The organism is Streptomyces sp. NBC_00090 (assembly GCF_045160815.1).
Taxonomy (GTDB): Bacteria; Actinomycetota; Actinomycetes; order Streptomycetales; family Streptomycetaceae; genus Streptomyces.
Map to the genome: position 1 here is coordinate 1,433,665 of NZ_CP108224.1, position 113,812 is coordinate 1,547,476.

General features: G+C 70.8%; 97 protein-coding genes, 3 rRNA genes, 4 pseudogenes and 1 riboswitch (2 of these 105 running past the window's edge). Of the genes and pseudogenes, 35 read left to right on the forward strand and 69 right to left on the reverse strand.

What is annotated here, in order from left to right:
• Together OG361_RS06155 and OG361_RS06160 are read right to left on the reverse strand one after the other, a co-directional pair.
• Positions 1 to 786 carry the 5' portion of a substrate-binding domain-containing protein gene (locus OG361_RS06155; RefSeq protein WP_384566707.1) on the reverse strand. The gene continues 270 nt to the left of window position 1, outside the view, so only the first 786 of its 1,056 coding nucleotides appear in the window; it begins with the start codon at positions 784 to 786; its stop codon lies off the left edge, out of view.
• 514 nt (positions 787 to 1,300) lie between these two features.
• Positions 1,301 to 2,653: a hypothetical protein gene (locus tag OG361_RS06160; RefSeq protein ID WP_405852295.1), complete on the reverse strand. Its 1,353-nt coding sequence runs from the start codon at positions 2,651 to 2,653 to the stop codon at positions 1,301 to 1,303.
• 231 nt (positions 2,654 to 2,884) lie between these two features.
• Between OG361_RS06160 and OG361_RS06165 the strand changes: the two genes are divergently transcribed.
• Complete coding sequence (locus OG361_RS06165; protein ID WP_405852296.1) at positions 2,885 to 3,031, forward strand: hypothetical protein; 147 nt, start codon at positions 2,885 to 2,887, stop codon at positions 3,029 to 3,031.
• Positions 3,032 to 3,095: 64 nt separating this feature from the next.
• On the opposite strand, the gene OG361_RS06170 is transcribed toward OG361_RS06165, so the two are convergent.
• Positions 3,096 to 3,746 (reverse strand): fasciclin domain-containing protein, encoded by a 651-nt coding sequence (locus OG361_RS06170; RefSeq protein ID WP_405852297.1) that lies wholly within the window; start codon positions 3,744 to 3,746, stop codon positions 3,096 to 3,098.
• A 216-nt stretch (positions 3,747 to 3,962) separates the two neighbouring features.
• Here OG361_RS06170 and OG361_RS06175 point away from each other — a divergent pair, with 216 nt between their 5' ends.
• The 3 genes and pseudogenes from OG361_RS06175 to OG361_RS06185 all read left to right on the forward strand — a co-directional run.
• Complete coding sequence (locus OG361_RS06175) at positions 3,963 to 4,664, forward strand: adenosylcobinamide amidohydrolase (protein WP_405852298.1); 702 nt, start codon at positions 3,963 to 3,965, stop codon at positions 4,662 to 4,664.
• A 69-nt stretch (positions 4,665 to 4,733) separates the two neighbouring features.
• A complete protein-coding gene (locus OG361_RS06180; protein ID WP_405852299.1) occupies positions 4,734 to 5,957 on the forward strand; it encodes a MerR family transcriptional regulator in 1,224 nt (407 codons plus the stop codon).
• Positions 5,958 to 6,094: 137 nt separating this feature from the next.
• Positions 6,095 to 6,265: pseudogene (locus tag OG361_RS06185) on the forward strand (ISL3 family transposase); the annotation flags it as partial.
• Positions 6,266 to 6,285: 20 nt separating this feature from the next.
• On the opposite strand, the gene OG361_RS06190 reads toward OG361_RS06185, so the two are convergent.
• The 6 genes and pseudogenes from OG361_RS06190 to OG361_RS06215 form a co-directional block, all read right to left on the reverse strand.
• Positions 6,286 to 6,828 (reverse strand): DUF6368 family protein, encoded by a 543-nt coding sequence (locus tag OG361_RS06190; RefSeq protein WP_405852300.1) that lies wholly within the window; start codon positions 6,826 to 6,828, stop codon positions 6,286 to 6,288.
• Positions 6,829 to 7,054: 226 nt separating this feature from the next.
• A complete protein-coding gene (locus OG361_RS06195; RefSeq protein WP_405852301.1) occupies positions 7,055 to 8,086 on the reverse strand; it encodes a hypothetical protein in 1,032 nt (343 codons plus the stop codon).
• 497 nt (positions 8,087 to 8,583) lie between these two features.
• Positions 8,584 to 9,081 carry a hypothetical protein gene (locus OG361_RS06200; RefSeq protein ID WP_405852302.1) on the reverse strand — a complete coding sequence of 166 codons (498 nt, stop codon included), beginning with the start codon at positions 9,079 to 9,081 and terminating at the stop codon, positions 8,584 to 8,586.
• A 289-nt stretch (positions 9,082 to 9,370) separates the two neighbouring features.
• A complete protein-coding gene (locus tag OG361_RS06205) occupies positions 9,371 to 10,093 on the reverse strand; it encodes a dienelactone hydrolase family protein (protein WP_405852303.1) in 723 nt (240 codons plus the stop codon).
• A 405-nt stretch (positions 10,094 to 10,498) separates the two neighbouring features.
• The gene (locus OG361_RS06210) at positions 10,499 to 11,017 is read right to left on the reverse strand and encodes a pyridoxamine 5'-phosphate oxidase family protein (RefSeq protein ID WP_405852304.1); all 519 of its coding nucleotides are present in this window, start codon (positions 11,015 to 11,017) and stop codon (positions 10,499 to 10,501) included.
• Between the two features lie 40 nt (positions 11,018 to 11,057).
• Positions 11,058 to 11,258: pseudogene (locus OG361_RS06215) on the reverse strand (transposase family protein); the annotation flags it as partial.
• Between the two features lie 105 nt (positions 11,259 to 11,363).
• Between OG361_RS06215 and OG361_RS06220 the strand changes: the two are divergent.
• The gene (locus OG361_RS06220; RefSeq protein ID WP_405852305.1) at positions 11,364 to 11,978 is read left to right on the forward strand and encodes an SMI1/KNR4 family protein; all 615 of its coding nucleotides are present in this window, start codon (positions 11,364 to 11,366) and stop codon (positions 11,976 to 11,978) included.
• A gap of 143 nt (positions 11,979 to 12,121) precedes the next feature.
• On the opposite strand, the pseudogene OG361_RS06225 reads toward OG361_RS06220, so the two are convergent.
• The 9 genes and pseudogenes from OG361_RS06225 to OG361_RS06265 form a co-directional block, all read right to left on the reverse strand.
• Positions 12,122 to 12,217, reverse strand: a pseudogene (locus OG361_RS06225) (IS5/IS1182 family transposase); the annotation flags it as partial.
• A 220-nt stretch (positions 12,218 to 12,437) separates the two neighbouring features.
• Complete coding sequence (locus OG361_RS06230) at positions 12,438 to 13,085, reverse strand: alpha/beta hydrolase (protein ID WP_405852307.1); 648 nt, start codon at positions 13,083 to 13,085, stop codon at positions 12,438 to 12,440.
• Entirely contained in the window at positions 13,082 to 13,906 is an 825-nt protein-coding gene (locus OG361_RS06235) for a DUF1295 domain-containing protein (RefSeq protein WP_405852308.1), read from the reverse strand. Before OG361_RS06235 ends, OG361_RS06230 begins: the two co-directional genes overlap by 4 nt.
• On the reverse strand, positions 13,903 to 15,321 hold the full coding sequence (locus tag OG361_RS06240; RefSeq protein WP_405852309.1) for a class I SAM-dependent methyltransferase: 1,419 nt from the start codon (positions 15,319 to 15,321) through the stop codon (positions 13,903 to 13,905). Before OG361_RS06240 ends, OG361_RS06235 begins: the two co-directional genes overlap by 4 nt.
• Positions 15,318 to 16,217, reverse strand: coding sequence for a DUF1365 domain-containing protein (locus OG361_RS06245; protein ID WP_405862104.1), 900 nt, complete (start codon positions 16,215 to 16,217; stop codon positions 15,318 to 15,320). Before OG361_RS06245 ends, OG361_RS06240 begins: the two co-directional genes overlap by 4 nt.
• Positions 16,218 to 16,357: 140 nt before the next feature.
• On the reverse strand, positions 16,358 to 17,614 hold the full coding sequence (locus tag OG361_RS06250; protein ID WP_405852310.1) for an NAD(P)/FAD-dependent oxidoreductase: 1,257 nt from the start codon (positions 17,612 to 17,614) through the stop codon (positions 16,358 to 16,360).
• 254 nt (positions 17,615 to 17,868) lie between these two features.
• A pseudogene (locus OG361_RS06255) lies at positions 17,869 to 18,567 on the reverse strand (sigma-70 family RNA polymerase sigma factor); the annotation flags it as partial.
• 269 nt (positions 18,568 to 18,836) lie between these two features.
• Positions 18,837 to 20,210 carry a cryptochrome/photolyase family protein gene (locus tag OG361_RS06260; RefSeq protein ID WP_405852311.1) on the reverse strand — a complete coding sequence of 458 codons (1,374 nt, stop codon included), beginning with the start codon at positions 20,208 to 20,210 and terminating at the stop codon, positions 18,837 to 18,839.
• A gap of 96 nt (positions 20,211 to 20,306) precedes the next feature.
• Positions 20,307 to 21,980, reverse strand: a complete 1,674-nt coding sequence (locus OG361_RS06265) for an SDR family oxidoreductase (RefSeq protein WP_405852312.1) — start codon at positions 21,978 to 21,980, stop codon at positions 20,307 to 20,309.
• A gap of 246 nt (positions 21,981 to 22,226) precedes the next feature.
• Between OG361_RS06265 and OG361_RS06270 the strand changes: the two genes are divergently transcribed.
• From OG361_RS06270 to OG361_RS06285, 4 genes are all read left to right on the forward strand, one after another.
• Positions 22,227 to 22,718: a MarR family winged helix-turn-helix transcriptional regulator gene (locus tag OG361_RS06270; RefSeq protein WP_405852313.1), complete on the forward strand. Its 492-nt coding sequence runs from the start codon at positions 22,227 to 22,229 to the stop codon at positions 22,716 to 22,718.
• Between the two features lie 112 nt (positions 22,719 to 22,830).
• Positions 22,831 to 25,161 (forward strand): MMPL family transporter, encoded by a 2,331-nt coding sequence (locus OG361_RS06275; RefSeq protein WP_405852314.1) that lies wholly within the window; start codon positions 22,831 to 22,833, stop codon positions 25,159 to 25,161.
• A 95-nt stretch (positions 25,162 to 25,256) separates the two neighbouring features.
• Positions 25,257 to 25,781, forward strand: coding sequence for an ECF RNA polymerase sigma factor SigK (gene sigK, locus OG361_RS06280; protein WP_405862106.1), 525 nt, complete (start codon positions 25,257 to 25,259; stop codon positions 25,779 to 25,781).
• Positions 25,778 to 26,557 (forward strand): anti-sigma factor domain-containing protein, encoded by a 780-nt coding sequence (locus OG361_RS06285; RefSeq protein WP_405852315.1) that lies wholly within the window; start codon positions 25,778 to 25,780, stop codon positions 26,555 to 26,557. The genes sigK and OG361_RS06285 overlap by 4 nt, the downstream gene beginning before the upstream one ends.
• 126 nt (positions 26,558 to 26,683) lie before the next feature.
• On the opposite strand, the gene OG361_RS06290 is transcribed toward OG361_RS06285, so the two are convergent.
• From OG361_RS06290 to OG361_RS06315, 6 genes are all read right to left on the reverse strand, one after another.
• On the reverse strand, positions 26,684 to 27,379 hold the full coding sequence (locus OG361_RS06290) for a DUF6230 family protein (RefSeq protein WP_405852316.1): 696 nt from the start codon (positions 27,377 to 27,379) through the stop codon (positions 26,684 to 26,686).
• A complete protein-coding gene (locus OG361_RS06295; protein WP_405852317.1) occupies positions 27,376 to 27,993 on the reverse strand; it encodes a hypothetical protein in 618 nt (205 codons plus the stop codon). The genes OG361_RS06290 and OG361_RS06295 overlap by 4 nt, the downstream gene beginning before the upstream one ends.
• Positions 27,990 to 28,472: a DUF6114 domain-containing protein gene (locus OG361_RS06300; protein ID WP_405852318.1), complete on the reverse strand. Its 483-nt coding sequence runs from the start codon at positions 28,470 to 28,472 to the stop codon at positions 27,990 to 27,992. The genes OG361_RS06295 and OG361_RS06300 overlap by 4 nt, the downstream gene beginning before the upstream one ends.
• Complete coding sequence (locus tag OG361_RS06305; RefSeq protein ID WP_405852319.1) at positions 28,466 to 29,209, reverse strand: DUF6230 family protein; 744 nt, start codon at positions 29,207 to 29,209, stop codon at positions 28,466 to 28,468. Before OG361_RS06305 ends, OG361_RS06300 begins: the two co-directional genes overlap by 7 nt.
• Before the next feature lie 32 nt (positions 29,210 to 29,241).
• Positions 29,242 to 29,736: a DUF6114 domain-containing protein gene (locus OG361_RS06310; protein ID WP_405852320.1), complete on the reverse strand. Its 495-nt coding sequence runs from the start codon at positions 29,734 to 29,736 to the stop codon at positions 29,242 to 29,244.
• A 197-nt stretch (positions 29,737 to 29,933) separates the two neighbouring features.
• Positions 29,934 to 30,638, reverse strand: a complete 705-nt coding sequence (locus OG361_RS06315) for a cholesterol esterase (RefSeq protein ID WP_405852321.1) — start codon at positions 30,636 to 30,638, stop codon at positions 29,934 to 29,936.
• Between the two features lie 190 nt (positions 30,639 to 30,828).
• Here OG361_RS06315 and OG361_RS06320 point away from each other — a divergent pair, with 190 nt between their 5' ends.
• Positions 30,829 to 31,437, forward strand: coding sequence for a TetR family transcriptional regulator (locus OG361_RS06320; RefSeq protein WP_405852323.1), 609 nt, complete (start codon positions 30,829 to 30,831; stop codon positions 31,435 to 31,437).
• 11 nt (positions 31,438 to 31,448) lie between these two features.
• Here the strand turns inward: OG361_RS06320 and lepB are convergent, their stop codons facing one another.
• From lepB to OG361_RS06335, 3 genes are all read right to left on the reverse strand, one after another.
• Entirely contained in the window at positions 31,449 to 32,117 is a 669-nt protein-coding gene (gene lepB / locus OG361_RS06325) for a signal peptidase I (protein ID WP_405852324.1), read from the reverse strand.
• Between the two features lie 141 nt (positions 32,118 to 32,258).
• Positions 32,259 to 33,050 carry an SMI1/KNR4 family protein gene (locus OG361_RS06330; protein WP_405852325.1) on the reverse strand — a complete coding sequence of 264 codons (792 nt, stop codon included), beginning with the start codon at positions 33,048 to 33,050 and terminating at the stop codon, positions 32,259 to 32,261.
• Positions 33,051 to 33,158: 108 nt separating this feature from the next.
• Positions 33,159 to 34,334, reverse strand: a complete 1,176-nt coding sequence (locus tag OG361_RS06335) for an AraC family transcriptional regulator (RefSeq protein WP_405852326.1) — start codon at positions 34,332 to 34,334, stop codon at positions 33,159 to 33,161.
• Between the two features lie 197 nt (positions 34,335 to 34,531).
• Between OG361_RS06335 and OG361_RS06340 the strand changes: the two genes are divergently transcribed.
• Positions 34,532 to 34,948, forward strand: coding sequence for a Rieske (2Fe-2S) protein (locus OG361_RS06340; protein WP_405852327.1), 417 nt, complete (start codon positions 34,532 to 34,534; stop codon positions 34,946 to 34,948).
• Here the strand turns inward: OG361_RS06340 and OG361_RS06345 are convergent.
• The gene (locus tag OG361_RS06345) at positions 34,935 to 35,723 is read right to left on the reverse strand and encodes a cysteine hydrolase (RefSeq protein ID WP_405852328.1); all 789 of its coding nucleotides are present in this window, start codon (positions 35,721 to 35,723) and stop codon (positions 34,935 to 34,937) included. The genes OG361_RS06340 and OG361_RS06345 overlap by 14 nt on opposite strands.
• Positions 35,724 to 35,799: 76 nt before the next feature.
• On the opposite strand from OG361_RS06345, the gene OG361_RS06350 reads away from it, so the two are divergent.
• Positions 35,800 to 36,258, forward strand: coding sequence for a pyridoxamine 5'-phosphate oxidase family protein (locus tag OG361_RS06350; RefSeq protein WP_405852329.1), 459 nt, complete (start codon positions 35,800 to 35,802; stop codon positions 36,256 to 36,258).
• An 89-nt stretch (positions 36,259 to 36,347) separates the two neighbouring features.
• Here the strand turns inward: OG361_RS06350 and OG361_RS06355 are convergent, their stop codons facing one another.
• On the reverse strand, positions 36,348 to 37,250 hold the full coding sequence (locus OG361_RS06355; protein WP_405852330.1) for a LysR substrate-binding domain-containing protein: 903 nt from the start codon (positions 37,248 to 37,250) through the stop codon (positions 36,348 to 36,350).
• A gap of 73 nt (positions 37,251 to 37,323) precedes the next feature.
• Here OG361_RS06355 and OG361_RS06360 point away from each other — a divergent pair, with 73 nt between their 5' ends.
• On the forward strand, positions 37,324 to 38,379 hold the full coding sequence (locus OG361_RS06360; RefSeq protein WP_405852331.1) for a DMT family transporter: 1,056 nt from the start codon (positions 37,324 to 37,326) through the stop codon (positions 38,377 to 38,379).
• Positions 38,380 to 38,536: 157 nt separating this feature from the next.
• On the opposite strand, the gene OG361_RS06365 is transcribed toward OG361_RS06360, so the two are convergent.
• Positions 38,537 to 39,898: an aminotransferase class I/II-fold pyridoxal phosphate-dependent enzyme gene (locus tag OG361_RS06365; RefSeq protein ID WP_405852332.1), complete on the reverse strand. Its 1,362-nt coding sequence runs from the start codon at positions 39,896 to 39,898 to the stop codon at positions 38,537 to 38,539.
• A 23-nt stretch (positions 39,899 to 39,921) separates the two neighbouring features.
• Between OG361_RS06365 and OG361_RS06370 the strand changes: the two genes are divergently transcribed.
• Together OG361_RS06370 and OG361_RS06375 are read left to right on the forward strand one after the other, a co-directional pair.
• Positions 39,922 to 40,704 carry a pyridoxamine 5'-phosphate oxidase family protein gene (locus tag OG361_RS06370; protein WP_405852333.1) on the forward strand — a complete coding sequence of 261 codons (783 nt, stop codon included), beginning with the start codon at positions 39,922 to 39,924 and terminating at the stop codon, positions 40,702 to 40,704.
• 18 nt (positions 40,705 to 40,722) lie between these two features.
• On the forward strand, positions 40,723 to 41,367 hold the full coding sequence (locus OG361_RS06375; protein WP_405852334.1) for an FMN-binding negative transcriptional regulator: 645 nt from the start codon (positions 40,723 to 40,725) through the stop codon (positions 41,365 to 41,367).
• A gap of 47 nt (positions 41,368 to 41,414) precedes the next feature.
• Here OG361_RS06375 and OG361_RS06380 read toward each other — a convergent pair whose 3' ends face one another.
• The 3 genes from OG361_RS06380 to OG361_RS06390 all read right to left on the reverse strand — a co-directional run bounded on the left by OG361_RS06380 (position 41,415) and on the right by OG361_RS06390 (position 44,271).
• Positions 41,415 to 42,377, reverse strand: coding sequence for a DMT family transporter (locus tag OG361_RS06380; RefSeq protein WP_405852335.1), 963 nt, complete (start codon positions 42,375 to 42,377; stop codon positions 41,415 to 41,417).
• 176 nt (positions 42,378 to 42,553) lie between these two features.
• Positions 42,554 to 43,618 (reverse strand): EamA family transporter, encoded by a 1,065-nt coding sequence (locus OG361_RS06385; protein ID WP_405852336.1) that lies wholly within the window; start codon positions 43,616 to 43,618, stop codon positions 42,554 to 42,556.
• A gap of 41 nt (positions 43,619 to 43,659) precedes the next feature.
• Complete coding sequence (locus OG361_RS06390; protein ID WP_405852337.1) at positions 43,660 to 44,271, reverse strand: Clp protease N-terminal domain-containing protein; 612 nt, start codon at positions 44,269 to 44,271, stop codon at positions 43,660 to 43,662.
• Positions 44,272 to 44,467: 196 nt separating this feature from the next.
• Here OG361_RS06390 and OG361_RS06395 point away from each other — a divergent pair, with 196 nt between their 5' ends.
• Positions 44,468 to 44,692 (forward strand): hypothetical protein, encoded by a 225-nt coding sequence (locus tag OG361_RS06395; protein ID WP_405852338.1) that lies wholly within the window; start codon positions 44,468 to 44,470, stop codon positions 44,690 to 44,692.
• 68 nt (positions 44,693 to 44,760) lie between these two features.
• Positions 44,761 to 45,189, forward strand: coding sequence for an SRPBCC family protein (locus tag OG361_RS06400; RefSeq protein WP_405852339.1), 429 nt, complete (start codon positions 44,761 to 44,763; stop codon positions 45,187 to 45,189).
• A gap of 153 nt (positions 45,190 to 45,342) precedes the next feature.
• Here the strand turns inward: OG361_RS06400 and OG361_RS06405 are convergent, their stop codons facing one another.
• Together OG361_RS06405 and OG361_RS06410 are read right to left on the reverse strand one after the other, a co-directional pair.
• Positions 45,343 to 45,969: a PadR family transcriptional regulator gene (locus OG361_RS06405; protein ID WP_405852340.1), complete on the reverse strand. Its 627-nt coding sequence runs from the start codon at positions 45,967 to 45,969 to the stop codon at positions 45,343 to 45,345.
• Between the two features lie 396 nt (positions 45,970 to 46,365).
• The gene (locus OG361_RS06410; RefSeq protein ID WP_405852341.1) at positions 46,366 to 46,818 is read right to left on the reverse strand and encodes a transposase; all 453 of its coding nucleotides are present in this window, start codon (positions 46,816 to 46,818) and stop codon (positions 46,366 to 46,368) included.
• Between the two features lie 392 nt (positions 46,819 to 47,210).
• Here OG361_RS06410 and OG361_RS06415 point away from each other — a divergent pair, with 392 nt between their 5' ends.
• A complete protein-coding gene (locus tag OG361_RS06415) occupies positions 47,211 to 49,991 on the forward strand; it encodes a COR domain-containing protein (protein WP_405852342.1) in 2,781 nt (926 codons plus the stop codon).
• A 1,056-nt stretch (positions 49,992 to 51,047) separates the two neighbouring features.
• Here the strand turns inward: OG361_RS06415 and OG361_RS06420 are convergent.
• The 3 genes from OG361_RS06420 to OG361_RS06430 are packed head-to-tail and all read right to left on the reverse strand — an operon-like array spanning position 51,048 to position 54,912.
• On the reverse strand, positions 51,048 to 52,079 hold the full coding sequence (locus tag OG361_RS06420; RefSeq protein ID WP_405862108.1) for a TniB family NTP-binding protein: 1,032 nt from the start codon (positions 52,077 to 52,079) through the stop codon (positions 51,048 to 51,050).
• 2 nt (positions 52,080 to 52,081) lie between these two features.
• A complete protein-coding gene (locus OG361_RS06425) occupies positions 52,082 to 54,163 on the reverse strand; it encodes a Mu transposase C-terminal domain-containing protein (RefSeq protein WP_405852343.1) in 2,082 nt (693 codons plus the stop codon).
• A complete protein-coding gene (locus tag OG361_RS06430) occupies positions 54,151 to 54,912 on the reverse strand; it encodes a TnsA-like heteromeric transposase endonuclease subunit (RefSeq protein WP_405852345.1) in 762 nt (253 codons plus the stop codon). The genes OG361_RS06425 and OG361_RS06430 overlap by 13 nt, the downstream gene beginning before the upstream one ends.
• A 278-nt stretch (positions 54,913 to 55,190) precedes the next feature.
• Between OG361_RS06430 and OG361_RS06435 the strand changes: the two genes are divergently transcribed.
• The 3 genes from OG361_RS06435 (at position 55,191) to OG361_RS06445 (ending at position 57,701) form a co-directional block, all read left to right on the forward strand.
• Positions 55,191 to 56,228 (forward strand): hypothetical protein, encoded by a 1,038-nt coding sequence (locus tag OG361_RS06435; RefSeq protein ID WP_405852346.1) that lies wholly within the window; start codon positions 55,191 to 55,193, stop codon positions 56,226 to 56,228.
• Between the two features lie 263 nt (positions 56,229 to 56,491).
• The gene (locus OG361_RS06440; RefSeq protein WP_405852347.1) at positions 56,492 to 57,151 is read left to right on the forward strand and encodes a hypothetical protein; all 660 of its coding nucleotides are present in this window, start codon (positions 56,492 to 56,494) and stop codon (positions 57,149 to 57,151) included.
• 121 nt (positions 57,152 to 57,272) lie between these two features.
• Positions 57,273 to 57,701 (forward strand): VOC family protein, encoded by a 429-nt coding sequence (locus OG361_RS06445; RefSeq protein WP_405852348.1) that lies wholly within the window; start codon positions 57,273 to 57,275, stop codon positions 57,699 to 57,701.
• A 121-nt stretch (positions 57,702 to 57,822) separates the two neighbouring features.
• Here the strand turns inward: OG361_RS06445 and OG361_RS06450 are convergent, their stop codons facing one another.
• Together OG361_RS06450 and OG361_RS06455 are read right to left on the reverse strand one after the other, a co-directional pair.
• Positions 57,823 to 58,548 (reverse strand): DUF2625 family protein, encoded by a 726-nt coding sequence (locus OG361_RS06450; protein WP_405852349.1) that lies wholly within the window; start codon positions 58,546 to 58,548, stop codon positions 57,823 to 57,825.
• A 63-nt stretch (positions 58,549 to 58,611) separates the two neighbouring features.
• Entirely contained in the window at positions 58,612 to 58,986 is a 375-nt protein-coding gene (locus OG361_RS06455; RefSeq protein ID WP_405852350.1) for a hypothetical protein, read from the reverse strand.
• A gap of 253 nt (positions 58,987 to 59,239) precedes the next feature.
• Between OG361_RS06455 and OG361_RS06460 the strand changes: the two genes are divergently transcribed.
• Complete coding sequence (locus tag OG361_RS06460; protein WP_405852351.1) at positions 59,240 to 60,049, forward strand: PhzF family phenazine biosynthesis protein; 810 nt, start codon at positions 59,240 to 59,242, stop codon at positions 60,047 to 60,049.
• 91 nt (positions 60,050 to 60,140) lie between these two features.
• Here the strand turns inward: OG361_RS06460 and OG361_RS06465 are convergent, their stop codons facing one another.
• On the reverse strand, positions 60,141 to 60,923 hold the full coding sequence (locus OG361_RS06465) for a CPBP family intramembrane glutamic endopeptidase (RefSeq protein ID WP_384566608.1): 783 nt from the start codon (positions 60,921 to 60,923) through the stop codon (positions 60,141 to 60,143).
• Positions 60,924 to 61,059: 136 nt separating this feature from the next.
• Complete coding sequence (locus OG361_RS06470) at positions 61,060 to 62,559, reverse strand: glutamate--cysteine ligase (protein ID WP_405852353.1); 1,500 nt, start codon at positions 62,557 to 62,559, stop codon at positions 61,060 to 61,062.
• 479 nt (positions 62,560 to 63,038) lie between these two features.
• Between OG361_RS06470 and OG361_RS06475 the strand changes: the two genes are divergently transcribed.
• Positions 63,039 to 63,668: a hypothetical protein gene (locus OG361_RS06475; protein ID WP_405852354.1), complete on the forward strand. Its 630-nt coding sequence runs from the start codon at positions 63,039 to 63,041 to the stop codon at positions 63,666 to 63,668.
• 333 nt (positions 63,669 to 64,001) lie between these two features.
• The gene (locus OG361_RS06480) at positions 64,002 to 64,208 is read left to right on the forward strand and encodes a DUF5999 family protein (RefSeq protein WP_017238438.1); all 207 of its coding nucleotides are present in this window, start codon (positions 64,002 to 64,004) and stop codon (positions 64,206 to 64,208) included.
• 139 nt (positions 64,209 to 64,347) lie between these two features.
• Here OG361_RS06480 and gcvP read toward each other — a convergent pair whose 3' ends face one another.
• Entirely contained in the window at positions 64,348 to 67,233 is a 2,886-nt protein-coding gene (gcvP, locus tag OG361_RS06485) for an aminomethyl-transferring glycine dehydrogenase (protein WP_405852356.1), read from the reverse strand.
• A gap of 176 nt (positions 67,234 to 67,409) precedes the next feature.
• Positions 67,410 to 67,509: riboswitch (glycine riboswitch) on the reverse strand.
• A gap of 113 nt (positions 67,510 to 67,622) precedes the next feature.
• Here gcvP and OG361_RS06490 point away from each other — a divergent pair.
• A complete protein-coding gene (locus tag OG361_RS06490; RefSeq protein ID WP_405852357.1) occupies positions 67,623 to 68,006 on the forward strand; it encodes a PRC-barrel domain-containing protein in 384 nt (127 codons plus the stop codon).
• A 462-nt stretch (positions 68,007 to 68,468) separates the two neighbouring features.
• On the opposite strand, the gene OG361_RS06495 is transcribed toward OG361_RS06490, so the two are convergent.
• The 13 genes from OG361_RS06495 to OG361_RS06555 all read right to left on the reverse strand — a co-directional run bounded on the left by OG361_RS06495 (position 68,469) and on the right by OG361_RS06555 (position 84,256).
• Entirely contained in the window at positions 68,469 to 69,884 is a 1,416-nt protein-coding gene (locus OG361_RS06495) for a DNA polymerase IV (RefSeq protein ID WP_405852358.1), read from the reverse strand.
• Positions 69,885 to 70,173: 289 nt separating this feature from the next.
• Positions 70,174 to 70,791: a MerR family transcriptional regulator gene (locus OG361_RS06500; protein ID WP_405852359.1), complete on the reverse strand. Its 618-nt coding sequence runs from the start codon at positions 70,789 to 70,791 to the stop codon at positions 70,174 to 70,176.
• A gap of 208 nt (positions 70,792 to 70,999) precedes the next feature.
• Positions 71,000 to 71,473 carry a bifunctional nuclease family protein gene (locus OG361_RS06505; RefSeq protein ID WP_015032172.1) on the reverse strand — a complete coding sequence of 158 codons (474 nt, stop codon included), beginning with the start codon at positions 71,471 to 71,473 and terminating at the stop codon, positions 71,000 to 71,002.
• Positions 71,474 to 71,527: 54 nt separating this feature from the next.
• Positions 71,528 to 72,271 carry a MerR family transcriptional regulator gene (locus OG361_RS06510; RefSeq protein WP_405852360.1) on the reverse strand — a complete coding sequence of 248 codons (744 nt, stop codon included), beginning with the start codon at positions 72,269 to 72,271 and terminating at the stop codon, positions 71,528 to 71,530.
• Positions 72,272 to 72,300: 29 nt separating this feature from the next.
• Positions 72,301 to 73,242, reverse strand: a complete 942-nt coding sequence (locus OG361_RS06515) for an FHA domain-containing protein (RefSeq protein WP_384566906.1) — start codon at positions 73,240 to 73,242, stop codon at positions 72,301 to 72,303.
• A gap of 81 nt (positions 73,243 to 73,323) precedes the next feature.
• On the reverse strand, positions 73,324 to 74,208 hold the full coding sequence (locus OG361_RS06520; RefSeq protein ID WP_405852361.1) for a DUF881 domain-containing protein: 885 nt from the start codon (positions 74,206 to 74,208) through the stop codon (positions 73,324 to 73,326).
• 182 nt (positions 74,209 to 74,390) lie between these two features.
• On the reverse strand, positions 74,391 to 74,723 hold the full coding sequence (locus OG361_RS06525) for a small basic family protein (protein WP_015032176.1): 333 nt from the start codon (positions 74,721 to 74,723) through the stop codon (positions 74,391 to 74,393).
• On the reverse strand, positions 74,720 to 75,649 hold the full coding sequence (locus OG361_RS06530) for a DUF881 domain-containing protein (RefSeq protein ID WP_405852362.1): 930 nt from the start codon (positions 75,647 to 75,649) through the stop codon (positions 74,720 to 74,722). Before OG361_RS06530 ends, OG361_RS06525 begins: the two co-directional genes overlap by 4 nt.
• A 101-nt stretch (positions 75,650 to 75,750) precedes the next feature.
• Positions 75,751 to 78,246 carry a sugar phosphate nucleotidyltransferase gene (locus OG361_RS06535; protein ID WP_405852363.1) on the reverse strand — a complete coding sequence of 832 codons (2,496 nt, stop codon included), beginning with the start codon at positions 78,244 to 78,246 and terminating at the stop codon, positions 75,751 to 75,753.
• 116 nt (positions 78,247 to 78,362) lie between these two features.
• Entirely contained in the window at positions 78,363 to 78,971 is a 609-nt protein-coding gene (locus OG361_RS06540; RefSeq protein ID WP_405852364.1) for a CDP-alcohol phosphatidyltransferase family protein, read from the reverse strand.
• 150 nt (positions 78,972 to 79,121) lie between these two features.
• Positions 79,122 to 79,238, reverse strand: a 5S ribosomal RNA gene (gene rrf / locus OG361_RS06545).
• Between the two features lie 84 nt (positions 79,239 to 79,322).
• A 23S ribosomal RNA gene (locus tag OG361_RS06550) occupies positions 79,323 to 82,441 on the reverse strand.
• 289 nt (positions 82,442 to 82,730) lie between these two features.
• Positions 82,731 to 84,256 (reverse strand): 16S ribosomal RNA (locus tag OG361_RS06555).
• Together the 16S, 23S and 5S rRNA genes form the textbook arrangement of a ribosomal RNA operon.
• A 676-nt stretch (positions 84,257 to 84,932) precedes the next feature.
• Here OG361_RS06555 and OG361_RS06560 point away from each other — a divergent pair.
• Both OG361_RS06560 and ptsP read left to right on the forward strand, forming a co-directional pair.
• Positions 84,933 to 85,382, forward strand: coding sequence for a PTS glucose transporter subunit IIA (locus tag OG361_RS06560; RefSeq protein ID WP_405852366.1), 450 nt, complete (start codon positions 84,933 to 84,935; stop codon positions 85,380 to 85,382).
• 80 nt (positions 85,383 to 85,462) lie between these two features.
• Positions 85,463 to 87,133: a phosphoenolpyruvate--protein phosphotransferase gene (ptsP, locus tag OG361_RS06565; protein ID WP_384570782.1), complete on the forward strand. Its 1,671-nt coding sequence runs from the start codon at positions 85,463 to 85,465 to the stop codon at positions 87,131 to 87,133.
• A 74-nt stretch (positions 87,134 to 87,207) separates the two neighbouring features.
• Here ptsP and OG361_RS06570 read toward each other — a convergent pair whose 3' ends face one another.
• Both OG361_RS06570 and OG361_RS06575 read right to left on the reverse strand, forming a co-directional pair.
• Entirely contained in the window at positions 87,208 to 88,098 is an 891-nt protein-coding gene (locus OG361_RS06570) for a hypothetical protein (RefSeq protein ID WP_405852367.1), read from the reverse strand.
• A gap of 23 nt (positions 88,099 to 88,121) precedes the next feature.
• Positions 88,122 to 89,408, reverse strand: coding sequence for an MFS transporter (locus OG361_RS06575; protein ID WP_405852368.1), 1,287 nt, complete (start codon positions 89,406 to 89,408; stop codon positions 88,122 to 88,124).
• 45 nt (positions 89,409 to 89,453) lie between these two features.
• Here OG361_RS06575 and OG361_RS06580 point away from each other — a divergent pair, with 45 nt between their 5' ends.
• Positions 89,454 to 90,773 (forward strand): aminotransferase class I/II-fold pyridoxal phosphate-dependent enzyme, encoded by a 1,320-nt coding sequence (locus OG361_RS06580; RefSeq protein ID WP_405852369.1) that lies wholly within the window; start codon positions 89,454 to 89,456, stop codon positions 90,771 to 90,773.
• On the opposite strand, the gene OG361_RS06585 is transcribed toward OG361_RS06580, so the two are convergent.
• Complete coding sequence (locus tag OG361_RS06585) at positions 90,679 to 92,514, reverse strand: serine protease (protein ID WP_405852370.1); 1,836 nt, start codon at positions 92,512 to 92,514, stop codon at positions 90,679 to 90,681. The two genes, OG361_RS06580 and OG361_RS06585, sit on opposite strands and share 95 nt — an antisense overlap.
• A gap of 121 nt (positions 92,515 to 92,635) precedes the next feature.
• Here OG361_RS06585 and OG361_RS06590 point away from each other — a divergent pair, with 121 nt between their 5' ends.
• Entirely contained in the window at positions 92,636 to 93,532 is an 897-nt protein-coding gene (locus OG361_RS06590; RefSeq protein ID WP_405852371.1) for an RNA polymerase sigma factor, read from the forward strand.
• Positions 93,529 to 94,605 carry a CU044_5270 family protein gene (locus OG361_RS06595; protein WP_405852372.1) on the forward strand — a complete coding sequence of 359 codons (1,077 nt, stop codon included), beginning with the start codon at positions 93,529 to 93,531 and terminating at the stop codon, positions 94,603 to 94,605. Before OG361_RS06590 ends, OG361_RS06595 begins: the two co-directional genes overlap by 4 nt.
• Before the next feature lie 68 nt (positions 94,606 to 94,673).
• On the opposite strand, the gene OG361_RS06600 is transcribed toward OG361_RS06595, so the two are convergent.
• Positions 94,674 to 96,644: an acetoacetate--CoA ligase gene (locus tag OG361_RS06600; protein ID WP_405852374.1), complete on the reverse strand. Its 1,971-nt coding sequence runs from the start codon at positions 96,642 to 96,644 to the stop codon at positions 94,674 to 94,676.
• Between the two features lie 214 nt (positions 96,645 to 96,858).
• On the opposite strand from OG361_RS06600, the gene OG361_RS06605 reads away from it, so the two are divergent.
• Complete coding sequence (locus OG361_RS06605) at positions 96,859 to 99,321, forward strand: TIM-barrel domain-containing protein (RefSeq protein ID WP_405852375.1); 2,463 nt, start codon at positions 96,859 to 96,861, stop codon at positions 99,319 to 99,321.
• Positions 99,322 to 99,497: 176 nt separating this feature from the next.
• On the opposite strand, the gene OG361_RS06610 is transcribed toward OG361_RS06605, so the two are convergent.
• From OG361_RS06610 to OG361_RS06625, 4 genes are all read right to left on the reverse strand, one after another.
• Positions 99,498 to 101,561, reverse strand: a complete 2,064-nt coding sequence (locus OG361_RS06610; RefSeq protein ID WP_405852377.1) for a hypothetical protein — start codon at positions 101,559 to 101,561, stop codon at positions 99,498 to 99,500.
• 7 nt (positions 101,562 to 101,568) lie between these two features.
• Positions 101,569 to 102,312 (reverse strand): ATP-binding protein, encoded by a 744-nt coding sequence (locus OG361_RS06615; RefSeq protein ID WP_405852378.1) that lies wholly within the window; start codon positions 102,310 to 102,312, stop codon positions 101,569 to 101,571.
• A 59-nt stretch (positions 102,313 to 102,371) separates the two neighbouring features.
• Positions 102,372 to 102,737, reverse strand: coding sequence for a hypothetical protein (locus tag OG361_RS06620; protein ID WP_405852379.1), 366 nt, complete (start codon positions 102,735 to 102,737; stop codon positions 102,372 to 102,374).
• A gap of 87 nt (positions 102,738 to 102,824) precedes the next feature.
• Entirely contained in the window at positions 102,825 to 103,388 is a 564-nt protein-coding gene (locus tag OG361_RS06625; RefSeq protein WP_405852380.1) for an NUDIX domain-containing protein, read from the reverse strand.
• Between OG361_RS06625 and OG361_RS06630 the strand changes: the two genes are divergently transcribed.
• From OG361_RS06630 to OG361_RS06640, 3 genes are all read left to right on the forward strand, one after another.
• The gene (locus tag OG361_RS06630) at positions 103,387 to 104,220 is read left to right on the forward strand and encodes a M15 family metallopeptidase (RefSeq protein WP_405852381.1); all 834 of its coding nucleotides are present in this window, start codon (positions 103,387 to 103,389) and stop codon (positions 104,218 to 104,220) included. The genes OG361_RS06625 and OG361_RS06630 overlap by 2 nt on opposite strands.
• 149 nt (positions 104,221 to 104,369) lie before the next feature.
• Positions 104,370 to 104,834 carry a Zn-ribbon domain-containing OB-fold protein gene (locus OG361_RS06635; RefSeq protein ID WP_405852382.1) on the forward strand — a complete coding sequence of 155 codons (465 nt, stop codon included), beginning with the start codon at positions 104,370 to 104,372 and terminating at the stop codon, positions 104,832 to 104,834.
• 26 nt (positions 104,835 to 104,860) lie between these two features.
• Positions 104,861 to 106,018, forward strand: coding sequence for a lipid-transfer protein (locus OG361_RS06640; RefSeq protein ID WP_405862110.1), 1,158 nt, complete (start codon positions 104,861 to 104,863; stop codon positions 106,016 to 106,018).
• 87 nt (positions 106,019 to 106,105) lie between these two features.
• On the opposite strand, the gene OG361_RS06645 is transcribed toward OG361_RS06640, so the two are convergent.
• Genes OG361_RS06645 through OG361_RS06660 form a run of 4 tightly spaced genes read right to left on the reverse strand, consistent with a single transcriptional unit; the run spans position 106,106 to position 110,342 of the window.
• Entirely contained in the window at positions 106,106 to 106,711 is a 606-nt protein-coding gene (locus OG361_RS06645) for a GTP-binding protein (RefSeq protein WP_405852384.1), read from the reverse strand.
• Positions 106,692 to 107,117, reverse strand: a complete 426-nt coding sequence (locus OG361_RS06650) for a DUF742 domain-containing protein (RefSeq protein ID WP_405852386.1) — start codon at positions 107,115 to 107,117, stop codon at positions 106,692 to 106,694. Before OG361_RS06650 ends, OG361_RS06645 begins: the two co-directional genes overlap by 20 nt.
• 10 nt (positions 107,118 to 107,127) lie before the next feature.
• Positions 107,128 to 107,571, reverse strand: coding sequence for a roadblock/LC7 domain-containing protein (locus OG361_RS06655; protein ID WP_405852388.1), 444 nt, complete (start codon positions 107,569 to 107,571; stop codon positions 107,128 to 107,130).
• Positions 107,568 to 110,342, reverse strand: a complete 2,775-nt coding sequence (locus OG361_RS06660) for a nitrate- and nitrite sensing domain-containing protein (protein WP_405862112.1) — start codon at positions 110,340 to 110,342, stop codon at positions 107,568 to 107,570. Before OG361_RS06660 ends, OG361_RS06655 begins: the two co-directional genes overlap by 4 nt.
• Before the next feature lie 417 nt (positions 110,343 to 110,759).
• Between OG361_RS06660 and OG361_RS06665 the strand changes: the two genes are divergently transcribed.
• Positions 110,760 to 111,128 (forward strand): hypothetical protein, encoded by a 369-nt coding sequence (locus tag OG361_RS06665; RefSeq protein WP_405852389.1) that lies wholly within the window; start codon positions 110,760 to 110,762, stop codon positions 111,126 to 111,128.
• Positions 111,129 to 111,225: 97 nt separating this feature from the next.
• On the opposite strand, the gene OG361_RS06670 is transcribed toward OG361_RS06665, so the two are convergent.
• Positions 111,226 to 113,812, reverse strand: the 3' portion of a protein-coding gene (locus OG361_RS06670; RefSeq protein WP_405852390.1) for a hypothetical protein. It continues 2,171 nt past the right edge of the window; only the last 2,587 of its 4,758 coding nucleotides appear in the window; its start codon lies off the right edge, out of view; the stop codon is at positions 111,226 to 111,228.

Consider the following 113,812-nt stretch of genomic DNA (forward strand, 5'->3'; position numbering starts at 1 on the left):
GCCGCCCTGGACGTTCTCGTCGTTGCAGCCCCAGACGACCCAGTGCTTGACGCTCGGGTTCGCGGTGATCGTGGCCGCGATCTTGTCCTGCGCGCCGGTGGGGCTGTTGTCCGTGGGGACGTCGATGTTCTGCACCTTGGCGCCGGCGCCGGCGGCGAAGGCTTCCTTGGACGCCTTGACGCGGTCGGTGCAGACGGTCACGTCCTGCTTCCAGGCGGAGATGGTGCGGGTCTCGGCGGGGTTCCAGCCGGCCTTCTTGAACTCCGCGGCGGCGCGCTTGCCGACCTCGCCGCCCATCTGGGCGCCGCTGAAGCCGATCCGGGGTACGAGGGCATCGGCCGGACAGGTGGACGGGTCCGGACCGGTCGTGCAGATCTGGTCGTCGGAGGTGAGCAGGGCGACCTTGGCGTCCTTGGCGATCTGGGCGACCTGGGGCCCGACGGCCGGGTCGGGGACGACGACGATCAGGCCGTTGCTCTTCTGCGAGATCGCCGACTGGGCCTCGCTGATGGTCTTGTTGGCGTCGGTGCCGAGGTTGACGACCTTCAGGTCGATGCCGAGCTCGTCCGCCTTGGCCTTGGCGCCGGCCGCCTCACCGACGAAGTACTCCTGGTCGCCCTGCTTCTGGAGGTAGGTCAGGGATATCTTGCCGTCGACCTTGGTGTCGTCGCCGCCGCCGCCCGAACCGGCCGCCTGCTGGCCGCTGGAGCAGGAGGTCAGTGCGAGAACGGAGGCCAGGCCCAGGACTGCCGCCGCCACCGGCCGCCGGTTGTTTCCAGTGAACATGTCATTCCCCTTGCTAGGACGGGCCGCACACGGCCGACCGGTGAGGCACAGAATCAGGTGGACTCGCGGAGGATCGTGGCGAGGAGGGGGGAACAACGGTTCCGGTCCTGTCCGACGACGGTGCGAGAGGGGGCGACCGGGCGCTTCGGAGGGTGCTGAAGTCGCCTTGGTCAGCGGTTAATCAACTCGATGCACCACAGAAAATCGCCGTTTCCACCAAAAGTCAACAGAGTGCCTGGCGGGTTTCGGATCGATACGTCGCCGTTACCGATGCCTGACGAGGCGGTTTCGCAAAGCAATCGCTTACTACGTGGGTGCTCACCTCGACTCACTCGCCAAGATGTTGAAATATGTTGGACTTGCTTCGAGGTGACGGGAGCCGACGGTTCTCAAGTGTCCGTGAGCGCAACGCCGTTGCGTGCCGATGGCCGGCAGGGTCACCGTCGGCCCTGTGTGTGCGTGGTCATGGCAGGTACGCGGTACGTGTGGTCATGGCAGGTACCGGTACGTACCGTCACGACCGGCGCCCGGTACCTGCCGTCATGGCCGGTATGCGGTACGTGCCGTCATGGCCGGTGCCCCGTCGGTGCCGTCCAGCCGGGGAGGGTGGAGCCGTCGGCGAGCCGACCCGTGAGCCGCACCGGACCGTCCGCACCGGACCGTCCGCACCCGCCGCGGCCGACAGCACCGGGCCCCGCCCGGTGGCGGAGACGGCTCCCCCGGCGGTGATCCCGGTCAGACGCCGGCTGCCCGCGGCGAGGAGGTAGCGCCTGCCCGACGGTGCCGTCCAGTAGGTCCCTGCGAGCACGTGCTGCCCGAAGCGGCTGCACGCCGCCGTGTTCCGGAGCTCCACTACGGCGCGCGGGACGGTGCCGGTGGTGCCAGCTGTGCCGGAAGGCACGGAGGGCGTGGAGGGCACGTCGGGCGGGGAGGGCGCGGTAGGCGGCTCGAAGGAGACGGACGCCCTGCCGCTCCCCTCCCAGGTGTCCACTCGCGAGCAGACCCACACGGCCCGGCCGGCCCCGTCGGGCAGGGCCTGCTCGGCGTACTCCCAGCGGTTGACCGAGCGGACGCCCGTGCCGTGCAGGGGCGCCAGGGAACAGGCGGAGCGCGCCCAGGCCGCGAGCCCCCGCTCACCGGTCGCCTCGCGCGGCGCCCGCGCCGGGACTCCCGTGCCCGGACTCGGAGTCCAGGTCAGGTGGGCCGGGGTGAGCTCCCCGAGATCCGCGAGGAGGAAGGCGTGGTCCTCGACGATCCGGGAGGAGGAGGTGAGTTGGAGCGCGGGCGCCCGGGTGCAACCGCCCGGCCCTCGTACGGAACGGGGGCCGTGACTCCGTCCGGGGCGACGTCCAGGGGGCGGGCCGCGGTGCCGGGCGCGCGGAGGTCGCGTACCCCTGCCTCGGCGATCCAGGGCGCGAGGAGGAGCCGCGCCCGCCCCGGAGTGCGGCTGAGGACCACGGCGGCACCCGTCGTGACGTCGGCGTCGTCCGCGCGCGCGGTCGAGGGCGGCGGGCCCTCCGCCGTCGCGGGGTTCGGCGTAGCGGGCGAGCCTCCGGCCGTCGTGCAGGAGCACCACTCCGGCGGCGTCGACCGTTCCCGCGTAGAGGAGCCGGGGCGGTTCGGCGGGCGGCGCCGTGGCAGTGCCCGGGGTCGCCGTCAGCCGGACGTCGGTGGCCGCACCGCGGGCCCAGGCGTCCAGGGCGCGGCGCAGCAGGGCCGCGTCGCCCGTCCCGGCACCGCGTGCGGGCCAGGCCGTGAGGTCGACGCGCGAGGTGTCGTCCCAGCGCTCGGCGGGCACGCGGACCAGCGCGGCCGGGTCCAGGGCCCGGACGAGGGCGCCGGCGGGCAGGCGGGACTTTCGACACACGCCCTAGCGCGGTCGAGGTCTCGGCGCGGACGGATTCCGTACCGGAGCGGAGCTCCGCGGTGGAGACGACGGCCGTCGAGGCGAGCAGTGCCGCACCGGCGAGGGCTGCGAACCGATCGCGCCTGCGGCGGCGGAGCAGGTCGGTGGGGCGGGTGTGGAGGGTGCACGGGTCGAACTCGGCGCTTCCGAGGAGCGCCGCGATATCGGTACCGGAACTGGAACCGGAACCGGATGCCTCGCCGAGCCGGTCGGCGGCCCGCAGGGCGGCTCCGCGACGCCCGCCGAGCCGAGCAGGCGGGTGACCGCCTCGACGGGAAGGCCTTCGAGGACGCGCAGGGCGAGAGCGGCCCGGGTCGCGGCGTCACCTCGGACCTGTGACCGTACGGGCCCCGAGCGGGGCACGCCGAGGTGGCGTACCCCGCTCCTCCCCCTCCTCCTCCCGCTACTTGGGCATCAGGACGGTGTCGACGATGTACACGGTGGCGTTGGCCGTGGGCACGTTGCCGCAGACCACCTTCGACGAGTCGTTGACGGTGTACGCCTCGCCCGAACCCTTCGTGGTGAGCATGCCCTTCTGGAGGGTCTCGAAGGAGCCGTTCTCCAGCTGCTTCGGCGTCAGCTTCTCCCCCACCACGTGGTACGTGAGGATGTCGGTGAGCATCTCCTTGTCGGCCAGCACCTCGTCCAGGTCGGCCTTCGGGATCTTGGCGAAGGCGTCGTTGGTGGGCGCGAACACGGTGATGTTCTGGGCGTTGTTGAGGGTGTCCACCAGACCTGCCTGCTTCACGGCGGCCACCAGCGTGGACAGCGCCGGATTGTTCGAGGCCGCCGTGGCCACGGGGTCCTTCGCCATGCCGTCGAAGGAACCGGCGCCGTCCTGAGGCACCGAAGCACAGGCCGGGCCGAACGGGGCGTCCGCAGCCGTGTCCGTGCCCGCCGAGGGCGCGTTCTCCTGCGTCACGGGGGTCGAGGCCTCGGATCCCGCCCCGGTCCTGGTGTCCGAGCCGGAATCCGAGCAGGCGGCCAGGGAGAGGGGCAGCACGGCCGCCGCGGCGACGGCGACGGCTGCACGACGGAGACGAAGAGCGTTCATGAGGATGGGCCCCTTGGATCGGGTGCGCGACGGAACGCGCATGGGTGCGAGGAAGGAACGGCACGACCACCCCGGCCGGGAGTGTGGTGACGGTCCGGGCCACCGGAGGGAACTCCCCTCGGCGGCCCCGTTGTCGTGGGTGCTTCGGAGCCGGTGCCCCAGCGGATGGGTCCTTCACCCGTACGAGTGAGAAGAGGCCCCGCGTTAGGGTGTGGGGTGCTTCCGCGAACCCTCCTCACCAGCGCGTCTCTTGCCGACGCCGCCCTCCTCACGCACGTGGAACAGGGCCGGGAGTGGCCGCTCCTGGTCTGGGCTCCGGGACCGGGTGTGCGCATGGTGTCGAGCGCCGTGCTCGGCGGCGGCATCGGCGAACGGCAGTGGGTGCTCAACGCCCAGGTCCCGCCCGGCTACCAGCGGCTCGATCCCGTGGACCACCTCCGCGACCTGGCCGCCGGTGCGGGGCTGGGGGGCGAGGGCGTCGGGCTGATGACGGCGGCCTCGGTCGCGGACCGGCGGTACGCCGCGGACGGCGGGGCGCTGGCCGTGGTCACCGCCGGGATCGGGGTACGGGGCTGGGCCGCCGCACCGGAGGCCGACGGCGTCGCGGCCCCACGTCCCGGGACGATCAACATCATCGTGTCGCTGCCCGTGCCCCTCACGGACGCCGCGCTCGTGAACGCGGTGGCCACCGCGACCGAGGCGAAGACGCAGGCGCTGGTCGAGCTGGGGGCCGACGCCTCCGGCACGCCGACGGACGCCGTCTGCGTGGCCGCCCCCTCGCCCGGCGGCGGCGACGCCGAGGCGTTCGCCGGACCGCGCTCGCGCTGGGGCGCGCGGCTCGCCCGCGCGGTGCACCGGGCGACCCTGGACGCCTGCGCCGGCCGGCTCCCGGCCGGAGACCGCGGTCCCGTCGGCTGACGCGTCCGGACACCCCGATCGGACCGCGGCCACCGCGATCGCATCGTTTGCGCATCGTAAGCTGGTCGTATGTCCGACACGGCGCACGGCATCACGACCGGGGCGGTGGCGCGGCACCTGGGCGTGTCGCCGACCACGCTGCGCTCCTGGGACCAGCGGTACGGCATCGGTCCCGCCGCGCGGGAGGGCGGGCGGCACCGGCGATGGGCCCCGGAGGACGTCGCCATGCTGGAGGAGATGTGCCGGCTGACCGCGTCGGGAGTCCCACCCGCCGAAGCGGCGCGGGCTGCCCGGACGGCGCGGACGGCAGGTGCGGCGCGGACGGCAGGGACGGCAGGTGCGGGGGTGGCCCCGCCGGTAGGGGCCAGGCCGGCACCGCGCTCCGGTGAGGGCCCGCAAGCACGGACCGCGACCCCCGGCGCGGACACAGCAGCGGGTACGGGTGCGGACCCGGCCGCACCGGACACGGGCCAGAATCCGGCCCCGTACCCGATCTCGTCCCCGTACTCGATCCCGTCCCCGTACCCGTACCCGTACTCCCGAGAACGCGAGCCGCGCCGGCCGCGAGAACCGGGCCCCGACTCCCCCGCTCCTCGGCCGGCACCGGGCGACGGCCCGCCGGTCGGCGACGCACGACGGGAGCGCCGCGGGCTGTCCCGGGCCGCCGTGCGGCTCGACGGCCCCGCTCTGACCTCCCTCCTCCGCGGCGTCGTGGCGGAGCACGGGCTCGTCACCGCGTGGGAGGAGGTGATGGTCCCGACCCTGCACGCGGTGGGACGCAAGTGGGAGTCCTCCGGGGACCGTTACGTCGAGGTGGAGCACCTGCTGTCCTGGCACGTGTCGACCGCGCTCCGGCAGGTCGCACCGGCCGTACCCCGCTCCCTCGCGGCCCCCGCGCCCCCGGTCCTCCTCGCGTGCGTCCCCGCCGAGCAGCACACGCTGCCGCTGGAGGCGCTGGCAGCGGGGCTCGCCGAACGCGGCCTGCCGGCCCGTATGTTCGGCGGCGCCGTCCCCGCCGAGGCGCTCGACGCCGCCGTGCGGCGTACGGGGCCGGCTGCGGTCGTCCTCTGGTCGCAGGCGCGCTCCACGGCGAACCACGCCCTCGCCCGGCACGTCGTCGGCACGTCGTTCGGTGTCCGGGGAGCCCGGACACACCCCCTGGTGCTGCTGGCAGGACCGGGCTGGGCCGGCCGTGCCGTGCGGCCCGGCATGCTGCGGCCCAGCGGTCTGCGGGAGGCACTCGACGTCCTCGCCAGCCTGTACGCGGAGCCGTCGACGTCGACTGGTTCCTGACGGCCGACGGCTGACGGTCCGTGGCCATCAGCCATCAGCCATTGGCCTTACCGGGCAGGGTGCTCACCGAGCGCCGGGGCGAGCGCCTGCCTGACTGGCTGGACGCCGTCCGGCAGGATGACCTGCCCAGCCTCCACAGGCTCGCTGCCGGCATGGACCGCGACCGCGACGCCGTCATCGCTGGTCTGACCCTGCCCTGGAGCTCGGGCGTCGTGGAAGGGCACGTCAACCGGGTCAAGATGCGCAAGCGCCAGATGCTCGGCCGCGCGGGCTTCAGGCTGTTACGCAGGCGGGTACTACTCGCCTGAGTCGGCCGGCCGAGTTCCGGCTACTTGAGCAGCCGGAAGCCGGGCTGTCGAGCCCACGCTCTGAGGAACTCCGCCGAACCGTACACGGCGGGCCATGGATCGGTCATCGTTGCGATGACGCCCGGAAGGCCGGCCACCATTGGCACCTGGTCATCCCTTAGTTCGGCGTTGGCGACGCCACCGATCACGTCCATAACGGCGGCGGTCAGCAGGGCCGTGACGACGTGGTCGACTGGACTGTTGCAGAAGGCGACGACGTCGACGGCATGGGTCGGGGCGAAGCCGATGAGAGGCTTCTGATCGACTTCGTCGGCGTGCTCGGCCTCGAAGATGGACTCGTCGCCGATGCCGGGCCCCATGACGGAGACCAGGACGGGCCGTCGTCCGTCGACGCCCCCGGTGTCCGAGATGCCGAGGCTCTCCGCGTGAATGATCAGGTCGTACTCGCCGACCCGCTTCTCCTCAAACCGTGCCGAGGAGCGAACCAAAAGGTCGCGGAGCCGCTGAATCGCCGCGCTGGGGACGGCCTCCGCCAACTCGATCACCAACACCGGTCCACTCATGGCTCGGAGCCTAACCAGCCGGGACCGTCCTCCCCACCTCATTACTCAGCGTGCACGCACCACAGAAGTTGAGCCAGAACCGGTTCTCGGGTTCTGGTCCAACTTCTGTGATGTGCCTACTCCCTGTGACTGTTGGTTTGCTGGCAGGTCTCGCGAGATGTGACCGAGCACCGTACCTGGCCCCGGTGGACAACTTCGATGCACAAACGGGGCCGAGGCCGGTCGCTCAAAGCGAGAAGGCCCAGGGGTCGTCCGACGGTTCGGGCTCTTCGGGGTGGAGCATGCGGCGAATACAGCGCCGGAGTCCCGGTTCACCGGATCCGGCGGCGGCGTTCATCCACGGCAAGGCGTCCATGGCATGCGCGCGTTCGTCTGTGGCGAAGGTGACGACGGTCTGGTGGAGCTCCTCGGGGGCGGGTTCGTCCGTGAGGCAGAGCCAGCCGATCGCCGCGGCCAGGCGGACTTCGGGGGCCTGTGTCCAGTCCTGCCGCCGCTCATGGAACCACCAGACGGTCGGCGGATGTGCGTGGGCCCGGGTGGTCTCCGCGGCGGCGAGGAGCAGGGCGGCACGGACTATGGCGTCATGCTCCGTGGCGAACCTGGTGGTGAGGGCGGTTCGGACCGTGTGGTCGGGGTCGGCGGCGGTGGCCAGAGCGTAGGCGGCGTCGATGCGGATGGTGGGGTCGGAGTCGTTGAGAAGGGGCAGGAGTACGGGTGTTTCGGTGGTGATCGCGGCTCGGGCGGCGGCCACCGACCAGCCTGCCGGGTAACCGGTCACCTCGACGCCGTAGTCGTCGTAGTCGTCGGGGGCGTGGCGCCGAGGATCGGTGCGGTGGAGAAGGAGTTCGTCGCGGGAGGCGACGCCGAGGTGCCGGGCGCGGGCCGGGCCGGAGAGTAGGTCGAGGGCGGCGGCGCGGTGTGAGTGGTGGGCATCGGTGGCGATGGGGATCAGGAACGGTACGGCGAGGGCGGCGGCGGCCCGGCTGTCGTTGGCACACAGACCCCCCAGCACGTCCGTCGCGCGGCTAGCGGAGTCCTCGCCGGTGTGCAGCAGGTGAACGGCCTCCCGGGCATCGTCCCCGTGGGGGAAGTTCCCCCACGGGACGGCGTCGAGGAGCAACCCGCTGTGGGCCCCGGACTGGATGCCGGCCACCACCGCCCGCACATCGAACGCGCCTCCCGCGAACGAGGCCAGATCCGCTCCGTCCACCAGCGCCCGGCACATCGCGAACGTCGGATCGGTCCGCCAATCCCTCACGCCGCATCCCCACCGTCGAATCCCTGGAGACTCGATCATGCCTTGCCCGACCGCCCCCCGTCGGCCGGCCGGCGGACATCCGGGGGCACATCCCGACACACCACGAACCGCAGAGAACCCGGAAGACACCCCCCTCAGGGCGAAATGCGGTCGGGCCACCATCGCGCACACGGGCCAACCGAATACTCAGGGGCCGCTTATCGCGCTCAGTCGCACGAGATCGTGTGGACTGCCGGTGCCGACCGCGTTCTTTTGGGCTGATGGTTCTGGGCTGTGCGCGAGGTACTGCTCCGGCTGGAAGAGCTGATCTTCCCGGCGGATCCGGGGATCAAGGTGGAGTCGATGCAAAACGATGGCGAGGTGATCCGAATCGGTGTCAGATGTCGGACGGCCGGGGCTCGGTCCCCAGGCTGCGGAAGCTGGTCGGAGCGGGTACACGGCCGGGCCGGATTCGGCCTCTTGCGGAAACGAGTCCTGCTGGCATCCTGACGGGCCCGTCACGAGCTCTGCTGGAGTCGCTCCGCAGCCTGAGCAGGGGTGTCGTAGTAGCCAGGCCGTGCCAGCAGGACCGAGTTGAAGTAGTAGCCCTGCTCTTCCTCTGGCTCGTCGTCGGCTGCAAACGGGCGCCAGAAGCTCAGGAGCAGGTCAGAGGCGACGAAAGACACAGGGTCGTCGGGATCTGCCTCGATCGAGGTGTACTCGCCCATGCGTTGCACCAGTTCGCGGGCCGGGATCGCGAACACGTCCAGGCCCCGGAAGAGGACTCGGTCCGTCTGAGTCGACGGCCTCCCGAGCTCAACGGCTTCAAGCATGTCTCGCATGCAGTGGATGCTGATCATCAGCCCACTGGGGCGGAAGACGTGCTGACCCGGCCGGTCGGACTCCGAGACCGCGGAGAGATCACGGAGCGAGTCCAGCGCCGTATTGGCCGATTGCCGAGTCATACCGATCCGCAACGGGCCAACGCCGATTGGTGGGGCAAGGTCGAAGTCCATGCGGGCATGATTCCAAACAGGTCTGACAACCAGTCACGAAGGACCATCCAGTCCCGAGACGCTACAGAGCGTGACAACTCCACAGAAGTTGGACCAGAACCCGAGTTTGGGCAGCACTCGAAAGCTGTGCAGAAATCCAAGAGTTCACGGCTTGGGGCAGCGCGGGCCCCTGCCGAGAGTTCGGCAGGGGCTCGCAGTGCAGAGAGCCGCGGTGGGCCGGGACCTGTCCTTGAGGACCGGCATCCTGGCCGTACCGCTTACCGTCTGCTGTCGGCCTGACGGCCCGGCCTCACTTCAGGTGCCGGCCGAAGAACCGGTTCCCGTCCTCGACCTCGAACCACGGGGTACCGGTGTGTCCGCCCAGATTGGCGTGCAGCGTCTTCTCCGTGGTGCCGAACGCCTCGAACAGGTCCAGGGCCCGTCGCCGGGGGTTCCCTTCGTCGTCCCACTGCAGCAGGAACAGCAGCGGAATGGTGACCTGCCGGGCCTCCTCGCGCTGGGCGCGGGGCACGTAACCCCCGGCGAAGAAGCCGGCGGCCGCGATGCGCGGCTCGACCACCGCGAGGCGGATGCCGACGGCGGTCCACCCCGAGTACCCGACCGGGCCGCCGATCTCGGGCAGCGCAAGGAGAGCGTCCAGGGTGGTGCGCCATTCCGGGACCGCCTTTTCGACCAGCGGGCCGACGAGGGACTCGAAGATCTCGTCGACCGGCTCGCCGGCCTGCATCGCCCGGCGGAGGTCGGCGCGAGCCTGCTCGTCGGCGGCGGAAAGGGGCCGGTCGCCGCACCCGGAAGCGTCGATGGTGGCCACCGCGTAGCCGCACGCCGCAGAGTGCCGGGCCCGGGCCACCAGCCGGGCCGCCCCCTTGGGCAGGCCGTTGTTGTGGGCCATCAGAATCAGCGGGACCGGTGCGGTGGATTCAGGCGTCCACAGGGTGCCGGGGATCTCGCCGAGGGTGAATTCGCGTTCGAGGACGCCGTCGTCGAGGCGCCGTTCGGAAGTGAAATGCATGGTCGTGCCTTTCGGGAGTGCTCGTGAACGGCGCTCCCGGACGACCTGCCTATCGTCCGACCGTGACCCCGGAGGGGAGCACCCATGTCGATACTGCGTTCACGGGTACCACCTCCTCGTTCTCTCGCACGGCCTCCGGAAACGTAGCAGTGCCGCCGTGGTCCGCCAAGCAGGTTTTTGCGGAGACTCCGTGCGGTGTCAGCGGAGTCGTTTCGCCACCACCTGCTCCGGGTCGTGCCCCGTCGGGCAAGAGGTTCCCCGGCTCCTCGGCGACACCGCGGATGCCGAAGGAAGGTCGAGCTGTACGTGGCGGTCCGGCGTGACCACCGTGGCGGCACGTTGATGCGGAGCCCGAGGAACGCCCAAGGCCGACCGCCCCGGCATCTGGCCGAAGAACCCTGGTGGCTACCGGGCCGGTCCGGTCCAGAACTGCCGCGGTGCGAACCCCTCGCGCCGCAGCCAGTGCTCGGTATAGACGATCCGTTCGGCCTCGATCACGACGAGCGGCCCCGACGGGGGTTCGTCGAGAGAGCGCGACCGTTCGACATGGTCGGACTGCCAGCGGAAGGCCGGCCAGTAATGCTCGAAGTCCGGGTCGTCTTCAGACAGCACGCGAGCCTGCCCGAAGAGCTGAGCACCTCGGCTGCCGGCCTGCCCGACCAGCGGAGCGAAGATCCCGACCGACACCCGGGGATCCGCGGCAAGGTTCCGCATCTTCGGCGAACCAGCGGCCGTGGAGAACATCACCGCGAAGTCGAGGTGGAAGTACCGCACCGGCGTTGCCAGCGGCCCCTCAGGTCCCGCCGTCGCGATCACGCACATGTTCTGCGACGACAGCAAGTTGAGTATGCGCTCTTCCAGACGCTCGCGATCGAGCCGCATCTTCGGGGACGGGCCGGCCAGCCACGGATTGGTCACAGACATGATCAACTATCCCATGGCCCGCCCCGGGGTTCTCCGCCTGGACCGCGTGGTGAAGGCCGCTGCCGCGCTGGCGGCAGTCGCGGAGGATCTCGTAGTGCTTCATGCGGGCGGAGGCGTGCTCGACGCGGGCCCGGACCCTGCGGTGTTCGGCGTTGTCCTCCTCCTCGCCGGGAAGGAGGGCTCGTCCGGGGCGTTTGCGGTGCGGGACGACAAGCCCGGTACACGGCCACCAGCAGCACCCGGTCGACCAACGGCAGGCACCACGGACGGACCACCAGGCCCGTTCCCGCCCGCTCATGTCAGCGTGTTCTCGTAGGCTCTTGGCGGTCTGATCGAAGGGATTGCCATGGAAGACCCGACGGGTATCGCAGCGCTGGCCAGGGTCCTTCCTCCGGATCTCGGCACTGACGAGGAGATCGACTGGGCGGCCGCGGAGGCGCGGTGGGGCATGCGGCTTCCGCGGGACTACATGGCCTTCATGTCCGTGTGGGGTGCCGGCTCTTTCGGGGAGGTCTCCGGTGGGGAAGTCTCCGTCCTCATGCCTCTGTCGAAGGAGTACATCCAATGGGATCCCGGGACCTTCGAGGAGGAGACGGAGAACGCTCGCTACACCTGGGAGATGCTGGACGGCCAGGAAGGCCTCGACATCAACCCGGACCACATCCTCGCCTGGGGCGTCACCTCCGGTGCGGACATCCTGTGCTGGCTGACCACCGACCCCGATCCTGAACAGTGGCCGGTCCTGGTCTGCGGTCGCCACACCCGTGACGACTTCACCCTGTTCTCCTGCGGCATGGTCGAATTCCTCCGCAAGCTGCTCCTGGACGAGTTCGACCCTTACCCGATCAGCATCGATCTCCGCGACGCCTCACCGCGCTACGTGCACTGGCTATCGCAGCAACGTCGCTGGCAGGCGGGCTTGGACCGGTACTCCGGTGAACCACGGCCCGCCACCCGGTAGGGGGTGTCGCGGCCCTGCTGTTCACAGCCACTCGTTGAGGGCTGCGATCAGCACGGTCGCGTGTTATCGGACGGCGAGCATGTCGTAGCTCGTGGCGACCGCGCGTTGGCGCTTCAGGCGGTTGATCCCGCACTCGACGGCATGGCGCTGCCGGCGGTGACGAGCAGGGACAGTGGTTTTTGTCCCTGCTCGACCGCCAGGTGCAGCTTGGTGGTCAGGCCGCCGCGCGAGCGCCCGAGGCCGTGGTCGTCAGGCTCGGTGTCGATGCTTCCGGGAGGCTCCTCCGCAGGTCCCCAAAAACTCGTCGACATCTCCTCAGCCGTTGATCGCCAACTGCCGCCGCAAGTCTTCGACAAACGGCGGCGCTTGAAGTCAACGAAGCCAAGCCACCGGTCGTCGGTCGTCGGTCGTCAGCCACCGGTCGTCAGCCATCAGTCGACGCGCACCGGTCGAGCGGCCTCAGCCGTGTGAGAGGAGCGCGGCCGTGAGTTCGGCCGCGCGGCGGTGCCAGAGGTCGGCGCCCCGGAGCATGGCGTGGCCGCCGGTCGGCATCGGGATGCCCGCCGCGTCGGCGCCCGCCGCCCGGGCCCTGCGGACGAAGTCCCAGGACTCGCGGGCCGAGGTGACGCGGTCGGTCTCGTCGTGGAGCACGTAGAGGCGCCGGCCGCCGAGGTGGTCCACGGGCTCGTCGGCGGGGCACCACGGCGCCAGGGCGACGACCCCGCGGACGGCAGGGTCGCCCGCGGCGCGCAGCGCGGCGCGACCGCCCATGGAGTGGCCCACCAGGACGACGGGCACGGACCCCGCCTGCTCCCGGACGCGCGCGAGGGCCGTCTCGGCGTCCCGGGCGGCGTCCGCGCGCGGCCCGTTCCAGCCGCGGTGGCGGTAGCGCACCTCGGCGACCAGCACGTCCCGGCCCCGGACGGCCCGGGTCACGGCGGCGGCGAAGGGGCGCATCCGCAGCGCCGGCAGGTTGAGCGCGGGCGGCGGCTCGGGACCGTCGGCTCGGCCGCCGTGGAGCAGCAGCACGGCCGCGGTGGGCACGGCCGGCGCGCTGCGGACGATCAGGGCGCTCGGATCGGCACGCCGTGTGCGGCAGCCGTTCATCGCGCGACCGTCCCGCTCGCGCGCCGGCGCGGTGGCCGGGGGAAGAACCCGCTCGTGCGGGCCGTGTAGGCCGCGTATCCGGGCCGCTGCGCCATATGGGCCTCCAGGAGTCGCTTGCCGCTTCCCCGGATGAGCAGGCCGCTCATGACGAGAGGGGAGACGACCGTGAGGGCCGCAGTCTGCCAGGTCGCACAGGCCGTCAGATACAGACCCCACCAGACGAGGAAGTCACCGAAGTAGTTGGGGTGCCTGGTCCAGCTCCACAGCCCCCGGTCCATGACGCGCCCGCGGTGCGCGGGGTCGGCCTTGAACCGGGCGAGCTGGTGGTCCCCCACGGCCTCGAAGAAGAGACCGACGGCCCAGACGGCGAGCCCGAGCAGGGCCAGGACGTCGAGGGGCCGTGGCAGGTACGCCGCGGCCTGGACGGGGAGGGAGACGAGCCAGACGAGGGCGCCCTGGAGGAGATAGACCGTCCGCAGGGCGTAGAGCGTCGGGCTGCCCGGGGCGCGGGCGAGCATGCGGGCGTACCGGGGGTCCTCGCCGTGGCCGCGTCCGCGCCGGGCGATGTGCGCGGAGAGGCGGAGCCCCCACACGGCGGTCGCCTGGACGACCGCGATCCGGCGCCCGTCGTCCCCGTACCCGGCCGACAGGAACCAGGTGACCACGGCGACGGCGGTGAAGGCGAGACCCCAGGCGACGTCGACGATCCGGTGCACCCCCTTCACGGTGGCGACGGCGAAGGTCAGCAGCATGACCGCGAGCGCGGCACCCGCCGACACCGCCAGGTTGAGGCCGAGGGCACCCGCGTCGACGCCGGTCACGCCCTGTCTCCGTCCCTGACCAGCAGGAGTTGGCGCACATCGAGGGCGCGGGCGCGGAACCCTGCCTCCGAGTACGCCAGGTAGAGCTCCCACATGCGGCGGAAGACACGGTCGAAGCCGAGAGCCTCGACGGCCTCGGCCTCCCGCAGGAACCGTTCCCGCCACAGGCGCAGGGTCTCGGCGTAGTGCGCGCCGAATCCGGTGTCGCGGGTGATGCGCAGTCCTGCGGCAGCGCTCTCCCGGACGATGGCCGTCGGGGAGGGGATGAGGCCGCCGGGAAAGACGTACGCGCTGATCCAGGTGTGGGTGCGCGCGGTGGCGAGCATCCGCTCGTGGGGCATCGTGATGGCCTGGAGCGCGACGCGCCCGCCGGGGGCGAGGAGGCGGTGCAGCGCGCCGAAATAGGCGGGCCAGTACTCGGCGCCGACCGCCTCGATCATCTCGACGCTGACCACCGCGTCGTAGCTGCCCTCGACCTCCCGGTAGTCCCGCAGCTCGACGGTCACCCGGTCGGCCACGCCGGCGTCGGCGATCCGCCGCAGGGCGAGCGCGCGCTGTTCGGCGGAGAGGGTGACGGTCAGGACGCGGGCTCCCCGGGCGGCCGCGCGGATGGCCAGCTCTCCCCAACCGGTGCCGATCTCCAGGAGGTTGGTCCCGGGGCCCACCTCGGCCAGGTCGAGCAGCCGGTCGATCTTGCGGTGCTGGGCTGCGGTGTGGAGCTCGGGCGTGGCGGGGAGCGCGGCGAAGACGCCCGAGGAGTAGCTGAGGCTCGGGTCGAGGAAGAGGCCGAACAGCTCGTTGGAGAGGTCGTAGTGCCGGTGGACGTTCTCCCGTGCCCCGTCGAGGGTGTTGCGGTCGTGGGCGGGCCTGCGGCGGACCCAGGCACCGCGCAGCCGGCGCAGGGGGGCGGGCACCAACTCGTCCACGTGGGCGGCGAAGACGGTGAGGAGCCCGGCGAGGTCGTCGCTGTCCCACTCGCCCGCCATGTACGACTCGCCGAAGCCGATGAGACCGCGGGCGGCGATCCGCCGGTGGAAGGCGGCGGGGTCGTGGAGCGTGAGGGTGGGCGGAGTGCTGGACGGGGCGGTGGGGGCAGATGGCTTGGAGGGGGTGGTGGGGACAGTGGGCTCGGAGGGGGTGGTGGGGACAGTGGGCTCGTAAGGGGCGGTGGGCTTGGAAGGGGCGGAAGGCTCCGCGGGCGCGGACTGCGCGGGGATCGTGAGGGCCGGGCCGCCGCCCTGACGGACGCGGATCGGGAGCCCGGAGAGGGCGCGCTCCACGATCCGCCGGGCGACGGCGGTACGCAGGGCGGAGACCCGCGGAAGCCGGGCGACGTCGGGCCAGCGCGCCGGATCCACGGTCGGGTTGCCGCGTACGGCGTCGGCCGGACGGACCGAGGGGAGGAAGAACGTCACAGCGTGCCTTCTCGGGTGGATGGGGTGGACGGCGTGGAGGGCGTGGACGAGGTGGAGGGCGTGGAGGGCGTGGAGGGCGTGGAGTGCGTGGAGTGCGTGGAGTGCGTGGACGAGGTGGACCAGGTGCAGCGGCGCCGGGCCCCTGGCCGGGGCTCGGACCGGGATTCCGGCTGATTACGGGGGCGCGGATGGACGGGAAGTCCCTTGAGGTACAGGCGGATTCCGTGCAACCGGATGCCGATGGAGACCGCGGCCGTGGACCACGGCCGGCGCAGCGCGACGGCCAGCAGCGTGCGCGTCGTGGCCGGGCGGTACCGTCCGCGGACCGTGGCCGTCAGGGGCCGTGAGCCGTCGTCGTGGCACAGCTGGACGGTGAGGTCGAGGCGGTCGCCGGGGAGCGGCAGTCGCATCCTGTATCCGCCCTCGACGTCGAAGAACGGCGAGACGGGGAAGTCCTTGGCGACCTGTGCGCCGTCGTGCGCGTCGGGGCGCAGCAGGTAGCAGTGGCGCCCTCCGTAGGTGTTGTGCACCTCGGCGACGACGCAGACCGGGCTCCCGGCCCGGTCGTGGCACCAGTAGAGGGTCAGGGGGTTGAACACGTACCCGAACACGCGCGCGTGGCCGAGCATCAGGACCCGGCCGTCGGCGTTCCGTACGCCGTGGGACGTGAGGTACCCGTCGAGTGCCGCGCGCAGGGTCGGTGCCGTGCCGTCGAAGTGGTCGCGGGGGTCGAAGCGGGCGAGGGGGCGCAGGAGGCGGGGCGGCCTCGGCAGGGCGTCGAGGTCGACGAGCCAGAGGTACGTCCGGTGGCGGAACCCGTACCGGATCGGGCGCACGCGCGTGTGGACGACCTCGGACAGGTAGAGGGCGGGGACGCGGGGCGTGGACGCGGGCACCGGCACGGCGGCCCGGGCGTCGGCGGAGGAGTGGGCGTCGGCGTCGGCGTCAACGAAGGCGTGAGCGTTGGCGGAGGAGTGGGCGTCAACGGAGGCGTGGGCGTGAGCGTCGGCGGAGGAGTGGGCAGCGGAGTGGGTGGTCACCACCTCACCCCCAGCGCTCGGGCCGCCTCGACGCCGGAGCGGCAGCCGTCCTCGTGGAAACCCCAGCCGTGGTGGGCGCCGGCGTAGGCGGTGACGGCGGTCCGGAGTGCGGGGAGTTCGCGCTGCGCGGCGACGGACTCCGGTGTGTAGACCGGGTGTTCGTAGACCGTGCGGGCCAGGACGGCGGACCGGTCGAGCCGGTCGTCCGCGTTGAGGGTGACCAGATGGGGCTCGCTGACGGGGAGCCGCTGGAGCCGGTTCATGTCGTAGCTGACCTGGACGGTGTCGGGCCGGGCCGTGCAGGAGGGGAGCCGGTAGTTCCAGGAGGCGCGGGCGTGCGGTGAGCGGGGCAGTACGGAGGTGTCCCGGTGGAGGACCGTGGGGTTGCGGGAGTACGTGAAGGCGCCGAGGACGCGCCGCTCGTCGGGGGTGGGGTCGGCGAGGAGCCGCAGGGCCCGGTCGGCGTGGACGGCGACGACGACGGCCGCGTGGGTGGCCGTCTCGCCGTCCTCGGTGGTCACGCGCACGTGGTCGGTGCCACGGGCGATCGCGCGAACGGGCGTGGCGGTCCGGACGGAGGCGATCCCCTTGGCCACGCGGTCGACGTAGGCGGCGGATCCGCCGGTGACGGTCTTCCACTGCGGGGAGCCGCTGAGGGAGAGGAGCCCGTGGTGGTCGAGGAAGCGGAAGAGGTACGCCGCCGGGTAGCGCAGCGCCGTGTCCGCCGGGCAGGACCAGACGGCCGACACGAGGGGGATGGCGAAGTGCCCGGTGAAATACGGGGAGAAGTGATGGTCCCGGAGGAAGGCGCCGAGCGTCGCCGTGTCGTCCCCGGTCGCGAGCAGCCGCCGGGCGGCACGGTGGAAACGGGGTACGTCCGCGAGCATCCGGAGGTACCGTCCGCGCCGGAGGTTGCCACCGCCGAGGAGACCGCGCGGGCCCCGGGCGCCCGCGTACTCCAGGCCGCAGCCGTCGCACCGTACGGACATGGTCATCTCGGAGTCCTGCGTGGAGACGCCCAGTTCGCGGAAGAGGCGGAGCAGGTGCGGGTAGGTGCGCTCGTTGTGGACGATGAATCCGGTGTCGACGCGGACGGTGCCGCCCTCGCGGGTGGGCAGTTCGTGCGTGTGGGCGTGGCCGCCGAGCCGCCCCTCGGCCTCGTACAGCACGACGTCGTACGCCCGGGACAGCACGTGCGCCGCCGTCAGTCCCGCCACTCCCCCGCCCACCACCGCGACACTTCGCCGGTCCATCGTCTCCACCCTTCGTGTCCGGACCCCTCGACGATCGGTACGTGAGGTGCCCCTGCCAGTACTTCGGTGCCGCGGGCCCGTCGGATGGGCCCGGTTTCCTCCGGTGCCGCTCAGCCGGCGGCCGCCCGGTCCGCGAGCGCCCCGCCCGTGCCCGCCGTGCTCGCGAGCGCCCCACCCGCGAGCGCTCCGTCTGAAGCCGCCCCGCCCGAAGCCACCACGCCTGAGGCCGCTCCGCCCGAAGCCGCTCCGCCCGTGGCCGATGCGGCGTCGAGGCTGCGGCGCATCCGCTGGAGTCCCCGGCGCGCGTGACTCTTGACGGTGCCCAGCGGCAGGCCCGTCCGGCGGGCGATCTGCGTCTGTGTCAGGTCCCCGAAGAACGCGAGGGTCAGCACGTCGCGCTGGACGCGCGGCAGGAGCGCGAGTTCGCCGGTGACCACGATCCGGTCGAGGACGTCCTCGGGCCCCTCCCGCGTGCCGGCGGCCGGCGGCAGGGCCGCGCCCGCGGCGGCGACGAGGGCGAGTCGGCGCGTCCGGGCGGTGAGGGCGTCGGCGGTCTTCCGCCGGGTGATGCCGACCAGCCAGGCGGGCACGGGGCCGCGCTCGGGGTGGTAGCCGGCACGACCCCGCCAGGCGGCGAGGAAGACCTGCTGGGTCACGTCCTCGGCCTCGCGCGGGTCGCCCAGGGCGCGGGCGGCCAGGGTGTGCACGAGGCCCGCCCAGCGCCGGTGGGCGAGGGCGAGGCAGTGCTCGTCGCCGCGGGCGAGCCCCCGGCCGATCTCCTCGTCGGAGAGCGCGTCGCACGGCTCTCCCCGAGGCGCGTCGCCCACGCCTGGCGCGTCGCCCACGTCCGGCACCCCGCCCGGGTCCGGCACGCCGCCCACGTCTCGCGAGTCGCGGACATCGGGCGGGCAGCACGGGCCCAGGGGACGGACGGGGGTGAGTACGGCGGTCATGGCGGGGCCTCCTCCCGGGGCTCGGTGCGCCCGGCTCCTTCAGCGTCCGGCCCAGGAAGGAGGTGCCTCAACTCGCATCGATCGTGCGTCGTATCTCCCGCTTGCCCGCCCTCGGCCCCGCCCCGGCACCGGCCTCAGCCATCGCCTCGCCCCCTCCCTGCCCCGGCCCGGGTCCCGGCCCAGCCTCAGTCCCTGCCTCGGCCCGCGGGTCCCGGCCCAGCCTCAGTCCCCGCCCCGGCCCCGGTCCCGGCCCCGGTCCCGGCCCAGCCTCAGTCCCTGCCCCGGGCGTGCCGGAAGCGGGCGAGACCCTCGGCGAGGTCCACGATCGGGTCGGGGTACTCGTACGAGGCCCGCTCCAGGCCCTTCAGCCGCCAGGGTTCGTGGATCGCGGCGCCCGGCAGGTCCGCCAGCTCCGGGACCCAGCGGCGGACGTAGGCGCCGTGGGGGTCGTACCGCTTGCCCTGGAGCACGGGGTTGAGGACCCGGTGGGGCCGGCTGTCGGTCCCCGTCCCGGCCACCCACTGCCAGTTGAGCTGGTTGTTGGCGACGTCGCCGTCCACCAGGAGGCCGAGGAAGTGCCGGGCGCCCTCGCGCCAGTCGACGTAGAGCGTCTTGGTGAGGAAGGAGGCGACGAGCAGGCGGCCCCGGTTGTGCATCCAGCCCTCGTGGGCGAGTTGGCGCATGGCCGCGTCCACCACGGGGTAGCCGGTCCGGCCCTCCCGCCAGGCGAGCAGGTCCGCCTCGGCCTCCTCGCCGCGCCGCCAGAGGTCGAGCCGGGGGCGGTAGTCCTCGACGGCCGTCTCCGGCCGCGCCGCGAGCACCTGGTGGTGGAAGTCCCGCCAGCACAGCTGTCGTACGAAGGCCTCGGCCCCCGCGCCACCGCGGGCCCGCGCCCGGTGGACCACCTCGGTCGCCGACACGGCCCCGAAGTGGAGGTACGGCGAGAGGCGCGAGGTCGCGTCGCCCGCGAGGTCGTCGTGGCGTACCTCGTAGTCGTCGGCGTGCCGGGACAGCCAGGCCCCGAGGATCCGGCGCCCCATGCCCTCCCCGCCCGCGGCGAGGCCCTCGGACGTGTCGGCGACGGAGTCGCGCGACGGGAGCCCTTCGGAGCGCGGCCCCTGCGGCACCGGCACCGACCGGGGCGCCGCGAGGGGGGTGCGGAGCGGTTCGGCGGCCCAGCGCCTGAAGTAGGGGGTGAACACCGCGAAGTGGTCGGAGCCCTGCGGGGTGACCTCCCCGGGCGGTACGACGGTGGTCACGGCGTCGTGCACGTACAGCCGGCGTCCGTCGGACTCCAGGGCGTGCCGCAGCCGCTTCTCGCGGGCCCGGGCGAAGGCCGTGTGCCCGGCGGCCATGTGCACCTCGTCGGCGTCGGCCTGCCGCGCCACGCCGCAGACCTCGGTCACCGTGTCGCCGCCGCGGACGACGAGCCGGCCGCCACGCTCCTTCAGCCCGGCGTCGAGGTCGGCCAGGCAGTCGGCGAGGAAGGCGAGCCGGTTGGGCGCCGCGAACCCGGCCCGGTCCACCGCGGGGTCGCGGACGAACAGGGGCACGACCTCCCGTGCCCCGTCCAGGGCCGCGTGCAGTGGGGGATGGTCGTGCAGGCGGAGGTCGGAGGTGAAGAGGACGACGGAGACGGTCATGGCGCCACTCCCGGAGGTCGGCCACCGGACGGGCCGCGGGGGCCGGGCCCGGTGGGCTGCTGTGCGTGCGTGCCGCCCCTTCTCCGGCACGCCGGTTCACGGATGCGGAGGTCCGGTGTCCGTATCCGATCGGGTGGTGGACGGACGTGCAGAGTCGACGGAGGAGGTACGGGCCGAGGACGGGCGTGCCGAGTCGACAGAGGGCGTACCGGCCGAGGACGGGTGTGCCGAGTCGACGGCGGGCGTACGGGCCGAGGACGCGCGTGTCCCGGCGGCCCGCTCGGCCGTCCGCGCGATCTTCCTCGCCATGCCGCCGAAGACCACGGCGTGGAACGGCGCCACGCTCCACCAGTACACCTGCCCCGCGAGGCCCCGCGGGTGGAAGAGCGCACGCTGGCGGTAGCGGGTCCGTCCGGTGTCGTCCCGCTCGACCCGCATCTCCAGCCAGGCGAGGCCGGGAAGCCTCATCTCGGCCCGCAGCCGGAGCAGGCGGCCCCGCTCGATCTCCTCGACCCGCCAGAAGTCGAGCGCGTCACCGACCCTGAGGCGCTGGGCGTCGCGCCGCCCCCGGCGCAGCCCCACGCCGCCGCCGAGCCGGTCGAGCCAGCCGCGTACGGCCCAGGCAAGCGGGAACGAGTACCAGCCGTTCTCCCCGCCGATCCCCTCGACCACCCGCCACAGGGCCTCCGGGTCGGCGTCGACGGCCCGTTCGCGCTCGTCGGTGTACAGGCTGCCGCCCGCCCAGTCGGGGTCGGTGGGCAGCGGGTCGCTGGGGGCTCCGGGCAGCGAGGCGGAGGACCAGCGAGTGGTCACCCGGGCCTCCCGCACCCGCTGGAGGGCGAGGGTCAGGGCGCGGTCGAAGGGGACGGGCGTGCCGGGCGGGTCGGGTACGTGCTCGGCGATGTCGTGCTCGCCGCAGACCACCTCGTACCGCAGCGACTCGGCGAGCGGGCGGGCCAGGGCGGCGGGCACGGGGGTGACGAGGCCGATCCACTGGCTGGAGAGGCGCGGGGTGAGCATCGGGACGGGCACGATGAGCCGTCGGGGCAGTCCGGCGACCTTCGCGTAACGGATCATCATGTCGTGGTACGTGAGGACGTCCGGGCCGCCGATGTCGAAGGCGCGGCTGACCTCCTCCGGCATGCGCGCGCTGCCGACGAGGTAGCGGAGCACGTCGCGCACGGCGATGGGCTGGACGCGGGTCCCGACCCAGCTCGGCGTCACCATCACGGGGAGCCGTTCGGTGAGGTAGCGGAGCATCTCGAAGGAGGCGGAACCGGAGCCGATGACGACGGCGGCCCGCAGGACGGTGGTCGGTACGCCGGAGCCGAGCAGGATCCGGCCGACCTCGGCCCGTGAGCGCAGGTGCGGGGAGAGCTCCCCCTCGGGAACGTCCGCGGGGGTGAGTCCGCCCAGGTAGACGATGCGGCGCACCCCGGCGGCGCGGGCCTCCTCGGCGAAGGTCCGGGCCGCGCGCCGGTCGGTCTCCTCGAAGTCGTGCCCGGATCCGAGGGAGTGCACGAGGTAGTAGGCCACCTCCACGTCGCGGAACGCGGGCCGCAGGGTCGCCGCGTCGGTGACGTCCCCCCGGACGATCTCCGCCCGGTCCGCCCAGGGATGGTCCCGGAGGTTGGCGGGGGTGCGGGCGAGGCAGCGGACGCGGTGGCCGGCGTCGAGGAGTTCGGGCACGAGCCGGCCGCCGATGTAGCCGCCGGCGCCCGTCACCAGACAGAGGGCGCCGCGGGAGGTGCTCCGGGGATCCGTCGCCATGGAGTGTGCTCCGTTCCGTACCGGGGGATGTGCCGGGACCGGGGGATGTACCGGGACCGGGGATGTGCCGGGACCGGGAAGTACCGGACCCGTATGTAACAGGCGGGATCCGGATGTCCCCGGACGTATCCGGATGTACCAGACCCTCGCTGGACCGGGACCCCCGCGTCGGGGGTGGCCACCATGGATTCTTCTCCGCCCGCGGCCCGGGCGGATGCGCGGGAGCGATGTCTATAGGCTGAACGCGTGGCCCGCGAAGAAGACCGAGACGCTACCGCCGCCCCCGAGGGCACGGCGGCTGACCTGCAGAGCTTCGCCATCGCGCTGCGGCGGACGCAGGGCGAGATCAATCGCCTGGTGCACGGCTTCGCCCAGGCACAGGGGCTGCACCCCACGGACGTGCAGGCACTGGCCGTGGTCCTGGACAGCCCCGAACCACTGACGCCGGGCCGGCTCCGGGAGCATCTCGGGCTCACCTCCGGGGCGGTCACGGCCTGTCTCGACCGGCTGGAGAAGGCCGGGCACATCCGCAGGTCCCGGGAGAGCGCGGACCGCCGGGTCGTTCACGTGCGGTACGAGGACGGGGCGAAGGCCGCGGCCAGGCAGCACTTCCTGCCGCTGGCGGAGGCGACGGAGCGCACACGGGAGCAGTTCGACCCGGCGGAGCTCTCGGTGGCCCTCCGCTTCCTGAACACGCTGAACGACGAGCTCGGAGCCCTGCGCGTACCGCGCCGCTGAAGCGGTGCATCCGACCTCGCGACCCCGACCGAAGAGGCGTCGAGAACACCATGATACAAATCTCTCTCAATCATTGAGATAGTTAATGGTCGAGATATGACTCGGAGTCCCGATGCCACGCTCCCTCCGCCGAATCCGCCTCCTCCTGCCCCTGGCGCTCCTCGTCGCCTGGCTGGCCGTGGGCGGCGGTCTCGGCCCCTTCGCCGGACGTCTCGGCGAAGTCGCCACCAACGACCAGGCGGCCTTCCTGCCGCGCGGCGCGGAGTCCACCCGCGTCATCGAGGAGCAGAAGGCGTTCCGCACCTCCGGGACCGTGCCCGCGATCGTGGTGTGGACCGCGCGGGACGGCGGGCCGCTGAACGCCGACGCGGCCGCCGGGGCGACCCGGGCCCTCGCCCCGCTGGCGGGCCGTCCGGGCGTCGCCGGCCCGCCCTCCCCTGCCCTGGCATCCGACGACGGTCTGGCGCTGCGCGCCGTGGTCCCGCTGCGGCCGGAGCTCGGCGACGCCCTGCCGACGACGCTCGACACGATCCGGGAGGCGGCGGCCTCGGTGCCGGGGACGACCGTGTGGCTCGCGGGGCCGGCCGCCACCCAGGCCGACCTCTCCGGCGCCTTCTCCGGAATCGACGGGCTGCTGCTCGGGGTCGCCCTGGCCGCCGTGCTGCTGATCCTGCTGGTCGTCTACCGGAGCGTCCTGCTGCCCCTGATGATCATCCTGGGCGCGGTCTTCGCCCTCGGACTGGCCTGCGCCGTCGTGTACGTGCTCGCCGACGCAGGCGTCCTCAGGGTCGACGGCCAGGTCCAGGGCATCCTGTCCATCCTGGTGATCGGCGCCGCGACGGACTACGCGCTGCTTCTCGCGGCCCGGTACCGTGAGGAGCTCTCCTCGCCCGGCTCGGACCGCTACGCCGCGATGAACCGGGCCCTGCGCCGCTCCTTCGAGCCGATCGTCGCGAGCGCCGCGACCGTCGCCCTCGCCCTGATCGCCCTGCTCGTGAGCGACCTGGCCAACAACCGGGCGCTCGGCCCCGTCGGCGCCATCGGCATCGTCTGCGCGGTCCTCAGCACGCTCACCTTCCTCCCGGCGGCCCTGGTCCTCACCGGCCGCGCCGCCTACTGGCCGGCCCGCCCGAAGCAGACCCCGACCGCGCAGACCCCGGCCGAACCGGCGCCTGCCGAACCGGCCCCGACCCCGACCGACGCGAAGCAGACCTCGACCGAACCGGCCCCGACCAACGCGACCCCAACCCCGGCCCCGGCCGGCCCGGCGCCCGCCCCGAAGGGCGGTCAGGCCGTCTGGCACCGGATCGCCGCCCTCGTCGACCGCGCCCCCCGCAAGGTCTGGGCCGTCACCCTCGCCGGGCTCCTGGCCTGCGCCGCCTTCGCCCCCACCCTGAACTCCCGGGGCGTCCCCTTCGACGAGATCTTCGTCAACGACGCGCCCTCCGTCGCCGCGCAGGAGACCCTCGGCCGCCACTTCCCCGGCGGTGCCGGCAATCCCGCGGTGATCATCGCCGACGCCGGCGCGGTCGCCGGAGTGGTCGCCGCCGCCGAGGGCGTCGAGGGGGTCGACTCGGCGTACCCCGTGAACGCCGCGGGCCGCCCGGCCCCCGGAGCGCCGCTCGTCGTCGACGGCAGGGTCCGCGTCGACGCCACCCTCACCACCGCGGCCGACAGCGACGCGGCCCGGCAGACCCTCGCCCGGCTCCGTACCGCCGTCCACGCCGTCCCCGGGGCGGACGCCCTGGTCGGCGGCTCCACCGCCCAGCAGTACGACACCCAGCGCACCGCCGCGCGGGACCGCGCGCTCATCGTCCCGGTGGTCCTGGCGATCATCCTGCTGATCCTGGTGGCGCTGCTGCGCTCCCTCGTGCTGCCGCTGCTCCTCGTCGCCACCGTGGCGCTCAACTTCGCCGCGACCCTGGGAGTTTCGGCCCTCGTCTTCGAGCACGTCCTCGGCTTCACCGGCACGGACGCCTCCGTGCCGCTGTACGGCTTCGTCTTCCTCGTCGCGCTCGGCGTCGACTACAACATCTTCCTGATGTCCCGGGTACGGGAGGAGTCGCTGCGCCACGGCGTGCGCGAGGGGGTCCGGCTCGGCCTGACCGCCACCGGGGGCGTGATCACCTCGGCGGGCGTGGTGCTCGCGGCGACCTTCGCCGCGCTCGGTGTGATCCCGCTGGCCTTCCTCGTACAGATCGCCTTCATCGTCGCCTTCGGCGTCCTGCTCGACACCCTGGTGGTCCGCTCGCTCCTCGTCCCGGCGCTGGTCCGGGACCTCGGCCCGGCCGCGTGGTGGCCCGGCGCCCTGAGCCGCCTCCCCACGGCTCACGGAAACACAGACACAGACACAGACACCGACACCGACACCGACGACGGAAACCAGAACGAGAGGGGAAGGACCGACCAATCCACCGGGTCCGCCGCTCCGAAGCAGGGGTGAACCCGAGGACACGCAGGAGGGCACATCCGGTGAGAGAGCACGCACGCGTCGGCGGCGGTCCGGCCCCGGAACGGGGCGGCGGGCTGCCGGAACTGATGGTCCAGGTGGCACGCGGGGACAGCGACGCCTTCGCCGCCGTCTTCGACCAGGTCTCCGGGCCGGTCCTGGGCGTGGTCCGCTCCGTACTGCGCGATCCCGCCCAGTCCGAGGAGGTGACGCAGGAGGTGATGGTCGACCTGTGGCGTTCCGCCGCCCGCTACACGCCGGAGCGGGGCTCCGTCCTGAACTGGGCGCTCACGCTCGCCCACCGCCGCGCGGTGGACCGGGTGCGCTCCGAACAGGCGGCCTCGGACCGGGCCCGGCGGGTCGCCCTGCTCGATCACACTCCCGCGTACGACGAGGTCACCGAAGAGGTGGAGAACCGCCTCGACCGCGAGCGGGTACGGCGCTGCCTCCGGGGTCTCACCGAACGCCAGCGCCAGTCCGTCACCCTGGCCTACTACCGCGGTCTGACCTACCGCGAGGTCGCCGAGCTCCTCGCGCTGCCGCTCGGGACCGTGAAGACCCGGATGCGCGACGGGCTCATCCGGCTCCGCGACTGCCTGGGGGTGACGGCATGAGCACCGGCGACCTGCACACGCTGACCGGCGCCTACGTCCTCGACGCCCTCGACACGGAAGAGGAGCGGGAGGCCGTCGAGCGGCACCTCGCCCACTGCGCCGGGTGCGCCCAGGAGGTCCGCGAGCTCTCGGAGACCGCCGCGCGGCTCGGCCTCGCCGCCGCCGAACCCGTCGGCCCGGCGCTGCGCGCCGAGGTCCTGCGCCGGATCGCGGGCGTGCGCCAGCTCCCCCCGGTGACCGTGCCGGTCGACGGCCGGTTCCGCGGCGACGGCCGGTTCCGCGGCGGCGGCCGCGGCCTGCGCCGGCTGCCGCACTGGGCACTGGCCGCCTCGCTCGCCGCCGCGGTGACGCTCGCCGGTGTCGCGGGCCTGGAGTACCGGCGCGCCGAGGAGGCCGGCCTCCGGGCGACCCGGGCCGAGGCGAGCGCGGCGGCCGTCGCGGCCGTGCTGGCGGCGCCCGACGCCCGGGTCTCCACCGCGCGTCTGGCGGACGGCGCCGTGGGCACGCTCGTCCACTCCCCGTCCCTGGACCGGGCGGTGTTCGCGGCGGCCGGGATGCCCGCGCCGCCGGACGGCAAGGTCTACCAGCTCTGGTACGACGTGGGGGGAACGATGCGGTCGGCCGGTCTGATGGCCTCGGGTGCGACGACCTCGACCACCCTGCTGGAAGGGCCCGCGAACCGGTCCGCCGGCATCGGCATCACCGTGGAGCCCGAGGGCGGCTCGCCCCGCCCGACCTCGGCCCCGGTCGCCACGATGGCGATGCCGGAGGCCTGACGCCATCGGCCCGGCCGCCCGCCGGACGTACGGTGTGGGGACCCTACGCAGTACCGCCGGGCCGTACGGCGTGGGGACCCTACGCCGTGCGGCCCCGACCCCGGCCCCGGCCCGCCCTCACGGCGTTCAGGGCGTACCGACGGGTGCCGGCGGGGTGGGGCAGGCGACCGTGCCCGGCCTCACGGCGAGCTCGAGCCGGGGGGTGGTGAGGAGGCCGGGGATCTGGAAGTCCTGGGCCGTGCCGACGATCCGGTCGAACTTGGCGTATCGCGCCTGGATGCCGAAGCGGTGCTGCGGACTGTTCAGCGGGTTGCCTACGTACGCGCCGGAGGCGTCCTTGACCGTCTTCACGTCGGCGCCGTTGACGTTGAGGTCGACGATGCCGTCCATGTCGAGGACCCCGGTGGCGTTCCGCAGGTCGAGGACGGTGTTCTTGGTCCGGATCTCCCAGGAGCCGGGGTTGTCGTCGCCGAGGGTGAGCAGCAGCGTGTACGTGGCTCCCCCGATCTGCTGCCGCCGGCTCAGACACAGGCCGTTGAGCATGCCGTCCGCGAAGCCCATGCGGAGCACGCGCACGGTGCCGGTGGAGCCGTCGGGCCGTACGACGGTCTGGTCGACGACCGCGGCCCCGTACTGCGTCCCGTACAGACTGCTGGTGGTGAAGTCGACGGGACGGTCCTGGATCCGGAGGCCGACGGCCAGCGCGCCGCTCGCCATCGCGGATCCGAGACCGGCCGCCGACAGGAGGGCGGGCACGGCGACGGCGAGCGAACGGCGCCAGTGCGTACGCCCTTCCGGCCAGGGGCGGTCGTGGGGGCTCACGGGCTGGTCACCGTGATGGTTCCGGGGAGGTGGACGGGGTTGTCGGTGGAGTCGAGGGCCGCGTGGTCGTCGACCGTACGGATCGCGTAGATGTCCCCGGCGAAGTCCTCGGCCCCCGCCGTCAGCGGGATCAGGGAGCCGAAGAAGTCGAGCAGCCCCTGCACGCCGCAGATCTTGACGAGGACCCGGACGCAGACGTTGGTGATGTTCCCCCACATCGTCGTCGTCTCGGGCTTCCCCGCACTGTCGTAGCCGCCGAGGGAGCCCTCGTCCGGCACGTCGATGGTGACGGTGTGCCCGGCCGTCCGCTGGGTCACGCTCATGTGCGAACGGATCTTGAGCTTGGTAAAGGTGTACTGCGTCGTCGTCCGCGTCGTGCCGTCGGAGAGCCGGATGGTGACGTTCCTGTCGACGGTCATCGAGACGGCGACCATGCTCGCGATGGTCACGTGCAGCGGGTCCGGGGAGGGCAGGAACGGCACGCCCAGCGGCTCGGGCGCGGCGGCCGCCCGGCCGGCGGCGCTGCTCGGCTGCCCGGAACAGACGGCCGTGGCGACGGCGAGCGCCAGGGCGGCCGTCACGGCGACGAGCTTGTGCCGTACCGCGCGCGTCACCGCTCCACCACCTTGTCCAGCGCCCTGCCCACCGGCCTCTCCGGCTCCACGTCCGGCTCCGCGTCCATTTCCGTGTCCAGCTCCGCGTCCGGCTCCGTCCCCACCGCCCCGCGGCGCGGGCGCTTCGCGCCCCAGCCCACCGTCATCGAACCGCCGAGGACCCCGAGGGCCATGCCGAGGAGGAATCCGCCGAGGTTGGAGACGACGAGCGAGACGACCGCGAGGACCACGCCGATGAGTCCGAAGGTGTAGCGCTGGGCGGGCAGCGCCATCGGGATCAGGCCGCACAGGATCATCCCGCCGCCGACGAGATGGCCGGCCACTCCCCCGAAGCCCGTGCTCACGATCAACTGGAGCGAGCTGAGGGAGAACTTGAGCACGGTCCAGCCCCCCGCGACCAGCCACACCCCGCCCCAGAACGGCCGCGTACGACGGAAGGCCCGGAACCACACGTACGCGGCCCTGCCCCGGCTCAGCACGACGTGGCCGTTCCCGCGACGACCCTGATCCTGAGGTCCGGCAGGACGAGCGCCCCGGCCATCTCGGCGTCGTACGCCGTCGCGTTCAGCCCGTGCAGCCTGATCGAGCTGTCGCCCTCACCGCCCGCCGAGCCGAGTCCGAACCCGCCGGGCAGCGCCCCCGTGAGCGGCTTGCCGGCCACGGTGACCTGGTCGGCGGACTGGCCGAGGACCGCGTTCTGGAGGGTGGTGGGGCCGTACGCCTGGAGTTCGGTGGCCTGGATGTAGAGGTTCGACGCGTCGATGTCCGTGGTGAAGGCGCCGGGTGGAGTGGCCGGGGTGGCCGTCACCTTCTGGCCGCCCGTCAGGAGCAGCGAGTACGGGACTCCGGCGATCGTCTGGTGGACGATGCCGCAGAGTCCGGCGAGCCCGGCGCTCGCGAAACCGACGCGTGCCATCGCCGTGTGGGTGGTCGTCGTGCCGTCCGCGCGCGCGACGGCCGGGGTGTTGACGATGGCGCCGAAGCCGGTGCCCTCGACCCCGTTGGAGGTGAGGGTGAAGGGCTGCCCGGTGACGCTGAAGTTGGCGGCGAGCGCACCCTGCGCGAGGGCCGTGCCCAGGACCCCGACGGCGAGCGCCGAGGGGACGAGGGCGAGCGCGCCGCGCCCCCAGCGGGTACCGCGCCGGGTGCCGTCGGCCGCCTCGGCGAGCATGCGGGAGTTCCAGTCCGCGGCGGCGCGGGGGCCGTTCGCTTTCATACGGGCTCGCATACGGGCGAGTGTCATGCGTGTCATACGGATCCGCTCCCAACGGATACGGGCGGTACGGGCGTTTCGGCGGCCGGCCCCGTACGGCGGAGGAGCCCTCCGCGCCGCCCCAGGGGCTTCTCCGGCAGCCAGGCGAAGGCCATGGAGCCGCCGAGGACGGAGAGGAACATTCCGACGAAGAGTCCGCCGAGGTTCGACAGGGGGAAGGAGGCGACTCCCGCGATCACGGCGATGACGCCCGCGGTGTGGCGCTGACCGGGGAGCAGCAGGATGAGCAGGGCCATCGCCATGAGGACGACACCGCCGGCCATGCCCGCGATGCCTCCGACACCGACCTGGAGGATCTTGCCGAGCGGTGCCATGGGCAGGAAGAAGACGACGAAGCCACCGGCGCCGGTCCAGACGGCCGCCCAGAAGGGCCGGGTGCGGCGCCAGCGGCGGAAGGCGCGGCGGGCTCGGTGCGGGGCGGAGTCGGGAGTCGGGGCTCCGGTCGGCTCGGGCGGCGGGTCGGTGGTCATGGGCCCTCGCAGTCGGGGATCGGGGGGCCGGGGATCCGCGTCCTTCGCGGGGCGCGGATCCCCGGTCCGTGGCGCCACGGGCAGGCCGTGCAGACGCACGGTCAGAGGATGTTCGGCTCGGCGAACGCCCGGCTCAGCGAACGCCCGGCTCAGCGAACGCCCGGCTCAGCGGACGCCCGGCTCAGCGGACGTTCGGCTCAGCAGGGCTTGTCGCCGTGGGCGACCGCGATCGCCAGGTCGGGCAGGGTGATGGCGCCGGAGATCGTGGCGCCGTTGGCGTCGGCGTTGAGGTTCTTGATGTCGGTCCGGCCGCCGGTCGCGTCCAGGCCGAACTGGCCCGGGGTGCCGTCGGTGATGCCGGTGCCCTTGATCCCGGCGCCGTCGGCGGCGGCGCCGATCACGTTCGGGGTGGTGTCGCTCGCGTTGAGCGTGGCCGTGGCCGCCTTGAGGGACTGGGCGTCGAGGACGAGCTTGTTCGCCTGGAGCCCGGCTCCGGCGACGAGTTGGTCGCTGGTGAGCGGGGTCGCCGCCGCCGGTGAGGAGATGTTGAGCGACCAGGTGCCGAGGCTGCCGATCACCGGGAGGTCGACCGACTGGACGGCGTGGACGCAGATGCCGTCGAGACCCGCCTTGGCGATGCCGACCTCGGCGGCGCCCTTGGCCCCTCCGGCGTCGATGGTGTGCAGGACCGCGCCGATGCCCTGCGGCGCGGCCACGGTCTTCGAGCTGAGGGTGAACGGGACGCTCGTCAGCGAGAGGTTCGCGGCGAGCGCGCCCTGCACCATCGCCGTGGCCATGGCCGCCACGGCCGCGGCCGCGGGCAGGGCCAGGAACGCCGATCTGCGCCAGCGGGTGACCCCTCCGGTCTCTTCTCCGGTCTCTTCTCTCGTCTCTTCCTGCATGTGCTCTCCAACCGTCGTCCCGTGCCGTCGGCGCGGGTGGGGATGTGAACACAGCCGTGCGTCCCGCGGCCGGACGGTCGGAGACGCATGACACTTTGTGGCTGCCTGTTCGAGAATTGGACAGTTGCTCAAGATGTGTCAACACTCTGGACAATCCTGGGGAGAATTCCCGCTGGACTAGGCTGGCCCGATGGCACGGTTCAGGGAGACGGTCCGGACGCTGCTGCGCGAACGCCTGCTGGACGCCGCGTTCGACGCGGTGGCGGAGCGCGGCTTCGACAAGCTCCGGATGGCACACCTCGCCGGCGCCGTCGGCGTCAGCCGGCAGACGCTGTACTCGGAGTTCCCCTCCAAGGAGGCGGTCGGCGAGGCACTGTTCCAGCGCGAACTGGAGCGCTGCCTCCTCGGCATCCAACAGGGCCTGGACGCGCACCGGGACGACCTGCGCGCGGCCGTGGAGGCCGCCGTCGGATTCACGCTCACGCTGGCCGGCCGGAACCCGCTGATCAAGGCCATGCTGACCAGCACCGGCGAGGACGGCCTCCTCCCCTACCTCACCACCCGCTCGGCGGCGGCCTTCGAGACCGCGACGGCGATGGCCGACGCGTACGTCACGGAGGCCTGGCCCGAAGTGGACCCGGTCGCGCGCGAGTTGGCCGTGGACGCGGCGGTCCGGCTGACCACCAGCCACATCGTCCAGGCCTCCGCCTCTCCCGAGGAGTCGGCCCGCCGCGTCGCGGACACCGTGGTGCGGGTCGCGCTGAGCACCGGTCACGAGAGCCTCGCACCGCGCGGATAGAAGACACCCCCCTACGGCCCGGGCCCGGCCCCCTGCCCCGACCCCGACCCCTGCCCCTGCCCCGACCCGGCCTCGACTCCGAGCCCCGGGTGTTCCTCCAGTACGGGCCGGTTCCCGAGGCCCGGAGAGGCGGAGACGGGGAAGGCCCGCAGACCGACCCTCCCCTCGACGCGGCCGAGGTCGCCCCAGCCGTACGCCCGGGAGTCGTCCGAGAGATCGGGGTTGTCGCCCAGATAGAAGAAGGCGCCCTCGGGTACGGTCCGCAGCTCCGGCCGCGCCGACCGGGTCCCGTCCGGCGCGCAACAGGCGCCCGTACGGCGGGCCTGCGCCACCCACTGCGACGCCACCACCCGGCGGACGGGACCCTGCCCCCGTTCCTGGAGGAGGACCTCGAAGGGCCGCTCCGGTGTGGAGACGATGGCGACGCGGTCCCCCGGCAGGCCGATCACCCGCTTGACGAGCAGCGCGTCCCTGCCGGTCGCACGGAGCAGGACGACGTCGAAGCGGCTCACCTCGCCCGCCGACCCCGGGGCGACGAGGACCCGGTCCCCCTCCCGGAGGGTGGGGGACATGCTGGTGCCGTCGACGCGGACGCCCAGGGAGGTGACGGCGACCGCCGCGAGCAGGCAGAGCAGGACGCCGGCCCCGAGGACGGCGCCGGCCGCCCGGCGCGCGTTCACCGGCGGCCGGTGGGGTCCGGGGGCCGCGGGGCGCCGGACCGGTCGATTTCGGTCATGGCGGGACGGTAGGCCGGACGGCGGGCGGCGGCTGTGACCGTACCGCTCACGGATATTGACCGTGCACGGCCCCCCGGTACGCCCCTACTCTCCGAGGAGCCGCGAGTTGGGCAGGAATCGGTGCCTGTCCTCCGGGTCGACCATGTCGTCGAGGTCGGTGAAGTAGTACGACGTGGTCGTCCCGGCCACCACGTCGAGGAGGAACCGGCTGCACGACACCGGATGGGCCTCCCAGAGGGGGCCGCGCCCCTCGTTGAGGATGACGGTCCACTCCTCCGGTTCGACACCGGGCCGGACCAGCCAGTACAGGACGTGTCCCGAGCCTTCCGCGTATCCCCAGGGCACCAGCCGGACCTCGCCGTCCTGGAGTTCCGGCGGCTTCTCCTCGCCGATCTCCCAGAGTCCGGCGAGGATCTCCTCGCGTTCGGCGGTCTGGGCGACCAGGTCGTACATCGCGTCCGGGCAGCCCGGCTCCAGCAACCAGATCGCGCCCGCGAAGACCCCGCCGCCGTACGTCCCGACAAGCCGCTTGTAGTCGGCCGGGAGGGCGGTGCCCAACGTATCCTCCACGGCCGCCCACCGCACGGTCCGGCCGTCGCCGGACGGCGGGCAGAGGCGTACCAGCGGTGCGGTGTGGCGCAGGCTGCGGGCCGTCCGGATGTCGCTCGGCAGGGCGCTGAGCCGCGGCGGAGTCCTGGTCGCGTCCAGTACCACCGCGCGCATCCGGTCGCCGACCGCGGCGCGGGGGGCGTCCGACCACCAGGAGGGGTGCTTGGTCAGGTTGATGAAGCCTTCGTGCCCGTCCGCGCGGACGGCGATCCCCACCGGAGCCACGCCCGTCACGACCACGTCGCACTCTTGATGGTCGACAAACATGGCGTCCACCCTGCACCACACCGGCGGGCGGGAACACGGCGGGTGGACGATCCGGACCCGACACGACCCGTCGAGCGCCACGGCTGCTGAGCGCCAGGAGCCGCACTCTCACCCGCCGCGGGCCTGGTACGCGCGGGGCGTCTCGCCGGTCCAGCGCCGGAACGCCCGGTGGAAGGCGCTGGGTTCGGAGAAGCCGAGCTGCCGCGAGAGCCGCTCGATGGAGACCCGGCCGCCGGCGAGCTCGGCGATGGCGTGGTCCCTGCGGACCTGGTCGCGGAGCCGCTGGTACGTGGTGCCCTCGGCGGCCAGCTGGCGGCGGAGGGTCTGCGGGCTGACGGACAGCCGGTCGGCGAGCTGCTCGGGCGTCGGCACCGGCTCCACGGGCAGGGCCTTCCCGATCAGGTGCCGCACGCGGCCCGTCACCGTACTGCCGTAGTCGGCGCAGACCAGGACGTCGACGGGGGCGCGCCGGAGAAAGACCTTGAGCGCCGCCGCGTCCCGCAGGACCGGCTCGTCGAGGTCCGCCCGGTCGAAGACGGCCGCCGTCCGCCGGGCACCGAAGACACAGGGCGCGCCGAAGAGCAGGGCGTACTCCTGGGCGTGCCGGGGCTCGGGGTAGGCGAACTCGACGCGCCGCAGCCCGATCCGGCGGCGGATGAGCCAGCCCGCGAAGCGGTGGGCGACGAGCACGGTGGACTCCGCGCCGAAGTGGACGGGGTCGTCGTATCCGGCCACGTCGAACTCCATCCGGGCCTCGTCGAGCCCGCACACCCCGACCTCCCCGAACTCCCCGCGCCCCTCGAATCCCCCGCGCCCCCCGAATCCCCCGCTCTCCCCGGACTCGCCGCGCTCGCGGCTCCCTTCGCGCTCCCCGCGCTCCCTGCTCTCCCTGCTCTCCCCGGACTCGCCCGTGCCCTTCGGTACGGGAGCCGGCTCGACGAGCCGGAAGCTCGGCCCCGCCGGGAAGAGGGCGTAGAAGGCCTGACTGCGCCGCAGCGCCTCGCGCAGGTCACGGCTGCCGTGGACCACCGCGTGGCCCATCATCGCGAAGGTCCCGACCTTGCTGGGCGCGCCGCCGAAGCCGATCAGCTCGTCGTCGAGGGTGGCCCACAGCATCCTGACGAGCCGCCCGAACCGCTCCGCCGGCACCCTGGCCTGCGCGCCCTCGAGGAGTTCGGATGGCAGGCCGGCCCGGGCGAGCAGCGGCGCGGGCGCGACTCCCCGCCGCTCGGCGCCCAGCAGCGCGGCCCGCACGTGGTGGGCGCTGACCGACCTCGTCAGCATGCGCGTCGCCTCCGTTCCGACCGCGCCGCGCTCCGGGATCACCGGAGGTTGACACTTTCATCGCAGGGTGTCCAAGTTCCGACACTCTAACCAGAACTGTAAGGCTCCCGAAGAGGTGAACCTGTGAACGGGGCACAGGTCACACCCGTACCGTCAGGTGCCAACACACCTGTGCGCGAAGGAAAGAGGGGCAGTACATGAGCGGAGTGGCACGCAGGACGGTGGTCTCGGCGGCGGGCGCCGCGGGTCTGGCAGCGGCACTCACGGCCTGCGGTGGCGGCGGTACGGAGGCCAAGGGCGGCGAGCAGGAAGGCGGCGAGCAGCAGGGCGCCACCCTCGCGCGGACCGGGGACATCCCGGTGGGCGGCGGGAAGGTGATCGCCGCCCAGGGCCTGGTGATCACCCAGCCGAAGGCCGGCGAGTTCAAGGCCTTCTCGTCCAAGTGCACCCACGCGGGCTGTGCCGTCAGCGGCGTCAAGGACGGCGTCATCGTCTGCCCGTGCCACCAGAGCCACTTCGACGTGTCGGACGGCAGCGTGAAGTCCGGGCCCGCCACGGCTCCCCTGCCGCCGACACCGATCCAGGTGGTGGGAGACGAGATCAGCTTCGGGTGACGGGACCTCCGGCACCCCTGGGACCGGCGGGCCTCCCGGCACCCCCGGCCCCTCTGGCATCCCTGGCCCCTCCGGGACCTGCGGACCCCCTGGCACTCCCGGACCCCCCGGCACCGCCGGAGCTCCTCGGGCGCCTGGGGGCCTTCCAGCAGCCCAGCACCTCGTCGGTCGTCGTGATCGTGGCGACGAGCGCGAGGGTGTGACGGATCATCGCGGGGGTGTAGTCGGCCGGCACCCCCGCGATGGCGTCCCCGGGCACGACGACCGTGTAGCCGAGGTTCACGGCGTCGAAGACGGCGTTGGGCACGGCCACGTTGGCGGAGACGCCGGTCACGATCAGCGTCCGGCAGCCGAGGTTGCGGAGCAGCGCGTCGACGTCCGTGCCCGCGAGCGGTGAGAGCCCGTGCAGGCGCCGCACGACGAGATCCTCGTCCGCGACCTCGATGGGTTCGGCGATCCGCACCGCCGTACTGCCACTGTGCTGCTGCACCGGCAACCGGGCGGCGGCCCGGAAGAGCCGGGCGTTGCTGTTGGCACCGCGCCCGTCGGGGCGCCGCTCGGCGACCGCGTGGATCACCTGGACGTCGGCCTCGTGCGCGGCGGCCACCAGCCGCGCCACGTTCCGCAGGGCACCCGACGCCCGGGCCACGGCCGCGAGTTCGGGCAGGGCGCTCTCCGGCCCGACGACCCCCTGCTGGCATTCGACGGTGAGCAGCACGACTCCGCCGTCCGGACGGATCCACTCCCCGAGCCGATCTCTCGCACTCTCACCCATGGTCTCCCCTTGCCTGCAAGCGAATGGCCCTCCATGCTTTCTGACGTCTCATCAGAAATCCAGAAGGGTGCGGACGATGACCGTCGCACAGCGCCGTGGACGCCGGATCATGATGACCCCGGCGGAGCTCGACTCCTTCCTCGCCGAACAGCGCACCTGCCGGGTGGCGACCGTGTCGGCCGACGGCCGTCCGCACGTGAGTGCGCTCTGGTTCGTCTGGGACGGCAGCTCCCTGTGGTTGTACTCGCTGACCCGCAGCCGCCGTTGGGCGGAGTTGCGCGCCGACCCCCGCATCGCCGTCGTGGTGGACGACGGCGAGGAGTACGGCGAGCTGCGGGGCGTGGAGCTGTCGGGGACGGTCGAGTTCGTCGGCGAGGCACCGCGCACCGGCGAGCCGTGCCCCGAGCTCGACGCGCCCGAGCAGCTCTTCGCCGCGAAGAACTTCGGCCTGGACGCGATGCCGCACGACGGCCGGCACGCCTGGGCCAGGCTGACCCCGGACGCCGTCGCGTCCTGGGACTTCCGCAAGATCTAGGCGCTGCCCCGTTCGATCACGGTGGGTACCCTCCCGGCCGGGCACGACCGACGAACCACCCCGAGGAGAGGCGCCGGACGGGACGCCCGTCAGCTCCCCAGCGGCTCGGCCGCCGCCCGGAGCGCGCCGACGACCGCCCGCACGGAGGGACGGCGGCCCGCGTCGGCGCGCCAGGTGGCGTAGATGTGGCGCCGCATCTGCTGCCGTACGGGCACGAAGACGACACCGTCCGGCAGGGGGCGGCCGAGGCGGGGCGTCACACAGATGCCGAGCCCGGCCGCGACGAGCGCCAACTGCGTGTGGTGCTCCCCCGCGAAGTGTCCGATGCGGGGCTCGATGCCCTGCGAGCGCAGCGTGAACATCAGCCAGTCGTGACAGAACTCGCCCTCCGGCCAGGACACCCACTCCTCGTCGGCGAACTCCTCCAGGCCCACCGCCCCGCGCCCGGCCAGCCGGTGCCCCGCGGGCAGCGCCACGTCCGCCGAGTCGTCCAGGAGGTGGACCCGCTCCAGCCCGCCGGGCACGGGCGCCCGCTTGTTGCTCCACTCCAGGACGATCGCCAGGTCCGCGTCGCCGCGCATGACCGCGCGCACCCCCGGCTCGGGCTCCAGCTCCGTGGTGCGGACCCGGAGGTCGGGGTGGCCGGCCCGCAGGGAGGCGAGGGCGGCGGGGAAGAGCCCGCGGGCCGCCGTCGGGAAGGCCGCGAGCCGCACCTCGCCCACGACCTGGCCGCGCTGGGCCTCGATGTCGGCCTGGGCCAGCTGGACCTGGGAGAGGATCTGGGCGGCGTGCTCGGCGAGCAGCAGGCCGGCGTCGGTGAGACGGACGCCCCGGCCGTTCTTGGCGAGCAGCTGCTGCCCCACCTCGCGCTCCAGCTTCGACAGCTGCTGGGAGACGGCCGACGTGGTGACGTGCAGCCCGTCGGCCGCACCGCTGACCGATCCGTGCCGCGCGACGGCGTCGAGGGTACGCAGGCGCTCCAGATTCAACATGTAAGTGATGCTAATGGAAGGGGTCGAATAAATCTCGCTTGTTCTAAGAGATCGGCACCGTCACCCTGAGTGCATGAGCCCCGCAGCCCCGCCCTCCCCGTCACCCGCCCCCTCCGCCTCACACACCCACCCCGCCTCCCCCGCAGGCACCCCGCGCCCCTCCCGTGGCGCCCGGCTGCTCGACTGGCGTGTCCGCTTCGGCGCGCTGGCCCTCATCTGGGGGTTCAGCTTCCTCTTCATCAAGGTCGGCACGGAGGGCTTCGCCCCCTTCCAGGTGACGTTCGGGCGGCTCCTGTTCGGTACGGCGGTGCTCGCCGCCGCCCTCGTCGTGAAGCGCGACCGGTTGCCGCGCGGCGCCCGGGTCTGGGGCCATCTGACGGTCGCGGCCTTCCTGCTCAACGCGCTGCCGTTCTCGCTCTTCGCGTACGCGGAGCTGACGATCCCCTCGACCCTGGCGGGCATCTGCAACGCGACGACCCCCCTGTGGGGCATGCTGCTCTCGCTGGTCGCGCTCTCCGAGGACCGCCCGACCCGGGTCCGCGCCGCCGGCCTGGGCATCGGTTTCATGGGGGTGCTGACGGTGCTCGGCGCCTGGCAGGGCTTCTCCGGCCTCGACGTGACCGGCACCGCACTGGCCCTGCTGGCCTCCTTCAGCTACGCGGTGGGCTGGATCTACGTCCGCAGGACACTGAGCGACACGGGCGTATCGCACCTCTCGCTCGCCGGTTCGCAGGTGGGGCTGGCGACGATCCAACTCGCCGTGGTCACACCGATGTTCACGTCGATGCCGAAGTCGGTGGAGCTCGTGCCGCTGCTCGCGGTCATCGCACTCGGCGCGCTCGGCACCGGGTACGCGATGCTGCTCCAGTACGGCGTCGTGGCTGAGGTCGGCCCGACGACGGCCGCCATGGTCACGTACTTCATCCCGGTCATCGCCACGGCGGCGGGTGTGGCGCTCCTGGACGAGGGGCTCACCTGGAACACCCCGGTCGGCGCGGTGATCGTCCTCGCGGGAGCGGCACTCACACAGACCCGCACCTCGCGCCGTACGACACCCCCGGCGAAGACCCCGGAGCCGCTCCCCGCGACCGACTCCCCCTCCGCACGGCAACCGGCGACCCGCACCTGAGCACGAGGCCGACTTCCCCCGCACCTGAGCACGAGGCCGACTTCCCCCGCACGTGAGCGCGGAGCCGGCTCCCCATCGCACCTGAACGCGACAACAACCCCCACCTGCACCTCAGCGCGGAGCCGACCCCACCCGCACCTCAGCGCGGAGCCGACCCCTACCCCCAACTCCGCGCGGGTGCAGGCCCCGCCGCCTGGGCGACGGCATCGGCCAGAGCCTCGATGTCCTCGACGTCCTCGACGTCCCCGACGTCCCCGACGGCCAGGCCGGAGACGGTGAGCCGGACGGCCGGCCCGGTGTTCATCCGGAACCGCGCGCCCGGCGCCACCGCCCACCCGTCGGCCATGAGCCGTGCCACCGCGCCCGTCTCGTCCGCGACCGGCACCCAGACGTTCATGCCACTGCGCCCGTGCGCCTCGACCCCGCGCCGGGCGAGCGCCCGTACCAGCCCGTCCCGACGCTTCCCGTAGGAGCGCGCGACGACGGCCGGGTCCACCGCCTCCGTGGCCCAGAGGTGGGCCACGGTCCGCTGGAGCAGCCTGCTGACCCAGCCGGGGCCGAGCCGCTGCCGCCCGAGGACCCGGTCGACGGTCTCCGCGTCCCCGGTGAAGGCGGCGATCCGCAGGTCCGGCCCGTACGCCTTGGCGACCGAACGGACCAGCACCCAGCGGCCGGTGTCCCCGGCGAGCGGGTGGAGGGGCTGCGCGACGATGCCGTGCCCGTGGTCGTCCTCGACGAGCAGGACGTCGGGGTGGGCGGCGAGCACCCGCCGCAGCTCCCGCGCCCGCTCCTCGGTCACGCAGGCCCCGGTCGGGTTCTGCGCCCGGTCGGTGATGATCACCGCCCGCGCCCCGTCCCGCCGGATCGCCCGCTCGACCTCCTCCGGCAGCGGCCCCTCGTCGTCGACGAGGACCGGTACGGGGCGCAGGCCGAGCGACGGCACCAGGTCGAGCAGGCTGCCCCAGCCCGGGTCCTCCACGGCGACGGCGTCCCCCGGCCTGAGGTGCGCGGCGAGCACCCGCTCGACGGCGTCGAGGGAGCCCGAGGTGACGCCGATCGGCCCGGCGGGGACGCCGTCCGCGTCGAAGGCGGCCCGCGCGAGCCGCCCGAACTCCTCGTCGACGGGGGCCTCTCCGTACATTCCGGGCCGCTCGGCGTACCGTCGCGCGACCTCGGCGAAGGCCTCGCCGAGCGGTGGCAGCAGCGCCGGATCGGGGCTTCCGTTGCTCACGTCCCGGACACCGGCGGGGGCGTCCACCCGGATCGAGCCGCGCGCGGTCGTGGCGGGCCGCGGCCGCACCCGGCTGCCGCGCCGCCCGTCCGTCTCGATGACCCCGCGCTCGCGCAGGGTCCGGTAGGCGGCGGCGACCGTGTTCGCGTTCACGCCGAGCACGAGCGCCAGTTCCCGCATGGGCGGCAGCGGTTGGCCGGGCTCCAGGGCGCCCGCGCCGACTCCGCGCTCGACGCTGGCGGCGATCTCCGATGCGCGACGACCTTCGATCCGATACTCTCCTAGCACAAACATGATTATGCACTAGTGCAATGGAGTTCGCAATGACCGCCGCCGCCGACACCCCAGCGCCGTCCAACACCCTCGCGCCGGCCAACACCCTCACCGTCGCCAACACCCACGTAGAGCCGACCGACGCCCCCACCTCCACGTCGACCGACGCCTACACGCCGACCGACCGGACCGTGCCGACCCGCTCCCGCGACCGCGCCTCCTACGACAAGGCCCTGGTCCACTCGATACTCGACGCCGCCTACGTCTGCCACCTCGGCTTCGTGCGCGACGGCGCGCCGGTCGTGCTCCCCACGCTCTTCGGCCGGGTCGGCGACCGGCTCTACGTCCACGGCTCCACCGGCTCGCGGCCGCTGCGCGCGGCGGGCGACGGCGTGCGGGCCCCCGGTCTGCCCGTCTGCCTGACCGTGACCCACGTCGACGGCCTCGTGCTCGCGCGCTCCGCCTTCCACCACTCCCTCAACTACCGCTCGGTCGTCGTCCACGGCACCGCCCACCAGGTCACCGACCCCGAGGAGCTGCGCACGGCCCTCGACGCCCTCGTCGACCACGTCGTCCCCGGCCGCTCCGCCGACTCGCGCCCCGCGAACGCCAAGGAGCTCGCCGCCACCGCCGTGATCCGGCTCGACCTGGACGAGGTCTCGGCGAAGCTCCGCACCGGCGGCCCCAACGACGACGACGAGGACCTCGGCCTTCCTCACTGGTCCGGCGTGGTGCCCGTGCGCCAGGTGTACGACACACCGGTCCCGGCCGACGACCTCGACCCGGCGATCGCCCTGCCCGACTACCTCGCCACCCTCTGAGCACAGGGAGGACCGACGATGCTGATCCACCCCTGGGACGCCGCCCACGACGAGGGCGAGTGGCGCGAGTGGCTCTCGCGCCACGACTTCGGCCAGCTCGCCGTCAACGGCCTGCCCGGCGAACCGCCGTGGGTGCAGCCGATGCACTTCCGGTACAAGGCCGAGCCCGGCACGTACGGCCGTGCCCTGGCCCACCTGGCCCGCCCCAACCCGCTGTGGCGGGCCCTGGAGGCGAACCCGACGGTGCTGCTGAGCGTGGTCGACGACTACGTCTTCGCCCCCGGCCCGTGGACGGCGCCCGAGGGCACCCCGTCCGAGCACGGGACACCCACGTCGTACTACGCGGCCGTGCAGCTGCGGTGCACGGCGCGCGTGGTCGACGACCCGGCGGAGAAGGCCGGGCTCCTCAACCGCCAGGTCGCCCACTTCCAGCCGGAGGGCGGCACGGCCCCCGCGGTCCCCGGCGAGGCCCCGTTCGGCCGGCTCCTCTCGGGCATCCGGGTGCTCGACCTGGAAGTGACCGACGTACGGGCGAAGTTCAAGTACGCGGGCAACAAGCCGCAGGAGGTCCAGGACCGCATCGCGGCCCGGCTCGCGGAGCGGGCGGGCCCCGGCGACCTGGCCGCCCGCTCCCACCAGCTGCGGCGGGGCGCCTCCGGCTGACCCGGCGGCGGCAGCGCCCGCACCGCCGCGGGGGCCGTGGCCGCCGCCTACACCGCCACGGCCTCCCGCCTGCGCGCCGTCGCCGTCCTGGCCTCCGCGAGGGCGAGCCCCATCACGGCGGCGAGCAGCAGCAGGGTGCCGAGGACGATCGCGGCGGTGAGCCGCTCTCCCAGCAGCGAGACGGCGATCAGGGCCGCGCTCACCGGCTCCAGGAGCATGATCACGGAGACGGTCGCGGCCCGGACGACCGCGGCCCCGGCGAAGTAGAGCGCGTACGCGAGGGCGGTCGGCACGGCCGCGACGTACACGAGCAGGAGGACGACCCGCACCGGCGAGTCGGTGTGCGGTACGAGTCCCTCGGCGGCCGCCAACGGCAGCAGGCCGATCGCGCCGATCGCGAAGGCCCAGGTGGTGGTCGCCAGGGCGTCCGTACCGCCGCCGTCACGGCCGAGCCACCGGGTGAGCAGGGTGATCGCCGCGTACCCGGCCGCCGAGACGACCGCGAGGACGACTCCCAGGGGCCGCACCTCGGCGGCCCCGCCGCCCAGGACGAGGACGCCGAGCCCGGCGAGCGCCCCGGTGACGGCGAGAACACCGCCCCGGCCGAGGCGCTCCCCCATGGTGAGCCGGGCGCCGACGGCGATGAGGACGGGGCCCGCACCCAGGGTGACGACGGTGCCGACGGCGAGACCGGTGGCCTCGACGGCCCCGAAGTATGCGCTCTGGAAGACGGTGAGACCGACCCCCGTGCCGAGGATCCGGGCCGTCCGCCGGCCGCGCGATTCCCCGGCGGTACGGGCGACGGCGCGCCGGGGCCGCAGCGCCAGCGCGCCGAGCAGCAGGACGAGGCCGCCGACGCAGCGCCAGAAGGAGAGGGCCAGCGGGCCCATGTCGCTGACGCGGAAGATCAGCGAGGCTGCGGCACCGGCCGTGCCCCAGGCGATCCCGGCGACGACCAGATAGAGGAGGCTCCGCCCGACGGACAGGGCGGATCCCGAGGAGTTCGACACGTGACTTCTCCGAGGAGGAAGAGAGGGAAAGGTGGTCGCTCGGCTCCGCGCGCGGACAGCGACGAACCGCTCGGGGGCGAGGAGTCGCCCGCCCGAGCCCGGTCTTCGTCAGGAGATGTCGCCGCGCGCGCTAGGCGGCGGGCGGCGGAAGTACGGTCGAGTGCATGATCGGCACCCTAAGGGGCGGTCCGCCCGGCCGACAACTCCGTATTCCGCCCGCCGGAACCCGCCTCGGCGGCACCCTCGACGGCCCCGGCCTCTCCGGCTCGTCCCGCACTCCCGGAACCGGCCACGGAACCGGCCACGGAACCGGCCACGGGCCCGGCCGGCGGAGCCTTCGGCGTCGAGGACTGGGCGATGAAGGCCCCGACCAGGACCAGCGCTCCGCCGAGGATCTGCGGGGCGTCCAGGTGCTCGCCGAGCAGCACCCAGGCCAGGACGGTCGCGACGACGGCCTCCAGGCAGGCCACGACCCCCGCGACCTGCGGGGAGAGCCGGCGCACCGAGACGACGCCGGTGACGTACGCGAGGACGGTGGCGATCAGCACGATCCAGCCGAGCAGCAGCCACGCGGGCACACCACTGCCGTCCATGTCGACGCTGCCGCCGAGGATCGACCGGTCCATGTTCCACGGCCGGGCCACGACGGTGAGGACGAGCGCGCCGATGAGCAGTCCGTACGCGATGACACCGAGCGGATCGGCCTGCTCGGCCTCGTCGGAGCCCTGGTCGGAGAGGACGAAGTAGCCGACCTGGCAGCAGGCCGCGGCGAGCGCCAGGAGCAGACCGACGAGGTCGAAGGTCAGCCCGGACCAGATCTGGACGACGCAGGCGAGGCCGACGACGGCGAGGACGACCCCGAGGGCGGCGGCGCGGGTGACGGGCCGCCGCTGGACGAAGCGGACCCAGCCGAGGACGAGGGCCGGGGCCAGGTACTCGATGAGCAGCGCGACACCGACGGGGATGCGGGAGATCGAGGCGAAGTAGAAGGTCTGGACGCCGGCGACGGCGAGCAGGCCGAAGCCCACGAGGAGGGCGGGTTTGCGGCGCAGGAGGTCCCGGTGGCGCCAGGCGACCGGAAGCATGACGAGCGCGGCGCCGGCGACACGGAGCCACACCACATGGAGCGGGTCGAGTCCCGCCTCGATGAGCGGCTTGGCCGCCACTCCTGAACCACCGAATGCGAAGGCCGAGGCCAGGGCAAGTCCCAGGCCGGCGCTTCTCCCCTGAGACGCGTGCATCGGGCCATCATGACAGGGCGCCGTCAGGTGCGTAACCCCCGTTACACCTGTTGAGACGGCCCCTCCTTCAGGGCGTCGACACGGGAGGCCAGCGCGTCCGGATCGACCCCGGCCCGCCGCAGCACCTCGACGGCCCTGCTCTCCGCGTCGACGACGACGGCGGCGAGCAGGTCGAGCCCTCGCACGCGTTCCTCGCCACGCTCTGCGGCCCGGCGGAAGGCGCCCTCCAGCGCGGCCGTCGCGGCCGGCGACCAACCGGAGGCCCGGGCGCCCCGCGGCTCGTCCTCGCGCACGGCGGGCAGGAGCCGCCCGGCACCTACCTCCTCGACCGACCGCTGCCAGCGCAGGCCGTAGCCGATCGACCGCTGGGCGAGGTAGCCGAGGACGCGGGCGAGCTGATGGCCGCCCTCGAAGGCGCCGCAGACCTCCGGGTCGGATTCGACGAGCGAGTGCAGGAGGTGCGCGGTGTCGATCTGGCGGTCCCCGTCCCGAAGGGCTCTGCGGCGCGCGCCCGCCAGGACCGTCGCGAGCGACGGCGTCAGGAAGGAGGTGAGCTCGGCGCGCAGCGCGACGGACTGCCGGAGTGGCGACTGGGGAAGCTGCCGAGGAAGTGATTGAGGGAGCGACTGGGAAATCGGAACGGGACGGTGCACACTTCCACCTCATCAGGCCCGGGCGCCCGGGGCATCAGCGGGGAGAAGCATGTCCGCATCCCACCGGAGTTGGGCACAGCCGCACGGTTCCTCCTCCTTACGGAGGAGATTGCCCGTGTTCACGTCCGGGGGCGCGCGCCGCCTTGCATTGCGCCCCTGTTGCAACCGAAGGCCCGTTGCCCTTCGTCTTTCGGTCGTGTTCTGGATGGTGGCTCTGCTCGCGCTCGACGAGCGGCAGTACGTGTACCGGGTGTACGCACCCCGGGAGGCGCTGCCGGCCGATCTGTTCTGGGCCGCGTTCCACTGTCACGAGGAGGACGGGGGGCCGCGCGCCTCCGACTGCTTCGACGCCGCCGAGATCTGGTGGATCGGCGACGGCGCGGGCCCGGCCGCCGCAGAACTGACGGTTCATCAGTATTGAATGTTCACGACCGCCCGGCTACGTTCCGCGACACCGGAACCAGTTGGCACGCCTGAAGGGGTGGTCGCATGGCCGAAGTCAGCGCGGAGACACGGATCGAGGTGCCGGCCGGAAAGGTCTGGGCGCGGCTCACGGACTTCTCCTCGTACGGCGAGTGGAACGCCACCCACACCAGCTTCCCGAGCGGCGGCCCGGCGAACCTGGAGACGGGCGCCACCTTCACCGAGAACATGAAGCTGATGGGCTTCCCGGCCGAGGTGCTCTGGACGGTCGAGGAGCTGGAGACCGACCGGGCACTCGCCATCCGGGGCAAGGGCCCGATGGGGGTGACCGTCGCCACGCGCTACTCGCTCGCCGCGGACGGGGACGCGACGACCGTACGGATCGAGGGCGAGTTCACCGGCGCGGCGGTGTCCCTGATGGCGGGCAAGCTCAAGGACTCGGCGACGGCGGCGCTGACGGAGTCGCTCCGGAAGCTCTCGGGCCTGGTCACCTGAGCCGGAAGCTCCAGCGCTCGATCGCCCGAGCCGAAACTCGGCCCTCGATCACCCGAGCCGAAAGCCCCCGCTCACGATCACCCGAACCGGGCACGCACGAAAGGGCCCCGCGGCACATCACCGCAGGGCCCTTTCTCCTTCTCGGTCCTCTTCTCAGTCCTCGTCGGCCAGGATGAGGTACAGCTTCTTGCGGGCTTCGTTGATCACGCCGACGGCCTTCTGCCGCTGCTCGGCGCTGCCGGTCTTCCAGACCTGCCCGAACGCCTCCATCAGGCCGAAGCCGGCCTGCCGGATCTCGTTCACGGCGTCCCAGTCGACCCCGCGCCCGGCCTCTTCCCACGGGGCGTCCGGCCCCTGCTCGGCCTCGGTGCGCCCGGTGTCGGTGAGCGTGAACAGCTTCTTGCCGCCCTCGCTCGCACTGGTGATCAACCCCTCGTCCTCCAGCATCTGGAGGGTGGGGTAGACCGAGCCGGGACTGGGCTTCCAGGCCCCGTCGCTGCGCTCGCCGATCTCCCGGATCATCTCGTAGCCGTGCATGGGGCGGTCCTTCAGGAGCGCCAGGATCGACGCACGCACGTCACCGCGCCGCGCCCGCCCCCGGCCTCCGCCGCGGCCACGCCCACCGAAGCCGGGCCCGAAGGGACCGCCTCCACCGCCGAAGCCGGGCCCGAAGGGGCCGAAGGCGGCACGCCGCCCCTCGAAGTCCCCACGAGATCCGGGGCCGCAGGCCCCACGACCGGCTCCGTGTCCGTTTCCGTACTCGTGTCCATGTGAACGCATCGCAACGCTCCTTCCATCGGGTTCCATCGTTGAACTGTCGCGATGCCTCAACGATATATCGGAACTGTTCACCGAGCAAGAAGCAACGAACAAGTACCCGTTGACCTGTCTCAGTGAAGGTTGATGTGATCTCACCGAAGCTGCACCGATCCGGATTCGTCTCAGGGAAAGTTCATGCCCCAGCGGGCTGTCTCAGCGAAGCTGCACCGACATCCAGTCCAGGTGACGCACTCCAGCCGTGGTTACTCGCCCCTGACCTGGCCTCTTCCGGGTCGCGTCCACCATGGGTGACGAGGTGACGCACTTTCCCCCTTTCCCTCTGAGGGCGGGAAGGGCGTGCGGGCGTCGCCACCTCCGCATGCCGGTGGAACATCCGGCCCGGCCCTGCTTCATGGCTCAGTTGGAGACGCTGATCCCGTCATGACGTACCGATTCACCGTGGAGTTTGCCCGGGTCGGTTTGGTCGTGGGCCGTGCACTGCACGGCCCACGACCTGGTCGGCTCCCGGGGCTTCCCGGATCGCGGCGATAATCTGGGTGGCGGTCGCCTGGGTGGCGATCGCGTCGTCCAAAACGGTGGAGCCCAGCGCCCTGCGGTGCTTGCCCTTCGGCACTCCGGTGGCCTTGATGACCTCGCGAACGGCTCGAATACCCGATTCGGGCGGACCAAGCGGGTTAGCCGGCGGCGGAAGTAGGCCAGCAGCGACGGGTCGAACGCGATGTCGTGCAGACTGAGCCCGCACGGGGCTTTCCGCCGCAGGTTACAGCGTAGTTCTTGGACCGTCTCGAAGTTCGACATGCCGTGCAGGGCCTGCACCGTGATCGCCGCGGTAAGGATCTGCGGCGCCATGGACGGCCGCCCATTCGCCGAGACACATGTCCGCGAACATCTCCGCAGGAAACAACCGGCCACGGTGCTCGGCCAGGTACCGGACACACTCCCAGCCGGAATCAACTCCCGGCACGTCGCCCACGCATCCGGCCCGACCGTCTCCCCGACCCACCCCTGAAACGCAACACGGCCCCGCCAGCTGACGCGGCGGGGCCAGAACCCACATCTTCATCCGTCTCTACTGACGTGCGGCCCCGCGGGCATCAGACTCACACTCTCGACATTCAGACGAAGAGCAAGTAAAAACACGGCCCCTCTGAGAGCATGTCTTGAGTCGGCTTGAGGACGGACCTGAACCCTGACTTCGGCTGCACTGCTGCCTCTAACCCACCACTAGCCATGGAGCACGAGTGGACGAGTTGAGACGACGGATCGAAGTTGCGCAACAAACAGGAGATCTTGATCTCACAGGACTGGGACTGAGTCAGATTCCCAGTGAGGTTTTCCTGTCAGGTCACCCGGATAAAATTCGTAGCCTCAATTTGAACGGGAACCGGATCAGGAACTTCCAGATCGAAAATCCCGAGGCGCTCGGTGGCCTAGTCGCTCTCAGCATTGCCCGAAATGGTCTGGAGGAGGTCCACGCTAGCGTCTGCCGTCTCGCCAGTCTGGTAAATCTAAACCTCTCCGGCAATCTGATGCACTCGTTGCCCGCCAATCTATCCCAGCTGACCAAATTGAAAGAGCTGGATCTTAGCGGAAATCCGGGCTTTGTCCCAGGTCGAGAAATCTCCGGGCTTCGATCATTGAGAAGGCTGAGCCTTCGCCAGAATTACCTAACAGAACTGCCGCACTATCTAGGCTACCTGCCCCTCGATGTTCAGCTAGACCTCGAAGAGAATTTCTTCGACGAGAACGTTTTGGCCTTGATGGAGCGAGGAAATTCAAACCTATTCGCATACCTGCGAACCATGGACGCGGAACCTCACTACGAGGCGAAGTTGATCCTGCTCGGGGAGGGCAATGTAGGGAAGACCAGCATTGTGGAGGCTCTTCGCGGCAATCCATTCATCGAAGGCCGGAGTGCAACACACGGCATCAAGATCGAAACCTTCGAGGTCGATTCCTCGCGCTTGGGTATAGTGAATAGATTCCCTGGCAGTCATGCTGGAGATCTGATCACAGTCCGATCTTGGGACTTTGGTGGACAAGAAGTCTACCGGGTGACGCATCAGTTCTTTTTCACCCGGCACGCATTGTACTTCGTTACGTGGCGACCCAGGGAGGGCCAGGAGGCGAACTTTGTCGACGATTGGCTAAGGAGGATCAAACTCCGATGTGGAGACGATGCCCGTGTTCTAATCGTCTCCACGCATGCTATAGAGGATGGAGAGGAGATTGACTACCCGGGACTAAGGCAGAAGTACGGTCCGTTGCTAGCTGGGTATCACCGGGTGGATACCAAGGACTCCTTCGGAATCCCGGAACTCGCTGAAAGACTGGCCCAGATGGCCGCCAGTCTGCCGCGTATGGGGGAACGGATCAGCGCGCGTTGGCGAGCGGTGCAGGATGAGCTTCTTAGTAGGCCCGATCCATACGTCAAGAGAGCAACTTTTGATCGAATCTGCGAACGCTACCAAGTCGGCGAGGCGGAGGCAGAGGCGCTGGCAGCCCTTCTGAACGACCTTGGGTACATCGTCTATTATCCAGAAGATGATGACCTGCGCGATCTGCTCATCTTGCAACCGGAATGGCTGACGACTGCAATTAGTTGCGTGCTTGATGATCAGGAAATCAAGAGCAGTGCCGGTGTCTTGCGTCACGAATCGCTATCACGGGTTTGGGGTGATCCTAGGCACAGCTACCCTCGCGAAATCCACCCTTATTTTCTTCGCCTGATGGAGAAGTTCGACGTCTCATATCGGATTCAGGAAGAAACGGCGAGCTTGATCGCGCAACTGGTCCCCTATGAACGCCCAGAGCTCTCCTGGCCGACCATTGGAGAGTCTGATGAACTTGTGCTGCTTTGTGATTTCTCCGATGAGCCGACAGGGCTAATCCCTTGGCTCACTGTGAGGACGCGGAGATTTGCAGTCAGCCAATGGAGAAAGGGATTCTACCTCAAGCATCCCCATTTTGATGCGCGAGCACTTGTAGAGTCCGTCTCTCCGACACGCCTTTCAGTCAGAGTGACCGGCGGCTCTAGGGCTTTCCTATTTGACATCGTTAGGGACACGGTCGACCAGCTTGTGAAACTGAGGTGGCCTGGCCTTAGCCATCAAATGCGCATCCCGTGCCCGGGTGATCGATCACGCGGCATCTCTTGTCAGGCATCGTTCCGCATTGAAAGCCTGGAGAGGATGAGAGCAGAGAAGATCCCGAAGATCTTGTGCCCGGACTGCGTAGAGTGGCAGTATGTGGACTCTCTCCTCGTGGGCATTTCTTCGAACCGTGGCCTCGATCACGAACTTGCCATCGTTTCGCAAATCGACAGCCTGCAAGCGGAAGTCGTAGCATCGAGGGGCGAGCTTACGAGGATCATCACTGAAGCCCGAGAATTCCAAGAAAATGCCGGTGCTGCATTCCATGCACTGCTAATCCTGGGGAAGGCGGCAAATCTCGAGGTCTCAGACTGTCCGAAGCTTTTTTCCCTTCGTGTGGCAGACCGGAGCCGCTTCGATCCTAGGCGGGCATACTCGAGTAAGATGCTTTTGGATCTTTGGTGTGAGGAAACCGGCTCGCAGCATCCCGTCTCTCCCGCGTATGAATTCTCATACTCAAAGGAGTGGCTTGTAGGTGTTGCGCCATATCTGAGTTTCGCCGCTGCGGCGGTTGGTCTTCTCGCTCCCATTGTTGGAGGAGTCGCAGGCGCTTTCGATGTTTCCGCCCTCAAGGACAGTGCTGACCTGATGAAAACCCTTGCCGATTCAGTCAAGATTGAAGTAAGCGAGGGTCCAGAGGGCCGGGATGGTAATAACCTATCTGCTGCTGAAGGTGCCGCCCTGCGCTCATTTAGAGAGTTTCTCTTTGAGCTCGACGGCAGTCGCCACTTTGCCGGATTGCAGCGACTCCTGACTCCTACCGGCGAATATCAATGGCTTTGCCCTCGTCACTTCGCGAAGTACGAGCCGTCCATCCCAAAAATTTATCCGGAGCTCACTGCTGATGAGCCCGAAGTTTCGGATTCCTAGTCATCCCATGCGATTCCTCTTGGTAGCGAAGGACGTGGTGGCCGCTGAGAACCTGCCCGTGCTGTAAGGGCGGCTTGGAGAGTCGGAAGTGTGCGTGCGGCCGCGCGTCCCGGAAACGGAGGCGGGGCCAGAACCCAACATCTTCATGAGTCATCTAGCTGCTGTTTGAAGTGAACTTGCGACCGCGCCGTTGGACCTTCTCGCGGCAGTTCCTTGAGCACCAGCGGGGGGCTTGGCCTGACGCGTCTCTCTCGATGGGTTCCTGGCAGTATTCGCAGGTCAGGAGCCTGTAGGGGACTGGGTCGAGTCCTCGGTGAGCTCGCTGCCTGCAGCGGCCCGAGCACCAGCGACGCAAGCCGGTGCTGGGCTTTGGCTCCGGGAGGGGCTCCTGGCAGAACTCACAGGTGCCGGATGACAGGAGGAACTGGTCGGGTGAGGTAAGACGGCTCCATCGGCGGGCGTGCTGCCGGCAGGCTGCCGAGCATGTCTGGCGGTGCGAGCGTGAGCTCGGGAGCAGGGGCTTCTCGCAGGCAATGCAGCGCCGAGGCTCTCGGCTGGCCGGGGCGTCATCGGTGCTGGAGGCCGGGGAGGCAGATCCGCCACGCTGACGAAGGAGGTAGGCGGTGCGACGGCATGCCGATGAACAGAGCCGGTGACGCTGGCCGACTTGGATCTTCATCGGCTTCTGGCAGATCCGGCAGGGGGCCAGGGTGTGCCGACGGCGGTGGGCCCGCGTTCGGCAACGCATGGAACATAGGATCGCCCGTCGGCCGAAGGCCTCGGTAGGCGGCATGTCTGTGCCGCATTCCATGCACTTCTTCGTCTCGAGTGTCGTTCGTAGAAGTCCCGGGTCACGGCCGGTGGCTGCAGCGAGGCGGGCCCAGGACGGCTTGCCGCGGGGCCCGGGCGGCTCGTTCAAGAACTTTCGCAGGAAGGGGGGTGGGAGGTGATTGGCTTGCGCGAGACGCCGGATGAACAAAGGACCGCCCTCCCCCGCTCTGGGGCGGACCTGGAAGGGGAGTCGGACGATCTCCGCATCGGCGTTGGCGGATGCCATCATCGCTTGCCGCCGACTGTCGACGGGTCGTCTGGGCGTTTGCGGCCGGAGGCGATGTCGAGATCGACGGCCAGCAGGCCGTCCTTGGTGATCTCCTCGGTGCCGGTGAGGATTGCGTCGACGGCGGCTCCGCGGATCTGATGGGAGAGGGTGCCGATCATGCCGCCAGTGCGGGTGTGGAGGAAGCGGTCCAGGCGGGGCAGCGTGCCGCTTTTGTGCTGGTGCAGGAGGAGTGTTTCCTCCATCTGCGCGACCAGACCCTTCCATTCCTTGTTGTAGGGAAACGGGTGGGTGGCCACGGGGGTGAAGCGTCCGGCGATCTGATCGCCGCGTGTGCCCGAAAGCAGTCCTCCGGATTCGATGTCGATTCCGGCGTAGGCGAAGGTGGCCGGGATGCGCTCGGAAAAGTACTTGATGGTGTCTGACGCTTCGGCACCGTGCCGCGTGTGCAGCGAGATGTTGTGGATCTCGTCGACCAGGACCAGGCTGGTGCGGGCCCTGGTGCAGACGCCGACGACTGCCTCCGTCAGGTCGGTGATGTTCAGGCTGCGGGTGACCGGGAGGCCGAGGTAGCGGGCGAACTCGGCAGCGATCATGCGAGGCGTCGCGGCTGGCGGGACGGTGATGTAGATGACCGGTATGCGTTCGTCCTGGCCCGGGTGCCGACGGCGGTCCACCAGTTCGTGGGTCAGGCCGAGTTGGGTGAGAGCGATCGTCTTGCCGGTGTTCGCAGGCCCCGAAACGAGCAATCCGCGGCGGGCGCTGACCGCACCGCGGTTCAGAATGATCAGGCGGCGGCCGCAGGTGACGGTGTGCCGGATGGTTGAGGTGGCGATCACCTGCAGGCGAGCGTGGTGGTCGAGGCGGTCCTCGTCATAGGTGCCCTTCTCCTCTTTGGCCAGTGCGTCGTACTCAGCCTCGGTCAGGATCGCCATCGGCTCCCCCAGCGACGTCGCGACGAACTCGCGCCATCCGGAAAGGGTCGTCAGGTGCCGGCCGAAGTCATCGCCAGGCGGGTAAGCCAGGGGCATGCTCACGACCTTCTCCAGGGGTCCTCAAGCGGGTCGAAGAGCCCCAGCGGGATCACCTCGGTCATCGGTTCTTCGTCTTCTGCAAGTTCCTCGGCAACAGGCTCGCGCGTGGGCTCGGGCGGCGGGACTGCTGCTGTAGGGCTGGTCGCCTTGGTCCGGGCCATCACCTGGCGATCACGCCTGGAAGGCTTGTCCTTCTTCCTCTTCTGGCCCGGCGCGACGGAGTTCGGTCCGGCATGTGCTCGGGTCAGCAAGGTGGCCACTGCCTCAGCCAGTTCTTCCTCGGTGGCCTTGGGTAGTTGGTGGCTGACGTGGTCCCAGGCCAGGTCCCCGAAGGGAACCGGTGCCCGGTTCAGGTATTTCCACGTCGCCTGGACCCACTCGCCATGGCCTCGGTGATTGCGTACCCAGACTTGGGAGACGTCGTAAGGGTCGCGATGGACCTCCCAGAGTCCGCGCTTGGCAGCGACACCCGAATCACGTCGTCGCATCGGCCCAAGCTCCGGGGCGTCGTAGGTGCGGTTGTTGATCTTGATGCCGTAGGAGTTGACGGCTCGCCAGGCCGCAGGCAGGAGCTCGATGTAGTCCTGACCCCTGAGGGCGACCGGGACGTAGCCGCAGGACTCGATCAGCGCGGCGTACTTCTGGTTCGGAGTGAAAAGCCGGCCGGGGTGGGCGGGGTCACGTAGGCCTTCGTGGGGGCGGTTCTGCCAGTGAGTAACGATCCACTCGTCCAGCAGTTCCTGCAGTTCTGGCAACGACCACAGGTTCTCCTTCTCGGGATGTCGGCCGCGGTGGTCGGTGTTCCGGCCGGTGTGTCCCGGGAGGAACTGGGCGAACATCGTGGCAACCGAGCCCAGCATCTTCTCGATGTGCCCCTTCTCGAAGGGTGAGCCTTTGTGGGTCGGTTGGAATTCGATCTCCAGGAACCGGCACGATGCCCGGAAATTGCGGGAGATGAACGCCTTTCCGTGATCGCAGACGATCATCTCTGGGACGATCACCGGCTTGGCGGCTGCGTGCTCAAGACGCTTGTCCAGCGTCAATAGCCGCCGGTGCGGCAGCACGGAGCGGGACATCTTGAGCGCGTCCACCCAGCCTGGCCGCATCAATTCGGGCGTAACGGTCCTGGCCAGCAGCACGCTGGCGTCGACCGACTTCGTCGACGGCCGAAGCACGACGGCGGTCGGGGTCCGGGTCGCGACGTCGATCATGCCGGTGAGTTCGACCTTGCCGACGACCCCGTTGTCGAGCCGGACCATCACATCGAGTGGGGTGGAGTCGATCTGCATGACCTCCCCCGGAGCGGACACGGTCAGTTCCCCGAAGGGGGCAGACGCCGTGTGGGCCTTCGAGCGGCGCGTCACGGCCGATCCTGTTGCATGGGTGCCCGCTGTGAGCTTCTCCACCAGCCGGTAGAGCGTGGCCCTGGACGGCCAGGGAGCCGCCTGTCCTTCCTCGGTCTGTTTGAGGATCTCGTTCGTCCTCCAGATCAGGTAGGACGCGGTTCGGGTGGAGGTATCAATGCCCTCCTTGATCGCCGTGCGCATCGCGTCCACCACCCGGGGGTCCACCGTTCCGAACTCCGGTCGCTTGCGGGCGGCACGGCCATCAGCCAGCCCGGCGACCCCGTCCTTCAGATAGCGGCGACGCATCCGGGCGACCGTGCTGGCTGTCACCGGGCGGCCGGACCGGGACAGCTCAGCGGCCTTGGCCCTTTCCCGCGCGGTCAGCGATGTGCTCGGCCCGTACTCCTCACGCGGCTTCGTGCCCGGCTCCGCGTCCGGCGGTAGCCCGTGCACCACTTCCAGGATGTGACTCTCCCACCACAGCGCCTGTTCGACCGCCGCCGGGGGAAGCGTCTCCAGGATGGACGAGGCCGGCACCGGCATCCGCTCCGGGTGGAACAGAACCTCGAAGTCCTCGGCTTCGAACAGGTCGATCAAGGCCACTACCCGGTGCGGTTTCTCGGTGTCTTCTAGGACCGCGGCCTGGACGGTCACCTCGAGCACTCCCCGGACCTGCCCGTCGAATCGAACTCTCTCGCCGACTGCCAGAGCGAGCGGGCGCGTCAGTCGGCCCATCTCTGCCGCCCCTCCGTCCAGACCAGGCTCCCGGTCTCCATCAGCCCTCCGGACAGGTCTGTCTGCAGCTTCCCTGACCACATCAGGTGGAACAGCACCGGCAGTACCTGAATGCGGTCGCCGACCAGTCCGGCCCCCTCCCACAAGCCCTTCGGCTCGCTGAACACCTCCAGGAGACGTTCAGCCACCGCTCCCGGCTGACCGGAGCGACCCCGGCGATACCGCGCCAGCCACCGAATGTTGGCCATACGCATTGGATCTGGACGGCCAGCCCACTCGAACTCCCAGCCCACGGCCTTGCAGGCCCGCTCGGTCGCCTCAAACGACTCCCGCGTCCGCTCGTCCATGTCATCCTCGGCACGGATATCCACGACCCGCGCCCGCCCCGTGGCCAGCCGGACAAAGTAGTCGGGAGCGTGCCGGCGCCGCTTTCTACCGTCGTGCCAGTGCAACCAGAAGGGCTGCGACGCCATAGCCGTCACATGCGGATCTCGATCCAGCAAGATCAACCGGTCCCGCTCGAGCCACGACTCGTAGCCCACGTGTTCCCGCACGGTCACTGAGTAGTACCAACCGGCAAAGCCTTCTGTGCCCCTGTCCCAGCGGAACGGCCGGACCGGTTCGACTTCCTCAAACGGCACCTGCCAACTTGCTCCAAGCGGCAGCCTGCGACGCTCACCATCCCCGAGAAAGTCCAGCTCAAACGCTGATAAGGCCTCATCGCCGTACGCGCGCGACAGAGCTTCCACGGCACCCCCAGCCCAAGGGGCCGAGCAGGTGCTCAACCTTTGGTGAGACTAATGGGCATCCGTTCAGCTTCGCTGAGATTCGCGGAATCTTCGTTGAGACAGGTCACCCGTGAACCTGCCTCAGCGACTGGCTTGTCTCACCAGAGCGTGGCTGGAGCGGGACCACGCGATGCTGCTGGACTTCGATCCGCAGGTGGTGAGGTTCGCTTCGCAGCCGTTCTGGCTGTTCTGGCGCCGGCCTCGGGACGGCTTGCCGGGTGGCCGTAGACTCGCGCGCCATGGAAGAGATGTTCGAGCTGGGGACCATCAGTTGCCCGTCCGGCACGCTGGTGCTCATTGACGGTGGTTACCTGGGGCTGTGGAGCGGGGACCAGTCGCCGGCGGACATCGATCCGGCTTCCTTGGGTGTTGAAGACGCTGCCATGGCCGCCGACGTCACGGGCGCCATTGACTTCATGGTCACCGGGCCGGACGCTTCCGAAGCCGTTCGGAGCTTTGACCGGCAGCCAGGCTCCAGACTCCATGACATCCCGGCCTCGAAAGCCGCCGAACTCGAGGCGACTTTCGATGGACACTGCCGATCTGCCGGCCTTGACGCCCGGCTGGAGGCCCTGCCGGTTCGCGAGGCACATGCCCACAGGGCCCGCCGGACTGGCGAAGAGGGCGGCGGCAGCTTTTTGATGTTCGGGGTTCCCGTCGTTGCAGTAGATGGCGTACCCCGAAGTCGACACCTGCCCGTGCTGGCCACACGGGTCGACCACGGCGACGGTGTCGGGGAACGCTGGTCCGAGATCTCGATCCGGATGAACGAGGGCCAGGTGACGTCATCGGTTTCCTTGGGTGACATCGGCGTGGACTGGGCACGTGTGCTCTTCGGCGATGTCGACGCCCTGAGCGTCTGGCAGCACGACGAGCCGGTGGACGGCTTGGCCGATGTGGCGTTCTGGGGTGCCGCGGCGGACGAAGCGGCCGCGACGTTCGCCGCACCCGAACTGGGCGAGCCCGGCGAGGACGGTGTTCGCGGGTGGACTGGCCTGCCCGTCTCGGAGGCGATGGACAGAGCACGCGCCCTGTCGAGATGGAAGGACGAGACCGGACGGCGCATGGCGGTGGACTTCCGACCGCACTCCCATCACTGGCAGATCATGCGCGAGGTACGTGCTTCGCACGTCGAGGCCGGATCCGTGGAACTCGGTGATGCCCGAGTGCTGTGCGCAATGACGAGCTGGGGCGATGGCTTCTTCCCGGTGATCGCCGATCTGGATTCGTCGGGTGGCCTCCTCGCAGTGCGAGTGTGCTTCTCCGACGCGCCCTGAACAGCCGGCCCAGAGCGCGCGGGACGGGTACGTGGCGCCGTACCGCGGTGAGCACTTTCCTGCGTACGCCGACACTTGGGTCCGCGACAAGCTGGGCAAGAACTACGAGCAGTTGCCCCCCGGCGCGGCACGCTCTTGCACCGTGCCCTGCCGGTCCTCGGCCGCACGCCGCCCGGGGATCGAAGCTCAGGTCCTTCCGTCTGGCCTCACCGCGAAACGGCCCGGATAGAGCACGCACGACAAGACAGCGGACAATGATCGGCATGGCAGCCGCACCCACCGCTCCCCGCCTGGTCACGGCAGCAGCCCGCGAGGTACTCCGACCCCTCGGTCTCCAGCAGCGCGGAAGGTCGCGAACCTGGATCGACGACCACGGATGGTGGCTGGGCATCGTCGAGTTCCAGCCCGGCCGGAACGAAGGCAGCTATCTGAACGTCGGCGTGATGTGGTTGTGGCAGGACAGAGATCATCTGGCGTTCGACGTCGGCGGCCGCGAGCCCGGATTCGAGCGGTTCGTGAACGCCACCCAGTTCGCCCTCGACGCGCAGAACCTCGCGCGGCGAGCCGCCGACCTGGCGCGGGAGAACCGGGACAGGTTCATTGACCTGCCGTCCACAGCCGACTTCCTGAACGCGCAGAAACCTCGCCCCGGCCACTTCTGGGACAACTACCACGCAGGGTTCGCCGCCGGACTGACCGGTGATACCTCCACCGCTCGGCGACGCCTGGACCAGGTCCTGAGCGAGGACACCTACGCGCCTTGGATGGTCCGAGCTCAGGAGTCCGCCCGGCAGCTGCACGCCCTGGCAGAGGATCCCGAAGCCTTCCGGAACTGGGCGACGAAAGCCACCACCTCCTGCAGGCAGCAGCTCAAGCTCCAAACGTGGGAGGAGACAACGGCCAGCGGCACCTACTGGAGCTGAACCGCACCCCGAAACTGCCGTGCTCGATGAGACGGGACAGCTCATGTCACGCGAGACCTCGCCCCGCATGCCGTGGAACCCCGGGATTTCGGTGTACGGCACGGGCCAATACGGTGGGCCGATGACGTCGATCAAGAAGTTCCAAGTCACCCTCGACTGCGCAGAACCTGAGCGTCTCGCTCGTTTCTGGTGCGAGGTGTTGGGGTACGTCGTACCGCCGCCGCCGGAGGGGTTCGTCACCTGGGATGACTTCATGGGCTCGCAGTCACCTGAGGAGCGGGATTCCTGGTTCGCCTGCATTGATCCCTCAGGTGTGGGCCCGCGGCTGTACTTCCAGCGCGTCCCCGAGGGGAAGGCCGCCAAGAATCGGGTGCATCTCGATGTGCGGGTCGGCACCGGACTCGTGGGTGAAGAGCGCCTCGCCGCACTTGAGGCCGAATGCGCACGATTGGTCCCGCTTGGCGCGGTACACGTGCAAACGCTGTACGACGGCAACGATGCGTGCATCCCGATGCTGGACATCGAGGGCAACGAGTTCTGTATCGACTGAGGGAACGGGCAGTTCCGGCTGGTAGGGGACTCTGGTAGGGGACTTGGGACAGCCACGGTCGTCGCGCGCTGACCGGGATGCGGGTTTCGCTGACAACAGTCACGAGCGGCGGTGCATCCGGTCACACGTCGCCGAGGAACCCAGGATCGGACGGCCCCGTCTGCCGGGCGAAATCCGCGGCGACTCCGATGACCTCGCGCATCGGCACAGGCCGCCGACTCGTCGCCGCCAGATCGGCATGGGCTTCCTCGGACCACAGGAACGGATACACGGAAACGCCCTGCGAGAGGGCCAGGGCGGCCGCCTCCTCACGCCAACCGGGCCATCGCAGCCCGTCATAGAACGTCTCCAGCCTGCCCGAGAGCAGCCAGCAGACCCACCCGGAGTGGCCCATGTCCATCGCCTCCCACTCCAGAGTGTCGGGAGCGAAGTACGTCATCTGTCCCGGTGCCCCAGGCCGGCCCATGGCCGAAGGATCGCCACCGTTCAGCGCGAAGACTCCACCAACGACGTCGTGGCCGACGACAAGGCCTGTCGCGGGATGCCAGACCGGATCGAAGTCCACGGGGAATCGGTTGACCTGCGCCAGGCTCGGAAGCCCCCCATCAGCGACCGACCCCCCACCGAACACTCGCACCCACCCGTTGTCCACGAGCAGTCCGCCGGTGTTCAACGCCAGAGCGCCCAGCACCGATCGCGCGCTGACCTGCATCTGCAGAAGGCATCGGCGTCCCTCGTCGACGTCGACGGGCAGCACCTGAGCCGGCACGGAGCTCGCCCCGAGCGTCTCCTGAAGCTCCGGCCACGCGGGCTCGTCCACATTGACCAACTCGTCGATCTCTCGCATCCGAGAAGGATCACACGTCTGCTCATCGCCCCATCGCGCGGGCTGAACCGCCATCGCTCGATGTCACCGGGATCCGGTTCCTGTCGCCCCGGTGACCCCCGCCCGCCGCCGGGCCCGTACGGCACGCACCGCGCGCACCACCCGAGTGATCCCCCACCCCAGCAGCCACGGCAGCACCGTGATGCCGAGGACGTACACGAGGACGTAGCCGATCAGGTCGTCGGTCCTGTTCTCCTGGCTCAGGGGCATCACCACGACGATCGCGCCGACCGTCACCGGGAGCAGCGGCATCAGCAGGGACCACAGCCGCGCCCGCAGGCCGGGGCGGAACGCGCACCACACCCCCATACCGCCCATGACGAAGGGCCCGAACGGCACCCACAGCACCGCCGGGACGAGGAACACCATCCACCAGTCGTCCGAGTACCCGAACATCATCAAAGCCCCCCGAGTCAGTCGACCGCCCCACTCCGTGGGACGCCGGACGGGGCCGGCCCAGTTCTGGGACGGGCCGGCCCGGTTCCGGCCGGTCGGGCGGGCCCCGTTCCCGGCAGGGCAGGCGGGCCCCACTCCCCGCAGGGCGGGCAAGGCCCAGTTCCCAGCCGAGCGGGCCCCGTTCCCGGCCGGAACGGTCCAGTGGTCGGCGATTGGCCTTGGTCCACGGATTTCCGCACCTTGTACCGTCGGCGGCATGCGGATCCGAATCGTCGACGCCTTCACCGACCAGCCCTTCTCCGGCAACCCGGCCGGGGTGCTCCTTCTCGACTCCTTCCCCGAGGACTCCTGGCTCCAGAAGGTCGCCGCGGAGGTCAACCTCTCCGAGACGGCCTTCGCCCACCCCCTGCCCACCGGCGGCGAGGCCGACTGGGCCCTGCGGTGGTTCACCCCCACCACCGAGGTCGACATGTGCGGCCACGCCACGCTGGCCACGGCTCATGTCCTGCACACCACCGGCACAGCGAGCGGCGCCGTCCGCTTCGCCACCCGGTCCGGGATCCTGGGCGCCACCGCCGACGCCGACGGCACGATCACGATGGACTTCCCGACCTCCTCCCTCACCCCGGTCCCCGTCCCCGACGGCCTGGAGAAGGCGCTCGGCGCCGAGGTCGTCGCCGTCCACGACACGGCCGTCCACATCGGCGACCTCCTCGTCGAGCTCCGCGACGAGGCCACCGTGCGCGCGCTCGCGCCGGACTTCGCCGCCCTCGTGACCCTCTCGGAGCGCGGCATCATCGTCACCGCCGCCGCCGAACACCCGGACAGCGGTTACGACTTCGTCTCCCGCGGCTTCTTCCCCGCCGTCGGCATCGACGAGGACCCGGTGACCGGCAGCGCGCACACCGCGCTCGCCCCCTACTGGTCCACCCGCTTCGGCCGCGAGGAGCTCACCGGCTTCCAGGGCGGGGCCCGTACCGGCCTCGTCCGTACCCGCCTGCGCGGCGAGCGCACCCTGCTGACCGGTCACGCCGTCACGGTCATCGAGGGCGACCTGCACGCCTGACGGAGCAAGGCGAAGAGAAGCGGATAAAGAGCGAGAAGGGGCGTACGGCTCAAGCCGTACGCCCCTTCTCCTCACGTGTCCGTCCGCCCCGTCACCCGGTGGGCAGCCAGCCGACCTTCCCGGCCAGCAGCCCGTATCCGACGAAGGCCACGATGTCGAGCAGCGCGTGCGCCACGACCAGCGGTCCGACCCGGCCCCAGCGGCGGTAGAGGAGGACGAAGACGACCCCCATCACCACGTTGCCGATGAAGCCGCCGATCCCCTGGTAGAGGTGGTACGAGCCGCGCAGCACCGAACTCGCCACCAGGGCGGCCATCGGCGTCCACCCCAACTGCCCCAGTCTGCGGAGCAGATAGCCGACGACGATGACCTCCTCCAGGACGGAGTTCTGCACCGCCGAGAGGATCAGCACCGGATACTTCCACCACACGTCCGGCAGGGACTCCGGCACCACCGTCAGGTTGAACCCGGTGGCCCGCGCCGCCAGGTAGAAGGCGAGCCCCGCGCTGCCGATCCCGGCCGCGAGCAGCGCTCCACGCCCCAGGTCGGACCAGGGCCGGGTCCGGTCGAAACCGATGGCCCGCAGCCCGACGCCCTCCCGCAGCAGCAGATGGGCGACGAGGAGGACGGGCACGAGCGCCGATGCGATGCCGAAGAGCTGCCAGGACAGGTCGAGCCACGGCCGTCCCGGCGCGTACGAGCCGTTGAGCGTAGCCGCCTGCTCCTTCAGCGCCCCGGGCTTGGTGAGGGAGCCGATGAAGCTGATGAGGGACGACAACGCGCTCGCGCCGAGGGAGAGCGCGAGCACGATCAGGGTCTCGGAGCGCAGCACCCCGCGCGGCAGACCTCCGGGGGGCAGGGAAGCGTCCCTCACGTGTTGCTCCGACACCACACCTGTCTCCACTTCCCCGTCGCGGGCCCATGCCGTTCCGGCAGTCTCGTCCAGCCTCGACTACCTTGACATGATCACCCATGGCCCGGGGCGCCGCCCGTGGCCCGCGGGGCAGATGTCAGTCGATCCCCACGGGCCAGGTGTGCACCGGCTCGCCCTCGTGCATGAGCGTCCGGTAGCGGCGGGTGGTCGCCACGAGCGCCGCCTCCCGGTCGAGGCCCGACTCCAGGGCCTTGTGGAAGGTGTCGGCCTGCCAGGAGGCGCCGTTCACCTTCCGCAGACAGCGCTGTTCGATCACCCCGAGGTAGAAGTCCCGGTCCGCCGGCTCGATGTGCCAGGCGTCGAGACCGGCCGCGGCGAGCGGCAGCAGCTCGTCGAGGACGAGCCGTACCGCGGGCAGGGTCGCGACACCGCCCGCGCGGCCCGAGCGCGGCCAGCGCAGCTCGGCGTCTATGCCGTGGCGGCAGGCCGTGTCGAAGTTGGCCTCCGCGTCCTCGAAGGCCATCCGCTTCCAGATCGGCCGCGGTTCGTCGGCGAGCGAGCGCACGAGCCCGTAGTAGAAGGCCGCGTTCGCGATCACGTCGGTCACGGTCGGCCCGGCCGGCAGGACGCGGTTCTCCACGCGCAGGTGCGGGACCCCGTCGACCCAGCCGTACACCGGCCTGTTCCAGCGGTAGACCGTGCCGTTGTGCAGGACGAGTTCCTGGAGCCGCGGTACCCCGCCCTCGTCGAGGACGAGCAGCGGGTCCTCGTCGTCGCAGATGGGGAGGAGGGCGGGGAAGTAGCGGAGGTTCTCCTCGAAGAGGTCGTACACCGAGTCCACCCACCGTTCCCCGAACCAGGTGCGCGGCCGTACGCCCTGGGACTGCAGCTCGGGCGGCCGGGTGTCGGTGGCCTGTGTGAACAGGGGCGGCCGGGACTCCCGCCACACCTCGCGGCCGAAGACGAAGGGCGCGTTCGCACCAAGGGCGATCTGTACGCCCGACACGGCCTGGGCCGCGTTCCAGACGGCGGCGAACCGGGTCGGCGTCACCTGGAGGTGGAGCTGGACCGAGGTGCAGGCGGCCTCGGGCACGATCGACTCCGAGGTGCACAGGAGCCGTTCGACGCCGTGGATGTCGAGCGTGAAGTCCTCGCCCCGGGCGGCGAGGATCTGGTCGTTGAGGAGCGTGTAGCGGCCGGAGGTCGACAGGTTCTCGAAGACCAGGTCGCTCTGGGTGAGCGTGGGGAGTATGCCGATCATGACGACGCCCGCGTCGAGTTCCCGTGCCTTGCGGTCGGCATATCCGAGTCCGGTCCCGATCTCCTCCGCGAGCCGGTCGAAAACCCTCCCGCCGAGCCGGTGCGGTGCGATGTTCACTTCCAGATTGAACATTCCCAGTTCCGTCTGGAAATCGGAGCTGGCGATCCTTTCCAGAACGGGCGCGTTGAGCATGCGGGGCATCCCGTCGTCACCCGCGAGATTGAGTTCGATCTCCAGGCCCATGAGATTGCGGGGCCGGTCGAACCTCTTCTCCGCCAGCAGTCTCGCGAGCCCCGCCAGACACTGCTGGAGCTTTCGCCGGTACTGCTGCCGGTCGGACGGTCCAAACCCGTCCGCATCGACCTTCTCCCCCATCGAAGCGTCCCTCCCACCGTGGGCAGCCGCGACGACGGCCGCGCGTCACGGACCATGATGCCCAGCCGACTGATCCACAACGCCTGCGGAACGGGGCCGTCGGGAGATAGGCTGGAGGGAGCTCTCCACCGGCACATCCCGAAGGCACGGACGGTCGACATATACCAATGTCCTATTGTCTCGTGACAAGGGATCAGAATTCAGCCGTCCGGCTCGGCGAGGAATACGCAGGTGGGACGCGCGCCGACGTCATGATTCCGCTTCAACAGCCCCTGAATGCGGCTGGATGACGTCTTGTCAGGAATATCGGTGACGTCTAGCGGAAACACTGTGTGAACACGTGTCGTATAAACTCCGCGGACGAGGCAGAGTGTTGGTGCCCGGTCATGGCCCCAAGGCCCCTCTCTGGCCGCGCCGCTGACAGCGCCGTCGTACCTGCCCACGCATCACCGTGTCTCCTGAGCGAGAGGCGACCCATCATGCTCCGACCCTCCCCGGCCCCCGTGCCGGCCCTCCGCAGTGTCCTCGCGGCCCTCGGCTCACCGACCGCCGTCCGCGAGGCGCGAACCCCCGCCCTGCGGGCCGCGCAGGGACCACTGAGCCCCGAACTCCCGCTGCCCGTACACGTCCTCGGTGTCACCGGGGTGCCGGGACGGGCACCCCGCACCCGGCTGGCCGGCTGGCGCTTCCTGATCCGGAGCGGAGACCGGGCCATCGCCGCCGCGGACACCATGCTCACCCCGGACGGCTGGACCTTCTCGCACTTCTTCGAGGGACCGTACGTCACCGCGACGGAACGGGCCCTGCTCCAGGCCGAGGCGCTGCCCACCTCGTACCAGCCCCGGCTGCTCTCCGTACCGGAGCTCTACATGCTGACGCTCTGGCTCCACGCCGACCCGGAGGCGGACGCCACGACCGCCGGCCTGCACGCCGACCCGGAGGCTGACGCTACGACCGCCGGCCCGGCCGCGGCCGACCTCCTGGTCCCCCTGGCCCCCGCGCCGCCGGGGATCGCCGCCCACCGCCCCTACCAGGTCGCCGACCTCCTGCCCGTCCTCAGTACGCGCCTCGCGCCGCCGCCCCTCCTGGGCTCGGCGGCGCCCGCCTGATACACCTCACGCGCGGCCCCCGCCCCGTGGCCCGACCGGGTCACGGGGCGCACTGCTGTCCGAGAACCGCGCCCGAACGGTCCGCCCGAACACTCCTCCCGTACGGACTAGCCCGCTAGGGCCATCCCGAACCACCCGAAGAGACCGTGCAGTTGACCTGAACCGCCCCTGCGGGTGATGCGTCTTCCCCGGAGAGGACGAGCTGCCGCGAAATACCTGCGGAAGACCGTCCGTGGGGCAAGACTGGGACCGGAACCGAACCGACCGACGGGGGCGGCCGTGAGCGCGAAGAGCCGCAGGACATCCACCACGACGCAGCGAAAGAACCCACCCATGTGCCAGCACCAGCCTGCCTGTCCTACCGCCGACTCCGCCGACCGGGAGGCGGCCCGCCTGATGGCACACCACCCGGAACAGGGCTGGAGCCTGCTGTGCAACGGCGTCCTGCTCTTCGAGGACACCGGCGAACTGCTGCCGGACGGGCAGATCATCGCCCCGCACCGGCCGCTGACGGCGGGACAGGTGACGACCGCCGCCTGAGCGGGCGGGGAGATCACCGTACGGGAGTGAAACGCCGAGGGCCGGCCCGGAGGAGATCCTCCGCACCGGCCCTCGACCTGTACTCACCGGCACGCGCTCACCGACTCGTGCTCAGTGGCTCGTGCTCAGTGGCTCATGCTCAGTGGTCGTACTCGTCCATCGGCGGGCAGGAGCAGACCAGGTTCCGGTCGCCGAAAGCGCCGTCGATCCGGCGCACCGGCGGCCAGTACTTGTCGGCGGTCGAGACACCGGCCGGGAAGACCGCCTCGTCACGCGTGTACGGGTGGTTCCACTCGCCGCCCAGCGCGGCCGCGGTGTGCGGGGCGTTGTGCAGCGGGTTGTCGTCGGCGGGCCACTGACCCGAGGCGACCTTCTCGATCTCGGCCCGGATCGCGATCATCGTGTCGCAGAAACGGTCCAGCTCGGTGAGGTCCTCGGACTCGGTCGGCTCGATCATCAGCGTGCCAGCCACCGGGAAGGACATCGTCGGCGCGTGGAAGCCGTAGTCGATGAGGCGCTTCGCGATGTCGTCGACCGTCACGCCCGTCGCCTTCGCCAGCGGACGCAGGTCCACGATGCACTCGTGGGCGACCAGACCGGCGGGACCGGTGTAGAGCACCGGGAAGTGCGGCTCAAGGCGCTTGGCGATGTAGTTCGCCGCGAGCACGGCCACCTGCGTGGCGCGCTTGAGACCCTCGCCGCCCATCAGGCGCACGTACGACCAGGAGATCGGCAGGATGCCGGCGGACCCCCACGGGGCCGCCGAGATCGGGCCGACGCCGGTCTCCGGGCCCGCGGTGGGCTGGAGCGGGTGGTTCGGCAGGTACGGGGCGAGGTGGGCGCGGACGCCGACGGGGCCGACGCCCGGGCCGCCACCGCCGTGCGGGATGCAGAAGGTCTTGTGCAGGTTCAGGTGCGAGACGTCGCCGCCGAACTTGCCCGGCTTGGCCAGACCGACCAGCGCGTTGAGGTTGGCACCGTCGACGTACACCTGGCCACCGGCCTCGTGGACCTCGGCACAGATGTCGGCGACGTGCTCCTCGAAGACGCCGTGCGTCGACGGGTAGGTGATCATCAGCACGGACAGCTCGTCGCGGTACTGCTCGATCTTGGCCCGCAGGTCCGCGACGTCGACCTCGCCGTCGTCGGCGGTCTTGACGACGACGACCTTCATGCCGGCCATCACCGCGGAGGCGGCGTTGGTGCCGTGCGCGGAGGAGGGGATGAGACAGACGGTGCGCTGGAGGTCGCCGTTGGCCCGGTGGTAGGCGCGGACGGCCAGCAGACCGGCCAGCTCGCCCTGCGAACCGGCGTTCGGCTGGATCGACACCTTGTCGTATCCGGTGACCTCGGCGAGGCGCTCCTCCAGCTCGGTGATGAGCGTGAGGTAGCCCTGCGCCTGCTCGATCGGGGCGAAGGGGTGGATCTGGCCGAACTCGGGCCAGGTCACCGGCTCCATCTCGGTCGTCGCGTTCAGCTTCATCGTGCAGGAGCCGAGCGGGATCATGCCGCGGTCGAGCGCGTAGTCGCGGTCGGCGAGCCGGCGCAGGTACCGCAGCATCGAGGTCTCGGAGCGGTGCGCCTGGAAGACCGGGTGGGTCAGGTACGCGTCGGAGCGCAGCAGCGCGGCGGGGAGCGTGTCCTCGACGACCGCGTCCAGGGCCTCGATGTCGCCGTCGACACCGAAGGCGCCCCACACGGCGGCGAGCTGCTCGCGCCCGGTGGTCTCGTCACAGGAGATCGAGACGAGATCGGCGTCGACGCGGTAGAGGTTCACCCCGGCCTCGCGGGCCGCGGCCACGACCGAGTCGGCGCGACCGGGCACCCGGACGGTCAGGGTGTCGAAGTACGAGCCGTGCACGACCTCGACGCCACCGGCGGTGAGGCCCGCGGCGAGGATCGAGGCGTACCGGTGGGTCCGCTGCGCGATCCCCTTCAGCCCGTCCGGCCCGTGGTAGACGGCGTACATGCCGGCCATGACGGCGAGCAGCACCTGAGCCGTGCAGATGTTGCTGGTGGCCTTCTCGCGGCGGATGTGCTGCTCGCGGGTCTGCAGGGCCAGGCGGTACGCGCGGTTGCCGTCGGCGTCGACGGACACACCCACCAGACGACCGGGCAGGGAGCGGGCGTGCTTGTCCTGAACGGCCATGTAACCGGCGTGCGGACCGCCGAAGCCCATGGGGACGCCGAACCGCTGCGTCGTGCCCACGGCGATGTCCGCGCCCAGCTCGCCGGGCGAGGTGAGCAGGGTCAGCGCGAGCAGGTCGGCGGCGACGGTGACGATCGCGCCGAGCTCGTGGGCCTGGTCGACGGTGGCCTTGATGTCCCGCACGGCGCCGGAGGCACCCGGGTACTGCAGCAGCACACCGAAGACACCGCGCTCGGCGATCTCGGCCGGGATGCCCTCGCTCAGATCGGCGACGACGACCTCGACACCGGTCGGCTCGGCGCGGGTCTCGATGACGGCGATCGTCTGCGGCAGGGCGTCGGCGTCGACGAGGAAGACACCGTTCTTGACCTTGCCCACGCGCCGGGACAGGGACATGGCCTCGGCGGCGGCGGTGCCCTCGTCGAGGAGGGAGGCGCCCGAGGTCGGCAGACCGGTGAGGTCGGCGACCATGGTCTGGAAGTTGAGCAGCGCCTCAAGGCGGCCCTGCGAGATCTCCGGCTGGTACGGCGTGTAGGCCGTGTACCACGCGGGGTTCTCCATCACGTTCCGCAGGATCACCGGCGGAGTGAAGGTGCCGTAGTAGCCGAGGCCGATCATCGGGGCGAGGACCTGGTTGCGGTCGGCGAGCGTGCGCAGCTCGGCGAGCACCTCGGCCTCGGTGCGCGCGGCCGGCAGGGCCAGCGCCTCGGCGTTCTTGATCACGTCCGGCACCGCGGCGGCGGTGAGCTCGTCGAGAGAGCCGTAACCGACCTGGGCGAGCATCTTGGCCCGCGCCTCGGCGTCGGGCCCGATGTGCCGCTGCTCGAACGGGATGCCCTGCTCGAGCTCGGAGAGCGGAATGCGATTGGCGGTCATGTACGGAGGCCTCCTGGTCGTCACGACCTGCGAGGGGCACCACGGCGCGGGTACCCGGACGGCCTCCCCCTCTGTCATCTCAACCTGAGAGTTTCACCGGCACGCCTCGCGGCACGCCGGCTTTCACCGTCGGTGAGAGCGCATGCCGTGGACACCGCTCTGCTTTCCAGAGTGACCTCGTCCGCGCGGTACAGGGGCCTGAGAGATTCCGGGGAGGATTTGCTCCTTCGGCGCCCTCCGGAAGGTTTCTCCGGGGGACTCTCCCGCACAGGGTCGACAGCCACAGCCAGCCTACCAGCGAGGTTGCGGCTCCCATCGCTCAAGTGGCCGACATCCCAGTTGTGCACTTTCGTAGGGGTGTAGAGCAGTTGCGACCAGTTGGAGGGACCGTGCAGACCGATATCGATCCGCGCAGCCTGATCGGCCGCAAGGCGTACGACCGGAACGGACGCAAGATCGGAACCGTGGACGAGGTGTACCTGGACGACGCGACCGGCATCCCGGAATGGGCGGCGGTCCGCACCGGCCTGTTCAGCCGGGACGCCTTCGTCCCCCTGGAGCCGAGCGACCTTCTCGACGACGGCCTCCACATCCCGTTCGAACGCGCACTCATCAAGGACGCCCCCGACTTCGGCGTGGGCCGCCACCTCTCCCCCGAGCAGGAACTCCAGCTCTACCGCCACTACAACCTCACCCTCCCACCCCCGCCCCAGGACACCCAGGACACCCAGGACAAGGACTTCGGCCGCCTGGCAGGCCAGGACGGCCCCTGACCCGCCGAACGCCACCTCACGGGCACGGGAGAACACCAGCCCACCGGACGAAGGGCCCAGCCCAGGACGAACGCGACCCGCCGGAGGGATCAGCCCACAGAGGGGGCGTCCCACAGCGGGACGCCAACCCACCGGAGGACCTAGTGCCCGCACAGGCGTGGAATCCCCCTCCGAGCAGGCTCGCCGACAGGCGGTCGGCCGCGAACCCCGGGCACACCGCGCCCGGCCGGGAAGACCCGCGCGGAGGGGCTCGCCGGCAGGCGGCGGCCGGCCGCGAGCCCGGGCACACCACGCTCGCCGCAGTCGCCGACGGCGCCGCGCCCCGACGGGAAGACCCGCACCTCTGTGTGCTCGGCAGCACGGGTGGTGCGGGTGGGAACCCCAGCCCGGCCGCAAGGCCGGGCTGGGGTTCCCACCCGACCCGCACCCAGTCACCGGCCCCGGCCACCGCCCCACACGGCCTCACGCCCCTGCCGGACACTCACCCCGCACCAGCGGCAACGGCTCGGCCGGCTCCAGCTCCGGATCGTCCACCGAGAACGTCCGCACCCGCCCCGGCGCCGACCACGGCTCCTCGAACCGCACCGTGACCCGCCCGACCCCGCTCCCCTGCACCCACCCCGCCCCGTGCACCGCGTGCCGCACGTCGTGCCCGGGCGCCCAGCGCCGCTCGACGGGCGCGGCAGGCCCGGCCTCGCCCGCCGAAGCGCCCGAGGCGCCCACGCCACCGCCGACAGCCCCAGCGGCCCCGGCCACGACGCCACCCTCGGCCTCGGCCTCGGCCTCCGCCGCCGACGCCCGCCCCTCCTCGGCCTGGGCGAACAGATCCTCCTGCGTGTAGTCGGCGAGCCCGCTCACACCCACCCCGAGCAGCCGCACACCCCCGGTCGTGTCGACCGCCTCGAGGAGCCGCCCAGCGGCCTCCCGCACCACCATGGGGTCGTCCGTCGGCCCCCGCAGGGTTTCGGAGCGGGTCAGCGTCGAGAAGTCGTACCGCCGCACCTTGAGGACGATGGTCCGCCCCGAGTGCTCCGAAGCCCGCAGTCGTGCCACGCACCGCTCCGCGAGCCGCTCCACCTCGGTCCGGATCCGCACCCGGTCGTGCAGGTCCACGTCGAAGGTGTCCTCGACCGACACCGATTTGGCGTCGCGCTCGGCCACCACGAGCCGGTCGTCGTACCCCCGGGCCATCCGGTACAGCGAGGCCCCGTGCGCCCGCCCCAGGAGCCGTACGAGCTCGTCCTCGCCCGCCTCGGCGAGGTCGGTCACGGTGGTCATCCCGGCCCGCCGCAGGTGCTCCCCGGTCGCGGGCCCCACCCCGGGCAGGATCCGCACCGAGCGCGGCCCGAGCAGCTCCCGCTCGGTCCCGGGCTCGATGAGCACGAGCCCGTCCGGCTTGGCCTCCTCGGAGGCGATCTTCGCGATCATCTTCGACCCCGCGAGCCCCACCGACCCCGTCAGCCCCGTAGTCGCCAGGATGTCGGCCCGCAGCCGCTCCCCGACGGTCCGCGCGCTCACGCTGTCGTCGGCGACGCCCCCGGCCTCCAGGTCCACGAAGGCCTCGTCGAGGCTGAGCGGCTCCACGAGCGGCGAGAGCCGCCCGAGCAGTTCCATGACCTGCTCGCTGATCGACCGGTAGAAGGCGAAGCGCGGGACGAGGTAGGCGGCGTTCGGAGCGAGCCGCCGCGCCTGGCCCATCGGCATGGCCGAGTGGACCCCGAACCGCCGCGCCTCGTACGAGGCGGTGGCGACGACTCCGCGCGGCCCGAGGCCGCCCACGACGACGGGCTTTCCGCGCAGGCTGGGTTTCGCCGCCTGCTCGGCGGCGGCGAAGAACGCATCCATGTCGAGATGCAGGATCGTCGGCGCGGCTCTCACACTTCCGATGCTGCCCCATGCCACTGACAACGGGGCGACAGCGCCACCGCGACGCCCACGGGATCTCGGCCCTCCGATGAAGAGCCTCAGCCACCCCAGGAGACCTCCAGGGCCCCAAAGGGCGGCGTAGCACGGGCCCCCAGCCCTCAAGTCGCCACAAGGGTCGACAGGGCCACCTCAAGCCCTCTCAAGGCCGCCACAGCTCCACAGACACCACAGGCCCCCTAGGCCGCCGCAGCCTCTCAGCCCGCAACCCCTCAGCCCCTCAGCCCCTCAGCCCCTCAGCCCCTCAGACAGCCTTGTCCCGCCGCCGCCTGGCCAGCTCGTCCCCCGGGTTGTTCCCCACGAGCGTCTCGCCCGTGTCGACCCGCTCCCCGTGCAGCTGCGAGAGCGCCGCCTCCACGTCCCGCCAGACGACCCCGACGGCGATGCCGAAGATTCCCTGACCGCCCTGGAGCAGGTCGACGACCTCGTCGGGTGAGGAGCACTCGTACACCGTGGCCCCGTCGCTCATGAGCGTCATCCGCTCCAGATCGCGGAAACCGCGGGCGCGCAGGTGCTGCACCGCCGCCCGGATGTTCTGCAGGGCCACCCCTGTGTCGAGGAAGCGCTTGACGATCTTCAGTACGACGACGTCGCGGAAGCTGTAGAGCCGCTGGGTCCCCGAACCGTACGCGGGCCGCACACTCGGCTCCACGAGCCCGGTGCGCGCCCAGTAGTCCAGCTGGCGATAGGTGATGCCGGCGGCCGCGCAGGCCGTGGGGCCGCGGTAGCCGACCACCTCACCCGCCGGGCCCGCACTCGCGTCCGTACCGAAGTCGCCCACACTGCCGTGAAGCGGATACGGACCGGTCTCCCCGGACACGCGTCCGAGCGAGCTCCCTGCCGTACCGTCCGCGCTGCTCATCACGCCGACCCTCCGTCCTTGACCTGCCCACACGAAGGTAGGCAGTCACTCGGGGTGCGTCAACGATCGCCACACTCGGCACGCCGAGTGATAATCACCCTGAGAGTGGTTTCCCGTATCTCTCTTCGGGGAAAGGCTACTCGAATGCTCTGACAGCACCCCGCGAACGGCCCGCACGGCAGGCCTCGCGAGCGGCCTCGGCCGCGTCTCACTGACTGTTGGTCCCGAAGTCCTCCGGTGAGATCTGGTCGAGAAACTCGCGGAACTTCTCCACCTCGTCCTCCTGCTCGTCCGGAATCGCGATGCCGGCGTCGTCCAGCACACCGTCACTGCCGTAGATCGGCGTTCCGGTACGCAGGGCCAGTGCTATCGCGTCGGACGGCCGGGCGCTCACCTCGACGCCGCTGGCGAAGACCAGCTCGGCGTAGAAGACCCCGTCACGTAGATCCGTGATGCGGACCTCGGTGAGCTCCTGTCCCACGGCCTCCAGCACGTCCTTGAACAGGTCGTGCGTCAGCGGCCGCGGAGGCGCCATCCCCTGCTGGGCGAAGGCGATCGCGGTCGCCTCCCCCGGTCCGATCCAGATGGGGAGGTACCGATCGCCTCCCACTTCCCGCAGGAGCACGATCGGCTGGTTGGAGGGCATTTCCACCCGGACACCCACAACGTCGAGCTCGTTCACACAGCAACCCTAGGACGTGCCCGACCGGTTTGGATAGTCGGGGCCCGTCCAAGATCACGGGAGCCGGATGCCCAGAGCGGTCTGTACGAAGGCGGCGTGCAGCCTCACCGAGAGTTCGGCGAGCTCCTTCGCGGTGGCCTCCGCATGCGCTCTGGTCTGCGGATTACGGTGCCGGCGCAGCGGCGCGACCACCTGCTCGACCAGTCCGGCCTCACGGTCCGCGGCCGCCTTGACGCCCCGCAGATGCCGCGGTTCCAGACCGAATCTCCCCAGATCCGCGACAAGTCTGGCGACGGTGACGGCCTCCGCCTCGTAGCCACCGCCCGGCAGCTCGGCGAGGAGACCGTAGGCCTCCCACTCGGTGAGCTCGGCCTCGGTCACCTCGGCGGCGGCGAGCAGCTCGGCCCGGCCGATCCGCACGGCGGTGGGTCGCTCCCCGTCCTGTTCCCAGGGCCCTTCGAGCAGCTCTCCCCGGCGCCCGGGCGCCGGGAGCTTGATCTGCTCCCCCCGGGCGAGGGCGTCGAGGTGCTCACGGATGACCTTCAGCGGAAGGTAGTGGTCCCGCTGCATCCGCAGGATCTGAGCGAGCCGCTCCACGTCCTGCGGGCTGAACTTCCGGTACCCGGACGCCGTCCGTCGGGGCTCGACGAGCCCTTCGGCCTCCAGGAACCGGATCTTGGAGATCGTCACTTCGGGAAATTCGTCGCGTAGCTGGTTCAGCACCGTGCCGATGCTGACCAGCCGGTCGCCCGCGGTGGCGGTGCCGGATCCGGCACCGCCCGTCGGTGTTCGCAGCATGGACCTTCCCTGAAGGCTTCTCCGAGGCGTCACACGCCCCGCTGGCTCGAGTAGAAGACCAGCCGGTACTTGCCGATCTGCACCTCGTCGCCGTTGGACAGAACGACCGAGTCGATCGGCTCACGGTTGACGTACGTGCCGTTGAGGCTGCCGACATCGGCAACGGTGAAGCTGCCGTCCTGCGCCCGCCGGAACTCGACATGCCGCCGGGAGACGGTGAAGTCGTCCAGGAAGATGTCGCTCTGCGGGTGACGGCCGGCCGTCGTCAGCTCGCCGTCCAGCAGGAAGCGGCTGCCCGAGTTCGGGCCCCGGCGCACCACGAGGAGCGCGGAACCGAGAGGCAGCGCCTCCACGGCGGCGAGCGCCTCCGGAGACAGCGACGGAATGGCGTTCTGGCCGGTGATCTCCGCGTCGTACGCCTCGAGCCCCGAGATGGAGATCGTCGACGTCGTCTCGGACGCGCGCTCGGCGGCGACCCCGCCCCGCAGCGGCGTACCGCAGTGGGAGCAGAAGCGGCTGTCGGCCGCGTTGCGGTGACCGCACCTCGTACACACCGGCATGGACGCATCCTCCTGCCGCGGCATCCCCGCGGAGGTCTGTGTCGCATACGGGTCGGGGGTAAACCCTCCACCCGTACTTGAGGTTGATGGTTCTCCGAAACCTATGCGGGCGGCCCCGGCCGGGTCAACAGAAGACGCGCCCTGAGTGCCCGAAATGTCACCACCCTGACCGCCGACCTCATCGCGGAAGAGCGGGCGCTCGCCGCCCTGCTCCTCACTCTGGGCATGGCGCGGCGCGCGGTGCCGGGCGTTGCCGCCATCCTCGCGTGCGCTCTTGCCGAACAACTTCGCAAACAACTTCACGGGCGATTCCCCTTGACCGAAACAGACCCGCCCGTGGGGCAGGACGAACCGAGATCCATCACACCTGCCGACCCGGACACCTTCACAACGTCCGTATCCTCCGGACAGTTTCCACCACGCACCACCGTTGTGGTGCGCCGACCCCCCGCAACGTCATGCCCTTGTCGCGGGACCCCCTCGTCCCCCGTCTCACTGGGAGGACGACTGAGCGTAGTCAGGCCGCTTCGCGGGTCGCAAGGCGTCGACGACGATCTTCGCCGACCGCTCCACCGTGGCCGTGGCCTGTTCCTTCTCCAGGGTCTGCACGACACCGCCGGGGATGTTGAGCGCGGGCTCGAGATCCTCCGGCTTGCCGATGACCTTGAAGACGTACGGAGCGGCCACCTTCGTTCCATCGATTCGCATGTCGTCACCGCTACCGGTGAAATAACTGTCCGCCACCACCCGGACACCGTTGACCTGGATCGCCTCGGCACCCGCCGCGCGCAGCTCCTGGATGGCGTCGAGCAGCATGTCCGACTCCACCGCACCGGTGGGATCGCCGACGGTCAGGGTGATCCCCGGCCCCTCGGCGGCGACGGTGCCGGCCAGGATCCCGAGCTGCCGCTCCTTCTCCTGGGTCTGCTTGCGCGCCTCCTCGGCCTGGTCCGAGCTGGACTCCAGCTCGGTGCGCTGCTTCTCCAGCCGCGCCTTCTCGTCCTCCAGGCGCTGGGTACGGTCGTCGAGCTCGTCGAGGATCCGCACCAGGTCCTCCTGCCGCGCACCGCGCAGCGCGCTGTTGTCGCTCGTCGAGGAGACCTGGATGGCCAGGCCCAGACCGAGGACGAACAGCAGCAGCGCGACGATCAGTTGGGCCCGTGTGACCCGCGGCGGCCACAGCGCGGCGCCGAGCCTGCGGCGCCCGCTCGGCTCGGCCCCGACGGAAGCCGCAGGAGTGACCGGAACGTCCGCCTCCCCCGGCACAGGAGCGTCCTCGCCGCCGTCCTCACCGGCGGAGCCCGGCGAATCGCCGGCCCCCTCCGGACTCCGAAGGCTCTCGGCCTTCTCGAACGGTTCGGCCTTCTCGGACGGCACGGCCTTCTCGGACGGCGCGGACGGCCCGGACGGCCCGGACTTCTCAGGCTGCGGGGACCCCTCGGGAACCTGCGGGTCCTGGGGTTTCTGCGGGTCCCGCGGACTCTGGGGGTTCTGGGGGTTCTGGGGGTTCTGGGGGTTCTGGGGGTTCTCAGGCGTCTGAGAGTTCTCGCTCATCGGCCTCACGCCCGGAACACGTGACGCCGGATGGCGGCCGCGTTGGAGAAGATCCGGATACCGAGCACGACGACGACACCGGTCGACAGCTGCGCGCCCACGCCCAGTTTGTCGCCGAGGAAGACGATCAGCGCGGCCACGACCACGTTCGAGAGGAACGACACCACGAAGACCTTGTCGACGAAGATCCCGTCGAGCATGGCCCGCAGACCGCCGAAGACCGCGTCCAGGGCGGCGACCACGGCGATCGGAAGATAGGGCTCGACCACCGCCGGAACCTCGGGTCGGACCAACAGTCCGACCACGACTCCGACGATCAGGCCCAGTACGGCGATCACGATGTGCCCTTCCCTGTGTCGGCCGTGGCCCGACCGGAAGGCGTCGCCGCCCCGGCCCCCCTCGGCTCTGCTGTTCTTACGGTCAGGCTCGGCGCGGCCGGCAGGCGCACGTCGCCCTCGGCCGAAATGCTGCTCCTGATCCCGAAGTTCTCCACCAGCGCGTGCAGATACTGTCCGTCGGCGCTGTCCTGGAACGCGGTGCTCAGCCGCTGTCCGTCCCCGATCGCGAGGACGGTGTACGGCGGCACCAGCGGCTTGTTGTCGACCAGTATGGCGTCACCGGCCGCCCGGATCGCGGACAGCGACGTCAGCCGCTGCCCGTTGATCGAGACGGCCTCCGCACCGGACTCCCACAGGCCGTTGATCACCCGCTGCATGTCCCGGTCGCGCACCCGGCCCGTATCGGAGAATCCACTGCTCTCGCGCGGACCGCCGCCACCGGAGTCGGTGCCCTTGGCGTCGTCGACGACGAGCTTCACCCCGGGGCCGTGCACGGGAGTCGCCCCCGAGAGCAGGCCCACGACCTCGGCCTGGTCGCCACCGTGCTGCTCCAGCGCCTGCCGCTGCCGCTGGCCGACCTCGCCCCGGATCCGCTCGACGTCCCGCTCCAGCTGATCGGCCGCCGAGGTCTCCCCCTCGATCCGGTCGATCAGGTCCTGCCGCTCCTTGGCGACCACCGGTGCCGAGATCCGCGCCTCGGCCGCCCCCACGGTCACCACGGCGGCGGCGAGCACGAGCCCCGCGGCGACACCGAGCTTGGCACGCACGGTACGGGGCAGGCCGCCGCCCTCGGCAGCACGCCGGGCGGTCGCCTCGGCGTAGCCGTCGTCGAGCGCGTGGTCGATCACGTTGTTCAGCAGCGACATCGACGCGTCCGGGCGCGGCGGCGGTGATCCGGTGCTCCGAACGGGGGGCTGCTGCGACATGCCGCACATCGTCGCACGTCGCACGGCCTACCGCCGAATGGCCCCTCGGCAGAGCCGGGAGGCACCCCGACGGGCACCTCCCGGCCGTACGCTCCTATCCGTCAGTGACCTGCGCTCTCGACCACCTCGGCCCACTCGTCGAGGAGAGCCTGCGCGGAGGCGTCGTCGGGGCCCTCCGCCCACAGATGGGTGACGGCCTCAGCGGGGTCGGGCAGCACCATCACCCAGCGTCCGTCGGCCTCGACCACCCGCACGCCGTCGGTGGTGTCCACGGAGCGGCTGCCCGCCGCCTCCACGACCCGGCGCATGACCAGACCCTTCACGGCCCACGGGGTCGCGATGTCCCTCTTCAGGACGTGCGCCCGCGGAATCCGCGCGTCGATCTGGCTCAGCGTGAGCTGCGTCCGCGCCACGAGACCGATCAGCCGCACGAAGGCGGCGGCCCCGTCGAAGACGCTGCTGAACTCGGGCACGATGAACCCGCCGCGCCCGTCACCGCCGAAGATCGTCGACTCCTCACGTCCCACTCGCGTGAGGTCGTCGGGTGAGGTCGTCGTCCATTCCACCTGGGTGCCGTGGTACGCGGCGACCTGTTCGGCGATCCTCGTGGTCGTCACGGGCAGCGCGACCCGCCCGGACCGCCGCTCGGCCGCCACCAGGTCCAGCATCACCAGGAGCGCCCGGTCGTCCTCGATGATCCGCCCGCGCTCGTCCACGAGCGAGAGCCGCTCTCCGACCGGGTCGAACCGGATGCCGAACGCGGCCCGCGCCGACGCCACGATCTCTCCCAGCCGTACGAGCCCGGCCCGCCGACTCTCGGCCGACTCGGTGGGCCGCGACTCGTCGAGCCCTGGGTTGATCGTCAGCGAGTCCACTTGGAGCCGTCCGAGCAGGCTGGGCAGGACGAGCCCCGCGCTGCCGTTGGAGGCGTCCACGACGACCTTGAGTCCTGCCTCCGCGATCCCCGTGGTGTCGACGTTCCGCAGCAGCGACCCGGTGTACGAGTCGAAGACGCTCGCCGGGAAGGAGAGGTCACCGATCTCTCCCGGGAAGGCCCGTCGGTACTCCTGCCGCGCGAACACCCGGTCGAGCTTGCGCTGCCCGGCCTGTGAGAGGTCGGCCCCGCGCTCGTCGAAGAACATGATGTCGACCGAGTCCGGCACGCCGGGCGAGGTCCGCACCATGATGCCGCCGGCGCTTCCCCGCGCGGTCTGCTGCCGGGCCACGGGCAGGGGCACGTTCTCCAGGTCCCGCACGTCGATGGCGCTGGCCTGCAAGGCCGAGATCACTGCCCGCTTCAGCGCCCGGGCGCCCCGGGAGTGGTCGCGTGCCGTGGTGACGGTCGAGCCCTTCTTCAGCGTCGTGGCGTAGGCCCCGGCGAGACGGACGGCCAGCTCCGGAGTGATCTCCACGTTGAGGATGCCGGAGACCCCGCGCGCACCGAAGAGATGGGCCTGCCCCCGCGACTCCCAGATGACCGAGGTGTTGACGAAGGCGCCGGCCTCGATCGTCTTGAACGGATAGACCCGGACGTTCCCCTGCACGATCGATTCTTCACCGACCAGGCACTCGTCCCCGATGACGGCCCCGTCCTCGATCCGGGCCGCCCGCATGATGTCGGTGTTCTTCCCGATCACACAGCCGCGCAGATTGCTCTGCTGTCCGATGTAGACGTTGTCGTGAACGACGGCCTTGTGCAGGAAGGCCCCGCTCTTGACGACCACGTTCGACCCGATGACGGTGTGCTCCCGGATCTCGGCGCCGGCCTCGACCTTGGCGTAGTCACCGATGTAGAGCGGCCCGCGCAGCACGGCGTCGGGATGCACCTCTGCGCCTTCGGCGACCCACACGCCCGGGGAGATCTCGAAGCCGTCGATGTCGACCTGGACCTTGCCCTCGAGAACGTCCGCCTGGGCCTTCACATAGCTTTCGTGGGTGCCGACGTCCTCCCAGTAGCCCTCGGCGATATAGCCGTAGATCGGCTTGCCCTCCTTCATGAGCTGCGGGAAGACATCACCCGACCAGTCCACGGAAACGTCCGCCGCGACGTAGTCGAATACCTCGGGCTCCATCACGTAGATGCCCGTGTTCACCGTGTCCGAGAAGACCTGCCCCCATGTGGGCTTCTCCAGGAAACGTTCGACCTTTCCCTCTTCGTCCACGATGGTGATGCCGAATTCCAGGGGATTCGGCACCCTGGTCAGACAGACGGTGACAAGGGCGCCCTTCTCTTTGTGGAAGGCGATGAGATCGGTGAGATCGAAATCTGTGAGCGCGTCACCCGAGATGACGAGAAAAGCGTCGTCCTTCAACGCTTCCTCGGCATTCTTCACACTGCCCGCTGTGCCGAGCGGCTTCTCCTCGTTGGCGTACGTGAGCTCCATCCCGAGCTCTTCGCCGTCGCCGAAGTAGTTCCGGACGAGAGAGGCGAGAAACTGCACGGTGACGACGGTCTCGTTGAGACCGTGCCTCTTGAGCAGTCGCAGGACGTGCTCCATGATCGGCCGGTTCACCACCGGCAGAAGAGGCTTGGGCATGCTCGAGGTCATGGGGCGAAGTCGAGTTCCTTCGCCACCGGCCATCACGACGGCCTTCATGTCGGAAGCGTCCTCCTTGAAGAGACGACGGTCCTGCCGACTTCACCTGTCCGCTCGGTGGCCCTGGGGCGTCCTCGTTCCTGCCGGCGACGTTGCACGGCAGAGGACGGACGGGCTCAATCGGCCGCGGTATCCGCCTTCACTAGTCGACGGACCTGGACCACGTAGAGGATCCCTGCCCACCAATACAGACTTGTACCCCATCCGGCGAAGGCCCACCCGAAAACTTCAGCGAGTGACGAGAGCCAGCCTGTTCCGTCACTGAGAAGCAGCAACGGGAACGCGTACATCAGGTTGAAAGTCGCAGCTTTGCCGAGGAAGTTCACCTGCGGCGGCGGGTAGCCGTGCCGGCGGAGGATTCCCACCATGACCAGGAGCATGGCCTCGCGCGCCAGAAGGGCGGCGGTCAGCCACAACGGCAGGATCTCGCGCCAGGTGAGTCCCACGAGCGTGGACAGGATGTACAGCCGGTCCGCGGCCGGGTCGAGCAGTCGGCCGAGGCTGCTGATCTGGTTCCAGCGCCGGGCGAGCTTGCCGTCGAGATAGTCGCTGACTCCGCTGAGCATCAGGACGAGAAGCGCCCATCCGTCACTGTTCGGGCCGCCGAACTCCGGACGGAGAATGAGCCACAGAAACAGCGGCACGCCGAGAAGACGCGCCATGCTGAGAATGTTGGGGATGGTGAGGACCCGGTTCGTCTGAACGCGAGTCTCCTGGACCTCCACCCGGGGGCCTCCTGCTGCTGGGAACGTGCCGACGTTGCCCCCCGACCTTACCCGCAGCCATGACACCCCCCGCACACAGGGTCCCAACCTGCCTAGAACGCAAAAATGCCTCAACCCCCGGACAGAGTCCAGGGGTTGAGGCTAAAGATTGTTCGGCGGTGTCCTACTCTCCCACAGGGTCCCCCCTGCAGTACCATCGGCGCTGAAAGGCTTAGCTTCCGGGTTCGGAATGTAACCGGGCGTTTCCCTAACGCTATGACCACCGAAACACTATGAAGATATGAACCGCCGCACCACCCGAAGGGGGGCGTGTTCGTTACTTCAGAACTAACACAGTGGACGCGAGCAACTGAGGACAAGCCCTCGGCCTATTAGTACCGGTCAGCTCCACCCATTACTGGGCTTCCACATCCGGCCTATCAACCCAGTCGTCTACTGGGAGCCTTACCCTCTCAAGGAGGTGGGAATACTCATCTCGAAGCAGGCTTCCCGCTTAGATGCTTTCAGCGGTTATCCCTCCCGAACGTAGCCAACCAGCCATGCCCTTGGCAGGACAACTGGCACACCAGAGGTTCGTCCGTCCCGGTCCTCTCGTACTAGGGACAGCCCTTCTCAATATTCCTGCGCGCGCAGCGGATAGGGACCGAACTGTCTCACGACGTTCTAAACCCAGCTCGCGTACCGCTTTAATGGGCGAACAGCCCAACCCTTGGGACCGACTCCAGCCCCAGGATGCGACGAGCCGACATCGAGGTGCCAAACCATCCCGTCGATATGGACTCTTGGGGAAGATCAGCCTGTTATCCCCGGGGTACCTTTTATCCGTTGAGCGACGGCGCTTCCACAAGCCACCGCCGGATCACTAGTCCCGACTTTCGTCCCTGCTCGACCCGTCGGTCTCACAGTCAAGCTCCCTTGTGCACTTACACTCAACACCTGATTGCCAACCAGGCTGAGGGAACCTTTGGGCGCCTCCGTTACCCTTTGGGAGGCAACCGCCCCAGTTAAACTACCCATCAGACACTGTCCCTGATCCGGATCACGGACCGAGGTTAGACATCCAGCACGACCAGAGTGGTATTTCAACGGCGACTCCACCATGACTGGCGTCACGGCTTCAAAGTCTCCCACCTATCCTACACAAGCCGAACCGAACACCAATATCAAACTGTAGTAAAGGTCCCGGGGTCTTTCCGTCCTGCTGCGCGAAACGAGCATCTTTACTCGTAGTGCAATTTCACCGGGCCTATGGTTGAGACAGTCGAGAAGTCGTTACGCCATTCGTGCAGGTCGGAACTTACCCGACAAGGAATTTCGCTACCTTAGGATGGTTATAGTTACCACCGCCGTTTACTGGCGCTTAAGTTCTCAGCTTCGCCACACCGAAATGTGACTAACCGGTCCCCTTAACGTTCCAGCACCGGGCAGGCGTCAGTCCGTATACATCGCCTTACGGCTTCGCACGGACCTGTGTTTTTAGTAAACAGTCGCTTCTCGCTGGTCTCTGCGGCCACCCCCAGCTCACGGAGTAAATCCGATCACCAGTGATGGCCCCCTTCTCCCGAAGTTACGGGGGCATTTTGCCGAGTTCCTTAACCATAGTTCACCCGAACGCCTCGGTATTCTCTACCTGACCACCTGAGTCGGTTTAGGGTACGGGCCGCCATGAAACTCGCTAGAGGCTTTTCTCGACAGCATAGGATCATCCACTTCACCACAATCGGCTCGGCATCAGGTCTCAGGCTTAATGCGTGACGGATTTGCCTATCACACGCCCTACACCCTTACCCCGGGACTACCACCGCCCGGGCTGGACTACCTTCCTGCGTCACCCCATCGCTTACCTACTACCACCTTGGATCGACGGCTCCACCACTTTCCTTTCCCCGAAGGGTCCGGAACGGCTTCACGGCCTTAGCATTAATGGGCTCGATATTGGGCGTTTCAAAGCGGGTACCGGAATATCAACCGGTTGTCCATCGACTACGCCTGTCGGCCTCGCCTTAGGTCCCGACTTACCCTGGGCAGATCAGCTTGACCCAGGAACCCTTAGTCAATCGGCGCACACGTTTCTCACGTGTGTATCGCTACTCATGCCTGCATTCTCACTCGTGAACCGTCCACAACTCGCTTCCGCGGCTGCTTCACCCGGCACACGACGCTCCCCTACCCATCACAACACCCGTTGGGGCTATACGCTGCAATGACACGACTTCGGCGGTACGCTTGAGCCCCGCTACATTGTCGGCGCGGAATCACTTGACCAGTGAGCTATTACGCACTCTTTCAAGGGTGGCTGCTTCTAAGCCAACCTCCTGGTTGTCTCTGCGACTCCACATCCTTTCCCACTTAGCGTACGCTTAGGGGCCTTAGTCGATGCTCTGGGCTGTTTCCCTCTCGACCATGGAGCTTATCCCCCACAGTCTCACTGCCGTGCTCTCACTTACCGGCATTCGGAGTTTGGCTAAGGTCAGTAACCCGGTAGGGCCCATCGCCTATCCAGTGCTCTACCTCCGGCAAGAAACACACGACGCTGCACCTAAATGCATTTCGGGGAGAACCAGCTATCACGGAGTTTGATTGGCCTTTCACCCCTAACCACAGGTCATCCCCCAGGTTTTCAACCCTGGTGGGTTCGGTCCTCCACGAAGTCTTACCTCCGCTTCAACCTGCCCATGGCTAGATCACTCCGCTTCGGGTCTTGAGCGTGCTACTGAATCGCCCTATTCGGACTCGCTTTCGCTACGGCTTCCCCACACGGGTTAACCTCGCAACACACCGCAAACTCGCAGGCTCATTCTTCAAAAGGCACGCAGTCACGAGATACAGCAAGCTGTATCCGACGCTCCCACGGCTTGTAGGCACACGGTTTCAGGTACTATTTCACTCCGCTCCCGCGGTACTTTTCACCATTCCCTCACGGTACTATCCGCTATCGGTCACCAGGGAATATTTAGGCTTAGCGGGTGGTCCCGCCAGATTCACACGGGATTTCTCGGGCCCCGTGCTACTTGGGTGTCTCTCAAACGAGCCGCATGAATTTCAGCTACGGGGGTCTTACCCTCTACGCCGGACCTTTCGCATGTCCTTCGCCTATCCATACGGTTTCTGACTCGTCTCACAGCCGGCAGACTGTGAAAGAGAGATCCCACAACCCCGCATGCGCAACCCCTGCCGGGTATCACACGCATACGGTTTGGCCTCATCCGGTTTCGCTCGCCACTACTCCCGGAATCACGCTTGTTTTCTCTTCCTGAGGGTACTGAGATGTTTCACTTCCCCTCGTTCCCTCCACATGCCCTATGTGTTCAGGCATGGGTGACAGCCCATGACGACTGCCGGGTTTCCCCATTCGGAAACCCCCGGATCAAAGCCTGGTTGACGGCTCCCCGGGGACTATCGTGGCCTCCCACGTCCTTCATCGGTTCCTGGTGCCAAGGCATCCACCGTGCGCCCTTAAAAACTTGGCCACAGATGCTCGCGTCCACTGTGTAGTTCTCAAACAACGACCAGCCACCCATCACCCCACCGGACAAGCCGATGAGTTCACTGGGGCCGGCATCACGAAGGCAACGACCATACGGCCGCACCCTCAGATACCCAACAACGTGCCAAGCGTGAGCCACCCACCGGACTCTTCTTTCCACGCCGAAGCAGTACTCGAAGAACCATCAGGTTCACTCACGCCAACTAATCAACGTTCCACCCATGAGCTGACCGTGCAGAACATTTGCCTGCAATCGGTACTGTGCTCCTTAGAAAGGAGGTGATCCAGCCGCACCTTCCGGTACGGCTACCTTGTTACGACTTCGTCCCAATCGCCAGTCCCACCTTCGACAGCTCCCTCCCACAAGGGGTTGGGCCACCGGCTTCGGGTGTTACCGACTTTCGTGACGTGACGGGCGGTGTGTACAAGGCCCGGGAACGTATTCACCGCAGCAATGCTGATCTGCGATTACTAGCAACTCCGACTTCATGGGGTCGAGTTGCAGACCCCAATCCGAACTGAGACCGGCTTTTTGAGATTCGCTCCGCCTCACGGCATCGCAGCTCTTTGTACCGGCCATTGTAGCACGTGTGCAGCCCAAGACATAAGGGGCATGATGACTTGACGTCGTCCCCACCTTCCTCCGAGTTGACCCCGGCGGTCTCCTGTGAGTCCCCATCACCCCGAAGGGCATGCTGGCAACACAGGACAAGGGTTGCGCTCGTTGCGGGACTTAACCCAACATCTCACGACACGAGCTGACGACAGCCATGCACCACCTGTATACCGACCACAAGGGGGGCACTATCTCTAATGCTTTCCGGTATATGTCAAGCCTTGGTAAGGTTCTTCGCGTTGCGTCGAATTAAGCCACATGCTCCGCTGCTTGTGCGGGCCCCCGTCAATTCCTTTGAGTTTTAGCCTTGCGGCCGTACTCCCCAGGCGGGGAACTTAATGCGTTAGCTGCGGCACCGACGACGTGGAATGTCGCCAACACCTAGTTCCCAACGTTTACGGCGTGGACTACCAGGGTATCTAATCCTGTTCGCTCCCCACGCTTTCGCTCCTCAGCGTCAGTAATGGCCCAGAGATCCGCCTTCGCCACCGGTGTTCCTCCTGATATCTGCGCATTTCACCGCTACACCAGGAATTCCGATCTCCCCTACCACACTCTAGCCTGCCCGTATCGGATGCAGACCCGGGGTTAAGCCCCGGGCTTTCACACCCGACGTGACAAGCCGCCTACGAGCTCTTTACGCCCAATAATTCCGGACAACGCTTGCGCCCTACGTATTACCGCGGCTGCTGGCACGTAGTTAGCCGGCGCTTCTTCTGCAGGTACCGTCACTTTCGCTTCTTCCCTGCTGAAAGAGGTTTACAACCCGAAGGCCGTCATCCCTCACGCGGCGTCGCTGCATCAGGCTTTCGCCCATTGTGCAATATTCCCCACTGCTGCCTCCCGTAGGAGTCTGGGCCGTGTCTCAGTCCCAGTGTGGCCGGTCGCCCTCTCAGGCCGGCTACCCGTCGTCGCCTTGGTAGGCCATTACCCCACCAACAAGCTGATAGGCCGCGGGCTCATCCTTCACCGCCGGAGCTTTTAACCAGCCTCCATGCAGAGGCCGGTGTTATCCGGTATTAGACCCCGTTTCCAGGGCTTGTCCCAGAGTGAAGGGCAGATTGCCCACGTGTTACTCACCCGTTCGCCACTAATCAACCCCGAAGGGCTTCATCGTTCGACTTGCATGTGTTAAGCACGCCGCCAGCGTTCGTCCTGAGCCAGGATCAAACTCTCCGTGAATGTTTACCCGTAATCGGGTCGACACCACGAGAGCGGAACGATCGAGTCGGAATAAGACCGATCGTTCACAGCGTCCTCGCTGTGTGCCACCCGGCTAGGGGTGGACTTTTTCAAAGGAACCTCGACCATCCGAAGATGGACGGGGTATCAACTAAATCTGGCGTTGATTTTTGGCACGCTGTTGAGTTCTCAAGGAACGGACGCTTCCTTTGTACTCACCCTGCTTCGGGCTTTCCTCCGGGCTTCCCTTCGGTGTTTCTTGTTTCCAGCTTAGCAGACTCGGTTTCCGTTTCTGCCACCCGCTGGAGCGGGTTACCGGGGGAATTCACTTTCGCGTTTCCCGTTCCCGGCGGGTTCAAACATTACCAGGCTTTCCCGGTCCCCCTGACCACTCCCCCGGCGAGCTGACGCACGCAGAGGTGTAGACCACTGGGGTTAGGATCTGGCTTGATAGGTGCTGCCGACCCGCGACTCAAGGCCGCGTTGGGGTCAGGCAGGAGTACGACAGTACATCCCACCGTCAGTAGACGCAAATCGTTTCGGGGTAGTCCTAGGTTCGCAAAGTGGTACGTCTAGTGCGGAACTAGGACTTCTTATGACTTACGCTTCAGAACAGTACGCCGTCCAGGACAGGTAGTGACGGCGCCACACAATCTCCGCCCCTGGGAGGCTTCCCATGACAACCGTGACGTCGCCGCTTGCTGGACGCGCCATCGGTCTCGCCGCAGTTCCCGACCCGGTCTTCTCCGGTGCGATGGTCGGGCCCGGTACCGCCATCGATCCCGTACGTGAGCCCTCGGAGGCCGTGTCCCCCATCGACGGGGTCGTCGTCTCCATGCACCCGCACGCCTACGTCGTCGTCGACGCGGAAGGGCACGGTGTGCTCACCCACCTCGGAATCGACACCGTTCAGCTCAACGGGCAGGGCTTCGAGCTGCTCGTCAACAAGGGTGACACCGTGACGCGCGGACAGGCCGTCGTGCGCTGGAACCCCGCCGAGGTCGAGGCCGCCGGCAAGTCCCCCATCTGTCCCATCGTGGCCCTGGAGGCCACCGCGGACTCGCTCTCCGACGTCGTCGAGGACGGCGATGTGAAGGCCGACGACCAGCTCTTCAACTGGAGCTGAGTCGGTTCGTCCTCGTGACGACCGCGAGTTCGACATTCAACGCGGCGGCCGGGGCCGTCGCTCAATCGGAGACGGGTGAGATGGAGACAACGCTGCGAGGCGTCGGCGTCAGCCACGGTGTGGCTATCGGCGAGGTCCGGCACATGGGCACGGCGGTTCTCGAACCGCCGGCCAAGCAGATTCCGGCCGATGAGGCGGAGCGCGAACAGGGGCGCGCCCGTCAGGCCGTGGAAGCTGTGGCCGCGGACCTGAACGCACGAGGCAATCTGGCCGGCGGCGAGGCCCAGGCGGTGCTCGAGGCCCAGGCGATGATCGCCCAGGACCCGGAGCTCATCGCGGACGTCGACCGCCGGATCGCGGTCGGCAGCACGGCGGAGCGCGGTATCTACGACGCGTTCTCGCACTACCGGGAACTGCTCGCCGGTGCCGGTGAGTACATGGCCGGGCGCGTCGCCGACCTGGACGACGTGCGGAACCGCATCGTCGCCCGGCTGCTCGGCGTCCCGATGCCGGGCGTGCCGGACAGTGACGAGCCCTACGTGCTGATCGCGCGGGACCTTGCGCCCGCCGACACGGCGCTGCTCGACCCGACGCTGGTGCTCGGCTTCGTGACGGAGGAGGGCGGGCCGACCAGCCACAGCGCGATTCTCGCGCGGGCGCTGGGTGTGCCGGCCATCGTGGCGCTGCCGGGCGCGGGTGAGCTGGCCGAGGGCACGCTCATCGCGGTCGACGGTTCCACGGGTGAGCTCTTCGTCGATCCGAGCGAGGAGAAGAAGGCGGAGCTGACCGAGGCCGCCGCCGCGCGGAAGGCCGCGCTTTCCTCTTCCAGTGGTCCGGGTGCGACCTCGGACGGGCACAAGGTGCCGCTGCTCGCCAACGTCGGTGGTCCGGCGGACGTGCCGGCGGCGGTGGAGGCCGGTGCGGAGGGTGTCGGTCTCTTCCGTACGGAGTTCCTCTTCCTGGACGACAGCAAGCAGGCTCCGTCCGAGGAGAAGCAGATCGAGGCCTACCGCAAGGTGCTCGAGGCCTTCCCCGAGGGCCGTGTGGTCGTGCGGGTGCTCGACGCGGGTGCGGACAAGCCGCTGGACTTCCTGACGCCGGCCGACGAGCCGAACCCGGCGCTCGGCGTGCGCGGCCTGCGGTCGCTGCTCGACCACCCGGAGGTGCTGCGGACGCAGCTCACGGCGCTGGCGAAGGCGGTCGAGGGGCTGCCCGTGTACCTCGAGGTCATGGCGCCGATGGTGGCCGACCGTACGGACGCGAAGGCCTTCGCCGACGCGTGCCGTGAGGCGGGGCTGCGGGCGAAGTTCGGTGCGATGGTCGAGATTCCCTCGGCGGCACTGCGGGCTCGCTCGATCCTCCAGGAGGTCGAGTTCCTGTCGCTGGGCACCAACGACCTGGCTCAGTACACCTTCGCCGCCGACCGTCAGGTCGGTGCGGTGTCGCGGCTGCAGGACCCGTGGCAGCCGGCGCTGCTCGACCTGGTGGCACTGTCCGCCGAGGCGGCCAAGGCCGAGGGCAAGAGCTGTGGTGTCTGTGGCGAGGCCGCCGCGGATCCGCTGCTGGCCTGTGTGCTGACGGGTCTGGGGGTCACCTCCCTGTCCATGGGCGCGGCGTCTATTCCTTACGTGCGGGCGACGCTGGCCAAGTACACGCTCGCGCAGTGCGAGCGGGCCGCGGCCGCGGCGCGTACGGCGGACACGGCGCACGAGGCGCGTCTGGCCGCTCAGGCGGTGCTGTCCGGGGAGTGATCCCAGGCGTTCGCTGACGTACGAAGGGGCTTTCCGTCACCTAGGTGGCGGGGAGCCCCTTCGGCGTCGGTGGGTCAGTGGTGGGCGGTCCAGTCGTCGTCGGGGTCGGGGGCGAGGGGGAAGCCCGCGCGGTAGTCGACGCCCGGTTCCGGGGAGAGGGGCTCTCCGGTGCGGGCGTCGGTGCAGTAGGCGGCGAAGACCTCGGCCTCGGTGAGCGGGGTGAGCGTGCCGTCCGTGAGCCGCCAGCCGTGGAGGTGGTCGCGGGTGCCGGGGGTGGTGGTGCGCAGGACGAGGCCGCCGGGTGCCGCGAGGGCGATGCCGGCGGCGAGGACGGCCGTGAACTCGGCGGCCTCGGTGCCTTCGGGGTGGGTGGAGCCGTGGGCGTGGAGGACGGCGAGGAGCTGGTCGTCGGCGGCGGGGACGCTGCAGACGAGGTGGTGGGCGCCGGGTCCGGCGGCTTCGAGGAGGCGCGCCAGCAGGCGGGAGGCCTGGGCGAAGGCGGCCTTGCCGATGTCCTTGCCGCAGGTGGCGCAGTCTCCGGCGGTGGCGAGGACCGTGGTGGCGTACTCCCAGGTGGCGTGGCGGACGGCGGTGTCGACGAGCTCGGGCAGGAGGGTGGTGAGGGGCTGCCCGGTGTAGGTGACGCGGGCGCCTGTGGTGGCGAGGTGCGCGGTGAAGCGGCCGCGGCTCGTGGGGTGGTCGGGGTCGATGGCGGTCTCGGCGCAGTAGGCCGCGTACTCCTCGGGGTCGAAGAGGGTGACGGTGGTGTGGCCGCCCTGGGTGGCGAGGGTCTTGAGGAGGGCTTCGATCTGCTGGAGGTAGGTCGTGTGGTCGTCGAAGACGAAGGTGCGGTAGCGGCGCATGGCCGCGAAGTCCTGCTCGTCGGCGAGGAGGCCGACGGTGCTGGGGACCTCGCGGCGCAGGGCGCGGCGGAGGTGTGCCGAGGTGGTGCCGGTCCGTGTCATGTCTCCCCCTGGTGACGCTCCGATCAGTGCTCACTCACCGTAACCTTGGGCACTGACAGTGACGGTTCGGTGAGGCGTCGGCGGACCAGGCGGTTCTGGGCGGCGCAGGTGGCGACGAGTGCGGCGCCGAGGAAGGGCCAGGCGATCGGGCCCGCGGAGACGAGTCCCGTCATGAGGAGGGGGCCCGCGAAGCGCTGGGTGGACTGGGCGAGTCCGTGGACGCCGAGGTAGGCGCCCTGGGCGTCGTCGGGCGCGAGGGCGACGGAGATCTCCCAGGAGGCGATGGTGTGGATCATCTCGGCGAAGGTGAGGGCGACGGCCGCGGTGATCAGGGCCGCTACGGCGAGGGTGCCGCCACCGAGGGCGGACGCGGCGACGGCGAGGGTGCCGACCGCGAAGAGGGCGGCGAGGGGCGTGAAGAGACGGCGTGCGGCTTCGGTGGTGGCGCCGAGGCGTGACAGCGGGACCTGGAAGACGACGACGAGGGCGCTGTTGAGGACCAACAGGAGTGGTGCGAGGCCGACGGGGGCGTCGGTGGCGTGGACGATCCAGAGGGGCAGGGCGACCTGGAGGATCGAGTCGTGGAGGAAGAAGACGCCGTCGCCGGCGGTGAAGGCGAGGAAGCCGCGGTCGCGCCAGGGGTTGGAGGTCTTCGAGGTGGGGGTCGCGTCGGTGGAGGCGGCGACCACGCGGGAGGCCGCGGGGGCGGGGGGCTCGGCGCAGCGGAGGGTGAGCGCGGCCATCACGAGGTAGGAGAGGGCGTCGCCGACGAGGAGGAGTTGGAAGGCGGTGGTGGAGCCGACGGCGAGGGCAGCGGCCGCGCCGAGGCCGCCGAGGGTCCAGCCGATGTTGGAGGTGGTGCGGTTGATGGCCTGGTAGCGGACGCGGTCGGGGCCCGCGACGCGGGCCGCGTAGAGCTTGGTGAGGACGTTGGTGGCGCGGTCGGGGAGGGCGCCGACGGCAGAGAAGAGGACGAGGAGCGCGTAGTCGTCGGTGGTGAGGAGGGCGAGGAGGGCCGCGGCGCGCAGGAGTTGGGTGCAGATGATGACGCGGACGAGGGGGAAGCGGTCGGCGAGGCGGCCGCCGAGGGGGGCGCCCGCGATGCCGGCGGCGCCGGAGATGGCGATGAGGAGGCCCACCTGGGCGAGGCCGAGCCCGGTGACGTAGGTGAAGTAGAGGGCCATGGCGGTGGACCAGAGGCCGGTGCCGCACTTGTCGATGAAGCCGATGAGGAGCATGCGGCGGCCGTCGGGGCCACCGGGGATGCGTTCCTTGAAGGGTGGGCGGGTCGGACGGGCGGTGCGGTTCACGGGTCCCCCTTGCGTGTTCCTTTGTATTGATACATAATCAATTACGTGGCAGCACAATATGCGATCGAGGGGACGACGGCCAAGGGGATTGCCGCGTCCGTGGAGCGGGGCGTGGCCGAGGGCGGACTCTCGCCCGGCGATGCCCTGCCGCCGGTGCGGCGGCTCGCCGACGATCTGGGGGTGAGTCCGGGGACGGTGGCGACGGCCTACAAGGAGTTGCGGCAGCGCGGCCTGATCGTCACCCGGGGACGGGGCGGGACGGTGGTGGCCGAGGTGCCGTCGGTGGCCTCCCGGCGGCCCCCGCGCGTGCCCGACGGGCTCGTGGACCTGGCAGGCGGCCATCCGGACCCCGCGTTCCTGCCCGTGCTGCGGCCGCCGTCGGCGGTCTCCCCGGTGTACGGCTCCCATCGCGCGGCCCCTCGCCTCCCCGGACTCGAAGCGCTGACGAGGACATGGTTCGAGCGGGACGGGGTGCCCGCGGAGCACGTGACGTTCGCGCACGGCGCGCTGGACTGCATCGCGCGGCTGCTGTCGACGGAGCTGCGGCCGGGCGACGCCGTGGCCGTCGAGGACCCCGGATTTCATCACCTGCTCGACCTCGTGCCCGCGCTGGGACTGCGGATGGTGCCGGTGGCGGTGGACGGCGAGGGGCTCGTACCGGAGTCGCTGCGGACCGCGCTGCGCGGCGGGGTGCGCGCTGTGGTGTGCAGTCCGCGCGGGCAGTGCCCGACCGGTGCGTTCTTCACACGCGCGAGGCGGGACGAACTGGTCGCGGTGCTGCGGGAGTTCCCCGAGGTCCTCGTCGTCGAGGACGATCACAACGCGGAGGTCGGCGGGGCGGCGGCGTACACGCTCGCGGCGGCGGGGCTCGACCGGTGGGCGCAGGTGCGGACCGTGTCCAAGCACCTCGGGATCGACCTGCGGTGGGCCGGGGTCGCGTGCGACGCGGTGACGCTGGCGCGGCACGACGGGCGGATGCTGATGACCTCGGGGTGGGTCAGTCACGTACTCCAGGAGACGGTGACCGGGCTGCTCACCGACGGGGCGGTGCGGGAGCTGGTGGCGGCGGGCGAGGCCGCGTACGCGGAACGGCGCGCGGCGCTGATCGGCGCGCTCGGCGCGTACGGGATCCGCGCGGTCGGGGCGAGCGGGCTGAACGTGTGGGTGCCGGTGCGGGACGAGTCCGCCGTGGTGAACGGGTTGCGGACGCAGGGCTGGTGGGTCGCCGCGGGGGCGCGGTTCCGCATCGCGGCGCCGCCGGCGGTACGGATCACGACGGCGACGCTGGAACCGGCGGACGCGGTGCGGCTGGCGGCGGACTTCGCCGGTGTGCTCGGCGACTCGCAGGCCACGTACGGGGGGTGACGTGGTGGGGACGGTGACGTGGCGGGGCCGCGACCGTGGCGGGGACATGGGGGTGACGTGGGGGTGCTCCGGGGGAGGTCCCTCCTCCCCCGGAGCGTTCGTGGTTCCCGCGCCGGGTCCGGGCGGGGGCCGGTTCATCGGGTCCGGTAGGCGTTCCGCAGCGTCTGCGTGAGGGTGTTGCCCGCGGTGTCGGTGAGTTCGGCGCGGAGCGAGACCGTCCCGCCCGGTCCCGGGTACGGAACCCGGCCCGGCCGTCGAGGACCGGGGCCCTGGTCCAGGTGGCGCCGCCGTCGGTCGACATCGACACGGTGAGGGAGCGGACGCCTGTCTCGGCCGCCGCGCCCTGGACGGTCACCGGCACGCGGACCAGGGCTCCCGCCGGGGTGGTGCCGTCGAGGTCGAGGGCGGGGGCGAAGCGGACGGTGCTGAGCGGGAGTTCGGCGGGACGGGAGGCCGCCGCCGAGGTGAAGGTCCAGGACGCGGTGGTGCGCCCGCCCGCCGTCGGGCCGCTGCCGTGGGTCGCCGTGGCGGTGAGCCGGTACGCGGCGCGACCGGGTGTGGTGGTGAACTCGGCGCGGCCGGGGCCGCCCTTCCGGGTGCCGATCAGGACGCCGTCGCGGTGGAGCGTGGTGGTGGCGTCGTGGAAGCGCGGCGCGGTCGGTGCGTGGCCCTCCCCGTCGGCGAGGAGGGGAACGTCGAGGGCGAGGGTGTCGCCGTCGCGGACGCCCGCGGACCGGGCGCCAGGGGCCGTGTCGAGGGCGGGGCCGAAGACCGCGTTGTCGAAGGTGTGGGTGGTGGTGGCGCCCGCGCGCACCGCGAAGTCGTTCGCGAAGTAGCGGTTGGGCGGAGTCTCGGGAGCGGCGGGGGCCGCGTAACCGACGTCCCACAGGCCGCGTTCCGGGGTCACGAGGAAGGTCGCGGTGGCGAGCCGGTTCAGGGGCTGGACGAGTCCGACGGTGGGGCCGGCGCTGGGCTGGATGTCGACGAAACCGGTCCCGGTCGCTCCGTCCGGGGCGGCCGCCCGGACCTTGACGGTGGCCAGGGCGCCTGGCGCGGGGTGCCGCACGAGACCGGTCAGGGCGCGGTCGGACCTGAACGAATAGCCGAGAGCGTAGTCGGCGCGCTCGCCGGACCAGTAGGTGTCGATCCACTCCTTGACCGAGCCCGGTTCGGCGGCGGGGCCGAGGTGGGCCACGCGCAGGTCCGCGCGCGACATCATGAGGTTCGCGGAGCGGGTGGCGCCTTCGTGGGTGGCCTCGACGAAGGCCATGCTGTGGAGGTACCGGGCGTCGGCCTCCTGCGGGCGGACGTCGACGGGAGCGGTGGTGCGGGCGTCGACCGTGATCGCCGTGTCGTGGTCCAGGTCCAGGCGGGGTTGGACGATCCAGTCGGTTCCGGCGGCCGGGTCGGTGCCGGTCAGGGTGGAGTCGAGGAGATAGCGGCCCTTGGGCAGCCGGACGGTGACCGTGCCGGACTCGTCGTAGGGCGTGGCGGAGGCGTCGGCGCCGGGGCCCGAGATGCCGGTGACGTTCGTCCGGTACCCGCCGGTGGCGGCCCCCGTGCGGTCGAGGTGCCGGATCGTCAGCGTGTACGTCTCGGGGGCACCGTCCGCGGCGACCGCGCTCGACGGCAGCACGGAGAGGGAGGTGCCGGCGAGGACTCCAACCAGGGCCAGGGTGCGCAGGACCGAGCGACGGGTCGTACGTCGGGTCGTGGACCGGGGTGTCGTTGGATCGTTCATGTCCAGCACTGCTCGTGGCGGGCGGGGCGTTCCCATGACCTGGGACACATCGGCCCGCAGTGTGTCCCAGGTCACGGGAACCCGGGCGAACCGGCGCCCAGTGCCAGATGTGGAATCACCTATGAGAGATCGTTTCCGCGCCGGAGACCCGGCGGCGCTGGGCGAGGCGTACGACGAGCACGCCCGGGTCCTGTACCACTACGCGTTCCGTGTGTGCGGCGACAGGGCATCGGCGGAGGACGTCGTCTCCGCCACGTTCCTGGAGGCGTGGCGGTGCCGCGGGAAGGTGCACGCCGACGGCGGGACCCTGCGGCCGTGGCTGCTGGGCATCGCGACCAACATCATGCGCGGCGCCGCGCGGGAGGCGCGGCGGCGGGACGCGGCACTGGCCAGGCTCCCCGATCGCGGTGTGCTGCCCGACTTCGCCGACGCCGTCCTCTCCCGGATGACGGACGAGGAGCAGCTACGGGCCGCCCGCGCCGCGCTCGCCGGGCTCCGGCGTCGTGAACGGGAGGTCTTCACGCTGGTGGTGTGGGCCGGTCTGGACTACGCAGCGGCCGGGGAGTCGCTGGGGATACCGGTCGGGACCGTACGGTCCCGGCTGTCCCGGGCCCGTGAGCGGCTCCGCAAGCTCGCCGACGCCGAGTTGCGCGCGCTGCGGCGGAGTCGGCGGTCCGCCGACTCGGCGGTCCGCGGGGCCACCGCGCCGCCCGGCGACGGGCCGGCCGCCTGCGCCGACGGGGCCGTCCGGCCTGGTGGGGCGTCGGGATCCGGTGGACTCGCTGGGCCCGGTGGATCCATTGAACCCGGTGGATCCGGTGGATCCGGTGGATCCGGTGAACCTGCTGGACCCGCTGGACCCGCCGGCGGTGGGCCCGTTTCCCGCCGTGTCACGCCATCGCCGCCTGGTGGTGCGCCCGCCGCCCGGGCCGCCGCCGGGCCGCCCGGCCGGGCCGTCGTCCGGTCCACCGTCCGTCCCGCCCTCGCGCCCCGAACGACCCCGGAGAACCAGGCATGAACACCTCCCGCGACACCCACTCCCCCCTCGACGAGCTCCTGCGCGGCGAGCTGACCGAACTGCTGCCGCCGCCGCCCGTGCCCGAGCTCGAACCCGATCGGGAACACGCCCTCCGGTACGCCGTCCTGCGCGACGCCCTCGCCGCCGCGCCCGCCACGCGCCCGCGTACCCGCCTCGCCGTTCCGCGTCTCGTCCGCATCGCCGTGCCCGTCGCCGCCGGCGCGCTCGTGGCCGGTGTCGTCGTCCTCGCGCCTGCGGAGGCACCGGCCGGGCCCTCGGGCCGGGTCTCGACCGGACAGCCCCAGGCGCCCGACGCCGGGCGGGTCCTGTCCCGCGCCGCGCTCGCCGCCGCCGGGGCTCCGGCGCCGGACGCCCGGCCCCAGGACTTCGTCTACGTCAAGAGCCTGGTCGCCCATGCCGGGCGACCCGCGGCAGGGGGCGCCGCGACGCTTCCGCCCGCCCGTCAGCGTGAGGTGTGGCTCTCCGCCGACGGCAGCCGCACGGGACTCCTGCGCGAGGCCGGCGCGGCCGACTCCGTGCTCTCCCCGCGCCTGCCCGTCTACGAGCTGGACCACCGGGGGGCGTCGCCGCGGCCGTCCACCCTGGAGGCGGCGCCGCCCTCCGTCACGAACCCGACCCACACGTACGTGGCGACCCTGTCGACCGACCCGGCGGCTCTGCTGCGGCTGGTGCGGGAGGAGACCCACGGGGACGGGGGCGATGACGATCAGCGGGCCTTCCGTGCGATCGGGACCCTGCTCGCGGAGACCTGGGCTCCGCCGAAGGTCACCGCCGCGCTGTACGAGGCCGCCGCACGGATCCCCGGCGTCACCGTCCTGCCGGCCGCCGAGGACGCCGCCGGGCGCGAGGGCGTCGCCGTCGCCCGTACCGCCGACGGCGAGCAGACCCAGTGGATCTTCGACCGGTCGACGTCGGCGTTCCTCGGCGAGCGCACGGTGCTGACCGAGACCACGGCCGCGGGGCGGAAGGGAACGGTCCTCGGCGTGTCGGCGGTCCTCGCGAAGGCCGCCGTCGCCCGGACCGGCGACCTGCCGGGGGCACCCGGCGCCTGAGCCCACGCGCGTACGTACGTGACGAGGCCGGTCCCCCACCCCCGGGGACCGGCCTCGTCACGCGTGCGTCAGGACCTGCGGGTGGCGGCCAGGGTCTCGTAGAAGTGGAGGAGACCGAGGTCGTCGACCGAGCCGGCGTTGACGGCCTTGGCCAGGGGGGTGCCCTGGAGGAGGCGCTTGACCGGGACCTCGATGCGCTTGCCGGTGAGGGTGTGCGGGACGCCCGGCACCTCGATGATGTCGTCGGGGACGTGGCGCGGGGAGAGCTCGGTGCGGATCGTCCGCTTGATGCGGCCGATGAGCTCCTCGTCGAGGGTGGCGCCCTCGACCAGGTGGACGAAGAGCGGCATCCAGTAGCCGCCGTCCGGCTCCTCCAGGCCGATGACCAGGGACTCCCGGATCTCGGGGAGGCGTTCGACGGCCTCGTAGATGTCGGCCGATCCCATCCGGACGCCCTGCCGGTTAAGGGTGGAGTCGGAGCGGCCGTGGATGACGACGGAGCCGTGGTCGGTGATCGTGATCCAGTCGCCGTGGCGCCAGACGCCCGGGAACATCTCGAAGTAGCTGTCGCGGTAGCGGCTGCCGTCGGGGTCGTTCCAGAAGTGGATCGGCATGGACGGCATGGGGTTGGTGACGACGAGTTCGCCGACCTCGCCGATCACCGGCTTGCCGGAGGGGTCCCAGGACTGGAGGTCGGTGCCGAGGCCCGCGGCCTGGAGCTCGCCGATGTGGACGGGGAGCGTGGGGACGGCGCCCGCGAAGCAGGAGCACACGTCCGTGCCGCCGCTGACGGAGGCGATCCACAGGTCCTCGCGGACCTCGTCGTGGAGCCAGCGGAAGCCGTCGGGGGGCAGCGGGGAGCCGGTGGTGGCGACGCACTTCACGGCCGAGAGGTCGAAGTCCCTGCCGGGGTGCACGTCGGCCTTGGCGCAGGCCATCACGTAGGCGGCGGAGGTGCCGTAGAGGGTGGCTCGGGTGCGCTCGGCGACGCGCCACTGGGCGCCTGTGTCGGGGTAGCCGGGGCTGCCGTCGTACAGGACGACGGTGGTGCCGGTGAGCAGGCCGGAGACGAGGAAGTTCCACATCATCCAGCCGGTGGAGGTGTACCAGAAGAACACGTCCTCGGGGCCGAGGTCGCAGTGGAGGCCCAGCTGCTTGACGTGCTCGACGAGGATGCCGCCCTGGGACTGGACGATCGCCTTGGGCAGGCCCGTCGTGCCGGAGGAGTACAGGACCCACAGCGGGTGCCCGAACGGGACCTGCTCGTAGACCGGCTCGACGTCGGCGGCGACGAGGTCGTCCCAGGCCAGGGTCCCTTCGGGGGCCGGGGTGCCGAGGAGCGGGATGTGGACGACCGCGCGGACGGTGGGGAGCTCGGCGCGCAGTTCCGCGACGGTCTCGCGGCGGTCGTGCTCCTTGCCGCCGTAGCGGTAGCCGTCGACGGTGAAGAGGACGACCGGCTCGACCTGCTGGAAGCGGTCGAGGACGCTGCGGGCGCCGAAGTCCGGGGCGCAGGAGGTCCACACGGCGCCGACTGCGGCGGTGGCGAGGAGGGCCACGACGGACTGCGGGACGTTGGGCAGGTAGCCGCTGACGCGGTCGCCGGGGCGTACGCCGAGGGTGCGCAGTTCGGCGGCGAGGGAGCCGACCTGGCGGCGGAGCTCGGCCCAGGTGGTCGGCGCGGGGTCATGTGTCTCGTCCACATGGAGCAGGGCCGTGTCGTGGGGGCGCTCGTCGGCGGCGCGCAGGGCGTGCTCGGCGTAGTTGAGGGTGGCTCCGGGGAACCACTCGGCCCCGGGCATCGAGCGGTCGCCGAGGACCCTCTCGTACGGGGTGGCGAAGCGGATGTCGAACCATTCGACGACGGCCTGCCAGAAGTCTTCGAGCTCCTCGACCGACCAGCGGTGGAGCGCCGGGTATCCGCCGTCGGCCGGGGCACCGTGGTGCTCGGCCGCCCAGGACTGGAAACGGGTGACGGCGGCTGCGGCGATGCGTTCTTCGTCCGGCTGCCAGAGCGGCTCGGTCGGCGCGGATGTCATGGGCGGGCTCCCTGGCTGTACGCGGGGTCGGCGTGTGTCCCGCGCACGTGCTGGGGTGTGCGCGTGACGCGGCTGACAGGACGATGCCATGTGATCGTCTTTCGCACCAGGGCTCGCCGCCCATGGTCGGTTAGTTGAATATGTGCTCCCACCACGGGTGAACGGCAGTTGAACGGAGCTCGTATCGCCCCTGGTGGGTGGCAGGGTGATCACCATGGACGGTCGTGAACTGGTGCGTTCGATCAAGGTGTTCGGCTCGGTGCGGGGCTTGCGGACGGTACGGGCGGCATGGCGGCAGCGGCGCACGGATGCGTGGGGGCTGCCGCCGAAGGGGGCGGAGCGGGCGCGGGTGCCGGGGCTCGCGACGGAGGCGGAGGCGCTGCCGGGCGGGGGAATCGTCCGGTTCGCGCGTTCCTCGCTGCGGATCTGTGTGTCGGCGGGCGGCGCGGTGTTCTGGGGCTGGGACGGGGCCGAGCCCCTGCCCTCGTACGCGCTGGCCGGCGAGGGCCCGGAGCCCGACCCCCGGGCCTCTCTGGAGCCGGACACGGACGGCGGGTGGCGGATCGTCTCGGAGCGGGTGACGGTGGCGGTCTCCCGTCACGGGGCGGTGGAGGTCCGGACGCCGGGCGGGGTGATGCTGCGCCGGGATCTGCCGCCGCGCTGGTGGGAACCGGTGACGGGGGCGGATCCGGACAGGGGTGCGGGCGCCGGTACGGCCGGAGCCTCGGCCGATGGTCCTGGTGCTGCCTCGGACGCCGGTCCTGGCGCCCCCTCGGCCGATGGTCCGGCCGTCCGTGCGGTGGCGCGGTGGGTGCAGCGCAGCGAGGTGCCCGCGGACGCGCGCTTCTTCGGGCTCGGCGGGCGGTCGGCGGGGCCGCGACTGCGGGACGGTTCGTATCGGCTGTGGAACACCGACCCCAAGGGTGGCTTCGTCCCCGGGGACGATCCGCTGTACATCACCATGCCCGTGCAGTTCGTCGTCTCGGACGCGGGGTCGCACCTCGCCTTCCACGACAACTCCTGGGACGGGCTGGTCACCCTCGCCGAGGGCGAGGAGGGGGCCGGGTCGGGGCACGACCGGCCGGGGACCAGCGAGCTCCGGATGGGGGGCGGTCCGCTGCGCTGCTGGGTGGTGGTCGGCACACCCGCGCGCGTGCTGCACGGCTGGGCCGCGCTGACCGGTGCGCCCGCGCTGCCGCCGTCCTGGGCGCTGGGCCCCCAGCACGCGCGCTGGGGGTTCGGCAGCGCGCGGGAGGTGCGGCGGGTGGTGGCGGGGTACCGGGAGCGGGGGCTCCCCCTGTCCGCCGTCCACCTGGACATCGACCACTACGACGGGCACCGGGTGTTCACGGTGGACCGGGAGCGGTTCCCCGATCTGCCGGGGCTCGCGACGGAGCTGCGGGAGCAGGGCGTACGGCTCGTGTCGATCGTGGACCCGGCGGTGGAGGCCGAGCCGGGGAACGCGGTGTACGACAGCGGCCGGGCGGCCGGGGCCTTCGTCCGGGACGGGCGGGGCCGGGAGGTCCACGGGGAGGTGTGGCCGGGCGAGTGCGCCTATCCGGATTTCACCGATCCGGCGGTACGGGAGTGGTGGGGCGGTCTGTACGAGGAGCGGCTCCGGCAGGGTTTCTCCGGGGTGTGGCACGACATGAACGAGCCGGTGGCCTTCGCGCCCTTCGGTGACATGACGCTGCCGCGCTCGGCGCGGCACGCGCTGGACGGGCGGGGCGGTGACCACCGGGAGGCGCACAACGTGTACGGGCTCGCGATGGCCCGGGCCGGCTACGAGGGACTGCGCCGGCTGCGGCCGGACGAACGGCCCTTCCTCTTCTCCCGCTCCGGCTGGGCGGGGATGCAGCGGTACGGCGGCACCTGGTCGGGGGACGTGTCGACCGGCTGGCCGGGGCTGCGGGCCTCGCTCTCCCTGGTCCTGGGGCTCGGGCTGTGCGGGGTGCCGTACTCGGGGCCCGACGTGGGCGGCTTCGACGGGAGTCCGTCGCCCGAGCTGTACCTGCGCTGGTTCCAGCTGGGGGCCTGGCTGCCGTTCTTCCGTACGCACTCGGCGATCGACGCGGGGCGGCGCGAGCCCTGGGAGTTCGGTCCCGAGGTCCTGGAGCACGCGCGCGTGGCGCTGGCCGAACGGGAGCGGCTGCGGCCGTACTTCGAGACGCTCGCCCGGCTCGCCCGGATGACGGGGGCGCCGTACGTCCGCCCGGTGTGGTGGGGGACGCCGGAGGACCGGGGGCTGCGGGACTGCGAGGACGCGTTCCTGCTGGGCGACGCGCTGCTCGTGGCGCCGGTCCTGACGCGGGGCGCCGACCGGCGGGCGGTGCGGCTGCCGCGCGGCCGCTGGTACGACACGGCGACGGGGCAGGCGTACGAGGGGCCGGGGCAGGTGCTGCTGGACGCGCCGTTGTCGCGGGTGCCGGTCCTGGCCCGGGCGGGGGCGGTGCTCCCGGTGCGGGGCGAGGGGGACGGCCAGGCCCTGGAGGTGTGGGCGCCCGCGGCGGGGCGGACGGGCGGCGGGCTCGTCGTCCGGGACACCGGGGACGGCTGGGAGCCGGGCGAGATCGAGCGGTACCAGTCGCGGCTCGTGGACGGCCGGGTGGTGGTGGAACGGGTGACGGACGACGGGGTGGAAGAGGTGGGTGTGCCGGTGCGGGTGCGGGGGCTCTGAGCGCGGGCGGTGGGGCTGGGCTGGGGGTGTCCTGCTGGTCAGGCCCGGGCTCTGAGAAGGCGGGCAGTGGGGGGCAGCGGCTTCCGGCTCGGCCGGCGCCGGGACCCGGATCGGCCGGCACCGGTGCCCGGCTCAGACGGTGCCAGTGCCCGGTTCGGCCGGCGCCGAAGCCCCGCTCAGTCGGTCAGTTCTCGTGCTCGGCCGCGTCCGGCGCCCGTCGCCAGGCGTCGTTGGCGCATCCTCGCCAGTACGGCCGCGGCCAGGAAGGCGCAGACCACCCCTCCGACGACGGACAGGGCCACTCCCACGACGTTGCCCAGGTTCGCTGTCACCACGGCGCCCGCCGCCACGCCGATGCTCGTCCTCCGTACGTGGCTCAGCGGCCTGTCCGCGAACGTGCGCAGGTCGTCGGGGCCCGCGTCGCTGCCCCGGTGACCACGGAGGTTGTCCACCACGAGGTAGACGCCGGCGAAGACCACCGAGCCGATCTGGGCCCAGACGTTCGGATCCAGCAGGGTGGGCAGCACCGCTGCCGCCACCGACACCACCATGGCGAGGGCGCTCGCGACCAGCGCGCGGACGAAGTTCTCGCGGGGCAGGACGTACGGCAGTTCCACCTGGATCGTCGTCAGACGTTCGCCGCGTTCCCAGGCGGCCTCCGCGCCCGCCGTGGTGTCGAGCGAGAACTCCAGGACGTCGTCGGTCGCGTCGGCCTCGACGAGCCGCCGGATCTCGGCGTTCTCGCTCACCCGAGGGGGCCCCGCGACCTCCAGTCCGTCCGGCGTCATCACGTGGAGCCGGTTCTGCGGGACCTCCTGGGGGAAGACGACCTCCGTCGACACCCGTACGGCGCCCCAGCCGATCCGGTCCATCCGGTACTTGCCGTCGTACGCGTAACTCACCTCCGACGACATCCCCGGATGGGCGTCGATCAGCGCCACCACCGGCATGTAGCGGATCAGCCGGCGGATCCGCCACCGGTACCTGTCGCCGAGGCCGTCGTCCTCGGCCGCCCGCCGGAGCACGGAGGTGATCTCGTCCGTCTCCGGGCTCCAGGCGAGGGCCTGCAGGCTCCGGGCGAGCTCCCGCCCGGGGGCGGTGCCGGGTTCTCCGTCCGGGGTGAGCAGCCGGTGCACTCCCCGCGCGATCTGCAGCTTCACATCGGTCGAGGTGAGCATGTTCACCGGACCGTTGTTGCGGTCCCTGAGGTGCAGGTCGTCCAGGAACCTGTCCTCCTCCCAGGGCACGAGACCGACGATCACGGGTGTCCTGGGAGTCGCCTGTGCGTCCACGCCGACCTGCGCGCTGAGCTTCGTCCTGACGTGGTGGTGCGCGATGCTCCGGTCGGCGAACTCCAGCCGGTGGGTGCGGGTCATGATCGTGGCGGAGATCGCGTCGAGCTCCTGGAACATGCGCAGCTCGTCCCAGCCCGGAGTCGCGGGCAGGCCCCGGGGATCCACGGTGGTCACCGCCGCCGGCATGACGGAGGCGGTCAGGGACGGCGCCGGGGCCCTTCGCTCCGTGTAGTACACGACCAGGTCGGCGGCGAGCATGACGATCCGGGCGACGGCCGGGTCCTGGGACGGCGGGTGCTCCGCGAGGTGCTGTTCCAGCGCCATCACCGTGCCGTGCTCCGCCCGGTCCGGCGCGCTGAGGATCTCCGCGACGGAACGGATGATCCTTGCCAGCGGCACCGCCTCGGGGGTGGGATCGGCGAGACCGTTCACGGCCGCGCTCGCCGCCCGGCCGGCCGCCTCGGCGCGTCCGGCGAGGAGGGCGCTGTGCGCGAAGGAGGCGAGCCGGGTGACGGACGCGTCCGGCCGGACCGCCGCGAGGTGGCGCACCTCTTTGACGTACCGGTCGAGCCGGTCGGTCCGCAGGGGCTCAAGGGGTTGGTGGTAGTAGGCGGCGGCGAGGCGATGGGCGCGGGCGTGGCGGTCGGGGGCCGTCTCGCGGAGGCGGGTGGTCAGCGCCGACCGGAAGAAGGACCGGAGGACGTACGCCGCCCGCTCGGGCTCCTCCTCGTCGGCGGCCCAGGGGTGGGCGATCGCGTCCTTCTGGACGAAGGGGTTCGCGGCGACCTCGCGCGTGCCGATGCCGAGCCCGAGCGCCCGCGCCGTGTAGACGACGAGCGGGGGGTCGAAGAGGTCGTGCACGGCCAGCGCCTCGATCAGCCGGCGCTCGTCGGCGGGCAGGCCGTCGAACCGGTCCAGTGCGCGCAGGACCAACTCCTCGTTCATGGCTGCCTCACCCGATCCCGAACGGTTCGCTGTGCAGGTCGAAGAACTCGCGCATCAGTCCCGGGATGCCGTGGTGGCTCCGGTGGATCTTCGTCACCTGTCCCTTGAGGCTGTCGAAGCCGAGCGTGGTGATCCACTCCTCGACGGCGTCGACGCCGAAGGGGGGCAATGCCATGGTGTGGGCCGCGGTGACGTGGGGGTACGCGAGGCGCGGCACGTGTCGTCCCGCCACGAAGACGCTCGTGCCGCGTCGGCTGAGCAGCTCGGGCAGCAGGTCCGTGCCGAGCCAGTCGCGCATGGGTGCCTCGCAGTGCTCGAAGCCGTCCATGCAGATGACGGGGCGACGGGGGGCTCCGGCGAGGGTGTCCAGCAGGGCGTCGCTCATGGCGTCCAGCTGGATCTTGTGGTCCCTGGACGTGTTGACGACCATCTGGATGGTGGAGTTCCGCGCCCTCATGTCGTGCACGTTCACCGTCGCCGACCGGGCCATCTGCGAGCGCACCGCCTGGTAGCCGGGGACGGGGACGTCCTGGCGGCGTGCCTGCCGGGCCAGGTCCCTCAGGACGTCGTCCTTCTCGACGACGCGCTCCAGGTCGACGTAGTAGACGCCGGCGGCGGAGTGCCGCCGGTAGATCTCCCGGAGCAGCGAGGTCTTTCCGATGCCCTCGGGCCCCTCGAAGAAGAGCGCCTGCCGCTCGTTGCTCCCGTCGACGACGGCGGCGGATCGTGCCAGCTGCTCCGCGCGGTCCACATGGACATGATCTCGACTCGACACCGTGGTCCCCGTTCCCGATCTGTCGTGCGCGTACGTCAGGGGCGTTCGGTGCCGGTGATGCTCCCGGTGTCGGCGGTGTTGACGGCGGTCGTGGTGTCGGTGCCGGTGTCGGTGCCGTCCGCCACGGTGATCGTGATGGTCGAGTGCTTCACCTTCGAGCGGAAGAACGCGGTCCGTACGCCCTTCCGCAGTGTGAACCGGGAACGCTTGAGCACGGAGTCGTGGACCTGCAACTCCTGGTCATCCAGGGGACGCTGTTCCTCGTTCCCCTCGAAGCCCGCGCTGACGCCGGGCATGTGCACGGTCGCCCTGCGCAGCCTGTGCCGGAGCATGAAGAAGACCGCGACGACCGCCGCGGCACCGGCGATGGCGATGACGGCCTCGGGCCAGCCGACGTTCATGAACGCTCCCCTCCATGCCGTCGCCGCGGGGCGACGGTGTACGAAAAGCATCCCATAACTCCGCGTCACCGAGCGAGAGTTGGACGCTCAGCCGTACGCCCCCGCGAACCACTTCCGCACCGCCTCCGTGTGGAGCGGGAAGGCCAGGTCCTCCGGTGCGCGGAGGAGGTGGTGGCCGCTCGTCTCGTCCGTCGGCGTCGAGGGCGGGAGGGCCGAGGCCGGAATCGACGGGAGCAGGCCGAAGAGGAGCAGGTGGCCCCCGGGGGAGCTCATCGCGTCGGCGAGCCGGACGGACTCGGCCGCGGCGGTGATCCCGGTCTCCTCGCGCAGCTCGCGGACGACGGCGGTACGCCAGTCCTCGGCGTGGTCGATGAAGCCGCCGGGCAGCGCGATCCCACCGAGCTGGGGCTCGATGGTGCGGGTGATGACGACGAGCCCGGTCCCCAGGTCCCCGTCCGTGACGGGGAGGAGGGCGACGGCGACGGGCAGCGGGTTGCGGTAGGCGGTGTGGCCGCAGGCCGGGCAGGTGCGGGGCCAGTCGGCGGCGGCCGGGTGGGCCGCGCCGCAGGCGGAGCAGTGGGAGTCCTTCACGGCCCGACCGTATGCGATCACCCTTTCCCGGCGCTGCCGGAACTGATAGACGGTGCCCATGACAGGACCGAAGACAGGAATCGCATCCGTACTCCGTACCCTCGCCGTCGCCGCCGCGGCCGGTCTGCTCGCCGTGACGGGGGCAGTCGCCGCCCCCGCTCCCCCGGCCTCCGCCGCGCCGGAGCCGAAGGCTCCGCGGGAGTTCGTGGCCCTGAGTTCAGTGGACCGGACGATCGTCCAGGAGATGCGCTACACGACGGCGCACAACTTCGTGGGCGAGCCGATCGACGGATACCGGCAGCCGCTGTGCATCCTGACCCGGCCGGCCGCCGAGGCGCTGCACCGCGCGCAGGCTCGTCTCCTTGCCCGGGGCTACACGTTGAAGGTGTACGACTGCTACCGGCCGCAGCGGGCCGTCGACCACTTCGTGCGCTGGGCGAAGGACCTGGAGGACGAGCGCATGAAGGGGGAGTTCTATCCGCTCGTCGACAAGTCGAGGCTGTTCGCGGACGGTTACATCGCGGAGAAGTCCGGGCACAGCAGGGGTTCGACGGTGGACCTGACCATCGTGCGGCTCCCGGCGGTGCCCACGCGCGCGTACGTGCCGGGCGAGGAGCTGGTGGAGTGCTACGCGCCCCGGGAGGGGCGGTTCCCGGACAACTCCGTGGACATGGGCACCGGGTACGACTGCTTCGACACGCGCTCGCACACGGACGACCCGCGGATCCAGGGCGTACAGCGGGACAACCGGCAGCTCCTCAAGGGCGTGCTCGCGGAGCAGGGTTTCGTGAACCTGCCCGAGGAGTGGTGGCACTTCACCTTCAAGCCGGAGCCTTTCCCGAGCACGTTCTTCGACTTCCCGGTGGCGCGGAGGTCGGTGGCCGGGCACTGACCCGTCCGTTCGCCGGGCCTTCTCAGGCGGACCCTCCCGTGCCACACTTCTGACGCTTCGTCAGATTGGCGATCGGCTCGGATCTGATCCGAGCCGATCGGATCGGATCTGGTCAGCTCGGATGGGCTCGGCTCGGCTCGGGAGGCTTCGTGGCACGGACACGCAGACCGGTGGTGGCCCGGTGGTTCACCGACGACACGGTGTCGGAGGCGGAGTTCCGGCTGCTCGGGACCCGGTGCACGGCCTGCGCCTCGGTCTTCTTCCCGCGCGAGGACGACTGGTGCCGCAATCCCGGGTGCTCCGGCGGCGGCGGGCTCGTCGAGGTCCCGCTCTCCCCGCGCGGCCGGGTCTGGTCGTACACCGACGGCCGGTACCGGCCACCCGCCCCGTACGTCTCCGACCCGGACGCGCCCTGGGAGCCGTACACCCTCGTGGCCGTGGAGCTGGCGGCGGAGGCGATGGTGGTCCTCGGGCAGGCGGCCCCCGGGGTGCGGCCGGCCGATCTCGCCGTCGGCACGGAGGTCGAGGTGGTGCCGGGCGTCCTGAACGAGGACGACGTGCACACCTGGACCACCTGGAACTGGCGGCCCGTCGCACGGGAGGAGCGGTCGTGAACGACATCGCCGTACTCGGGGCCGGTATGCACCCGTGGGGCAAGTGGGGGCGGAGTTTCGTCAGTTACGGGACGGCGGCCGCCCGCGCCGCGCTCGCCGACGCCGGGCTCGGCTGGGAGGACGTCGGTTCGATCGTCGGCGCGGACACCATGCGGTGCGGCTACCCGGGTTACGTGGCGGGGGCGACCTTCGCCCAGGCCCTCGGCTGGCAGGGCGCGCGGGTCACCAGCGTGTACGCGGCATGCGCCTCGGGCGCGCAGGCCATCGGGGCCGCCCGCGCCCAGATCCTGGCCGGTCTCGCGGACGTGGTCCTGGTCGTCGGCGCGGACTCGACGCCCAAGGGGTTCTTCGCCCCGGCCGGCGGCGAGCGGCCCGACGACCCGGACTGGCTGCGGTTCCGGGTGCTCGGGGCGACCAACCCCGCGTACTTCGCGCTCTACGCCCGCCGCAGGATGGCCCTGTACGGCGACACGGCCGAGGACTTCGCCCAGGTGAAGGTGAAGAACGCGGCGGCCGGAGCGCTCAACCCGCTCGCCCGCTACCGCACGCGCGTGACCGCCGAGCAGGTCGCGGCCTCCGCCGTCGTCGCCGATCCGCTGCGGCTCCTCGACATCTGCGCGACCTCGGACGGGGGCGCGGCGCTCGTCCTGTCGAGCATGGAGTTCGCGCGCCGGCACGGGCACGCCGACCCGGTGCGGGTCCGGGCCGTCTCCACGGTCTCCCCCACGTACCCGAGGACGGTGCTCGACCTGCCCGACATCGCGACCGACTCGGCGGTGGCGGTCTCCCCCGCGCCGCACGGCTTCCGCGCCTCGATCGCGCGCGCCGCGTACGAGGAGGCGGGCATCGGGCCCGAGGACCTCTCCCTCGCGGAGGTGTACGACCTGTCCACCGCTCTGGAGCTGGAGTGGTACGAGGACATCGGGCTGTGCGGGACGGGCGAGGGCGCCAAGCTGCTGCGGGAGGGGGTCACGGCCCTGGGCGGACGGCTGCCGGTCAACACCAGCGGCGGTCTCGCCTCCTTCGGCGAGGCCGTGCCCGCGCAGGCGATCGCCCAGGTCTGCGAGCTGACCTGGCAGCTGCGGGGCACGGCGGGCGACCGGCAGGTGCCGGGGGCGCGGGTCGGCGTCACCGCGAACCAGGGACTGTTCGGGCACGGGTCGGCGGTGGTGGCGGTGCGCTGAGGCCCCGCCCCACGGTCGGACCTGGCTGCGCCGCCCCCGGTCGGGCTTGGCTGCCGGCGGAGGCCCCCGTCGCGCGGGGGCCCTCCCTCAGCTGGTGACCGCCGCGTGGCTCCGGTCCGCGAGGACCAGGGCGTGCTGGACGACCGCCACCAGGACGTTCTTCACGGACTCCCGGTCGCGGGCGTCGCACATCAGGAGCTCGACCTCGGGATCGAGGTCGAGCGCCCCGCGCACGGTCTCGGCGGGGAAACGCTGGGCACCCTCGAAGCAGTTGACGGCCACCGTGAACGGGATGCCGCGCCGCTCGAAGTAGTCGATGGCGGCGAAGCTGTCCTCCAGGCGGCGGGTGTCCGCCAGGACGACCGCTCCCAGCGCGCCCTGGGCGAGCTCGTCCCACAGGAACCAGAAGCGGTCCTGGCCAGGGGTCCCGAACAGGTAGAGGACGAGGTCCTCACGGAGGGTGATACGGCCGAAGTCCATGGCGACCGTGGTGGTGGTCTTGTTCTCGACGCCGTGCAGGTCGTCGACGGGCCGCCCCGCCTCACTGAGGATCTCCTCGGTGCGCAGGGGCCTGATCTCGCTGACCGCGCCCACCAGCGTCGTCTTGCCGACCCCGAACCCGCCCGCGACGAGGATCTTCAGGGTTACCGGCTCGACGGGCGGCTTCATGCGGCTAGAGCGCCCGAAGGCCATTGATCACCTCGCGAAGGATGCTCACGTCCGGCAGTTCGGCCGGCGGAACGGGGCGGGTCACATGGACGAGTTCGTCCTCGACGAGATCCCCGACGAGGACCCGGACCACCCCGACGGGGAGGTCGAGTCCGGCGGCGAGCTCGGCGATCGACTGGGGCTGCTCGGAGCAGCGTTCGACGATCTCCACGTGTTCCGGGGAGAGCGTCTGGTCACGGCCGGGGTCGTCGGCGGCGGGCTCGGGGACCACAAGCGCGATCAGGTCGAGCCGGTGACGGGTGGCGGCGCTGGTCCGGCCGCGGGTCATCGCGTACGGACGGACCACCGGCCCGGCATCGGCGTCGAACCAGTGGTGGTGGCCGGGGTTCCGGCCCTTCTTCACCTGGTTCCGCTCGGCTGCGTCACTCATGCCGTCCCACTCACCCTCCGGAGGGCAGGCCGGTCCGGGGGGCCGTCGTGAGGTGGGCCCCGACCCGCTTCACCATCAGCGTCATCTCGTAGGCGACCTGGCCGACGTCGGAGTCGGCGTCGGCCAGGACGGCCAGGCAGCTGCCGTCACCGGCGGCGGTGACGAAGAGGAAGGCGTCCTCCAGCTCGACGACCGTCTGGCGGACCCTGCCCGCCTCGAAGTGGCGGCCGACGCCCTTGGCCAGGCTGTGGAAGCCGGAGGCCACGGCGGCGAGGTGCTCGCCGTCCTCGCGGGTCAGGTCACGGGAGGCGCCGGTCGGCAGCCCGTCGCTGGAGAGCACCAGGGCCTTGCGGATGGACGCGACCCGCTGGACGAGCTCGTCGAGGAGCCAGTTCAGCTCGCCGTTTCCGTGTCCGGAGGTGGTGCTGGGTGCTGCGGCGTTCGGTGCGGTCATCGACCGTCCCCCTCGGGTCTCGTTCCTGGTGCTGTCGTGTCGTCCGGGTCCGCGGTGTCCCGGCGCCCGCGCTGCCAGCCGCGCTGCATGGCGGCCATGCGGGCGCGCACCTCCTCGGCGTCGCGCTCGAAGGAGTCGGGTCCGGCGCCGGCGGTCGTACGGTCGTCGGCGCGTGCTCCTGGGCCCCGGTCGGCCTGTGCCTCGGCCTCGCGCAGCTGGGGCGCGAGGTTGGCCTGACGGACGCGGCGGGGCAGCCCACCGAACGGCTCGGGGCTCTCCCTCGTCACGGGAGTCTCCGGCGGTACGGGGACGAGGGTGGGTCCGGGGGCCGGTACGGGGCCCTGCGGGTCGCCGGGTCCGGTGCCGTGGGCCGCGGAACGGTACGCCTCGGGCGCCCGGCCCGGCGCGGGGTGCGCCCGGCCCGGCTCGTCGACGCGGCGGCCGTGGTCGACGACGAGCGTCGGGGTGTGGCGGCGCGGCATCGGTACGGGGGCGAGCCCGGCGCCGTCGGCGTGCGCGTCCTGGTCGCCGCGGCCGGTGGTCTGATCCGGGGTCTGCTGGTGCTGCTCGCCGGCGGGGGCGAGGCCGGAGCGGCGGTCGCGGGGCCGGAAGAGGCCGCCGCGCTCGCTCTCGGTGTCGAGGAGGTCCGCGGACCGGTCGAAGAGCACGTCGAACTCCTCGGCGCCGAGCGGCGCCTCCAGTTCGACGGGGCCGTCCAGGGTGCCGGGCACCTCGGTCACGTCCGGGACCCGGGCGAGCGCGGGGCGGCGGGTGGGCAGCCGGGTGGGACCGTCCCCGTCGAGCCGGTCGGTGCCGTCGTCGTCGGGGCGCTCCAGCGTCTTGCGGTCCAGGCGGAAGCCGGCGCCCTGGGTCTCGGGCGCGTCGGTGAGCAGCGCGGCCGGGATGAAGACGACCGCGGTGGTGCCTCCGTACGGGGAGGTCTGGAGCGAGACGCGGACGTTCTGCCGCTGGGCGAGCCGGCTGACGACGAAGAGGCCGAGGCGGTCGGTGTCCGAGAGCTCGAACTCGGGGGTCTCGGCGAGCCGGAGGTTCGCGTCGAGCAGCGCGTCGGGGTTCATGCCGAGGCCGCGGTCGTGGATCTCCAGGGTGAAGCCGTTGGCGACGCGCTCGCCGAGCACCTGCACGGCGGTGTGCGGGGGCGAGAACACCGTGGCGTTCTCGAGGAGTTCGGCGACGAGGTGGGTGAGGTCCGCGACGGCGGGGCCGCCCACGCCGAGGCGGGGCAGTCGGCGCACCTCGATCCGCTCGTAGTCCTCGACCTCGGCGACGGCGGCGCGGACCACGTCCATGAGCTGGACGGGCTTGCGCCACTGGCGGGAGGGGGCGGCGCCGGACAGGATCACGAGCCCCTCGGCGTGCCGGCGCATGCGGGTGGTGAGGTGGTCGAGACGGAAGAGGTCCGCGAGCTCGTCGGTGTCCTCCGTGCGCCGCTCCATGGTGTCGAGGAGGGTGAGCTGGCGGTGGAGCAGGACCTGGTTGCGGCGGGCGAGGTTGACGAAGACCTCGGAGACGCCGCGGCGCAGCTCCGACTGCTTGACGGCGGCCTCGACGGCGGCGCGCTGGAGGGTGTTGAGGGCCTGGCCGACCTGGCCGACCTCGTCCTCCCCGTACCGCAGGTGGGGCACCTCGGTCGCGGTGTCGACGTGTTCGCCCGCGGCGAGCCGGCGCATCACGCTGGGGAGGCGCACTCCGGAGACCTCCTGGGCCTCCTTCTGCAGGCGGCGCAGGTCGCGGACGAGTTCGCGGCCGATGCGGACGGAGATGACGATCGAGGCGAGGAGGGCGAGGAAGCCGAGGACGCCGGCGACGCCGACCTTGAGGAGCACGCTGTAGGCGGCGGGCTGGACGCGGTCCTGGTAGCGGTCGCCGGCGGCGGTGTTCTCGCGGGCGAGGTCGTCCAGGACGGGGCTGGCCTCCTCCTGCCAGTAGGCGGCCGTGACGGCGCGCGGCTCGTCGGTGGGGCCCTCGTCGATGATCGCGTTCTCGGCGGCGCGCAGGGCGGTGGTCTCGGGGCTCGCCCAGTACTTCTCGAAGCGCTCGCGCTCGGCGGTGGGCAGGAGGTCGAGGTTGACCTCGTAGAACTGCTTGCGGTTGGCGACGAGGTCGGATATCGCGCGGATCTCCGGGGCGGTGACCCGGTCCGCGACGAGCGCGGAGAGTACGAGGGCGTCCTCACGGGAGAGCAGCTCCCGGGCGCGGGTCACGCCGACGAGGGCGCGGCCCTGCTTGTCCATCTCCACGTTCTCGAGGGCGTGGAGGGTGATGAGGAAGCTGTAGCAGGGGTCGACGAGCCGGTTGTAGAACTCGAGGGCCTGGATGCGGCCGATGCTGCGCTTCTCGACGGAGCGGCGCAGGGAGCCGAGGTCGTCCAGCGCTTCGAGGAGGGAGGTGAGCCGCTGGCTGGTGACGGGTCGCATCTCCTCGCGGACGCCGGGGTCCGCCGCGTTCGCGCGGATGCGGGCGATCTGCCGGTCGGTGGACCGACGGGTCTCGCGCAGCGCGGCGAGGGTGGTGGAGCCCCGGGGGTCGGCGAGGTAGATGAGCGACTGGCGGCGTTCGAGCTGGATGACCCGGGCGGTGTCCTCCAGGGGGTAGCCGACCTTGTCGACGATGTAGCCGACGTCGAGGAGCTGGTCGGCCTCACGGCCCGTCAGGACCGTCGCGAAACCCCAGAGACCGGTCAGGGAGATGAGCGGTACGAGCAGCAACGCCACGATCTTCCGGCGGATGGACTTCCCGCGAAAGCGCATGGCCTCCCCCAGCTCGGCCCCCGCGCGCGCCACGGGGGTCCTTCACGTTCGTGACGCCCCGCGTCAACACACGGCGTCAACCTTCGGTTTCAAACAAACGGCGGCGTGAGCCTACTACTGCATCACGGCCATCCCGAAGGCATGTCCGGGCGATTTTCAGCCTGTCGAGTGAGCGTTGATCATGAGATGTCCTGGTATTCGGGGAGTTGGGATCGGCCACTGTGGCGTAGGACACCTGATGGCGTGCCATTTCTCGGGCCTGCGGAGATGGCTGGAATTGTGCGTTCCGCTCAGACCGAGGCGAAACCTTTTCCCTCTCTCGTGCGTCATTAAGTACGGGGAGGGTCCTGTCCGCGTAAAGGCGCTCACACCGGGCAGCCACCCCTGGAAGCGTCAGTCGTGGGGAGTGACAGGACAATGGAATACGAGTCGCGGTCGGCGCGGCAGTTGTGGGTTGACGACGAGAAGGGCCGACAGCGGATGCCCGATCCGGTGCGTACCGCCGCGGTACGGGCCGTGATGATCACGTCGGTGACGCTGATCCAGGGGGTGGTGGCCTTCTTCTGCTCGGTCGCGGGCTCCTGGCTGGCTTTTCCGATGACCGTCAGTGCGGTGGCCTCGACGGTCGTGGCCACCTGGAGCGTGCTCGACGTCTGGATCACCCGTCAGGTGTGGCGCCAGCGCAACGGGGTGGTGTCGGAGCCGAGCAGTACGGCTCGTCAGCTGCGCCGTGAGCGGCGCGGGGAGGGCCGGTCGGAGACGGCCAGGCTCTCCGAGGCGGCCTGACGGAAGAGGTGAGCGGCCCGGTCCCCTGTGGGGGCCGGGCCGCTCTGTCGTTTCAGCAGGCTGATCCGATGTGGTCGGCGCGCCGGCCCGCCGACCGTCAGGAGGCCGGCGGCGCGGTGGGGTCGTCGGAGGCGTGACGGCGGAACATCCGCGTCGCCGTGATCTCACCGTGGATCGACTCGCCCTCCCCGGCGGTCTGCGGCAGGCCCGGCCTCAGGTGCTCCTCCACGCTGATGTACTTGAGTCCGGCCCGCAGGTCGGCGTCGTTGCGCAGCCGGATCACCAGCGGGAACTCGGCCAGCGCCGTCGTGTCGAACAGACCCGTCGTGTACAGCAGCTGGACGCCGAGCGCGTCCGACACGGCCCGCTGGAGTTCGAGCAGGTACGTGGCGTTGGCCCGGCCGATCGGGTTGTCCAGGAAGAGCGTGCCCGCGTGCCGGTGCTTGTCGCGGCCCCGGTCGTTGGAGCGGAGCGCGGCCATCGTGCAGTACAGGGCGATCGCGGCGGTGAGCAGCTGGCCGCCGGAGAAGACGTCGCCCATCTGCCCGACGGGAACCCGCTCGGCGCGCAGCACGGCGTCCGGCTTGAGGATCTCGACGGAGACGCCCCGGGGTTCGAGCGCCGCCTGGACGCCCCGCAGCAGCAGCGACATCCCGTCGCGGCGGATGTCGGAGTTCTTCTTGACGGCGGCGCGGGTCGCCTCGTCGACGACCTCGCCGAGCCGCTCCGCGAGCGTCGCCTGGTCGGGCTCCTCGAAGCGGATCCGCAGGAACTCCTGGCCCGACCACTCGCCGAGCCCCTCCGGGAGCCGGGAGAGCCGCTGCGCGGAGCGGAGGGTCGCCAGCGCGGACTCCACGAGACCGCGGAGCCGGTCCACGATCGAGTCCCGGTTGCGCTCCAGCTGCTCCAGCTCGTCCGTGAGGACCCGGAGCCTGGGCGCGAAGGCCTCGGCCCACTTGGCGGCGTGCTCGGGCAGCGCGGACGCGGGCAGTTCGCGGATCTGCTGGCGCGCCGGGGTGCGGACCTGCTCGTAGCGGGTGGAGTTGGCGTGCCGGACGAGGATGTCGCTCGCCTCGCGCACGGCGGCGTCGGCGGCGGACAGCTCGGCGGTGCAGCCGCGCAGCGAGCGGCGCGCCTCACCGGCGGTCGTACGCGCCTCCTCCAGCGTGCCCGTGTACGTCTCGGCCTCGTCGCGCTCCTCGTCGGTGTGGTCGCGGAGCAGATCGCGCAGCAGGGCCGACGTCTCGTCGAAGCCGCCCGCCGCGTCCTCGGCGGCCCGGTGGTCCCGCAGCAGCCCGGCGTGGGTGGCGCGGGCCGCCTCCAGCGCGTCGGTACGGGAGGCGAGTTCGCCGGTCGCGGTGCGCAGCAGGGCCTGGGCCTGCTCGGCGTCGGCGGGCACCTGGTCCTCGGGGAGCTCGGTGTGCGTCCCGCCGTCCTCGGGGGCCAGCCGCTCGGACTCGCCGCGGAGTCGGCCGAGCTTCTCGCTCGCCTCGGTGGCGCGGGACTCCAGCATCTGTACGAGGGACTCGGCGCGGGCCGCGGCAGCCTGCCGGGACGGGCCGTCGGCGCCGTCGGTGGACTCCAGGAGCTGCTCGGCCCGGGTGCGGACCTTGTTGGTGAGCCGGTCGAGCTCGGCGAGGGCCGCGGACTCGTCGCTCTCGGCGCGGGCCTGCTCGGCACGCAGGTCGGCGCCGACACCGACCTTCTCGTACAGCTGGGAGGCGGCCCGGTAGGCCTCGCGGAGGGTCGGCAGCGCGGTGCGGGGCGCGGCCGGGTCCTCCTCCGGGAGGGTGTCGGGGGCACCGGCGATCTCGGCGCGCTCGGCGCGCAGGGCGCGGGCGGTGCGGTGGGCGTCGTCGGCGGCGCGCTGGGTCGCGCGGCGGTCCTCGTCGGCGGCGCGGGCGCGCTCCAGGCAGGTCTGGGCGCGGGCCTCGGACTCGGCGGCGTCTTCGGCGAGTTCGCGGAGCTTGGTCTGCCAGGCGGAGCGCTCGCGCAGCCGGTAGGCCAGGCCCGCGAGGGCGTCGGCGACCCGGCGGGCGCGCTGGGCCGCCTCCTGGCGCTCGTCCCTGAGCTGAGCCGCCTCGGCGGCGGCCTCGTCGGTCTCGCCGCGCACCGTACGGGCCTCGGCGAGGGCCGCGGCCGCCGCCTCCGCGGTCTCGCGGGCGGTCGCGGCGACGGACGCGAGCTCGGCGAGCATGCCGGGCGGGCAGTCGGCGCGCCAGGCGCCGATCCGGGAGGCGAGGGAGCGGTCACCGGCGAGACGGGCGGCGAGGGTACGGATCTCCTCGTCGCGGGCGGTCGCGCGGGCGCGCAGGGCGTGCCGCTCCTCGTCGGCCGCCTGCTCGTCGTGCATGGCGGGGTTCGGCGGAACGAGGAAGACGCCGCTGTCCTCGTCCGCGTCCTGGGCCGGTACGGGGGCGAGCAGGGCGGCGGCCGTGCCGACGGCCACGGTGGAGCGGGGCAGCAGGGCGGCCGTGCCGAGGGCCTCGCGGGCGCGGCCGTAGGAGACGGGGTCGGTGATCACGACGCCGTCGACGAGCTCGGGGCGGGCGGCGAGAACGCGGGCGTGGTCGGCCGGGTCGACCGCCTGGGCGAGGTAGCGCCAGCCGGGGAGCGCGGGGATGCCCTGCTCGCCGAGGTACTCGACGGTGGCGAGGACGTCGGGCCCGGGCGGCAGCAGACCG

Excerpts from the sequence above, each read along its gene's own strand:
- OG361_RS06530 (WP_405852362.1), bottom strand. The coding sequence starts at position 75,649 with ATGTCGCAGCAGCCCCCCGTTCGGAGCACCGGATCACCGCCGCCGCGC.
- OG361_RS06220 (WP_405852305.1), top strand. The coding sequence starts at position 11,364 with ATGGAAGACCCGACGGGTATCGCAGCGCTGGCCAGGGTCCTTCCTCCG.
- OG361_RS06460 (WP_405852351.1), top strand. The coding sequence starts at position 59,240 with ATGCGGATCCGAATCGTCGACGCCTTCACCGACCAGCCCTTCTCCGGC.
- OG361_RS06190 (WP_405852300.1), bottom strand. The coding sequence starts at position 6,828 with ATGAGTGGACCGGTGTTGGTGATCGAGTTGGCGGAGGCCGTCCCCAGC.
- OG361_RS06320 (WP_405852323.1), top strand. The coding sequence starts at position 30,829 with ATGGCACGGTTCAGGGAGACGGTCCGGACGCTGCTGCGCGAACGCCTG.
- OG361_RS06405 (WP_405852340.1), bottom strand. The coding sequence starts at position 45,969 with ATGCGTTCACATGGACACGAGTACGGAAACGGACACGGAGCCGGTCGT.
- OG361_RS06450 (WP_405852349.1), bottom strand. The coding sequence starts at position 58,548 with ATGCGAGAGATCGACGAGTTGGTCAATGTGGACGAGCCCGCGTGGCCG.
- OG361_RS06335 (WP_405852326.1), bottom strand. The coding sequence starts at position 34,334 with ATGCTGACGAGGTCGGTCAGCGCCCACCACGTGCGGGCCGCGCTGCTG.
- OG361_RS06500 (WP_405852359.1), bottom strand. The coding sequence starts at position 70,791 with ATGAGCAGCGCGGACGGTACGGCAGGGAGCTCGCTCGGACGCGTGTCC.
- OG361_RS06640 (WP_405862110.1), top strand. The coding sequence starts at position 104,861 with ATGCACCCGTGGGGCAAGTGGGGGCGGAGTTTCGTCAGTTACGGGACG.
- OG361_RS06230 (WP_405852307.1), bottom strand. The coding sequence starts at position 13,085 with ATGAACGGCTGCCGCACACGGCGTGCCGATCCGAGCGCCCTGATCGTC.
- OG361_RS06440 (WP_405852347.1), top strand. The coding sequence starts at position 56,492 with ATGGCAGCCGCACCCACCGCTCCCCGCCTGGTCACGGCAGCAGCCCGC.
- OG361_RS06435 (WP_405852346.1), top strand. The coding sequence starts at position 55,191 with ATGGAAGAGATGTTCGAGCTGGGGACCATCAGTTGCCCGTCCGGCACG.
- OG361_RS06250 (WP_405852310.1), bottom strand. The coding sequence starts at position 17,614 with ATGGACCGGCGAAGTGTCGCGGTGGTGGGCGGGGGAGTGGCGGGACTG.
- OG361_RS06475 (WP_405852354.1), top strand. The coding sequence starts at position 63,039 with ATGCTCCGACCCTCCCCGGCCCCCGTGCCGGCCCTCCGCAGTGTCCTC.
- OG361_RS06585 (WP_405852370.1), bottom strand. The coding sequence starts at position 92,514 with ATGAACGATCCAACGACACCCCGGTCCACGACCCGACGTACGACCCGT.
- OG361_RS06645 (WP_405852384.1), bottom strand. The coding sequence starts at position 106,711 with ATGGCCTTCGGGCGCTCTAGCCGCATGAAGCCGCCCGTCGAGCCGGTA.
- OG361_RS06345 (WP_405852328.1), bottom strand. The coding sequence starts at position 35,723 with ATGGGTGAGAGTGCGAGAGATCGGCTCGGGGAGTGGATCCGTCCGGAC.
- OG361_RS06265 (WP_405852312.1), bottom strand. The coding sequence starts at position 21,980 with ATGGCGACGGATCCCCGGAGCACCTCCCGCGGCGCCCTCTGTCTGGTG.
- sigK (WP_405862106.1), top strand. The coding sequence starts at position 25,257 with ATGGTCCAGGTGGCACGCGGGGACAGCGACGCCTTCGCCGCCGTCTTC.
- OG361_RS06610 (WP_405852377.1), bottom strand. The coding sequence starts at position 101,561 with ATGAACGAGGAGTTGGTCCTGCGCGCACTGGACCGGTTCGACGGCCTG.
- OG361_RS06625 (WP_405852380.1), bottom strand. The coding sequence starts at position 103,388 with ATGGGCACCGTCTATCAGTTCCGGCAGCGCCGGGAAAGGGTGATCGCA.
- OG361_RS06535 (WP_405852363.1), bottom strand. The coding sequence starts at position 78,246 with ATGAAGGCCGTCGTGATGGCCGGTGGCGAAGGAACTCGACTTCGCCCC.
- OG361_RS06400 (WP_405852339.1), top strand. The coding sequence starts at position 44,761 with ATGGCCGAAGTCAGCGCGGAGACACGGATCGAGGTGCCGGCCGGAAAG.
- OG361_RS06660 (WP_405862112.1), bottom strand. The coding sequence starts at position 110,342 with ATGCGCTTTCGCGGGAAGTCCATCCGCCGGAAGATCGTGGCGTTGCTG.
- OG361_RS06385 (WP_405852336.1), bottom strand. The coding sequence starts at position 43,618 with ATGCACGCGTCTCAGGGGAGAAGCGCCGGCCTGGGACTTGCCCTGGCC.
- OG361_RS06310 (WP_405852320.1), bottom strand. The coding sequence starts at position 29,736 with ATGACCACCGACCCGCCGCCCGAGCCGACCGGAGCCCCGACTCCCGAC.
- OG361_RS06425 (WP_405852343.1), bottom strand. The coding sequence starts at position 54,163 with ATGGGCCGACTGACGCGCCCGCTCGCTCTGGCAGTCGGCGAGAGAGTT.
- OG361_RS06200 (WP_405852302.1), bottom strand. The coding sequence starts at position 9,081 with ATGGACTTCGACCTTGCCCCACCAATCGGCGTTGGCCCGTTGCGGATC.
- OG361_RS06285 (WP_405852315.1), top strand. The coding sequence starts at position 25,778 with ATGAGCACCGGCGACCTGCACACGCTGACCGGCGCCTACGTCCTCGAC.
- OG361_RS06370 (WP_405852333.1), top strand. The coding sequence starts at position 39,922 with ATGGAGTTCGCAATGACCGCCGCCGCCGACACCCCAGCGCCGTCCAAC.
- OG361_RS06595 (WP_405852372.1), top strand. The coding sequence starts at position 93,529 with ATGAACACCTCCCGCGACACCCACTCCCCCCTCGACGAGCTCCTGCGC.
- OG361_RS06470 (WP_405852353.1), bottom strand. The coding sequence starts at position 62,559 with ATGGGGGAGAAGGTCGATGCGGACGGGTTTGGACCGTCCGACCGGCAG.
- OG361_RS06315 (WP_405852321.1), bottom strand. The coding sequence starts at position 30,638 with ATGCAGGAAGAGACGAGAGAAGAGACCGGAGAAGAGACCGGAGGGGTC.
- OG361_RS06655 (WP_405852388.1), bottom strand. The coding sequence starts at position 107,571 with ATGACCGCACCGAACGCCGCAGCACCCAGCACCACCTCCGGACACGGA.
- OG361_RS06355 (WP_405852330.1), bottom strand. The coding sequence starts at position 37,250 with ATGTTGAATCTGGAGCGCCTGCGTACCCTCGACGCCGTCGCGCGGCAC.
- OG361_RS06275 (WP_405852314.1), top strand. The coding sequence starts at position 22,831 with ATGCCACGCTCCCTCCGCCGAATCCGCCTCCTCCTGCCCCTGGCGCTC.
- OG361_RS06410 (WP_405852341.1), bottom strand. The coding sequence starts at position 46,818 with ATGGCGCCGCAGATCCTTACCGCGGCGATCACGGTGCAGGCCCTGCAC.
- OG361_RS06620 (WP_405852379.1), bottom strand. The coding sequence starts at position 102,737 with ATGAACGTCGGCTGGCCCGAGGCCGTCATCGCCATCGCCGGTGCCGCG.
- OG361_RS06590 (WP_405852371.1), top strand. The coding sequence starts at position 92,636 with ATGAGAGATCGTTTCCGCGCCGGAGACCCGGCGGCGCTGGGCGAGGCG.
- OG361_RS06375 (WP_405852334.1), top strand. The coding sequence starts at position 40,723 with ATGCTGATCCACCCCTGGGACGCCGCCCACGACGAGGGCGAGTGGCGC.
- OG361_RS06180 (WP_405852299.1), top strand. The coding sequence starts at position 4,734 with ATGTCCGACACGGCGCACGGCATCACGACCGGGGCGGTGGCGCGGCAC.
- OG361_RS06605 (WP_405852375.1), top strand. The coding sequence starts at position 96,859 with ATGGACGGTCGTGAACTGGTGCGTTCGATCAAGGTGTTCGGCTCGGTG.
- OG361_RS06560 (WP_405852366.1), top strand. The coding sequence starts at position 84,933 with ATGACAACCGTGACGTCGCCGCTTGCTGGACGCGCCATCGGTCTCGCC.
- OG361_RS06340 (WP_405852327.1), top strand. The coding sequence starts at position 34,532 with ATGAGCGGAGTGGCACGCAGGACGGTGGTCTCGGCGGCGGGCGCCGCG.
- gcvP (WP_405852356.1), bottom strand. The coding sequence starts at position 67,233 with ATGACCGCCAATCGCATTCCGCTCTCCGAGCTCGAGCAGGGCATCCCG.
- OG361_RS06210 (WP_405852304.1), bottom strand. The coding sequence starts at position 11,017 with ATGTCTGTGACCAATCCGTGGCTGGCCGGCCCGTCCCCGAAGATGCGG.
- OG361_RS06360 (WP_405852331.1), top strand. The coding sequence starts at position 37,324 with ATGAGCCCCGCAGCCCCGCCCTCCCCGTCACCCGCCCCCTCCGCCTCA.
- OG361_RS06600 (WP_405852374.1), bottom strand. The coding sequence starts at position 96,644 with ATGACATCCGCGCCGACCGAGCCGCTCTGGCAGCCGGACGAAGAACGC.
- OG361_RS06455 (WP_405852350.1), bottom strand. The coding sequence starts at position 58,986 with ATGATGTTCGGGTACTCGGACGACTGGTGGATGGTGTTCCTCGTCCCG.
- OG361_RS06570 (WP_405852367.1), bottom strand. The coding sequence starts at position 88,098 with ATGACACGGACCGGCACCACCTCGGCACACCTCCGCCGCGCCCTGCGC.
- OG361_RS06165 (WP_405852296.1), top strand. The coding sequence starts at position 2,885 with ATGCCTCGCCGAGCCGGTCGGCGGCCCGCAGGGCGGCTCCGCGACGCC.
- OG361_RS06630 (WP_405852381.1), top strand. The coding sequence starts at position 103,387 with ATGACAGGACCGAAGACAGGAATCGCATCCGTACTCCGTACCCTCGCC.
- OG361_RS06260 (WP_405852311.1), bottom strand. The coding sequence starts at position 20,210 with ATGACCGTCTCCGTCGTCCTCTTCACCTCCGACCTCCGCCTGCACGAC.
- OG361_RS06170 (WP_405852297.1), bottom strand. The coding sequence starts at position 3,746 with ATGAACGCTCTTCGTCTCCGTCGTGCAGCCGTCGCCGTCGCCGCGGCG.
- OG361_RS06305 (WP_405852319.1), bottom strand. The coding sequence starts at position 29,209 with ATGAAAGCGAACGGCCCCCGCGCCGCCGCGGACTGGAACTCCCGCATG.
- OG361_RS06665 (WP_405852389.1), top strand. The coding sequence starts at position 110,760 with ATGGAATACGAGTCGCGGTCGGCGCGGCAGTTGTGGGTTGACGACGAG.
- OG361_RS06480 (WP_017238438.1), top strand. The coding sequence starts at position 64,002 with ATGTGCCAGCACCAGCCTGCCTGTCCTACCGCCGACTCCGCCGACCGG.
- OG361_RS06445 (WP_405852348.1), top strand. The coding sequence starts at position 57,273 with ATGACGTCGATCAAGAAGTTCCAAGTCACCCTCGACTGCGCAGAACCT.
- OG361_RS06510 (WP_405852360.1), bottom strand. The coding sequence starts at position 72,271 with ATGCTGCGAACACCGACGGGCGGTGCCGGATCCGGCACCGCCACCGCG.
- OG361_RS06330 (WP_405852325.1), bottom strand. The coding sequence starts at position 33,050 with ATGTTTGTCGACCATCAAGAGTGCGACGTGGTCGTGACGGGCGTGGCT.
- OG361_RS06650 (WP_405852386.1), bottom strand. The coding sequence starts at position 107,117 with ATGAGTGACGCAGCCGAGCGGAACCAGGTGAAGAAGGGCCGGAACCCC.
- OG361_RS06350 (WP_405852329.1), top strand. The coding sequence starts at position 35,800 with ATGACCGTCGCACAGCGCCGTGGACGCCGGATCATGATGACCCCGGCG.
- ptsP (WP_384570782.1), top strand. The coding sequence starts at position 85,463 with ATGGAGACAACGCTGCGAGGCGTCGGCGTCAGCCACGGTGTGGCTATC.
- OG361_RS06420 (WP_405862108.1), bottom strand. The coding sequence starts at position 52,079 with ATGCCCCTGGCTTACCCGCCTGGCGATGACTTCGGCCGGCACCTGACG.
- OG361_RS06205 (WP_405852303.1), bottom strand. The coding sequence starts at position 10,093 with ATGCATTTCACTTCCGAACGGCGCCTCGACGACGGCGTCCTCGAACGC.